Raw genomic sequence first — 113,198 nt, 5'->3', positions numbered from 1 at the left:
CGCGTTTGGCCAGCACCCGATAGGTCGGGTTGCCAGCCGCCGTCCGCACCTGCCGTAGGTCGTGCGCGAACTTGTGCAGTTGGTCCGTCTCCGGATCGAGCAGCCGTTCCCGCCGAGCCATCATCGACCTCCCCCGATATCGACCTGTCGGGGCAGAAGCCTGGCCGCACGGCCCGAATGGCGTCAAGGTCCGGGCCGGGCGCTCCATTACTGATTCCGGCAAAGCCCCAGGCGGGGGCTTTGCCGGAATGACGAGCCGCTACTCGGACGCTACTCAGCCGCCGAGTTCAAAGGGTCAGCCACAGTGCTCGAAGGGGCTGTCGTAGGTCGATCCACCGACGGCGCCGCCCCACTTGACGCAGGTGTTCTCGGCCGCCGCCCGGACGGGTCCGGCGTAGTAGGAGAAGGAGCCGGAATCGGTGACCCGGGACTTGCCCTGGACCTCCAGGTACGCCTTGACGGACGAGGCCTCACCGACGTTGGAGGACTTGATCGTGGTGACGCAGTTCCTGCCGTTGTCACCGTTGTAGAGCAGGTAGACGGTCCCGCCGGTCAGGCCCTTCTGGTCGATGACGGAGTAGCCGTCGCCGCAGACCTCGACCGGGGTGTACGGGTTGCCCGAGCCGCTGCAACCGTTGCGCGAGGTCAGCGTCTGGTTCGTGTAGCCGAAGACCGAGCCGTTGAAGTAGGCCCTCTCGATGTTCGACGGGTACGACGAGTCGGTGGTGCGGACCTCGTAGTGCAGGTGCGGGGAGAGGCTGCTGCCGGGCCGGGTGGTGTTGCCGACCTCGCCGATCTTCTGCCCCCGGCCGACCGAGGCGCCGACGGACACCGAGCGAACCCGCAGGTGGGCGTAGTAGGACCGCCAGCCGCCACCGTGGTCGATGACGACCAGGTTGCCGTAGCCGTTGGCCGAGCCCTGGTGCGCCGAGGTGATCACGGTGCCGTTGGCCGACGCGCGGACGTTGTCACCGAGGTCGTCCGAGCCCGACCCGCGGTTGAAGTCGATCTCGTACGACTCGTGGGCGCTGCTGTTGTTCGAGTCGCCGGTCCAGGTCGTCCCGCAGTCGAACGGGAGCTGGAAGGCCGGACGGGGCCCTGCCGCCTGAGCCGCGCCGGGCAGCACCGTGATGCTGCCGACGACCGCGACCGCAGCCGCCGCGACGGCCAGTAGCCGATCTCTGAGTCTCATCTTGCTGTCTCCTCCTGGTTGGGTTGTCAGCCGCAGTGTTCGAACGGGCTGTCGTAGGCGTTGGCGCCGACGGCGCCACCCCACTTGACGCAGGTGTTGCCGGCCTCGGCTCGGACGGGTCCGGCGTAGTAGGCGAAGCTCCCGCTGTCGGTGACCCGGGACCTGCCTTGAACCTCGAGGTACGCCTTCGTGGCGGAGGCCGTACCGATGTTGGTGCGTTTGATCGTGGTGACGCAGTTGGCCTGGTTGCCGGCGTTGTAGAGCAGGTAGACGGTGCCCGACGAACCGCCGAGCGCGGCCTGGTCGATGACGGTGTAGCCGTCGCCGCAGACCTCACCCGGGGTGTACGGATTACTCGCCCCGCCACCGGCCAGAGCCTGCAGCTCCGCCACCGTGCCGTTGAAGAAGTTGTGGTCGACCGCCCCGGTGATCCCGGAGACGGAGTACGCGTTCGTGTTCTGCCAGAACGTGTAAGCCGCCCAGCCGCCCGGGATGCTCGGAGCACCGGTCGTGTAGTGCGCGATCCACAGCGGATGGCGGGTGAAGGCGTGCGAGTCCGCCAGCTCGGTACGCCAGAACGACGGCGAGGTGTAGATGACCGGAACGCGCCCGGTCAGCCGCTCGACCTCGCCGAGGAACGTCCTGGTCCAGGTGATCAGCGCGGCCGAGGAGAGGCCACCGTCGTCCTCCAGGTCGAGCACGGGCGGAAGCTGCCCGGTCAGCGAACGCCCCACCACGCCGACGAACTGCTCCGCCTCCGCGAGGGCATCGCCGGCTCCCGAGTCGGGCCGGGCGAAGTGGTAGGCCCCGTGCAGCAGCCCGGCGGCGGCCGCCCCGTCCCGGTTGGCGCGGTACGCCGGGTCGGAGTACGAATATCCCTCGGTGGCCTTGACGTAGACGAACCGCTGTCCGGCGCTCCGCACCTGCCCCCATGAAATGGCGCCCCGATCACTCTGGTGATGCGAGACGTCAATTCCTTGCGTCTGCGTTGCCGCCGACGCCGGTCCAGCATTGATAAGAGCGGACGCCATAACAACGGAAAGGAAAATACCCGTTCGTAAGATATTCCTTCTCGCCATTGTCTTCCTTTCTTTCGGCTGCCAGAAAGCTAGCACCAGAAAAGGACGCGACTCGGCGCGAAAACGAGGCCTGAAGGTCGACGATCGCCGAAACAGCCACGTCGGAAGGCATTGATCGGCGTTGACCAGGGTTGACCGCCTTTGATCAAGGCGGTCAGAAAACGGACATACCGTTCGGTCCGTTCGACCCATGACGCCGGTGCCTCTTCGCCGGTTGGGCATGTTGCGGCCGAGTTCCGGGCTGGTGCCCGGCCGCGATATCAGCCCGCCACCGGCCCGGCACGGAGCTCGGTGATGTCAGACCCGGACGAGACGCGAGGCTTCGAGCCCCCGCAGCCGTACGGACAGCCCTACGGCGAATCGTCGGGCTGGGCAATTTGCGCGCTGGTGACGGGCATTTTCGGGGTGCTCGTCGGATGGTGCCTGCTCGGCATCCCGTGCATCGCCGCGGTGATCGTCGGGCACAAGGCCCTCGCGGAAACGAGGGACAACATGCGCTCCGGACGGGGAATGGCGATCGCCGGCCTGACGATGGGCTACCTGGGCCTGACGCCCGCGGTCATCCTGTTCTTCTGGGTCGGCATCGGCCTGCTGGGAAGCGCGGTGCTGCCGTCGCCCGACCCCAGCACGGCGCCGTAGGCCGGCCGGTTTCTTCGTCGGTCCGGCCCGACAACCCCAACCAGTTCGAGCTGCTTGGACCGGGACTCGACGGCGGCAGCGCTGGCGCGATCAGGTGCATCTGCTGCAGAGCGACCTGCATAGCCTCGGCGCGGCGGCCTACTTCTGCCTGGTCGGCGAAGCCACGCCCAGCGACCTCGACGAGGCCCGGCGCCTTCTGAAAGCCAGGATCAAAAACTTGCGCGTGCGGCGTGGGCACCGGCTCGCCGGTCACCTGGCCCTGATGCTGAGCGCCGATCCGGTCGCCCGCCCAAACCCGGTCGGCTGGGCCGATCAGGCGATCGCCCACGTCACCAGACTCCGCCGCCGGACCCGCCTGGCTGTCGCCGCGGCGGTGGCCGCCGTCCTTGCCCTGGCCGGTGGCGGGCTGGACGGGCACTCGGTCCCGTGTGGTCCGTCACGCCGCGGGATGTTGGCGCCGGTGCTCTCCAACTTGATCAAAACTTTGTTCCTCATCCGCCTTCGCTGGTCATCGACAAGGTGGCGAACCAGGATCGGGTTCTGCGTGTGCGGGCCCGGACCTCGACGAGGTTGATGTCAGACCCGCAACGCGACGGCCCGATGGTTGGTTCAGTTGCTTTCGGCGGACGTGGAGATTGGGGGGCAGTAGCCGGTGTCCTCGCCGATGGTGTTGATCTCGGCGTTGGTCCTTGAGTCGTTGGCATAGTTGATTTGGTTGGTGCAGCTGACGCCGGCCTTTTTGGGTGTGCCCGACGTTTCGGTTTGGTTGCTCTCGGTGGACGTGGAGATTGGGGGGCAGTAGCCGGTGTCCTCGCCGATGGTGTTGATCTCGGCGTTAGTCCTTGAGTCGTTGGCATAGTTGATTTGGTTGGTGCAGCTGACGCCGGCCTTTTTGGGTGTGCCCGACGGTTTGGCAGGCGCGGAGGCTTGGTTGCTCTCGGCATCGGGTTTGCTGCTCGGCTGCGCGGAACTCGTGGAGACGGACGAATTGGTGGGAGCTTCGGCGCTCGAGGTCGCGTTGCTGGGCGCGCAGGCGGCCAGTGCCAACCCCGCAGCGGCGAGCATGGCAGTCGATAGGCTCCAACGGGCAATTCCAGTACGCATCGGGTCTTCTCTCTCTGTCAACGTCGTCGAGTAACAGCTTCCCGACTCATCGCGCCCAGATTCGATGTGGGCGAGCTACCTGGCACGAATATGGGATCTTGGAGATACGCTGCCTCGCCTGCGAGCGCGATCTCGTCGCACGAATACCTCCCGCCGCTGGTGCGCTCACTGTATTCAGCGGGCACCCGCCGCGCGGCGTGCTTGGTGCGTCCGTACACACTCGAATGCCCCTGCTGGGGTACGGCGCGTGAGGTGGCGCGCGGATACGTCGGAGACCTCGGCCCCGTTGCGGGTGGCCAGGGCCAGTTTGTGGATCTCGTCGACGGCCATGACCGTGACGCGGGCATCTACCGCGACGCCGCAGACGGCCTCGATGATGTCGGTGATTTCGCCCGGTGGGTGACCGGCAGGCCGAGGAACCGGGCGAACTCAGCCGCGACCATCCGGGGTGTCGCTGTTGGCGGGACAGTGATATAGACGACCGGAATCCGGTCGGTCAGGCCGGGATGGCGGGCGGCGTCGATGGCCTGGTGGGTCTTGCCGAACTGGGTGATCGCGGTGAGTTTGTGCGCCAGTACACGGCTACCGGTAACACCCCGATCGGGCGGGGTCAGCGCCGGCCCCATGCGGGCGAGTCCCCGGCCGAGGTAGACCTCGCTGCCCGACACGGGCTACATCCCTCGGCCGTCGCCGGGAACATCCACGCCTACCCGAGCCACAGCAACGGAGTAGGGGACGCTTCAGGGCCGGTACTGCTCGGCGATCTCGTAGATGAAGTCGCCGGTGTTGGCAATGGTGACTGGGAAACCGCCGTGCCCGAGCTGCTGCTTCAGCCAGGCGACGTCGGCCATGCAGCTGCCGGTGGTCTTGAAGCCGCTGCCATCCATGCAGTCCGGGTTGCCGCCGTTGGTCGAGAAGATCTTGGGCGAGGAGTTGACGGGCAGGGTATACCGGCTGCCGTCGCCGTTGACCGCGCTGCCGTCCTTGGTAAACGTGGCAGGCTCGATAACCGCGGTGTGCTTGGCGCTGTTGTAGCTGTGCAGCAGGACCAGGTGGCTTCCGGGGCTGATCGGGAAGGTGGCGTCGCCGTCGCCTTCGCGCTCGCTGGTGCGCTTGGTGGACTTGCCGGTCCCGGCGTGCGCAGCCGTCTTGGTCTTCTTCACCGCCGGCGCCGGGGCGTCCTCGGTCTTCTCATCCTGGTCAACCGAGTCGTCGGTGTCCGTCGGTGCGGCCGATTCTGTCCGCGCGGCGGCGGCCGGCGCGGCGCTCGGCTGGATACCCGAGCAGGCGGTCGAGAGAACGAAAGCGCTGACGATCACCGGAATTGCCAGAAGTCGGTTCATGTCGATGACCTTGCCGCTCTGGGCCGCGCGCCGGACGAGCATCAGCGACTCCTGGCACGAATCCAGGACACTCGATCGACCTCGCGCAGGCCGGCAAGCTCGCAGTCGTGCCTCGGTATTGGGCAGCGGCGCGTGGTGTAGCCGCTCGCCGTCCGGGGCCAAGCCCGACCGCGTGGTGGTAGCTCTTGCCCACGTCCAAGCCGAGGAACACGCCGTACTCCGCTCACCGACCACCTTCGTGGCGGGCATGGTGATCGCGCTCTGGCCACCCCGGTGGGCCGGATCCTCCGAGGCGGGTCATCACCCCGTGATGTTCCCGCCGCCTGGTGGCGTGTATCACCGCCGGAACCGTGAACCCGACTGAGTCCGCAGGAGTCTCTGCGGGAGCAGGCTCACCCCTCGAGACATAGCTGAGGAGCTCACCCATGCGGACCGGCATCGCATTGCCCAATCAAGTTCGCGACGTCCGGCCGGACGTCATTCCGGTCTGGGCCCGCCAGGCCGAGGAGGCGGGCTTCTCATCGCTCGGCACGATCGGCCGGATCGCGTACCCGGGGGTGATGGACACCGTGGCCCTGGCCTCGGCGGCCGGCGCGACCTCGACCATCGGGTTGCTCTCGGACGTCATCCTCGCGACCACCTGGCCGGGGGTGCTCCTGGCCAAGGAGGCGGCGTCGATCGACGGTGTCTCCGGCGGCCGGTTCACCATGGGTATCGGAGTCGGCCTGCGGGAGGACGACTTCGTGGCGTACGGCCACGGGCCGCGCGACCGGGGCGCCCGGCTGGACCGGGACCTGGAGGAGTATCTGTCGGTGTGGGACGGGCAGCCGGTCGGCGGCGGGGAAAACCCGGCCGTCCCGCAGGGCACCCGGCGGGTCCCGCTGATGTTCGGCGCCTTCAGCCCCATCGCCATGCGGCGTATGGCCAAGTACGGCGAGGGATACATCGGTGCCACGGTGCCGCCGGCCATGGCGGCCGAGGCGTTCGCCGGCGCCCGAGCAGCGTGGCGTGCGGCCGGGCGGGACGGCGAGCCTCGGCTCATCGGCTGTGCCTACGTAGCGGTCGGCGACGTCGATCGGACCCTTTTCTCGGTCGGTGACTACTACGCGGCCGCGGGTGCTTTTCAGCGGGTGGCCCTGGACGCCGTGTGCACCACGCCCGGCGCGATCACCGACTTGATCAAGCAGTACACCGACCTCGGCGCGGACGAGGTGATCCTCAGCGTGGGCACCGACGACATCGACGACGTCGCCCGGCTGGCCGACATCGTCCTCTGAGCGGACATCCGGCGGCCGCCGGCCGGGCTGCCGCCGGACCGTATGACTTCATCAGCCGTCCGGCCAACGCCGCGCGGGCGCTCCAGCGGTCCTGATGAAGGTTTCCGGCCCACAGTTCTGCGCCCCAGCGGCGTCAGCGCCGTGTCCGAAAGGGCAGATGTGCTCGCGCCGGACCTGGCGTGAGTCCGATCCGCCTAAGGTTCAGATCCATGAAGATCAATGTACGTCCGCTGGTGTCCGCGGCGGCCGCCACCGTCGTGAGCATCGCGGCCATCGTCGCCCTGCCTGGAGCATCCCAAGCGCAGCCTCGCGCGGCCTGCCCCAGCGGCGAGCTCCAGGCGTCCAGTCTTCCGAAACGGATCGTGGCCGGCGCCTGCGCCGTGCCGGGCCGGACGATCCGAGGCGCCAAGGTCGCCGCGGTGATTCCCCGTCCCGGCCACGGCGTTACGGCGAACGTGCTGAGTCTCGAGGGCGAAGAGACACTCGCGATCGACACCGCTCTGGACGGCACTGTCACCGTAGCGACCACGACCGAGCCGGTCGGGACACATGCAGCCGTTCAGGACGCCCTGCCCGCCTGTGCAGACGACGCCAATACTCTGCTCAACTATGACTACTTCAGCGGCGGCAACTTCTACTGGTACTACGCCCCGGCCGGTGTGCAACGGTCCGGGCTGTCCGATCCCGACGCTGAGGCCGCGCTGATCAACGGCACTCGCCATATCACGGTCGGGAACAACGACTGTGGGTTCGGTGGCCAGCCCAACGTCAATCACACGTACGGCGGCCAGGTCGGTGTCGGGCCGAACATCAACGCACCGGAGAACAAGTGCACGGCCGAGGACGCCTGGAGCATCACCGGCTGGGGCAACGCGACAAGCGACGTCCTGGCGAGCACGTGCACCTGGTCGGTCTTCCGTGAGGAACCGTTTCCGCATCGGGTGGTCACCACGTCGGACATGGTCGCCAACTACAACTTCGTGTGGTGGAACGGCTCGGGAAGCTGCCCGAACAACGGCGACGCATACGACCTCGAGGGGGTCACGACTCACGAGCGCGGCCACACCTTCGGCCTCGGCCATCCGTCCGAAGGGCACGAAAACCTGACGATGGCCCCGCGAGCCTTCCGGTGCGACACGCGGATGCGCACCCTCGGACTGGGTGATTTCAACGGCCTGATCACCCTGTACGGATACCGCTGACCGACCCGGCACTTGCACGCGCGCCCTTTCACCGGGTCGGCTCCGTGAACCTCGGCACCTGTTTTCGCGTCCTCGCTGTCGGGGCTCCCGGTCAGGCGATAGCCGAGATCGGTGGGGGGTCCGGGTGGACCATGCACAGTCGCGTGGTGGCCTCGTCGGCGGTGGGAAGGAACCACGAAATGTTGGACGTTCTGGGAGCGGGCTTCGAACCAGAGACGCTCGAGCTGGGCAGCGATGATGAAGGTCGGGTCGTGGCCACCTTGGTCCGGCACCGGAGCGGTCACGCCGGCGGCCGGGCGGTGCTCTACGTACATGGTCTGGCCGACTACTTCTTCCAGCTCCACCTGGCTGGCTTTTTCGTTGACCAGGGATGGGACTTCTATGCGCTGGACCTACGGAAGCACGGCCGGAGTCTGCTGTCGCACCAGACCCCGAACTTCATGCGGGACGTCAGTGACTACTTCCCGGATATCGATCGCGCCGTCGAGCTGATCCGCGAGCGCGACGGCCACCACACGCTGGTGATCAACGCGCACTCGACCGGAGGCCTGATCACGCCGATCTGGGCGGAGGCCCGCAAGGGCGACCACGTCATCGACGGGCTCATCCTCAACAGCCCCTTCTTTGAGCTCAACGAACCGTGGGTGGTGCGCCGCCCGATCGCGGACGCCATCTCCGCACTCGCGCCTCTCGCACCACGCGTCACGGTCAAGCCGGGGCTGGATCCGGCGTACGTGAAGAGCTTGCACGTCGATTTCGGTGGTGAGTGGAACTTCAATCTCGCGTGGAAGCCAGTGGACGGTTTTCCCGTCCGGGCCGCGATGATCCGCGCTTTCCGCACAGCTCAGGAGAAGGTCCAGGCCGGCCTCACGATCGACGTCCCGATTCTCGTCGGAGCGTCGGGCCTCAGCCCCGGCGCCCATGGCTCAGCGGCCGCCGCACGGACCGCGGACGTGATTCTGAACGTGGCGGACATCGTCCAATGGTCAGGCGGACTCGGCGCCGACGTACGTGTGCTTCGTTTCGAGCACGCCGTGCACGACCTCGTCCTTTCCCGATCCGACGTGCGTGCCCGCGTCTTCACCGCGTACGGCAGCTGGCTCCGGGAGGTCGTAACCTCCCAGATCCACTAGCCGGGCCTCGAACGCGCCATCCTCGTCGGCGGTGAGACTCACCGCAGGCCGAAACCTCGCGTGATGCGCTGTTCGACGGTGTTGCCCCGGGTGTCACGAGCGCAGGTGCGCAGCGTGACGAACTGGGCCGCGCGCGGGGCGGAGATCCGGGTGCTCCAGCCCTTCACTCGCGGGCGCACGTCGGCTCGGTGCCAGGTGGCGCCGTCGTCGTACGAGACGTCGAGCGTGATGCTCCGTACGATTCCTGGGTTGGTCGCCGTGCTCAGGGTGGATGCGGCGATCGTCAGGTCGAAGGTTCGTTTCGCCCGGCCGTCCCGGTCGGTGTCCACGTCGTAGTCCAGCTGGATCAGCGGCGGGGAGTCAACCGTGCCGGGCTTCACGGCACCGGAGGTGAACGACCACTCGGTGCGCGTGCTGGTCGAGTAGGGCCCGGCCCACGCGTCCCGGTTGTTCTCCGACACCAGGCGGTAGGTGAGCGGCTCGGCCGGCAGCGGGCCGGCGGCCAGCAGCGTGTTCGACCGGTCGGCGGAACCCACCACCGTGTCGCCCTGGTAGAGGGCCAGCCGGTTGTCGACGTCCGGGTTGTCATCGGTGTTGCCCGCGTGCGCGGTGCCCGAGTCGCCCCAGCCCGGAACGGCGGCGAAGAACCAGCCGTCGTCCTGGCGGAAGACGTTGAGGCCGTCCGGGTTGTCCACCAGGCGGGGCCGTTGCACCGGGCCGAACCACCGTTGCGGGTGGACCGAACCGGCCCGGTACGCGGTCGGAGCGGTGCGCTGGGCCTGCTCCCCCGGGATCATCACGTTCGAGATCCACTTCTTCCCGGCCGTCACCCAGTCCGTGCGTACGCCGCGGGCCGGAGCCTCGGCGTAGTCCAGGTACGTCGTCAACCCGAGCGTGTCGATCTCGTACCGCTGATCGAGCGCGCGCCCCGTACGCCAGTTGTCGAACGACATGTCGACCCGGGCGAGTTTCTCCGGCGTGGCCCGGTAGGACAGGTCTTGCGGCACCCGGCCGACGTAGTCGTGGACCAGGTCGTAGGCGTACTCGGTGACGGGGTGAGAGGTGACGTCCAGCCGTACGCGGCGCTCGCGCTCGATGCGAGCGATCAGGTCCTCGCCCTCGTCGTGGGTGAGGGTGGCGACGGTGACCGGTGGCGGGTCGGACGGCATCCAGACCGAGCCCGGCCAGGGCTCGAGGCGCCCGACACCGTCGTTGACGACCAGGAGCAGCCGGGCTCCCGCCGACGCCGCGGCGGCCGCCTGGTCCTGGATCGAGGTAGGGCCGCCGACCCGGACGACCAGGGCCTTGCCGCGTACGACGCCACCCAGAACCGCGTCGAGGTTGCGCACGCCGGCCGGTATCGGCGTTGTGCCCTGCTGCACGCGCAGGTCGTCGTAGCCGGCGACGGTCAACGCCGGCTGGGCGAGCCGCCAGCGGGCCGACGCGGTCAACGTGCCGTCCGGGACCTTGCCCGTCGGCAGCACCCAGACGCTGTCGTACTGCGGTCCCGGATACCACGCGTCCATCCACGGGTTGCCGGTGATGTCGCGGATCAGCGTGAACCGAGACGCGATCACCGTCGACGGCTGCGGGGTGGTAGCGGTCAACCGGCGGGCCTTGGCCACGTCGAAGACCACTGTGCGGTCGCCGTTCAGCTGGATGCCGGTCACCGGGAGGATGGCCAGACCCTGCGACCTCGGCCCGTGGGTCCCCTCGACGTCGGCGGTCAGATAAGCGGTGTACGTGCCCTCGGGCAGCCGCAGGTCGAGCGCACCCGTCTCGTCGATCATCTGAATGACCGTCCGGTCACGGCTCAACACGACGACCGCGCCGGTGAGCGGCTGGCCATTCCGGTCGCGGGTACGCAGCGCGAGCTGACGGCGTACGCCTTCCCGTCCACCGCCGACCGAGGTACGCAACCCGCCCGTCGCGGTCACGTAGCCGGCGAAGGCCTGGTCGCCCGGCACCCGGTCGAACGATGTCGTCGCGGTCACCGTGGCGGTGCCATGGGCCGGGACTGTGATCCGCTGCGCCGACAGGGTGATCAGGTCGAGGGAGGAGTCCAGGTCGAGCGTGACCGGAGCCGCGCCGATGTTGGTGTAGGTGATGTCCCGGCCGACCGGCCCCGTAGGCGCGGTGGGATAGGGCGGATAGCCGAAGTTGACCGAGCCCGTCGCGAAGACCGTGGCGCTCGCCGTCGACGCCACGTCGAGCCGGCCGGTCCCACCCTGGTAGGCGTTCGTGCCCGGAGTGGCCTTGGTGGTGCTGACCAGGGCGTCCTTGAGCTGCTGGCCGCTGAGCCCGGGATGCGCGGCGGCGACCAGCGCCGCGGCGCCGGAGACGTGCGGCGTCGCCATCGACGTGCCGCTCAGCGACAGGTATGGCCCCTCGCCGAGGGCGCTGAGGCGAGAACGGGCGGCAAGGATGTCCACGCCGGGTGCGGTCAGGTCGGGCTTGACCGAGCGGTTGCCGAGCCGCGGACCCTGACTCGAGAAGGAAGCGAGCGCATCGTGGCTGTCCACGGCACCGACGGTGAGCGCCGTGTCGGCCGCGCCCGGCGCGCCCACGGTGAACGTGCTAGGGCCCGCGTTGCCGGCGGCGATGACGAACAGCGCGCCGGTCTCCTCGCTGAGCTGGTTCACGGCCACACTCATCGGGTCCGTACCGTCGGTCGCGTCGCCGCCGAGGCTGAGGTTGATGACGCGGGCGTGCTGGTCGCGGGCCGCCCACTCCATGCCGCTGATGATCCACGAATACTGGCCGAAGCCTTCGTCGTCGAGCACCTTGCCGACGTGCAGGCGTGCGCCCGGCGCGACCCCGCGCTCCCGGCCACCCGACGCAGCGCCATTGCCGACGATCGTGGACGCCACATGCGTGCCGTGGCCCAGGCCGTCCTCAACCGACTCACCGGGCACGAAGGACGTTGTCGCGGACACCGGCCCGATCAGGTCCGGGTGGGAAGTGTCGATACCGGTGTCCAGAACGGCCACGTCGACACCGGCGCCGACGTTGCCCTTCTGCCAAACCTCGGGGGCGCCGATCTGCGCGGTGCTCTCGGCCAGGTCGGCCCTCGCCTTGTCATCGAGCCAGATCTTCTTCACCGCGCGGGCTGATCGGGCGCCGATCGCGGAGGCCAGGAACCGGCCGGAACGGTCCGCGGTCATGGCGGCGCCGCCGATGCTCGTCAACGGCCGGACGTCGGTGGCCCCGGTCAGTGCGGCACGAGCGGTGGCTGCCGGGTCGTTGTAGGTGACGATCAGCGGTACGCCGGAGCTGTGCGCATCGTCGTAACCGTCGGCCACCAGCTCGGTGACGTTGAACAGGTCCTCGTCGAGTCGGCCGGTAGCCAGATACGGGAAAGCGTCGTGCGGGTAGACGTACGTGTCGCCGTCCTTGACGTTCGTCACGTGCCCGGCGAGATCGCCCTTCGGGTCACGCACCTGGACGCCACCGTCGGGGGCGACCGTCACCTTGTCACCGGTGATCAAGGTGACCGTGTTCACCGGCCGGGACGGTGGCGCGGACATGGCCGCTCGGGCGGCCGCTGGAACGATCGCGACCGAGCTGATGGTCAACGCGACCAGCCCGAATCCACGCAGGCGAAGCAGTGACAACGGAACCTCGCGGTTGATCATGGGATCGAACACGCTAACTATGAAGACCTTCTGTTACATAATGATCACGTACGCCGGATTCACGAGCAGTGCGGTCGGTCAGGCTGGGCCGGCTCGAGGTCAAGCGAAGTGCCACTTCTGGTTGGCCGTGCCGGCGCAGTCCCAGATTTGCAGTGCCGCGCCGTTGTGCGGATTCCAGTCCCGGATGTCCAGGCACTTGTTCGATTGTGGGTTGACCAGGTCGCCGGCGCCGGTCAGCTTCCACTGCTGGGCGGGACCGTTGTTGCACCCGACGATCTGTACCGGTGTTCCGTTCTCCCCTGAACCCCCGGCCACGTCCATGCACTCGAAGTCCAAGGTTTCCAGCTTGTACGTACCCTGATCACTGTCGATCACGTAATGCCAGTCCTGAGCCCAGGTGTGGTCGCAGCCCCACATCTGCAGATGTACGCCGTCGTTGAAGTCGGCGTTGGGCACGTCGACGCACCGGCCCTGCCAGTCGCTGACGAGATTGCGGAACGGCCATGGCTGCACCGGACCGGGGCCGGGGCTCCACTGAGCGAGATCGTTCGTGGCGGCGCTGGCCCGGCCGGCACCGGTGAGGCCGTCGCTGGAGACGATCACCAGCGAGCCCACGGCGACGAGGAGGACCGCCGCGGTGGTGAGCAGGGTTGCCAATGGACGACGCAGAGCGCCGGGAATACGGATGCGCGTCATGTGCCCATTGTGGAAAGACCTCAGATCCGGGTCCATGTCCTCGATCAAGGGGGGTCGAGTCGTCCGGGTCCGCCGGGGCCGGCCGGGTGTGTTCTCGGACGCGGCTCAGTTCAATTGACCGCTCCGGCCGCGACGACCTGCCGATCGCCGCTCGTACCGGCGCGCCCATGCCATCAGACACCGCCGCCGGGATCGTCCTGGGACAGGTCCCCGGATCGCGGAACAGGCAGTTCGGCGCCGCCGTCGACAACGAGGACCTGTTCGAGGGGCTGACGTGCCACGCCGTACCGATCCGGCTGGCGGGCACACAGCCGGCGGCGCTACAGATCGCCACGTCGGCCGACCGCCCGGCGGAAAGAGCGGCAGCGCTGGTCCATCGCGCCGCAACGGAACTCGGGCGTCGTCTGAGCGCCTGACCCGTCACAGGCTCTGACCACCCGAGAGGTCGATGATGCTCCCGGTGGCCCACTGGAAGGAATCGGAGAGGATCGCGGGTACGGCCGCCGTGATGTCGTCGACCGTGGCGATCCGGCCCTGCGTGATGGTGTGTGCGGCCAGGTCCTTGACGTAGTCCGAGCGCATGATGCCACCGGCGAAGTCGGTCTCCACGGCGCCGCCCATGATGGCGTTCACCCGGATGGACCGGGCGGCCAGTTCCTTGGCCTGATAGCGGGTCAGCACCTCGATGGCGCCCTTCACCGCCGCATAGGCCGACATCCCCGGCACGACGCCCCGGGTCACCGCGGTGGTCACGTTGAGGATCCGGCCGCCGTCGCTGATGAGCGGGAGCAGACTCTGGGTCAGGAAGTACGGGCCCTTGAGGTTCACACCGACCAGGTCGTCGAACTGGTCGATCGTCGTCTCGGGGTATGGCGCGTAGACACCGATCCCGGCGTTGTTGATCAGATAGTCGATGCGCGCGCCGGCGAGCCGCGTACGCAGGTCGGCGACGAAGCCGGGGAAGGTGCCGGTCCGCCGGACGTCGAGCGCGAGGAAACCGGGCTGGTCACCGGCACGGCTGGTGCCGATCACCTGAACGCCCGCCTCGGCCAGGTGACGCGCCATGCCTTCACCCAGCCCACGGCCGGCGCCAGTGATCAGTGCGATCTTCGGTTCAGTCATGCGGGAAGGGTGCCGGTGATTTCCGTCCGCTCACGAGATTGTCCGCTGAACGGACAACCGGGTCGGCACCTTCACGGCACCTTCACGAGCGCGTGAAGGTGCGTAGGCAAGTGTTCTCGCCAGACTGAGCTCGCGGGAGCCGCGGTCGGAGTCGGCCGGACGAGTGGACACGAATGGCTGTGCAGACAATCGACAGGAAACGCACCCGGTCCAGGAGCCCTCAGGCGATCAGGGTCGAGGTGCACGCCCGGGACGTGATCGCCGCGGAGGGCGTGCGGCGCATGTTCGACGGCAACGACGGCGTCCTCCTCCAGAAGCCCGCCGCGGTCCACGTCGTCGCCGTCGCCACGTTGACTGACCAGACCCACGATGACCTGGCCGCCTGCGCCGGCGTACCCATCGTGCTCGTCGTCGACGACCTCACCGACCAGGAGTACAAGCAGGTCTGTGACCGCGGGGTCGCCGCGGTCGTCCCCACCGCCGAGGTGACCAAGGAATTGCTGGGCGCCGCCGTGACCGGTGCCGCCCGTCACCCGAGGTCGCCGATTCGGTACGAGGGCACGAGAGTCGTGCTGCCGCGGCTCGACGCGCGAGAGATCCGGCTGCTCACGCTGTTCTCGAACGGCATGAACACCCACGAGGTGGCCGTCGCGCTCCATCTTTCCGAGCGCATGGTGAAGCGCATTCTCGCCAGAGTCATTGACCGCCATCAACTTCGCAATCGCAGTCACGCCGTCGCCTACGCTTTGCGGTACGGCTGTATCTGAGCGCGCCTTCGGACTCGCAGCGACACCCTCATCGGACTCGCGCCGGTGGGCCAGATGGACAGGTCCGAGTCATTTCCGGGCCGTTGAATCAGTCCGTCGCCATCTTCGGTCCGGCCGTGAACGGTTTCCGGCCGCGGCTGGATCCTTGCGCCTGAATCTCGAAGCCCGCCTGAACCGACACGTGGGCCGGCAGTCCGGGTCCGCCGCTGATTGGCGATGCCATCACGCGGGTGGCATCGAACCGTAACAGCTCAAAGGAATCGCATACCTACGTATCAACCACCCGTACCACGATCGGATCGCAGCCCGTGGAACTGGCTGTTGCTGATCCCGGCCGTGGTGCCGCTGATCAACCCGCTTTACAACATCGTCTCACCCCGGCTGTGGGGATTCCCGGCCTTCTACTGGATCCAGTTCCTGCTCATCCTGCTCAGCGTGGCCACCACGACGGTGGTCTACCGGATGACCACGAAGAGGCGGTCGGCCGGTGAGTGAGCACATCACCCAGACGACCTGCAGCTGATCGGTGGCGTGATCATCCTGCAGACCGCCCGTCGGTGGTGCTGGGCTTGTTCACCCGGTGGTTCCACCGCGGTGGGCTGATCGCCGGCTGGGTGGCCGGGATGGGCCTTTCGCACCTGAGGCGTGTGCCGTACCTCGGAGGACGTCCACCGCCGGAGCGTTTGGCGGTGGACGTCCTGCGTTCTCACGGTTTGGCCGTCTGCGTTTCCTCTTCGCCGTCCGTGTGACCGATGATCAGCCGTTCCGCGTTCACCGAGAACGTGGTTCCGTTGGCGGCGGTCGCCAGGAAGTCGTCCGTTCGGACCTCGACATCGGTCAGGAAGAGAGCCGTCCGGCCCTCGACCCACTCGTCAGGGTCGGTGCTCGCGTGGTAGGCGAAGCGGTTCTTGGTGTCGCGACAGATGTAGACGTCTGACTGCGCGGTCCGCAGGTGCAGGGCCATGACCAGCGAACCGGTGTATCCGGCCTGCTCGGCGGCCTTGACCGTCTCCGGGCGGCACGACGGTTCATATTGTGGCGCGGGCTCGCCGCTGATCGTCGCCGGGTTCGTCACCGCGTTACCGGCCTCGGGGCGGCCGGAGACGACCAGCGGAACGGCGACGGCCGTCGCCGCGACCGCGGCCACCACGATGCCGATCAGCACCTTGGACCGTCGTCGGCCTGACAAAGGCCGTCCCGCACCCGAATCCGGGCTCGGTCGGGACGGAGTCTCGGCCCGCGCCGCGATGGGCGTGACCCGGACGGTGGCGGTGGCCCGGATCCGTGCCGGCGGCGGCGGGATAGAAGCCGCCGGCTTCTGTTTCTGCCATCCCGCGGCCGGCCGGCGGGCGATGGTGAGGGTGCCCTCGCCTGATTGCATCTTGCGAGGTCGCTGCGGCGAAGGACCGCTGACGATCCGGTCGTACACGTAGTCGTACAGCTCATCCACGGTGATCGTGCCGTTGTTGCTCACGTCCGCGGCGCCGGTGGCGATGCCTCGGACGATCTCCGCGGTGAAATAGGACGGTCGAGCGGCGGCGGTCGTCAGTTCGTCGGCCGCCTCCAGGCTGAACTCGGTCTCTCCGGATGCCGTGAGTACCGCCACGCCATTGCCCTCGGGCAGGTCTTGGATCAGCGCGTCGACGTGGACGACGCTTGTTCCCTTCGCCTGCATGCCGCGCAGGAAGGCGCCGCTGAAGCAGCAGTCGATCAGTACCGCGGTGGAACGGGAGCGGCTGCCCTGAATCCGGTCGCGAACCCAGCGGGCCGACAGCCCGGTCGCGCCGAGGAACTCCTGTTCCGTGTCGGAGAAGACGAAGTAGAGGTCACCCTGCGGGTTCTGCACACCGTGGCAGGAGAAGTACAGGATGTTCATGTCCGTCGGGCGCGCGGCCCGGAAGAACCGTTCGATCGCCAGCTCGGCTTCCTGCGAGGTGCAGTTGACGATGGTCTGCACCTCGTACTCGGGCTCGGTGCCGTGTGCGAGCACGTCACCCAGCGCATCGACGTCGTGCTTCGGTGAACGCAGCGGCGGGAAGACCGGATCGGTGAACGTGTCACAGGCGAGAAGGAGCGCGCGCCGGCGCCGTGACGTGCTGGTGGACATGCCGGCGTCAGGTCCCGGCCGGCGGTGTCACACCGTTCTGCGCCAGGTAGGCGGCGACGATCGCGTCGCGCTGGGCCGCCGTCACCACGCCCTTGATCTTGTTTCCGGCGATCTCCACCTCGATCTCCTGAGGCTGGCGGCGCAGCCAGGACGCGACGACTTCGATGACGGCTTTCACCAGCGGTGGTGCGACCGTCACCAGAAGGGTGCCGAACGCGATCGCATCACCGGCCTTGGCTCCGGCCGGCGCCGGGCCGTCGCTCGCCGGCCGGACGTCGTCGACGTCCAGTTCGAGGAGCAGGTCCTGAAGGTTGCGGGAGGCCGCCGCCAGCTCCTCATCGTTGAGATCGAGGCCACGGACGTTCAGGCGCATGGGATTGAGGTCCACGAGATTCCTCCTGTGTCTGCCAAGCACCTACAGCAACGAGAATCCAGGAGGTTCGGTTCAGGCCCAGCGCCACTTTTGGTTGGCGGTGCCGGCGCACTGCCAGATCTGCACCGCCGCCCCGTCGGCCGGATTCCAGTCCCGGATGTCGAGGCACTTGTCCGCCTGCGGGTTCACCACGTCACCGGCGGGCGTGAGCACCCACTGCTGGGCCGGGCTCCCACTACATCGGGCGGCTGTACGCCTTCGGGCACTCACCCGTGATCGCGCGGCTGTAGTCGGTCTCCGCGTCCCGCGGTCCGGGTTGACGCAGTTCAGCGGCGTTCCCTGTGCGTCGCGAATCAGGTTGGCCTCCGGGCATGCGTCGATCATCGGTTCGCGCACCCGGCCTCCCCGCATTGCTGGGACCCGGACGCCGGCGCCGGAATGCCGTCGGGAGTGATCGTGATCGGCAGGGACACCGCGTTGACGTAGCTGACGTTGTACCAGGGCGAGCCCCACTGGTCGGCCGGGTCGAAGTTGAACTCGGCGAGGCTGGCCGGCCGCTCGGAGTTGATCGTGCAGTGGTCGGGGGCGTCGCCGCAGTCGCCGACCGCGCAGTGGAAGGTGCTGCCCGGCTCGCCGGTGCACTGCTGCCGGGCGAAGAACCTGCCGCGCCAGTGCCCCGGCTCGCCCGACTCCGGAATCGTGATCGTCGCCCGTTGCCCGGGATCGAGGATCGGCAGGCTGCCGAAGTTCTGCGAGCCGTCGGCGTTCACCGTGCTGCCGATCCAGATCTTCTCGCCGCTGTCGTTGACGAATGTGACCGTGTGGTCGCCGGCCGCGTGCGCCTGGCTCCCACCGGAAAACGCGTCCCCGACGATCGCGACGAGTGCTCCGGCGACGAGCACGAGCATCGCGCCGATGACGAGCAGCCATCGCCGAGGACGGCCTGGAGACGCGATCAGATGGGTGCGCATCACGTCATCGTCACCGCTGCCCCGGGCACAGGGCCACGTCTCCAAAACGATGTCAGCCGCACGTTGCCCGGGCATCCATGCCTCAGGGGCGACGGGCTATCACCGATGTTCCGAAGACGGTGGGTTCGAATCCGGCCGCAGCCAGTTTGATATGAGCCGGATGAACCACGCTCCGGCCCGTCCCATCACGATGGACCTCGGTACCGCTGGCCGGGACCGTAGGTCCTCACTGGCGCATCGGCCCGCACGGATCGATAGATTCCCCTCCCCACCGGTGCGGCGTTGATCGAGAGGCGGCCGGCGGCCGGCAGCAGCCAGGCCCGGGGCAGTTCCATCGTGGCCGGTTCCGGCGGCAGGACCGGTTCCGGCGGCAGGACGGGCGCCGGCGGCGTGACCGGCGCCGGCCGGGGCCGCCACAGCCGCCAGCCCCGTCGCAGGGCGACGACCCGGATCGTCGACCCGACGGCCACGACGGCCAGCGTGGTGACGACGGGAGGCGCCGGGACATCGCGCAGCAGCCAAGCGAGAACGCAGATCAGTAGCGTGGGCACGATGGCGAAGTCGGTATGGAGGAGTTGCGCGGCCCGGCCGGTGAGCAGGTCGCAGAGGACGCCACCCCCGACCGCGGTGAGCGCGCCGCACAGCATCATCCCGCCCAGGCCGAGCCCCTGCTCGGCCGCCCGGTTCGCCCCGAACAGGGCGAAGGCGGCGAGTCCCACGGCATCCAGCGGGACGAGGAACCGATCGACCCGGTCATGATGCCGAGCCAGAGTGACGGCGGTGGCCGCCGCGATGCCCAGCACGGCGACATAGCGATAGTCGACCAGGTAGATCGGGGTTCCGTTGAGCACGAGCTCTCGGACGGTCCCGCCACCCATGGCGACCAGGCCGGCGCAGACGAAGACTCCGAACACGTTCATGTGGACCTGCAAGGCACGGAAGGCGCCGTAACCGCCGAATGCGAAAACGCCGACCAGATCGAGAAGGAAGGACATGAGACTCGGTTCCATTTCTCGTAGATCTTCCCGTGCCGCTGAGGACATCGACAGTTCCCCATGCGGGGGACGCATCCATCTCATGCCCCCGGACTCAGACCTGACGTGGGAGGCGATGATCTGGTTCACGGTGTGAGTCAGGTCATGTCCGAACCGGGAGCGGCCCGGCCCGGGAACCATCCGAGGAGAGACTGATCAGAAGCTGTCGTCCGGCCGGCCACATAGGCCTTGGCCGGCAGATCCGTCCCGGCGAGGAACGCGACGGCGGCGGCGCCGGTCTCGTCCAGCTTGTCGTCGAGGACGGTGTGCCCGGCGCCGTCGATGGTCTGCATGACCGCTCTCGGGAAGGTGTCCCGGTCAAGGAGACGGAGCGCATCACGCAGCCAGTGACATCGGGTCACCGCGCACAGGCCCGCAGCCATCCCCGACAGGCGATCGCCTTGGACCGCGGCGTGCGGCTGGGGCCGTCGTCAAGATCGATCGTGACGGGCACGATCGATGACTTGACTGTCGCCCACTCAGATCCCGGCCTGCCTGCAGAGTCTGACGTACTTGGCGGAGCAGACCTCGGCACGGTCGGCGAATCCAACGTCGAAGACATGCTTGATGTTCGCTCGGGTGATGGCGGTCGGCTCCAGTTTCACGAAGGGCACGAAGGCGCCGGACTCGGGGTCCTTCAGCAGCTCCTTGACAACGGGCCTCTCGCCCCGATGAAGCGCGACGGCCAGAGCGGCCGCCTGCTCCGCCTCCGGCTTGATGTCCTTGAAGACCGTCATGCACTGATCGCCGGTCAGGATGTTCTGCAGACCGCTGACGGTGGCGTCCTGGCCGGTGACCGGAACGCTGCCGTTCAGGCCCTGCGACTTGAGCACCCCGATCGTGGCGTCGGCCAGGCCGTCGTTGGCTGCCAACACTCCCCTGATCAGCGGCTGCTGGGTCAGCATCTGGTCGAAGACCGCCGTGGCCTCTCCCTCGTTCCAGTCCTTGACCCACTGGTCCGGGCCCTTGGTGTACTCCGCGCGGTCGTAGAGAGGCTGGAGAATGCTCTCGTAGCCGTCCTTGAACAGGGTGGCGTTGTTGTCGGTGGGCGACCCGTTCAGCGTCGCGACGACCGGGTTGCGATACTGCTTGGCATTGAGGCACTTCTTGAGACCAACAGCCTGTAGCCGGCCGACGGCCTCGTTGTCGAACGACACGTGATAGTCGGCGCCGCCGTTCAGCGTCAGCCGGTCGTAATCGATCGTCCTCACCCCGGCGGCCTTGGCCTTGTCCAGCACGGCCTTTCCGGTCGGCGAATCCTGGCTGACGATGATGAGGACGCTGGCACCACCGGCAATCATGTCGTCCGCGATCCGCTCGAACTGAGCCCGGTCACCCTCGGCGTTCCGGATGTCCGACGGTACCCCGGCTGCGGCGAAGGCCTCCTTGAGATAGGGGGTGTCCTGGCTCGCCCATCGCTGCGACGAGGTGGTGTCCGGCATGATGACGCCGATCTTGACCCGAGCCGCCGACTCGGTCCGGCCGACCGGATCGGCATCGTTGTCGTCCGAGCACCCGCCAAGGCCTGCGATGGCCAGGATCCCGTTCATTGCGAGCGACCCGATTGTGTTACCCATAAGCAACTTATAGTGATCGACTCAGGTCCTGAGGTAGGTCCCCTTTGCGGGACATGGCCGCCGAGGATGATCACCTAGTGTGATCCCCGTCTCATCTGCGCTCCGGATCGAGCCGTTCGCCGCGGTACTCGTCTATGGGCGGGAACTGTTCTGCTCGCACCGAGGTCGGAGGAAACCTTGTCCACGGCACCCTTCACCCTCGCCGGCCGCTTTGCACTGGAGCGGGTCCTGGGCGAGGGCGGCATGGGCCGGGTCTGGCTGGCCCGCGATCTCCTCCTCGATCGCGAGGTCGCCGTCAAGGAGACGCTGCCACCGTCCGGGCTGAACGCTCACGAGCGGGATCGGCTGCGGGAACGGGTGCTGCGGGAGGCTCGCGCGATCGCCCGGATCGACCACCCCAACGTGATCCGGGTCATCGACGTGCTCCACGAACGGGACAAGCCGTGGATCGTGATGGAGCTGATCCCGTCACGGTCGCTGTTCGACGTCGTCGACGAGGACGGTCCGATGACTCCGGAGCAGGGGGCCGAGGTCGGGCTGGCCGTCCTCGGTGCGCTCCGGGCCGCGCATGCGGCCGGGCTGCTGCACCGTGACGTGAAGCCGGCGAACATTCTGCTGGGCTTCGACGGCCGGGTGGTCCTCACCGACTTCGGGTTGGCGCTGCTGTCCGGCGACAGTTCGATGACGGCGACCGGCGTGGTGCTCGGGTCACCGTCCTACCTGGCGCCGGAGCGCGCCCTGGACCAGCCGGTCGGGCCGGCCGCCGACCTCTGGTCGCTCGGCGCGACGCTGTACACGGCGGTCGAGGGCCGACCGCCGTACGCGAAGTCGTCTCCGGTCGCGACCCTGGCCGCGCTGGCCGCCGGCGAGCCGCACCGGCCGCCGGTCCGGGCCGGGGCCTTGGGCGTGGTGCTGGGCGCGCTGTTGGAGAGGGACCCGGCTCGGCGGCCCGACGCGGAGACGGCCGACCGGATGTTGCGAAAGGTGCTGACCGCCGATCCAGGGATGCCCACCCGGCCACTGCGGTCATCCCGGCGAACCAAGCAGCCCGTACTGATCGGCGCGCTGGCGGTCGCTCTTCTCGTCGCCGCCACGGCGGGGTTTCTCCTGCTCCGGGAAAGGTGGGAACCCATGGCGGAAGCATCCACCATGGAGAATCAGTCCGAGAACGGCACGATCCCGGCGGACGAATTGAAGCCCTCCCCGGACGCACCGCGGGAGAGCGTCTCCTCACCGCCGACGAAGCACCGCCCGGCGCGGCCGGCACCATCGAGGTCCGCCGCGCAGCCGAGCCGGACGGCCGGGCAACCGGCGAAGTCCGCGATCGACCCGCAGACCTGGTACCGATTGATCAATGAGGGCAGCGGAAAGTGTGTGGATGTCCGAGGCGGCGTCCCGGCCGACCGTACGCCCGTTCAGCTGGACTCCTGCGGCTCGGCCGCGAGCCAGCAGTTCCGCCTCGTCCCGACCGGGAGCGGCTACCTGAGGATCGCCAGCCGGCTCGACACCGACAAGAGTCTCGACGTCACCGACCAGCGGCCGGACGACACCGCGCCGATCCAGCTCTGGCCGTACAACGGCAGGCAGCAGTGGCGGGCCGTCCGGGAGAACGACGGCAATTACCACTTCGTCGGCAGGTTCAGCGGCAAATGCCTCGACGTTCCCGGTGGCGCCGCCGCCGACGAGGTTCAGCTCGATCAGTTCAGCTGCAACGGCACGGCCGCGCAGTCCTTCGGGCTCGCTCTGTAGGGCCCAGGGTGGCGGGAGGGTGATCCGTCCGGGCAAGCGCGCGGTCCGTCGGCCTCTAGGGGACGGCTTGCGCTGGCGCCCGGAGCGCCTCGTTCCTAGCCTCACTCTTCTGATGGCTGACGAATCTCCGCTGAGCGGTGAACAATTCGAGCAGGTTACCGCCTACATGCAGGACCGGCTGGCGAAAAATGTAACGGTGGTGAAACTCGCTGCGATCGCGGGGGTCAGCAAGTTCCACTTCATTCGCCTCTTCTCGGCGACGACCGGTCTGACTCCGTACCAATACATGATCCGGCTACGACTGCGATCCGCCGCGCAATTATTGAGCACCACCGGCCGTCCGGTCACCGATATCGCCAAGATGTGCGGGTACGCCAGCGCCGGACAATTCGCCGCGGCATTCCGCCGGCAGTACGGTGCAAGTCCCACCGTCTTCCGCGCCCAGCGTCCCGACCAGCGCACACGGCCTGCTTCAAACGCGAGCGCACTCCGGACGAGGGGACCGTGCGCTCGCTTGTTACTCGGAAACGGTCCTGATGCGCCGCGGGCGCCACACGAGATAGCCAAGGGTGCCGACGACGACGAGCAGCAGCCCGGCGACCACGATGGTGCCGACGCCCGGGCCGGTGAGCGGCAGGCTGCCGCCCGAGCCGTCAGCGACCGGCGGGGGCGTGGTGCTGGACGGTGAAACCGACGGTGACGGAGAGGGGCTCGCGGCGCCGTCCCGCTCACCGATCCACTCGATGATGTCCTCGACCGATCCGGCCTGCTGGGTGAACGCCGCCAGGTATCCCTCGGTCTGCCCGGCCAGCGTCGGGTGCAGCGCCGTCTCGTCGGCGAGCCCCTCGACGCCGACCAGCCACGGCTGGGCCGTGCACTGGGCGTGCGGGGCGAAGATCTTGGCCACGTCGACGAAGGAGGCTTTCACCGCCGCCGCCTGGGCGGCCAGAATCTGGTTGAGGGCGGCGATCGCCTGGTTACCGGTGGTACGCAGGGCGAGCGGCAGAGGCATCGACGGGCACGACGCCACGTCGGCGAACGGCAGCGGGTATCCGGTGACGACCAACTTGGCCTTGGGGGCCTTGGCGCGGACCTGGGTCAGCAGTTCGGCGACACCGGTCGGGACCGTGGTCGCCAGCGCCTGCGGGATACGGGCCAGGGCAGCGGCGCACTGCGCGCTCTGCGGCGCGGGCGCGCAGACGCGCAGCGCGTCGGTAAGGCCGACGTCGTTCGCGCCGACGGTGACGCTGACCAGGTCGGTCTTCGCGTCGAGCGCGCCGAGCTGGGTGCGGGCGACGTCAGCCGAGGTCGCCGCACTGCACGCGGCGAGCGTCAGGTCGACCTTCTCCGATTTCGCCCACAGCCTCGGGAACGCGCCGGGGGTGACCCGGCACTCGGTGGATTCCGTTCCCGCACCGACTCCGGCGGCGTACGAGTCCCCAAGCGCGACGTAGTCGACGGTCACCTTGGGCGCCGCGGCCGTGGCGGCCGTGGCCGGAATGAGCACCGCACCTGCCGCCGCGAGAGCAAGGAGGATTCTGTTAAGCGATTGCATGATCACGGGGACCGAGTATCGAGATATGTCCTCGCGCCGTCAACGAATTCCCCCATAATTGCGGTCAGCGGTGGGCCGGCCGCCACCGGGATGAATATCGTCGCGCGAAAAGGGACGATGCGACAGCCCTCCGGCACGGATTTAGGATTCGCTTTCTCTGGCGTCGGCAGACGCCACTCAACGAGAGGGAGCCTGTGCGTAAAGCAGTCTCGACGGCCGCCATGATGATTATGGCGCTCATCCCCATGGCGGTGGTGTCCGCTCCAGCTCAGGCCGCCGCCACGAAGCGGTATGTGGCACTCGGCGATTCGTACGCCGCCGGCGTGGGCACCGACCCGTCCGACGCGAACGACCCTTGCCGGCGCAGCCCCCGCAGCTACCCGCGGACCTGGGCCGCCGCGCACGCCTCGACCTACACGCTGACCGATGTGACATGCAGCGGCGCGACGATCGCGGATGTGCGAGCCCGTCAGCTGTCGGCGCTGAACGACAGCACCGCCCTGGTCACCATCACCGTCGGCGGCAACGACGGCGGCTTCCGGTCAACCGTCACGAACTGCCTGACCGGCAGCGACGCCCTGTGCTCGGTCTCGACCCAGCTGGGTTCGTACTACGCGACCCATCAGCTGGTCGACGATCTGGTGGGCCTGTACGCCGAGGTCAAGCGGCGAGCACCGCACGCGGCGATCGTCGTCCTGGGCTACCCGCGACTCGTCGCCCTCTCCGGATCCTGCGGCGTCGACGTCAGTCTGGCCAAGCGGAAGGCGCTGAACTCCAATGCTGACGCGATGGCACAAGGCATCGGTACAGCAACCAGCCGGCAGGGAATCTACTTCGTCGACATGACGCCTGTCTTCAACGGACACGAGGCATGCGGCTCCTCGGCGTGGATCAATGGGGTCAACCCCGCGCGCCTGGACGACACCTTCCACCCGAACGCGGCCGGGCATAAGGCCTACTCCGACATCCTGACGATCGTGACCGACTGGCACGCGGCCGCCTGACAGACAGGCGGGGCAGGCTCGTCAGCGCCTCCGACCGTGACGAGCCTGCCCCGCTTTCACAGCGTTCCGCACCGACCGGGCTACCGTCCCTCGGGTTCGAGATCAAGGCTGAGTTTCGTCAGGTTCTCCACCGCGAGCTTGCCCAGCATGCGGGTGGTCGCCGCCGCCTCGGCCACCCTCGGCTCCGTCATGTGCGTCTCGGCGCCGGACGTCAGGTTGAGCCGGGTGCGCTGGACCCAGCTCTGGACGTCGTCCACCTGAGCCCACCGCGCAAGGGCGAGCATGCCGTCGCGGCGGATCGAGATCCAGTCGTTCGCCGTGACTGGGTATCGGCTCGGCGGTGCGAGCCTGTTCTGTTCCGCGGTGTCCTCGCGAGTGGCCTCGATGTAGCCCGTCAGCGCGGCGCTGAACGAGGGAAGCCCGGCCAGGAGAGGCTGAATCGTGACCCGGCCGTCCTCGAAGACGGGACGCACCGGTGGCACCGACAGCGCGGAGGCCGTGCAGTCGACGTACAGCGGACGACCGGTGGTCATGAGGTCACCGTCGTCGAAGACAATTCGATCGCGAACGATGCGCCGGACCCGGCGGCCCCGGATGACGCGGGTGATCCGCCGGAGCGCCTCGAGCTCGGACCGGCTGGCGGTGGCACCGCGGTACATGGTCGGCTCGACCGAGGAGTCGAGCCGGGAGAGGCTTCCGGCAGCCTCCAGACGTTCGAACAGGTCGCGAGCGGAGACGGCGGAGGCGGCCGCCTCGACGATCGCCGCGGTCGAGATGATGGTGTCGCCGGCCTTCACCCGGGGCTGAACGGTGTCCCGGGGCAGGAACCAGGCGTCGCGCGGCCGGATCCAGGTGATCGCGTCCGGATCGACGCCGTTGTCGAGCAGCCACAAGCACGCGTCCATGGACGTCTTGCCGCCGCCGAGGACGATGAAGCCGTCCGCCGCCTCGTCGACCCGGACCAGGTCGTTGACCGCGATGCAGCGGGCATCGTCGTCGACGTCGAAGGAACGCCGGTGCGTGGCCGGGATGGCACCTTCCAGGTAGCGGGCATCGACGACCTTCCGTCGCACCGTGATCTCGCGCACGGAGCCGGTCAGCCGCGACGTCACCGCGACCCTCCCCCGGTCCACTACCGCGTCCGACATCGGCAGGAAGGTCACCTGTCCGAAGAGGCGGAAGTGGTCCTCCATGACCGAGCGGTAGTAGGCGAGGATCTCGAGTCCTGAGGCGCGTTCGTACAGTCCCGCGTTGTAGCCGGTCTCGTCGATCCGGTTGTTGCCCAGTTCCCGCGAGTCGACCCCGTAGAAGGCCGACGGCTGGTGCAGCCGGACGAAGGGGTAGGCGTCGTTCCAGTGCCCTCCCGGGGCGTGCCGGCGTTCGACCATCATGACGGTACGGTCCGAATGGCCGATCAGCGTGTCGGTGAAGGCCATGCCCGCCGTCCCGGCGCCGATGACCAGGTAGTCGACCTCGGTCGTGCTGTCGCTCACCAATGACTCCTCAGTTCAGGACCTGGACGTGACGGCGCTACATCTGGCGCCGCTGGACGCAGACCTGACGTAGTGGATGCCACTCCGGTTCACGGTGTGAGTCGAGTCATGCCGGCTCCGCAGAGCCGCGGTCGGTGGAACCCTCAGCCGGACGCCGACGCCTTGGGCTTACGGCGGCAGCGGCAGCGGCAGCACAGACGGCTCGGCCGGGGCCCGGGACCTACCCCAGGAGAGGCTGATCGGTACGCGTCGTCTCAGCCAGAAACCGGGCGTACGCGGTGCTGACACCCTCCACGTAAAGACCGGCGCCGGCGAGCGGGCCGGCGGAGATGTCCACCACCTGCCATTGTGCTGTGGTCCAGTTTCTGATCAGGTGCACGGCGGCTAGGTCGTACTTCATCGCTCGTGCGGCGGCAACGGCGAGTTCGGCGGCCGATTCCGGAACCTCGTCGAGCGGGAGGGAAGGCGCTCCTTCCCATCGAGGCCGGCGGAGCAGATCGCTCTCCTCGGCCTCGTCGAGTTCCTGCGCCGCCCGGACTCGGCCGCCGAAGACCACGAGCCGGTGATGAGCATCGGCCGGCACCAGTTCCTGCGCCAGCAGGCGCACCTGTTCCCGAGCGGCCCGGCGGACGGCCTCGTCGAAGGTGCTCGCATCGCCGACCACCGTCCTTGACCGGCCCGCCCCTCCGGCCACGGACTTGAGAACGAACGGCAGATCGAACGATTCGGCCAGCTCCGGAAACGCGTTCCGCAGACGGGCGTGCGGAAGGTAGGTGGTCGCGGGCACTGGAATGTCACGATTCGCCATTCGCACGTATTTGTACAACTTCGTCGGCGCATCCAGCATGTCGACGTTGACTCCCCGGACACCTTGCGAGTTCAGGTAGTCGGCCACGGAGTTCAGCAGGTTCGTGGCGCCTCGCGGATAGGACAGCATGTGAACGGAGGCGAACTCACGCAGATCTCGTCCTTCCATGATCTCCGTCATGCGCACGGACCCGGTGATCACCTGGATGGCGATGTCCTCGATGCTGCGGAACGAGACATGCCGGACCGCCAGGCGCAGTTGATCCTCGAAGTCCGCGTCGAGACCGAGCCCGAAACTTCCCAGGAGCAGGACCGGCTCGGAGGCCGGTCGGCCGTCCACTACTGCCCGCCCTTCTGCACGAACCCGGCGACCGCCCTCGCGATCGCCTTCTCCACCTCAGGGTCAGTCATCTTCTTGTCGGCATCGATGCCCAGGTGATCACGCATCAACTGGTCGGCCTCGTCGAGAACATCGTCGATGTCGTCGACCAGCGCCTGGGCCCGCTCCGACGCTTCCTCCGCGGTGGAGCTGGGGTCGTTCGGCGCCTCCGCCGTCGGCTCCGCCGCGTCGCTGCCCTGTCCCGCCTTGCCACGATGCTGCTGCTCGCTGGACACCTCTTACCTCCAGATTTCGGCCGGCTGCCCCTGACAACGGCAGCCGGCCGGGTCCGGTTCAAAAAAGGAGGTTGCGGTGAACGCGGATCCCAGTCACCACTCGACCTGGTCGACAGTCTCGTGCGCCGTGTCCCGGTGGTTCTCGGTGAACAGGGTGGCGACCAGCTCGCCCCGGCTGGTCACGCCGACCTTCACAAAGATGGTCTTGAGGTAGTCCCGCACCGTGTGCGGCGACAGGAAGAGCTCGACAGCGATCTCGTGACTGGAGAGCCCCCGCGCCACCGCCCGGGTGACCTGCTGCTCGCGCGGCGTGAGGGCATAGGCCGCTGCCATGATCGGCGCGATCTGTTCCGACCGCGCCGGCTCCACGGTCACCGCGGTCGGCCCGGGTGAGCCGTCCGGTCCGTGCAGGTGCGAGGCGCGCAGGGAGATCCAGCGACCGGCCGCTGACCGCAGGCGGGTGGCGGCCGGTCCGCGGTCCCGGCCCCGCAGGACCGCGGTGGCTCGTGCCGTGACCGCGCGCACGGGTGTCATGGCGGCCGGAAAGGCCTGCCAGCCCCCGCCGCCGATCTCCTCGAACAGTCGTCCGGCCTGGGCGTCGAACGACATCAGGGCGCCTCGATCGTCGAACAGCGCCGTGCCGGCGCCGCCGATCGCCGCCGGCTCACGCCGCGCGGCCGCGAAGGCGCGCAGCGCTCGCGCCACCATCGGCGCGATCTGCTGGATCTGCTCCCGTTCACGCTTCGAGAAGGGGGTGCGCACCCGATCCCGATACAGGTCGAGGACGCCCCAGGTCGTATTCCCGAGCCGGAAGGCGGCCCGCAGCTCATCGCCGTAACCCTGCGGGGCCAGGTATTCGCGATAGCGCGCGCTGTCGGCCGGCCGGTCGCCGGTGACGTCGAACAGGGTCGCCACGCCTTGCGAACTGCGGGCCACGTCCCGGAACAGCAGAGCGTCCTCCACCAGGTACTCCCGTTCCCAGTAGGTGGCGCAGACACCGCGCTCGACGTTCTCCACCCGCGCGGCGCCGGCGGCCAGCAGGGTGGCCGGATCGGTGGCGAACCAGGCGGCTCCGTCGAACGGGACCAGTTCGCGCAGCTGATCGGAGACAGCCTCGAACAGGGCCAGCTCGGAGGCGGCACCCTCGCACGCCCGGATCAGCGCATCAACCCGGTGCCCACGCACGACGTTCATGACGGTCATGATCCGAGTGTCGGCCGCCTGCTTCGTAACGAAAGCTTTTTGCCCATTCAGGCGCACATCCGGGGCCACGCGGCGCCGGCGCCGCGCCCTTCAACTCAGTCGAGTCGCAGGTCCTGCAGGCGTTCGCTCGTGGGGGTGCCGAGCTTCGGGCGCAGCATCAGCACACGATGCCCGGACGACATGCTGACCACCATGTCGAAGTACAACTCCAGCCGCCCCACCGCACCATGATCGATCGTCAGCGACATCGGCTCGAACCGGCCGACCGGCGTCGTCGCCCAGAGCCGCGCGAATTCGTCGTCGGCCGCGGCCAGGTCGGCCGCCAGCCGGCCGAGGGTGTCGTCGGCACCGTGCCAGGCCACCAGCGCCCGGAGTTCGGCGACCAGCGCCCGGCCGACCGCCGCGCGCTGCTCGGGCGTACCCATCGATCGGGTCTTCTCGCTCGTGAACCAGTGCCACACCAGGTTGGACTGCCGGCCCGGCCGCCTCGTGCACCGGCCCAGCACCGCCTTGGAGAGCTGATTCTGCTCCACCACCGTCAGTTCCCGGTCGAGGACCCAGGCCGGCATCGCCGACAGCGCCTCCAGCAGAAACATCAGCCCGGGTTCGACGTAGCCCGATTCCGGTACGGCTCCGGCCAGTCCCGCCAGCCGGAAGAACGTGTCGATCTCCTCACGGTCCAGCCGCAGGACCCGGGCCAGGTCGCCGAGCATCTCCGCCGACGGCTGCAAGGTTCGCGAGCGTTCCAGACGCTCGTACCGGGCGGTCGAGATGCCGGCCAGGGCGGCCACCTCTTCCCGGCGCAACCCGGGCGTACGCCGCCGGCCCTCGACCGCGAGGCCGACATCAGCCGGCCGCAACGCTTCGCGCCGGATCCGCAAGAAGTTCGCCAGACCGTCGTGATCCATAAAGATCCTCCTCGGCCCGTATTGTCGGCGCGCCTCCGTCAGGTCGGCTCCGTACCCGCCTGAAGGTTTTCCGAAGGTGCCTCCAGTTGCCGGCACAACTCGTCGATGAGCTCGCTGACCGGGGTCGCCCGGCCGGCCTCCCATCGCGCGTCGAATTCCTCGGTGTCCAGAATCACGCGCAGCTGCTCGAGTCGTTTCTCCTGGTACCGGGCGAGCGGGGAGAAGAAGGCGGCACCGGACTTGCGGCGCAGCTCGTATCCGGCGGAGAGAACGGTCAGTTCCCGCCCCGGCCGGCCGAGATCGGCCAGGACCAGTGATGCGTAATGCAGCCCCATGGTGATGCTCCAGGTCATCGCGACCTGATTGAGGAGACGGAGCGCATCGCGCAGCCAGTGGGCGCCAGCGGTCGGACCCGAGAGGTTGCGGGCCGACTCCGCTCGGAGCAGCCAGGCGAAGGCGAGCACCTCCGGATCGCCGAGGTCCAGCACCAGCTTCTCCGCCTCGACGGCCAGCCGCGCCGTGCTCTCCCAGTCGCCGCGAAAGGACGTGACCAGGCCGAGCTGGGTGTTGGCCCACCCGAGCAGCCAGGGCGACTCCGCCTCCCGCGCGGCGTCCACAGCGTTGGCCAGGAACGTCTCGGCCCGGTCGAGATCGCCGGAGAGCGCTTCCGCGGTGGCAAGGCGGCGCATCACCAGGCCGTACCCGCGCACGTCACCGACGCGCCGGAACAGCTCCGCGGCCTCCTCGCCGGCGGCCGTGGCCGCCGGGAGGTCGTGCTGCAGCGAGGCCAGCGCCACCAGCCCGCTCAACGTCTTGGCCCGCCGGGCCGGCGATGACTCGCCACAGGCGTTCAAGGCGTGCTGCAGCCACCGGCGGCCCACCGCGTACTGCCCGGTGATGTGCCAGTAGGTGGTCAGGGCCGAGGCGATGCGCAGGGCCGTCTCCGCGTCGTCGTTGGCGACGGTCCACTCCATCGCGGTGCGGAACTGTTCCATCGTCGTGTCCAGCAAGTGCACTGTCCGGCCGCGTCCCCTGCCGAGGTAACCGCTGCTCAGCTCATCGGCCAGGCCGGCCACCAAGGCGGCGTGCCGGTCCCGGACGGAGGCCAGCTCACCGGTCTCGGCCAGCCGCTCCATCCCGTACGCGCGCAGTGTCTCCAGCATGCGGTACCGGCCCGACTCCCGGAGCAGCAACGACTTGTCGACCAGCGCGGCGATCAGCCGCGCGACGTGGACCGGCGCGTACCGATCGGCGCTGAGCTGCTCCGCCCAGGCCAGGTCGAAGCGGCCGGCGAACACGCTCAGCCGGTCGAGCAGGCGACGCTCGTCGGCACCGAGGAGCCGGTAGCTCCAGTCGATCACGGCGTGCAGCGTCCGGTGCCGAGGCTCGGCCGTCCGGTCGCCCTGACCGAGCAGCGCGAAGCGGTCGTCGAGGCGGTCGGCCATCTCGGTCACGGTGAACGCGTTGGCATGCGCGGCCGCCAGCTCGATCGCCAAGGGCAGGCCGTCCAGCTCCCGGCAGATGGTGGTCACGGCGCCCGCCGTCTCGGAGGTCAGCTCGAAGGCCGGATCCACGGCGACGGCTCGCGCGACGAACAACTGGGCCGCGGCACTCGGCCGGACGGCCTCCGGCGTATCCGCACCGGCCTCGGGAAGGGCCAGGCCGATCAGCGGCAACAGGACCTCACCAGTCACCCCGAGCCGTTCCCGGCTGGTGGCCAGGATGCGAAATCCCGGGCAGGCGGCGAGGAGCCAGACGGCGAAACCCGCGACCGTGTCCACCAAGTGCTCGCAGTTGTCCAGGATCAGCAGACCGCGGCTGTCACTCAGATGCTCCTCGATCAGGTCCTCGCGGGGCCGGGTGCCGTGCGACGGGAGCCCGAGCGCGTCACCGACAGCGTCGGCCAGCAGATCCGGCTGGGCCAGCGCGACCAGTTCGACCAGCCAGACCGGGCAGTCGTCGTCCTCGCCGACCTGCGCCGCGGCCTCGATGGCGAGCCGGCTTTTACCGGCCCCGCCGATGCCGGTCACGGTCACCAGCCGGTGCGATCCGAGCAGCTCGCGAACCGTCGCCAGCTCCGGATCGCGGCCGACGAAACTGGTCAGGGACCGTGACCGCAGCGGTGACCGGGGTGCGGGCCCGGCCGGTGCTCGCGGCGTCAACGCCGGGTCACGCCGCAGAATCTGCTGGTGTAGGCCTTGTAACGGCGTGCCCGGCTCGACGCCGAGCTGCTCGGTCAGCTGGCGGCGGGCCGCGGCGAAGGTAGCGATGGCGTCGCCGACCTGACCGGAGCGATACCGGGCCAGCATGAGCTGAGCCCAGAGGCCTTCGTTGAGCGGATGCTGAGCCACCAGCGCAACCAGCTCGGCGGTCACCTCCTGATGCCGGTCGACGGCCATGAAGGCGTCGATCCGAGCCTCGACCGCCCGCATCCGCAACTCGTCCAGCCGCGCGATCTCGGCGGCGGCCTCGGGCAGTTGGGCCAATTCGGGCAGCGCTGGGCCCCGCCACAGGGCGAGTGCCTCACTGAGCTGCTCAGCCGCCTCGGCGGGCCGATCTGCCGCGGCGGCGGACAGGCCACCGGCGACCATCCGCTCGAAGCGCTGCGCGTCGAGGGCGTCCTCCGCGACCCGGAGCAGATAACCGGCGCTGTGCGTCTCGAAATCGGGCACCGGCCCGCCACTGACCTTGCGCATCGCCAAGCGGATCTCGGAGATCCGGCCGTACATCAGGTCCTTGGATCGAGGCCGAGGCTGCTCCCACAGCGACTCGGCCAGCCGGTCGGCCGAGACGACGGTGTTGGGCCGGACCAGCAACGCCGCCAGCAACGCACGATGACGGGGCCCGCCGACCGAGAAGACAACGCCGCCGAACGACGTCTCCAAGGGCCCGAGGACGCGGTACTCGAAGCGTCCGTCCAGAGCCATGGGACCAGAGGCTATCAGTGCCGGGCCCGCCTGAAGGTTCTCCGAAGGCGGCCTCGTCACGATGACCGATGTGGAGCAAGTACGTGTCGACCTGCTGACCTCGGATCCGCTCAGCGCCGCGGGCATCGCCGCCTTTGCAACGATCCGTCCGGAAATCGCCGTGCTGGGCGAGCACGAGCGCACCAAGGCCGACGTCCGTATTGCCTGCTGCGCCGGCCTGACCACCGACGTGGCCGCCTCGCTGCGCCGGCTCGCATCCGACGGCTGCCCGGTCGTCCTGATCACCGACGTGATCAGCGACGGTGACGTGCTCACCGCGCTCGAGTGCCGGGTGGTCGCGATCCTGTCTCGCACCGGGGTGACCGCCGAGCGCCTGGTGGACCTGACGGTCGCCGTCTCCCGCAACGGCCCCGCCATGCCGCCCGGTCTGGTCAACGACCTTCTGACCCAGATCGAGCGCGTACGGCGTGACGTGCACCCGGACAACAGTTCCGTCCCGGCCCTCACCAGGACGGAACTCGACGTGCTACGCCTGACCGCCGCCGGTGACAGCCCACACGAGATCGCCGGGCGGATCCGGATATCCACGAGCGCGGTCAAGGCCGTCAGCCAGAGGATGATCCAGCGACTCGAGCTGCGCAATCGGTCACACGCCGTGGCGTATGCGTTGCACAACGGCCTGATCTGAGATCTACGCCTTCAGGAAACCGACGACCATGTCCACCACGGCCAGGTCGCGCAGGATCCGGAGATGGCCTCGGCCGGCCGTGGACCGCAGCTCGGCGCCGGGCCACGCCTCGGCGATCTCCACGCCGTCGGAGTACGGATTTCGCCGATCCTCCTTGTCGTGCACCACCATCAACGGTGGGAGGTCCGTCCGCCCGGCCGCCGCGTCCGCGACGTGGAAGTCCGTGAGCGGCCGGCCGGACCGTTGCTCCAGCAGCCGATGAAAGCCGGCGTCGATCCGGTCGCCGAAGCCCAGCGCCGGCCGGAGCTGAGCGGTGTAGTGGAGCAGGTTGCCCATCGGCGCGATGAGCACCAGCCGCTCGGTGACAAGACCGTCCAGCACCGCCCGGGCCGCGCTGGACCCGCCGGCCGAGTGGCCGATGATGCCGTACGCCGGCCCGGACCGCTCGATCACGGCGGTCAGCGCGTCGATGAACTCGGGCAGCAACGATCGCCGGCCGCCTTGCGGTCCGGATGCGGAGTCGCCGTGTCCCGCGGCGTCGAAGGCGACCACCCGGTAGCCGGCACTCACCAGCGCCGGGACGAACGCGTCGAAGTCCCGGCGGGCGCGGCCCCAGCCGTGCATCAGGAAGACCGCGGGACCCTCGCCCCACTCCTCGGCCAGCACGGTGCCGCCATTGACCGGCACGGTGTAGCTGCGGCCTCCGGAGACGCCGAGGGCGGGCAGGGAGGTGTGCGCGGGGCTGAGCCACAGCCGCGTCGCGAGGACGCTGCCCGGCCCGGGAGCCACCCGCTCGAGCGCGCCGAACGCCGTCCGCATCAGGACGGTCGTCACCTTCTGGAACGGTGTCGTGGCCATGGTGTTACCTCGTTTTCGACTACTGCTGCGGACGGCGGATGAACAGTGCGGTGACCGCACCGAGGAGACAGACGACGATCGTGGCCGTCCAACCGCTCTGGAAGGCGTCGACCGTCTCGGCCCGGGTGTGCGGCGAGCCGATGACACTGACCAGCAGCGCGACCCCGACGACCGCTCCGACCTGGCGCCCGGTGTTGAGGATGCCGGAACCGGTGGCCAGCCGGTCCGGCGGCAGCGCGCTGCTGCCCACGGCCATGAGGGTCGGCAGGGCGAGGCCGACACCGATCCCGACCAGGATCAGGCCGGGCAGGAGATCGGCCGCGTAGCGCGGTGTCTGACCGACGTTGAGGATCCAGAGCGCCAAACCGCCGGCCAGCGCGACGTTGCCCACGGCAGCGATCGGGCCGGCGCCGAATCGGCGCACCAGCGGGCCGGCGGCGATCGCGAGGAGGGGCACCATGAGCGGACCGGGGGCCAGTGCCAGGCCGGCCCGCAGAGCCGAGTACCCCCAGCCGTTCTGCGCCCACAGCGCGACCGACAGGACCATGGCCGAGAAGGCCACCGAGAACAACAGCATGGCGATCGTGGCGGGACCGAACTGCGGGGTGCGGAGCAGCGGGAGCTCGACGACCGGCGACGGATGGCGCGCCGATCGGATCAGGAACCAGGTGCCGAGCACGAGCGTGACGGCGAAGCTGCCGACCACCTGTGGCGAGGTCCAGCCCCAGTCGTTGGAACGCACCAGCCCGAGCGCGAGCGTGCCGACGGCGACCGTGAGAAGTGCGGCGCCCAGCAGGTCCGGTCGGACACCGGTCTTCTCTCCCCGAATCTCGGGGAGGACCCTCCGGCTCATCAGCAACGCCGCCACTCCCACCGGGACGTTGATGACGAAGATCCACCGCCAGTCGAGTTCGACCAGCAGGCCGCCGACCACCGGTCCGAGTGCGGCGGCGACCCCGCCGGACGCACTCCAGGCCCGCACCGCACCGGCCCGCCGTTCCAGTGGGGTGACGGCGAGGAGCAGGGCCAGCGAGGTCGGCAGCAGAGCCGCCGCACCGGCGGCCTGGACGACCCGCGCCGCGATCAGGAAGGCCACGCTGGGCGCCACCGCGCACAGCAGGGAGCCGACGGTGAAGACGACGATACCGGCGATGAAGCCCCGGCGGTGGCCACTCCGGTCGGCCAGGCGCCCGAAGACCACCAGCAACGCCGCGAAGGCGATCGCGTACGCGTTGAGCAGCCAGGACAGCGTCACGAGCGAGGTTCCGCCGAAGTCCCGGGCGATCTCCGGCATGGCGACGTTGACGACGAAGAGGTCAAGATTCGATACGAACACCGCCACCAGCACCGTGCCGAAAACGGCACTAGTGTTGACCGCCCGGGTTGCTTCAGTCTTGATTGTCACCGGCGCACGGTATCGGCGCGATCTTCGCCGCCGAGTCCGCCCAGTACGCGCGTACCAGGGGCGCGGGTCGAATCGTGAGGCTCTTGCGAGGCTGTCCCGCGCCGGGCCGGAGGCACCAAGGTCGCTGGCCGTGCCGCAGGCACAGCCAGCTCAAACCGCGCCGGCCTCAGGCGAGAGAGGCCATGTGGGACGCGAAGAACCGGTTGAGCAGTGGGTGCCGGCTGGCGACCGTCGCATCGCGCCAGAAGCGCTGCACCGGGTTCGACTCGGCGAAGCCGCCGAGGCCGTTCAGGTCGAGCATCTTGTCCAGTGCCGCGAGGCTGTCGGTGACGGCCTCGGCCAGCTGACCGCCGTGGGTTGCCGGCGGCTCGTCGACCGTACGAAGAATCTCCTCGATGAGGTTCTCGGACTTCTCCACCAGCCGGGTGACCTCGTCGAGCCAGGCTTGCGCGACTGGCGACTCGGTCAGCGGGGTGGGGGTCATGAAGACCTTCTTGCCCGATTCGAAAAGATTGTAGGTCCGATCGAGCGCACCGCGGGCACTGCCCACGACCGTGGCGAGCACGGTGAGCGCGTACTTCGTGAACTCGGCGCTCTGCAGGTCAGGGGGCGGTCCGAGGTGGTCGTGGGAAACCAGCACGTCCTCGAAGACGACGGTGTGGCTGCCGGTGCCGCGCATGCCGGCCACCCGCCAGGTGTCCTGGATCGTCACCTGGGCGGCTTCGATGTGGGCCATCATCGCCTGGGGCGGCTGGTCGCCGGGTTGTTCGAGAAGCACGCCGAAGCTCATCCACGTCGCGTCCTCGGCTCCGGACACGTTCGCGGAGAGGCCGGAGATCCGGACGCCCCCCGGGGCCGGGACCGCACGGCCGATCGGCATGATGTTGCCGGCGGCGATCGCTCCGGGATCCGCCAGCAGTTTCGACCGCACCGGTTCGGGCAGGCCCTCGGCGAGCATCTTGTGGGTGGTCGAGGTGGCCACGATCCAGGCGGTCGACGGACACCCCCGCGCCAGATCCGCGATGGCGTGGGTCAGATCCGCGATAGATCCGTCGTACCCGCTGAACCCACCGGCCTGCCGAACCGCGTCGAGACTCGCAGCCGCCGGCCGCCGTTGAGTCTCGGTGAGGGCCGCGTTATCAGCAAGGATCCGAATTGTTGCGTTGTCAATCATGTTCGCCGAGGCTAGGGCGACCGATCCCGGCGAGCGAGGAGCCTGCCCTTTCGTACGCGGACAGAGGACTCGAACAAGCGTCGGTTGCCAGGACGGACTGCGCGCGTCGATCATCGCCGTCAGCGGGCCGCCACACTTTTTTAGCCGCTTGACGGTGAACCCAAGACAGCAGCCTCCTGAGACGATGAATTAATCGTGCGAGACGACTGAGCATTACACGTCTCATGACCCGAACGTACGGTCAAGGCATGAAGGAATTCAGTATCGGTGATGTCGACGTGTCTCGGGTGATCGAATGGAGCGGCCCCTTCGCCCCCGCCGGCATCCTGTTCCCCTCGGTGCCCGACGAGCTGTGGCGACAGCACGAGTCCTGGCTGGCACCGGATTTCCTGGACGCCTCGACGGGCGACTACCAGGCGAACTTTCAGACCTGGGTGTTGCGGAGCGACGGCCGCACGGTCCTGGTCGACACGGGTCTGGGCAACGACAAACGGCGTACGCATCCCCTGCTGGACGGGCGCGACGGTGACTTCCTCGCCCAGCTGGAGGCGCTCGGGGTGCAACCGGCGGACGTGGACCTGGTGGTCAACACCCACCTGCATGGCGACCACGTCGGGTGGAACACCCGTCTGGTCGACGGGGAGTGGGTTCCCACGTTCCCCAACGCGAAATACCTGATGAGTAAGGCCGACTACGACTACTGGAACCCCGCCAACGGCCATGGGCAGCGGTCGACGTTCGCGTCACCCACTGACAGCAAGGCCTCTTTCGAAGACAGCGTCCTTCCCGTCGTCCAGGCTGGTCAGGCGGTGCTCTGGGAGGGCGACAGCCACCGCATCGACGGCAACCTGTCGCTCGATCCGGCCCCCGGTCACACCCCGGGGTCAGCCGTGCTGCGACTCGAGTCCGGAACGGATCGGGCGTTGTTCGTCGGAGACATCGTGCACATCCCGCTTCAGATGATCGAGCCCGATCACGACACCTGTCTGAGCGAGGACCAGGCCGAGGCCGCCCGGTCCCGGCGACGCGTTCTCGAGCAGGCGGCCATGACCAACAGCCTGGTGGTGCCGGCGCACCTGGGTGCCGGAGGTGCCGCCGAGGTGACCCGCTCGAACGGGGCCTTCTCGATCAAGCGGTGGGCGAACTGATATGCGTTCCCTCGCTGAGACGTACTTCAGGGCCCTCCAGGAGAAGACACCGGAGCTCGTTGAGCCGCTGCTGGCCGACGACGTGGTCGAAGCCGTCCGGATGTCGCTGGACGGCAGCCTGGAGCCGTGGAACGTCTTCGACGGCAAGGCAGCGGTACTGGGCTACCTGAACTCGATCATGACCCGGTTCTCCACGGTCCGGATGGCGGATCTGGAGTTCTACACCGACGAGAGGGCCGGGGTGGTCTTCGCCGAAGGACGCGGCGAACTCGTGCGGGCGGACACCGGCAGGCCGTACAAAAATCTGTATGTTTTCAAGTTCTTGATCGTCGATGACAAGATCCGCCGCATCGACGCCTACGGGAATCCGATCGCCTACGCCAAGATGGCCGGCTGACCTCGACCGGGGAAGCGACGAGAAGGGATCTCGGCATGGACGTGCTCAGCGACGCGATCGCCGCCATGCGGACCGGCCGGCCCTACTCGTCGCTGACGGCGGCGGACGAGTCCTGGACGATGGACTTCGAGCCCTTCGACGGGGCCCGGTTCCACGTCGTCACCGCGGGCCGTTGCCGGGTGGTCCGGTCATCCGAGCCGGTCCTGACCTTGGGACCCGGGGACGCCGTCCTTTTCCCGCACGGCGAGGCACACATTCTCGAGAACGCCACCGACGAGGCGGCCCAGATCCTGTGCGGCGCCTACCGGCTCGACCAGGCTCGTCCGCACCCGCTCATCGAGGACCTTCCCGACGTGGTGAGCCTGCCCGCCGGCCCGGATCGGTACCCGGGTCTCCAGGCGTCGATCGACCTGCTGCGCACCGAACTCACCGAACAGTCGCCCGGCAAGGACGCCGTTCTGCCCGCGTTGCTCGACGTGCTCCTCGTACAGCTGATCCGTGCCTGGTTCAGCACACGGTCACAGCTTCAGGACACGGGTTGGTGTGTCGCCCTGGGTGATCAGGCGATCGCGCGATCGTTGCGTGCGATGCACGACGACCCGGCCGATCCGTGGACGGTCGCATCACTGGGCGCGCGGGCGGGCCTGTCCCGTGCCGCTTTCGCCCGCAGGTTCACCAGCCTGGTCGGGCTGCCTCCGCTCGGCTATCTGACCTGGTGGCGACTGACCACCGCGGCGAGCCTGCTCCGCACGACCGATGCTCCCCTGTCCGCTGTGGCGCGACGCAGCGGATACGGCTCCGCATACGCCTTCGCCAACGCCTTCAAACGCGAGTACGGCATCTCCGCCGGCGCGTACCGCCGGCAACGCCGCACCGACCACCAGCACATCAGCGAGCCGGGCCGGGTCAGTTCGCTGTAGGCATCACTCGCCGCGGCGGCTCAGGGTTTCCCGGAATCGTCCGCGTCGTTTCCGGGCTTGTCACCCGCGGGCCGGGGTGCGAAATCGAATCCGCGGCTGATCAGCGCCTCACGCAGCATCCGGACGGCGTTGAAGGTACGTGACTTGATGGTTCCGGCCGGGACATCGAGCACGTCAGCCGCCTCGGCCACGGAGAGATCCCGATAGTAGAGCTCGACCAGGGTGCTCCGCAGCCGTTCGGGCAGGGAGTCGAGCGCGGCCCGCACCTCCCGGGCATCGAGCAGCCGTCCGATGGCGTCGTGCGGGTCGATGTGCGCGTCGATGTGGTCGACCGGGACCTCCGGTGGCCGGATCTCGGCCGACCGGCGCTGATCGATGAAAATGTGTTTGGCCACTGTGAACAGCCACGGCCGGTTCCAATGTCCGTCGACGTTCCGTGCGTCCATGTTCCGCCAGGCCCGCACCATCGTCTCCTGCACGATGTCCTCGGCCCGCTGCACGTCACCACGGGTCAGCCGGGTGAGGTAGCTGAGCAGCACCGGCGCATGCATCTGCTGAAGATGGCGCAGGGCGGCGGCATCCGCGCCGGGCTCGCCGACCTGCCGCCCCGGCGGGACGTCCATCACGCGCGCCGTACCCGCACCGTTGTATTCCGGAGAGACTCGCACCAGCCAATGGTGGCAAGAGCTTTGCGGCCGTCCCTACAACGCGAGAGCCGAGAGGTTCAGACGCCCCGGTACCAAGTACCAATGAAGGGTCGGCTGTCACCCTTGGCAGTGACCGAAGTCGGCGAACGGCATTGCTGGCAGGTCTGAAAAACCCCTGCTGAAAGGCCGGCGGAGGCCGTTCTCGCCCACTGCGCACATCACGATCGAACGTGGTGCTTCCCGAGCTACGACGGGCGGGCGCACGACGCGGTTCACGACAGATCGAGAAACTTGCGGCCCGGCAAACCTCGTGACAAGCGTCTTGGTCAGGCGTTCATCGTCCGCTCGGCGGCCGGCTGAAGGCTCTCGATCGTGACGCGGGCCTGCTCGCGCAGGAAAGGCAGGACTTCGGCCGCGCCCGGCGGCATGTTCGCGGCGACGACGGCGAGCTCGTCGGGGGTTCCCACGCGGTCGAAGAAGCCGATGTTGAGATGGGGGGCCACGGGCGGCGCCGACGCGATCACCTCCCGGGAGAACTCGGCCCATTCCTCATCGGACATGTGCGCCGCCAGGGCGGGGAACAGCACGGCCTCTTCGTGCTCGAGGTGCACGTGGACAAGGTCGCGCACCTCCCCCGCCGCCGAGGCCAGCCTGCTCCGGTCCTGCATCGGCGCGTCCGCGAGCTCGTCCAAGGCGGCATCCAGCGCGTCGTGCTCCGGGTCGAGCGCCGTCAGCGCGGCGCCGATCGCCGGGTCGGCCTTCGCCAGCTGCGGCCACAGCACGTCGTCCTCACTCTCGTGGTGGTGCTCCAACGCCGCGACAAGGAAGTCACGCAACTCCTCCAGTGCCTCGGACGGGGAGTCCTCCCGCGATGCCGCCTCGGCCAGCAGAGAGGTCGCGGCTCGATGCATCTTGTGCAGCAGTCGCGTCTCGGCGATCGCCGCCGAGTCCGGCATGGTAGAGGTCATGACTACTCCTTGGTCACCTAATAGCCAATTGGCCATTAGACGGTACGAGCGTTGCCGGCAGTGAGCCGTCCGCCGCCTTGGCCCCGGGTCAGAGGGGCAGACTCGGTGCCCGGCCGGCCGGTCCGAAGGCCGGTCTGCCTGGCCGGTTCCGGCCTACGCGGGACGGAGGACGTAGTCGTAGGTAAGGGCGCGATAGGGCCGGTCGAGTCCCTGGGCGGTGTAACCGGCGGGATCGTCACGAAGAACGGTGGCCTTGACCGCGGCCGCGGGGACGCATCACGGTGCGGAACTCGTGGCGCCCGTCCGCGTCGGCGATGACCGTGGCCCGGAGGTTGTCGGCGGGGATCCCGGTGGAGTCGTTCGGGATGTTGAGGGGTGCGAAGTCGCTGGTGTCGATGCCGGAGTAGACGTTGTCGGCGTCGCCACTTCGACTATTAGGTGCTGGCAGCCCTCTCCGAGGCCCAGCACCGCCAGCTCCTGGAGATCACCGAGCGCATCACCCGCACCCTCGGCCCTTGACGCCCGCAGGGGGTTGACCTCTGCTCAGCCCCACAGAGGACGGAAAACTCCGTCGTCGTCAGCGGAGTTCGCGAAGTCCTCCCAGTCCATGTTCCCTATCGAAAGGTTGGTTTCGACATCCGGGATCGCCTCCGGCACGGCACGGAAAGTGCGGCCGAGGGTGTCCTCATCGAGATCGACGACCAGCACGTGATGCTCCACGGAGCTCATTGCGGTCCGGTCAGCGACGAGCAGCAGCGACCACTCGCGGCCGGGCGGCACCAGACGGCACAGCTGTTCCGCGGTCAGCCCGTCGAACCCGGTGTCGTCGACCGGGTCGACGTACGCCCGGGCGACGTCGCCGTGCGACAGAAGGTGGATGCCGGTGACCTCACGACTGGTCACGGTCCAGGCCTCGTCGTCGGAGAAGTCGGTGCGCACCAGCGGCACCGCCGCCACCGGCGGTAGCTGCGGCAAACCTGCGGGATCCACAGCGTTCCCCTCCCCCGTCGCTGAACCGTCGCGGCCGAGCCAAGTTATCCGGTTCGCCACGAGGGGAGGAGTCGTATGTCGTTTCGGGCACCGGACCGGGCCGGTGAGTCAACCCTCTGCGAGGAGACGCGCCGTCAGGCGGCCAGCACGAAGATCAGAGCGAGCGCCGCCGGCACAGTCTGCACCAGCAGGATCCGGCGACTGGAAGTGATCCCGCCGACGATCCCGGCGACGGCGACACAGATCAGGAAGAAGATGACGGCGCCGCGGTTGCCGGCCACCAAACCCCAGACCAGCCCCGCGGCCAGAAACCCGTTGTAGAGACCCTGGTTGAGCCCGAGCACCCGGGTCTGTTGCGCGAACTCCGGCGTGAAGCCGAACGCACGCTGCCCGCGGGGCGTCGTCCACCACACCATTTCCAGGACCACGATGTACGCGTGGATGAGCGCGACCAAAAGCACCAACAGGTTTGCGACGACCACCATCGCGACAGGTTACCGAGCGGCTGCGCGGCAATGCGCGTTGAGGATCAGCGATCGTCCTTCAGGGCAGCAGGGTTGCCTCGCGGGCCGTTCTCCGCCCGGCATCGCGTCGATCGGCCAGCAGCGCGGCCAGCAGGAGGATGACCAGCTGATAGGCCATCGCCTTGGTCAGGTCGTTCCCGGACACCACGCCGATCATCGCCACCCCCAGGGTGCCGCCGATCTGCTGCGCGGTGGGCAGCAGGCCCGAGACCGAGCTGACCGCCGCCTCCGGCACCCCGGACAACACCTCGGTGAACACCTGTGCGGTGAACACGCCGAAGGCCATTCCGCCCAGCACCAACGACGCCCACAGCGCCCACTCACGGCCCGGTTCACCCAGCGTCACCGCGACCGGGATCGCGATCAGGCCGAACACGAGGGCCGAGATCGTCAGCGCTGCCTTGCCCAGCCTCCGCCGCACCCGACCGGCTCCCAGGCTGCCCACCAGTGCGCCGCCGGCGAACGGCACCATCAGCAGGGCCGCCGCCAGCGCGTCCCGGCCGAGCACCTGCTGCGCGTACAGAGAAAGAACGAGAGTGAAGGACGGAACGCCGGCGTTGAACAGGAGCACCAGGGCAACACCGCGGCGCGTAGCGCGAGTGGCCAGGGCGGCGGGGTGCACGAGTGGATTCCTCGCCCTCCGCTGATACCAGGCGAAGACGGCCAGCAGGGCCAGCCCGGTCAATCCCATCGCCCCGGCCCACGGCGGCCAACCGGCGTCCTGGCCGAGGGTCAGCGGCAGCACGAGCAGCGCCAGCCCGGCGAGGCTCAAAGCCACGCCGGCTGGGTCGATGCGCGTCTCAGTATCGGCGGCGGCCCCGCCCGGCAGGACCGGGCTGAGCACGAGCGCCGCCACGGCGACCGGAACCGCCAGCAGCATCGCGGCCCGCCAGCCCAGGCCGTACACATCGGCATCCAGAACGACCCCGCCGAGCAGCGGCCCGGCCAGCGAAGCGATCGCCATCGTCCCGCCGTAGGCACTCATCACGCGCGCGCGGCGTCCCGGCGGGAAGGCGATCTGGATGATGGAGAGGATCTGCGGAGCCATCAGCCCGCTGCCCAGCCCCTGGACGAGACGAGCGCCGATCAGCACCGCCACGTTCGGCGCCGCCGCCCCGGTCACGGCGCCCGCCAGGAACACCACCAGGCCGAGCACGAAGATCCTCCGGTACCCGTACCGGTCCCCCAGCCTCGCCGCGGTGATCAGCGTGCAGGCGTAGCTCAGCGTGTAGCCGGCCAGGACGAGCCGCCCGGCGCCGGACCCGGCAGCAAGCTCGTTGCTCACCGCCGGCACCGCGATCTGCATGACGGTCACGCTGATGAGCTGCACAAAGACGCCGGACAGCAGCACCGGGAGCACCAGTCGTCCGAGCGCCGGCCGAGACTCGACGGTCATGCGGCGGCGATGTCGGCGAGGAGGGTGGCGAGTTCGGCGGGCCGGGTGACGAAGGGTGAGTGCCCACCGGGTAGATCCCTGACCGCGAACCGGCGGTCCGGGATCGCCGCATCGGCTTCCTGAATCATGAGGTCCTGCGTAAGTACCGGCAGCGCCAGATCGCCGGTCAAGCGAATGAAGGTACGCGCGATGCTTCCCCACCGCGCCGCCGTCACGGGCACCGGGGTGGACGGGATCGCCAGCGGAAGATCCGGTTGCAGCAGCAGCCGCCACCCATCCGTGTCCGGGCTCGCGGGCGCGTCATCGCTCGACGAGCCGAGCAGGGACCGGTGGATCGTCGCGACCACGTCCGGATCGTCGGACAGGGGGTTTATCCGGAACGTGCCGAGGATCGCCGGATCGGCCACCGGCGGGATCCCTACGGCGGTGGCGTTCTCCGGCGACTCCAGGTAGTCGAAGAACCGCGGCCGTCCGGCCGGGACGAATGCGGACAGGTAGATGAGGTGGTCGAGCAGTTCGGGAGCCTCCTCCGCCACCCCCGACACCACTCCACCGCTGGCGCTGTGCCCGACCAGCACCACTCGCCGGAAACGACTTCGCACCTGGGTCAGCACGCTCAGCACCGCGTCGACGTTGTCTCGCATGCTGATGTCGGCCAGCGGCGAGCGCTCGGTGGTGATTCCGGGCTGACCCGCGCGCAGGTAACCGGAGGGAACCGGCGCATCCACTCCGTGCCCCGGCAGGTCGACGGCTGCCGAGGCCACGCCCAGACCGGTGAGGGCACGCTGGGTGGCGACCCAGTGCACGGAGGAATGCCAGGCGCCGTGAACGAGAACGATGAGGGTGTCAGTCACCTCGTCAGCTCACCGCAAGCTGACCCTGCTATCCACTGGCATATATGGCTCACGCCATCCTGATACTTTCAAGATATGGAAGCCCGACACCTTCGGTACGCCCTGGCGCTCGCCGAACACCAGCATTTCGGCCGGGCCGCGGCAGCCCTGGGCATCGCGCAGCCCCCTCTGTCCACCCAGATCGCGGCGCTGGAGAAGGAGGTCGGTGAGCGGCTGTTCGAGCGAACGTCCCGCGGCGTCTTCCCCACCGCCGCCGGCGACGCGTTTCTAGCCCGAGCCGAGCGGGCGCTGCAGGAGATGACCGGCGCCGCTGTCGACGCCGGCCGGGCGGCCCGGGGCGAGACCGGCCGCCTGCGTATCGGATTCATTGGTTCCGCACTTCTCGACCCCCTGCCCACGGTGCTCGCGCCGTTCCGCCGCGCGCATCCCGAGGTCCGGTTGAGCATGACCGAAGCGCCCAGCCCGGAAAGCACGTCGGCACTGCTTGCGGGGTCCCTGGACGTCGCCGTCGGCCGCGGCGCGCCGACCGGCCCGGGAGCCGAGACGCTGGTAACCGTCTCAATCAAGACCGACGACCTGGTCGCAGTCGTTGCCGCGACCCATCCGTTCGCCGGGCAACGTCAGGTCGGCATCGAGCAACTGTCCGGCGACCGGCTCATCATCAGCCCGCCGGAAAGCGAACCCCGGGTCGCCGCGGTCCTCCGCGAACTCTTCCCCGCCCGGTCGCTGGAAGAGGCGATCAGCGCCCGCGACGTCCACACCATCGTCGGCCTCGCCGCCTGCGAGGCCGGCGTGGGCCTGGGACCGTCCGGCATCCGCCGCATCGACCGCCGCGACGTCCGCTTCTGCCGCATCACCCCAGCCGTCCGGCTCCCCGACCTGCACCTGTCCTTCCGGGCCCACGACCCATCCCCCGTGCTGGCCAACTTCCTGCAGGTCCTCCGGCACAACTGCGCCCAGGTGGGCAACCGGCTGGACCGCACACTCACGGCAATGCGAGTCCCGGCGTCGAGCCAGGTCGTCATACCGACAACGGAATAGGCCGCCATCGCGGCTCCCTGGCTAAAGCTCGGCCGCGAAGGCTACGGCGCTGGCGCAACCGGCCAGAACCGTTCAGTGAGCATTGACCGGCCTAGCCTCAGTGAAGCAGCCTCGGGACTTTCTCAATCGATTTCATCAAGCCGGTCGACGTGAACAGGGGCTGCCGAACGCAATACCCCAACCGTCCCGGCGTCTTCGGGTGGACTGACGATCCCGCCAATCCATTCAGCTGGGAATGCCGGCTCCCCTGACGTCCTAAACCGCGCTGTCCACGATGGACCTCAGTGCGGCCTCGTCCCGGATGTCGGCCTTGAACGCCTTGATGCTGCGGCCCCGGTCCCGAACCATCTGCTCGGTGAGGGCCAGATCCTTGTCCGACGCCATCGGGTAGGCGATGTGCTCGACGGGCGCGCAGATGTCGACGGCGATGATGTCGGCGCCCTCCTCGGCCAGCCAGACAGCGTGGTTGCGTCCCTGTCCGCGGGCCGCGCCCGTGATCAGAACAACCTTGTCGGTCATGCGCTCCATGGCAGTTCCCCCTCTTCGTGACCCCGTGCTTCTGCCGTCCATGCTGCTCGCGACCGTCCACTGTGACCCAGCTCCCAAAGCAATGCTGGGCAGGGAAGATGGCAGTCGGCCAGGTGATCACTCGGCACAACGTGATCGGGAAGGGAACGAACGCTGCCCCCAGCGCCAGAGAGCCACCCCTCAGCCGCCCCATCGGTAAGCCCTGCCCCAGATTCAGTCCGTTCTCGGTGAACCACGAACCTCCATCGCTCGTCATGGGGGTGCCCCGATCCCAAGAGCAGTGGAGAGATGCCATGCGCCCAGGCGACACCCGAGCAGCGGGACCGGCACTCACGGAGATCGAGGCACTCCGGCTGGACGCCGAGCAGGCGGCACTCATTCTCGGAGGTTTGGACACCGGCTTCCTGGTCCGGTGTGTCGTGCCGATCACTGTCCCCGACCTGGCCGAGGCGACTGCCTTGGACTTCTCGCAGACCGGGCATCTCTGCACCGCCCTGCAGGCGATCGGCGTCCTCGAAGAAGAGAACGGACGCTATCGGCTCACGCGGCACTACGCCGCGCTCCTCACCGAGGGATCCGACTTGCACGCCCTGAACGTGCTCCACGGCTCCGCGGTCCGCCAGCGCCTGTTCACCACCATGTTCTGGCCGGCGGAGGCCGGCCCGACGGCGTTCTGGCACCTTGATCGGGCCGACCAACAGGCGCTCGCCTCGAGTGTCTCGGTCGATCCGTTCGCTCCCTACGCCCGCTCCGCCGTCGAAGGCTTGATCGAAGGAATCCCACCGTGGCGGGAAGCCTTCGGCTCCGGCGCCCGCTACCTGGAACTCGGCTGTGGGCTGAGCGGCATGCTGCTCACCAGCGCGTCGATCTACCCCGGTCTGCACGGCGTCGGCGTCGACCTGTCCGCGAGCCTCATCGACATCGCCCGTGCCCGTGCCGTCGCATTGGGCCTGGAGCGCCGCCTCACCTTCACCGTGGTCGATGCCGCCGCGTTCACCGATCCCGAACCGTTCGACGTGGTGTTGTGGAGCCAGGACTTCTTTCCTGCGGCAGGCCGCAAGTCGGTCCTCGCCAACGCCTACTCCCGTCTCCGGCCGGGCGGACTGCTCGTCGCCCCGGTCCTCGTCCCGATGAGCCGCCCGCACGACATCAAGAGCGCCCTCGACACGCTGCTGCTCCAGTCCTGGGATGTGCCCAGCATGACGGGCGCCGAGGTCGCGGCCGAGGTGGAGGCGGCGGGATTCACGGACGCGACGATCCATCCGCGGCCGTTCCACACAGTGGTGTTCGCTCACCGGCCTTGAGCCGCTGTCCGACAGATGAACCGTAAACCGATCAGACATCGAGGTGATCCGGCCGTGAGTTCCTTCGCCGAAGCATGGCAGCAGTGGCACGACAAACACGAACGCCAACGGACCGACCCGCACGGGTTCCTCGCCGTGACCAGTCTTAACTTCCTGGACGCGACACCGCGGCGGTTCCCGGACGCGCCCGGCACGTGGCACCTGTCGGCCGACGGCGTGGTCGTCGTCGAGCTGGCCGAGGGTGAATCGCTGACGGTCGACGGGGCCGAGACGACAGGCACCTTCACCTTCCCGGTGATCACCGAGCGGGGCGGCATCAACGCCCGGTACGACGACGCGGTGATCGAGGTGGCCAAACGCGGCGGCCTCCATCTGATCCGGCCCCGGCACCCCGAGAACGAGCTGCGAACCTCGTACCGCCGCACCCCGGCCTTCCCACCGGACGAGAAGTGGGCGCTGGACGCACGGTTCGTCCCGTTCGACCAGCCGCGCGCCGTAACGGTCGGCGCGGCGGTGGAGGGCCTGGAACACGTATACGAGTCGTCCGGCCGCATCGAATTCACCGCCGGCGGGCAGGACCTGGCGCTGACGGTGTTCAACGGCTTCAAACCCGGCTTGTACCTAGCCGTGTTCACCGACGCGACATCCGGCGTAACCACCTACGCGGCAAACCGCTCGGTGATCGTGACCACGGCCGCCGACGGCACCGCGGTGCTCGACTTCAACCGGGCCACGAACCTGCCGTGCGCCTACACGGAGTTCGGCACCTGCCCGCTCCCGCCACCCGAGAACCGCCTGCCTATCGCGGTCGAGGCGGGCGAGAAGTACCCCTTCGAACGAACAGACGAGATCAGCCGGGAACCTCGATCATGAGGTGGCGGTAGTCACCGATCGAGAGCACCTCTGTGGGCCGACCGTGCCGGCCGGCCCACAGACCTTACAAACGACGCCGGCTCAGGCAGCGGCGTACGGCTCCGGCACCCGGCCGTAGGCGACATGCACCTTCGCGGCTGGTCGAGGCCCGACCTCCGCTTCGACCCGGCGAACCTCCTGCTCCACAGCCTCGCTGAGCCGGTGGAGCTGCGCGAAGTTCAGCGCTCGGATGGGCGGGAGCGATTCGAAGAGGGCCAGCACCTCGCGCAGGAAGTCGCGCGCCGGGGGCAACGGGGTGCCCACATCGATGGGCTTCACCCGCACGTCGTCGAGGCCGGCCGCGGACATGAGACCACCGAGCTCATCGGCCTTCAAGTAATCCAGCGGCAGTTCGAGCGGCTCGGGGAACACCTCCGGGATCTCGTGGATCGCCCGGAGAACAATGTCGTGCAGTGGTGAGCCGTTCGCGTCCGCCCAGTGTGCGACAGCCACTGGTCCGCCCGGCCGGACGACCCTGCCCAACTCGGTCAGCGCGGGCAGGGTGGCAGGACCGAAGAACAAGGCGCTGAACAGCGAGAACGCCCCGTCGAAGTGCGCTGACGGATAGGCCAAGGGCGCCGCTCCGTCCATGATCACAGACCTGCTGCCGGTGTAGGGGTGCAGACGGCCGGCCAGATAGTCCGCCTGCAACGGAGAAATGTCGATCCCGTCCACCCGGAAACCCCGTTCGGCGGCCGTGACCGCGAACCCGCCGGTACCGGCCCCATGGTCCAGCAGCGCCGCTCCGGCGGGCAGCGCGCACTCGGCCAGCAGGTGCTCCGCGAGGGCCACCGACACGGGTTCGGCCCAGCGCACGTACGCCGGAATCATCCTGTCGTAGGGCCCGAGTTCGCCGAATTCTGGTTCCTTGCATTCCATGGCATCAAGACAAACATCGGCGGCCGTACGGGAAAATCCGTCAGCGTCCGGGACGGATGCGCGTTCCGCCGAACTAGCCTCGCGACGTGGACTTGATCAGCGACGTCGTCGGCGCCGGACACGCCGGCCCCGCATTTGCCTGCCGGGTCCGGGCCGTCGGCGCCTGGGGCTTCCGCTTCCCGTCGAATACCGGCATGGGCTTCCACGCCGTTCTGGACGGCGCCGGCTGGGTCGCCGCGCCGGGCGCCAAGCCGGTGCGGGTACAGCGCGGCGACATCGTCCTCGTTCCGCATGGCGCCGAGCACGTGCTCAGCCACACCGTGCGACGGTCGATGACCGGCTGGGAGACCCTGTGGGCACCAGGTCCGGTCATGACCGGACCGGCCGACATCGACTTCCTCCTGGGCTGCTACAAACTCGATCACAGTCAGGTCCACCGCTTCATGCACACGCTGCCGGCGGTGGTGCGGATCAGGCCCGACTACGACAACCAGCCCGACCTACGGGCATTGCTGGACCTGCTGGCGACCGACGCGTCGCTCGATCGGCCCGGCGGGACGGCGACCCGGGCCGCGCTCGTCGACCTGATCCTCGTCCACGTCCTGAGACAGGTCGGCGAAGCGACGCGGACCGGCGGCAGCGCCGAGCTTGCCGACCCGGGCGTCGCCGCAGCCCTCGATCAGATCCGTGAGAGCCCCCACCGACCGTGGACCGTCCCGAAGCTGGCCCAGGTGGCCGGCATGTCCCGGACCGTCTTCAGCGAACGCTTCGCTTCCCTGGTCGGCGAGCCCCCGATGAGATACCTCATCGGCTGGCGCCTGACCCGGGCGGCCCGCCTGCTCCGCGAGACCCAGGTGCCGCTGGCGACGATCGCCCGCCAGGTGGGCTACGCCAACGGGTACGCCTTCGCCGGAGCGTTCCGCCGCCAGTACGGGGTCGCACCCGGCCACTATCGCCGCCAGCAGCCGCTGGCGACGGAACGCCCTTCTCTCACCGGCAAATGAAGAACCGCCGGCTGTTCGAGGACGGGTTCACCGATGCTTTTCCTCAGCGGGCAGGATCGCGTCGAGGAGCGGCAGGTATCCCTGCCGGTACCCAACGGCGGTCGGGTGGAAGGTCTCTCTCAGCTGGGAGAGGCTGAACGGGTTGATCCAGGACACCGCCGAGCACACGCCGTGCCCGTCGAAGGCGCTACGCGCGTCGGCGAACCCGAAGCCGGCGGCCTCAGCGCGCTCGGACAGCTTTCCGTCGAGCGCGGCAGTGCCCCGGTTCAGGGCCCGCCGCTTGGTGAGGCTCAGGCCGCACGAGGTCGCTGCCTCGTCGGTGAATAGGGGATAGCCGACGACGGTCACCGACGCGTTAGGCGCGGCCTGGCGGATCGCCGCGAACGTGCTGTCGAGGTCGGTTCCCAGCGTCTGGTCGATGTAGGAAACCGAGCGGTCGACCGCCGCGGTGCAGTTGGCGTCGCTGCCGAGCAGGCAGGCGACCGCGGTCTCTGTGGAGGCGACGTCGTTCCCGCCGATCGAGATGGTCACGACGTCGGTGTCCTGATTCAAGGCGGCCAGTTGCGTCGAGCGGACGTCCGCGAGCGTGGCGCCGTTGCACCCGACGTTGGCGAACGAGGTCACGCTGTGGGCGTCTGCCCACAGTGTGGGGTAACCGTTCGGGCTGCGCTTGCAGTCGCCCGAGGCGGGGTCGTAGTTCAGGGCACCGACGCCGGCGGCATACGAGTCCCCCAGGGCGACATAGTCGAGGCCTTCGGCAGCTTGGGCTGGGGCACCGGATGCCACCAGCAGCGCAATCGTCCCGACGAGGGACATTCTCAGCGTCCGTTGGGCAATACTCCGCATTGCTTCTCCCTTGCAGGCGTTGTGCCCTCGAGACGTGACTGACCACTGTGGAGTTCGCCAAAGTGGTTTTGTTCACTGGAGATGCCGGTGATACCTCGCTACCTCCCGGCCGGTCCCTTCGACAGGTACGCCGTGACGACCGTCTTCGCATCGCGGGTGACGACGAAGTGTGAGATGTCGGCGATCTCGACCGGCAGCTCACCGGTGATCTGCTGCGAGCCCTTACGACCGGTCCAGTTGGCCACCGGCCGCTGACGGCCGTCGAAGGTGTAGCCGAAGAGCCGGTAGCCGGCCCCTTCGTGAAGTCCCGCGATCGTGGCTGTCGTCGTGACGCCCTGGCCGTTGGCGGTGACCGATACCGACAGGGCCACGCCGGTCCGCCGATCGGTGGCCGAGGTCGAGGCGGACTGGGCGGCGCCGGCGGAGGGCTTGGTCTCGGCCCCGGCGAGCAGAGATTTCGCCGAGACGCCGGCCACGGCCAACGCGGCCAGGACGAGGGCGCTCAAGGCGGCCACGGCACCGGTACGGCGGCTGGTGGTGACACCTGGCCGGCGGGTGGGCGGGCGGCTCGGGCTGCCGTGGGAGTTCGGTGTGGCGATTGCTGCCGACCGGTCCACCGCGGTGTTTGCCGGGATTTGCCGGTGCGCCGGTCCGGCCTGCCTCTCGACCGGCTTCTCCGGCGGTCGGACGGCCGGTGCCGGTCGGGCCGGTGCCGGTGCCGGTCGAGGCGGTGCCGACCGGGACGGCGGTGCCGATGGGGGCGGCGGTGCCGATCGAAATGTCGGTACAGCTCCGGGTGGCTCGACGGTGGCCGGTGCCTCGATCGGCCTGACCGACTTGAGCGGGCGAATCTCCGTCGGGGTAGGCGCGGCCTTCGCCTGCCGCAGCGCCGGAGACGGTGCGATGGCAGCCGGCTTTCGCTGCGGGAGTTTGGCCGCCGGCGGGGCGGTCGGTGGACCGACCTTCTCCCGGCTCACCTCGGTGGCATTGCCGTCCTTCTTTCGTCGCACGGCACCGCTGATGCTGTCCCGGTCCGGGCGGACGGCGCCGCTGCTGTGTTCCGGCGCCGACCGGTCAGTGTCGCCGGTGCCGGCGCCGTCCTCGCTGGCCCGGCTGCGGCGACGGAGGCGGAAGCGGCCGCTTTCGCTCGCCTCGGCCATCCTACGGACGAGGCTGTCCGGCTCCGGAATTTGCTGCGGCGCGAACCGCTCCGGGAAGGCCGGTGGCGCGGCCGCACCCAGCGCTCCGTACGCGTTGAGCAGTTCCTCACCCGAGCCGAAGAGCAGGCCCAGCGCGGCGAGCGTCTCGCACACCGCGCCGGCCTCGGCCCGGCAGTCGGCGCACCCCTCGAGATGCCGGCCGACCCGGTCCGCCGAACGCCGGTCCAGCGCGTCCAGATAGTAGAGAGCGAGCAGGTCTGTGAGGTGGGCGTCCGCCTCCACGGCTTCGTCCACACGCATCAGGTCCTCCGTTCGCCGCTCCTAACCAGACGTTGCGAGCTGGGCACAGGTTCACCCGCTCCGGCAGAACATCGGGCGTCAGATACAGTCCGCGATCACATTGGCGAGCCGATCCAGCAGCACCGCATCCTCCGGACTGGTCGACGCCGTTCGGTTGTGCTGCTCGCGCCGGTGGATACGGGTGAGCGGTTCGAAGCCGAGCTGACTGGCAGCCTCGGTCTCACCGGCCGGCCCAAACGCAAACGCAGCCGTGCGGAGATCGTCGGAACGATGGCGGCGGTCGGCCGCGGAGGCGAAGGCGAAGGCGCCGATCGAGTACTCGCGGATCGAGTCGATGTTGCCGGTGGCGCCGACGATCAGCCCGTGCGGGCCGGAGCCGCCCCAGGCCGATTCCTTGATGTCGAGCACCACGGCCTCGCCTTCGCCGTTGGTGCCGATCGGGGCGCGCAGCATCCGCGGGTCTCCGGCGGTTACCCAGCGGCGGGCGATGTCCACCGTGCCGGGGCCGCCGCCGAGCACCATCTCGGTCAGCGGGACGATCCGGGACAGCAGTTGTTCGCGCTCGTCGCTCAGGCGTAGCGGGGACAGTTCGCGGGCGACCAGCTCGGCCAGCCGGAGCGTGACGGTGTCAGCCTGGGGGTGCCCGGCCGGTGAGACGACGTGCTGGGTGCGCCCCTTGAGGCTCAGTTGCCGCCGCCGGACGTCTCGACCGCGATGAGGACGTCGTCGGGAGCGTGCAGCACCGCGACCTGGCAGAGCAGTGCCCGGACGATGTCGCGGACATGGTTCGGCCGGCCGAGCACGCTCAGCACGCCGACCCGGCCGATGTCGACGACCAGGCGAAACTAATGACCGGTTATCCGGTCAGGGCGGGCACCGACCAGAGTTGAAGCGCCGTGAGCCGGCAGCCGTCCAGCTTCAGGGCCGCCCCGTTGCGGAACGAGTCGCTGGTCAGGCACAGGCTGGAAGCGACGTTGAGCAGAGTGCCGTCCGGTTGCTGCCGCCAGACCTGCGTGGCGTCGGCGGCACCGCAGGCCGCCACGGCGAGCGTCTTGCCTCCGTCTTGCGGGGTGAGGCATCTGGTGTCCGGCGTCTGCAGCCGCCCGTCGGAGCGGGTGGTGAACCGCTGGGCGGTGGTGCGGTTGCATTCCCAGCCTCGGACCGTGTCGAAGAAGTCGACGCACCACGAGCCGCTGACGTCGGAGATCACATCGACGGGCGGTGAACCGTACACGGCCCAGAGGAACGACGCGGTGCTGCTGACGCTGCCCTCGGTGGCCGTGACCACGGCAGTGGCGGCGATCGCCTTGGCCGGCGTACCGGAGATGACGCCCGTCGCCGGGTTGATGGTGAGTCCGGCGGGCAGGCCGGTCGCGCTGTAGGTCAACGTGCCACCACCGTTGGCCTTCGCACTGATCGGCAGGGTGACCGCGGTGCCGACAGTGCCCCGCTGCGGTCCCGGGCTTGAGACGTCCGGCGCGGTCGGCGGGATCGTCCACAGCTGGAATCCCGTGACCTGGCAGCGGGCCAGCGTCAGCGCCGCCCCGTTGCGGAACGAGTCACTGGTCAGGCAGCGACCGGAGGCGATGTTGAGCAGAGTGCCGTCCGGCTGCTGCCGCCAGGTCTGGGTGCTGTCGGCGGTGTCGCAGGCCGGCGCGGCGAGCGACGTGCCGCCGTCCCGCGGTGTCAGGCACCGGCCGTCGGCCGTCCGCAACCGGCCGTCGGAGCTGCTGATGAACTGCTGGGCGGCGGTGCGGTTGCATTCGTAACCGCGGACCGTGCTGAAGGTGTCGACGCACCAGGAGCCGGTGACGTCGGTGATCGCGGTCGGCGACGGCGGCGCGTACACGGCCCACAGGAACGAGACCACGCCGTTCGTTGTGCCCGCGGTGGCGCTGACCGTGACCGGGTAGATGCCTGAGTAGGCGGTGGTTTCGGAGATCCGGCCGGTGCCGGCGTCGATCGACAGGCCGGCCGGCAGGCCCACGGCATCGAAGCTCAGCGGACCGGTGCCGCCGTCCGCGGTGATGGCCACGGTTGCGGCGGCGCCGACCGTGGTGCGCTGGGCTCCGGGGTCGCGGACCACCGGAATTCCAGCGGCGGGCTGGGTTACGGGCAGCTTCCACGACTGGGCGGCGGTGCAGGCGGCCAGGGTGAGCTGGGTGTTCGACTCCACCTTGGGCACGGCCAGGCAGCGGCCGGACACCGGGTTGACCAGGGTGCCATCGCTCTGCGGGCGCCAGGTCTGCGAACCTGCGCCACGGCACCGGTAGAGCACGATCACGGCGCCGTCGGTGGTCGCGTCGCCGGCGACGGTCAGGCATTTGCCGACGGTCTCGAGCATGCCGTCGGCCCGGACCGTCCAGCGCTGCGTGTTTCCGGCATTGCAGGAGTACGCCACGATCTTGTTGCCGTCGGCGGTGGCGGCGAGCCAGTCGTCCACGCAAAGGTTGCCCGGCCCGGTGATCTGGCCGTGGTGCACGCTCCAGGCGAACGATGTCCGGCCCGTCGTACCCGCGGTGATCGTCGCCAGGCCCTGTCCGACCGTGGTCGGCGTCCCGGTGATGCGGCCGGTGGTGGCGTCGATCGACAGCCCGGCCGGCAGTCCGCTCGCCCGGTAGGTGACGCCGGTCGCGGTTCCCGCGGTCCGGATGTCCACTGCCGTGCCGACCACCGGGTCCTGTCGTCCGGGGTTGGTGATCGCGGTGGCGCCGGCCGCCGTGGGCAGCGTCCACTGCTGGGTGCCGGCGCCCGTACAGGTGGACTGGATCAGCTGTTCACCCGCGCTCGGAGCCGGGGCGGTCAGGCACTTCCCGGATGCCGGGTTGCGCAGCGTCCCGTCCGTCTGCGGCTGCCACACCTGCGAGGCGGCGTCGCCGCACGGGGCGAGCACGATCGGGTTCCCCTCGACCGGGCCGTCGCGATAAGAGGTCAGACACTTGCCCATCAGTTGCAGCCGGTTGTCCGTACCCACCGCAATCTGTTGACTTTTTGCGGCCTTGACACAGGACCACAGCTGGATCGGGTTGTTGTCGTCGGTCCGGCCATCACGGTCGTCCAGGCACAGCCCGCTGACCCCGCTGACCACGCCGTCGGCCACCTGCCAGCCGAACGACATGGTGGCCGTGGTGCCGGCCGTGCTCCGGACCTCGACCGTGGCGGTGGTCGCCACGGTACGCGCGACGGTCCCGGAGATCATTCCGGTGCCGGGATCGATCGACAGACCAGCGGGCAGGCCGGCTGCGCTGAAGGTCAGCCCCTGGGTGGAGTCGGCGGTGGTCGCGGTGACCTTCTGCCACACCTCGGCGCCCTTGCGGGTTACCTGGAAGCCGGGATTGTCGAGTTGCACGGCACCCGGCGGCACGCCGGACGGCAGCCGCCACTGCTGGCCCGCCCGCCCGTCACAGCCGGCCAGGATCAGCTGAACGTTCTTCTCGGCGGCGGGAGCGGTCAGGCAGTGGCCGGTGGCCGGATTCCGCAGCGTGCCGTCGGCCTGCGCCCGCCAGGCCTGCCGGTCGGCGCCGGTGCAGGCCGACAGCACGATCGGTGCTCCCGCGGCCGGCGACACCGCCAGGCAGCGGGCCTCGGCCCCCTTCACAAAAGCGACGGTGCTGTCGCCCCGCGCGGCCCAATTCTGCTGGCAGGGCGTAAACAGCTGGATCTTGTTGCCCTCGTCGAGCCGGCCCTGGTCGCTGTCGACACACATGCCGCCGACCCCGCTGACCGGCCCGTAGCCGAGCAGGACGTCCCACTGGAAGCTGGTCGACACGGTAGCCGTGCCGTCGGTCGCGGTGACCTGCACCGTGGCCCGCCCGGCGGTGGCCGGCGTGCCCGAGATGACGCCGGTCGAGGCGTCGATCGCCACGCCGGCCGGCAGACCGGTGGCGCTGTATCGCGGCGCCGTCCCGGATGCGGTGGTCGCCTTGGCCTTGGTGATCGTCACCGGCCGGCCCCGCACGGTGGACTGCCGTCCCGGGTTGGTGATCCGGATCGTGGCGCCACAGCTGCCGGCCAGGACCAGCAGCCGGTTCGGTGACCCCGGACCGGGATCGCTGATCAGGTCCGGCTCGGCGCAGCCGACCAAGGCGTCCCGAACCTGCTGCGGGGTGGCGTCCGGATGGGCCGACAGGTAGATCGCGGCGGCACCGGTGACCAGGGGCGCGGACAGCGAGGTGCCGTTGGCCGCGGTGGTCGCGGTGTCGCTGTCCCACGCCGTGGTGGCGATGTCGGTGCCGGGGGCGAACAGGTCGATGCAGGTGCCGAAGTTCGAGAAGCCCGCCCGCCGATCGGTGCGGTCGGTGGCGCCCACCGTGATGGCCTCGGGCGTGCGCTGCGGCGATTCCAGGCAGGCGTCCTGATTGGAGTTGCTGCCGGCGATGACGTACGTGATGCCGTCCCGGCTGGACTGGCTGATCGCGTCCTCGAGGTCCTTCTGGATGACGGTGCCGGTGCCCCAGCTCATGTTCACCACGGCCGGGCGCGGGCCGTTCTTGGTCACCCACTCGATCGCCTTCAGGGCGTTGGTCGCCTGGCCGTGGCCGTCGCAGCCGGTCGTCACGCGGACCGCGTACACCGTGGCGTTCTTGGCAACACCGTAGGTCTGGGATGCGGCGGCGCCGGCCACCGCGGTGCCGTGGCCCTGACAGTCGCCCTGGTCGGAGCCGTCCAACCCGTTCAGCACCCGGCCACCGAACTCGGTGTGCGTCGTCCGGACCCCGCTGTCGAACACGTAGATGTAGGCCTTGGACGCGTCGGCGACGTCGAACGACCCGCTCAACGCCGGCGTGGACTGGTCGACGCGGTCGAGGTTCCACGGCGGGTCGGTCTGCACCGCGTCGAACCCGAGGTAGACGTCCTGGCGCACCGACGCGACCCGCGGGTCATCGGCCAGGTCAGCCGCCTGGTCGGGCGACAGCCGCGCCGAGAAACCGTGCAGCGCGGACGTGTAGACGTCGGTCGGCCGGCCACCGAACCGGCCGGTCAGCTCACGGGCCGCGCCGGTGACCGCCTCCGCGGCCCGCAGTCCCGGGCGGTCGGCCAGCCGCACGACATAGCTGCCCGGAACCGGATCCCCGGCGGCGGGCGCCGGCGCGGCGTGAGCCGACGCCGCGGGTGGACGGGCTGCGACACCGAATGTCACCGCTGTGACCGACAGGAGGGAGAGGACCGTACCGGCCGCGAAGGTGCGATTCATCGGGTTCCCGATCGCTGGATCTGTTACGTCGCCGCAGATCCTCACAAGCGAACGCGGACGCGGACAGTCCTCGGAACGAGGACGTCAGTTTGTCGGCTGGTCCGGCCGCTCGATCTGCGCGGTGACGAAGGGCGCGCCGTCGACCGGGCCGACCGTGAAGAACACCAGCTGGTCGACCGGCACGGTGAGTTCGCCGCTGACGTCCTGATCGGTGGTGTCGCCCGACCAGTCCCGCACCACATGCGTCATGCCATCAGCGGTGGCCGCGTAGAGCCGATGCCGAACGCGCGTTTTCAGGCCGGTGACATGGGCGTCGACCGTCGAGCCGTGCGCGTTGCCGGTGACCGAGACGGAAAGGGTGACCGTCCCACTGCTGGCCTCGGCGCTCGCGGTGACAGAGGCGCCGGCCTGCTGGGTGCCACTGTCGTTGAGCAACAACGCGCCGAACCCGACGACCACGAGAAGAGCAACGGCGGTTCCGGTGTACGCCAAATAGCGGCGCAGACGCCGCCTGCTTGCCGGACGGGTCGAGTCGGTCCGGGCGCCCGCCGGCCGGGGCTGCCTCGGTGAACGCGATGGGCGCTCCAGTACCGGATCGACCGGGGTTTCGTCCAGGGCGAGGACGGCGGCGATGTCGTCGTCCGAGAATTGGCCCAGGGCGCTGGTCACGCTGCCCAAGTCGGCCGATCGGGCCAGGCACCGGTCACAGGTCGCGAGGTGCCGCTCGAACGCGTCCCGCTCGTCGTCGGGCAGCGCGCCGACGAGGTAGAGCGCCAGTGTCTCTTCCTCGTTCACGGCCTGCTCCGGCTCGTGATCAGGTCCCATCGACGGATCCCAACGCGGCTTGCAGCGATCGCACCGCATAGTAGGCGCGCGACTTCACCGTACCCTCGGGAATACCGAGCCGGCTCGCCGCCTCCGTCGTCGAGGCCGACTTGAAGTAGAGCTCGATCAGCACGGCACGATGCGCGGGGGCAATGTGGGTCATCGCGTCGCGGACGGCGTGCACTGTCGCGATCCGATCGGCAGCGTCGCCCTCCGACGGCAGCCGGTTGAGGTCCGGCAGCGCCACCTCGCGCGGCCGGACCTTGCGGGCGCGGGCCGCATCGATGGCAGCGTTGCGGGCCACCGTGTGCAGCCATGCGCTCACCCGCTCACGTTCGGCCGGCAGTACGTCGATGCTGCGCCAGGCTCGCAGCAGCGTTTCCTGGAACAGGTCCTCGGCGAGGTCGCGATTGCCCAGCGTGAGCCGCAACAGGAACCGGAAGACCGGTCCGGCGTGCGTATCGTGGATGCGACGCATGCGTGCCTCGGCGCTCTCGACCGGTGCCCCGTCACCGCCGTCCAGCCGATCCACCGCGTTGTCGGGCACGGACCCCACCGGGCGCCTCCCCAGGATTTCGGATGCGCGCCGGCGGAACCGGCGTGGCGCCATCTCATCACGGGGGCGGGCTGCGGGCCGGACGTCGCTGACGCGACCGGGGCAAACGGCCATTGTTGTGGCGCTCATCGGGCGTCCTCCAGCCAGGCTAGGTCAATCAGGCGGCGGGAAATCGGCGGCCGTCCTCGGACGACATATGACCCAGCTCGATGGCGATGCGGGTCAGCTCAGCCTTGTTGCCCGCGTTGAGCTTGGCGCGGATGCGTTTGGCGTACGTGTTGACGGTCGCCCCGGTCAGGCCCATGCGCCGGGCGATCTGCGAATGCGTGAGTCCACGGGCGATCCAGCGCAGCGTCTCGGCTTCCCGCGGGGCGAGGCCGGCGGGATTGTCGCTGACGTTACGGACCACTTCGGAGTGGAACCGGTCGGTCAGCTCCGGGCATACGTAGAAGCCGCCCGCTCCCGCGGTGATCAGCGCGTGCACGATGACCGAGCCGTCCGAATGGCTGGTCACGTAACCGCGCGCCCCGGCCCGGAGGACGGCGCCGAAGGTCAGCGGCCGCTCCCAGGACGAGCTGACCACCACCGGCCCCTGCTCGGTCGCCTGCTCGATGGCGGCGAGGCCGGGCCCGCCCGGTCCGAGCGGGACGTCGACGATCGCCACGTCGAACGCTGCCCCGGAGGCCAGCAGCTCCTCGACCGAGCGCTCCGACGCGACGACGGAGAGCCGCTCGGTCTCGGACACGAACTTCTCCAGTCCGGCCCGCCGCACCGGGTGGTCGTCGACGATCGCGGTCCAAAGCATGTGCCCTCCAGGTGATCCGAACCGCCGGTGTAACGCGGGCCCCTACCTACGGCGCGCCCGACCGGCCGGTTCAACCCCGGGATCGAAAACTTTTACGGATGTACGTCGCGGGTCCACCCGCGCGCCCGGAGCAGCAGGACCGCGACCGCCACGAGCAGGGCCAGGACCACCATGACGAGCACGACCGTGCGCATGGCGCCGGAGCCGGTGCTGTCCGTTCCGGCCGGAACGGCGTGCTCACCGGCTACCTGGGCGGTCACCGCCGCGGGCGGGTTGATCAGGCCCCAGCCGTACCGCTGGTCGGGGGCGCCGCTGCCCAGCCGGTCGGTGGTGGCCTCGATCCGGTGCTTGACCTGGGCTGCGGACAGCTCGGGGAAAGCGGCCCGGACGAGCGCCGCCTGACCGGCCACGAAGGCGACCGCGTACTGCGTACCGCTCACCTCGAAGGTGCCATAGCCGCTATGGCCCAGCCCGGCCACGCCGACGCCCGGGGCAACGACATCCACGGAGGCCGGGTGGTAGTCGTCGGCCAGCCGGTTGTCGGCGCTCACCCCGCCCACGCTGAGCAACGCGCCTCGCGCCCCGGCGCCGGGCGGGCTCGGCCCTGGCACCGCCTGGACCGGGGCGGGCGCGACGACCAGCACGTCGTGGGTGAGGGCAGCCGACACGGCCGCGAGTACCGAGGCGTCGGTCAGGTCGACGTACGAGCCGAGCGCTATCACCGACGCACCGGCCGCGACGGCCACCGAGATCGCCGCGACATCGTGCGCGGGCTCGGCCTCCGGTCGGGTGGTCACCACCCGGACCGGGAGGATGGTCGCGTCGGGCGCGATCCCGGTCGGGCCGTTGTCCGGCTCTTGGCTCCCGGCGATGAGTCCGGCCATGGCCGTGCCCGTACCCAGGCAGTCGACGTCACCACGGCCGCTGCCCGAGGTGACGTCGGCGCCGACCACCACCCGCCCGCTGAGCTGAGGCAGGCTGGAGTCCACACCGGAGTCGACGACGGCGACCGTGATGCCGTTGCCCCGGGTGCGGCTCCACGCCCGGCCGGGCGCCATGCGCAGCCGCGCCCAGTCGGCCTTTGCACCGGACGCGCCGGCCCGGGCACCACACGCCGGGCCCTCGGAGGAACTCGGCCTACCCCGGTCGCCGGAGGAGCGGGCGGCCAATTTCTCCGGCCACACCGGCGCGGTGGCCGCCGGCTTCGCCCGCTCCGGCAGTTCGCCCTGCTGCACCCCGGCCCCGACCGCGTCCCAGGGAAGGACCAGCAGCCAGCCCGGCCGCAACCGGCTCGGATCGGTCAGGGCCGAGCCGTCGGCCTGCCGCCGCCCGGCGTTCAGGTTGAACACCTCGTGCGCGCGGGCCCCGCTGCCCAGCAGACGCGCGGCGATGCCGGTCAGGCTCTCCGGAGCGCCGTTGTACGCCCTGGTCACCGTGTAGTACTTGACGATCTCGCCGGACCCGGCCGAGGCGGCGACCGCGGACACGCCGACCAGCGCCAGCACCAGGCCCACAGCGACGCCGGCCCGCGCTGCCGACCGGACGATCCACGACATGCACACCCACCTCAACGCCGTCGTCGGGAGCAGGGATCCCGGCAATGAACGTACGGGAGACACGCGGGTTCACCAGAGGCGAGAAATGTCGCAGTGTGCCATTACGGCTCACTTCAGAGGACGGGCCGGGCGGGTTCCGCCTCCCGATCGCCGGACGCCGACGGCTCCCCCGCGTCCGCGCCCTTCCGGACCGCGCTCGCGGCGGCGTCACCGGACCGGGCCGAGCTGGTCACCGGCGGCGTGTTCCCGGCGCGCTTCCACGGCCCGCCGAGGGTGGTGATGCCGTTTCCAGGGGCATCGGTCTCCTCCGCTTGCACCTCAGTCCCCTCCTCCGCACGCACCTCGGTGTCGGGTCCGGCCAGCACTTCGGTCTCCGCAGCGGCCATCCGCGCCGGCTCCGGCCCGGGCGCGACGGGCCGCCCGGCATCCAGGATGGATCGGTCGAGGCGTTCGATGGTCCGGCGCCGCACCGGAAGCTCCGGCACGGCCTCCGAGGGCACCATGTGCGGAACGAAGGGTGGCGGAGGCGGAGGCGGTGGCGGCCCCGACGGGTACGGATCAGCGGCGGGCACCACCCGCTCGCGCGACCCGGCCCGCAGCATCGCCAGTCCGGCCACGATGATCAGTACGGCCAGCCCGAAGACCCCGATCCGGGTCAGACTGACACCGTCGTCGCCGGTACGCCCGGACATCGCAGACGGCCGCTCGTGTGGGGCCTTGGCCGCCAGCCCGGCCGGTCGCGCGGTCAGCACGCCGGCGCCCTCCGCGTCGGCCGGCAGCTCGAGGACCCAGCCCGGCCGGACTTCCATCGCGTCCACCAGGGCACCGCCGTCAGGCTGGCGGCGGCCCTCGTTGAGCTCGACGATCTCCGTGTACCGGTTGCCGTTGCCGAGCGTCTTGAGCGCGATGTCATAGAGATACTCACGCTGCCCGTTGACCGGCTTGCCGACCACGTAGTACCGGCCGGACGACGCCGGCTCGGCCGCCGCCGGGCTGCCTTCACGCACCAGCGAAGGTCCGATCAGGACCACCGCACCGGCCAGGGCCGCGAGCAGGAGCCGTGACACGCCGCGCCTTACGACCGCCATCGTCACCTCCGATTTGCCGGGCGGCCCCCCGTGGAGGCCCGCGAAGTCGTCGACCTAACGACGGCTCCCGGCGACGACCAGTTCACCTGGTTTCCGGTGGAACCTTCGGTCTAGGGTTCGGCTGTGATCGACCTGCCCGAACGCGTGCGCCCGGTGATCGAGAAGTTCCGCGACGAGTCGGACCGGCCGCCTGCCGACCGGCCTGGTCGACGAGCTCCGTGCGGCCGGCGCCTTCCGTCTCTACAAGCCTCGTGAGCTCGGCGGCGCAGAGAGCTCCCGCTGGCCGAGACCCTCGCGGTGCTGGAAGAACTGGCTCGGGCCGACGGCGCGACCGCCTGGACGGTGTGGAACCTGAACATGGGCATGCTCGCGGCCCTGCTCCCGGCGACCGGCGTCGCCGCACTGTGGAACGGGGCCCTGACCCGGGCCGCCGCCCGGATGACCGCGGCCCGGCTGTTGCTGCGCCACTCCGCGATCGGGCTCGACCGTTCCGCCGCAGGGGACGACCCGGTCATGGAGAACGCGGCGGCCGGGACCGGTGAGTCCGATCAGGACGGTTCGGCAGGCGGCTGGGACGCCTTCGCTCCGGCCGACGCGTTCGGGGTGGCCGAGCCGGCCGGTGCGGGGCCGCCGGACGCGGCCGCGACCTCGACCAGCCTCCCGTCCGGTCGGACCGGCGACGACGGCGGCGCCATCCAAGGCAGATGCGCCGCGGCCAGGGAGGGTACGGTCGGCGGTTCCGTAGTGGGACCACCGGCGCCACCGTCGTCGTCGTACTGGTCGTCCGGCTCGGTGACGATCCGGCGGATCCGGAAGATCAGCAGCGCCGCGGCGGCCAGGGCGACCAGGGTGACCAGGACGAGCAGCGTGGTCCGGCCGCCGGACGAGGTGCCCGAGGTCAGTTCCTTGGCGCCACTCCGGGAGCCGCCACCGGCCTCCTCGGACAGCACCGTGGTCACGGCCGCGGCCGGGTTGATCATGCCCCAGCCGTACTTGCCGTCCGGTTGCGGGCCGTCGCCCATCTTCTCCGAGGTGACCTCGATGCGGTGGGCGACCTGCTCGGCGGTGAGGTCCGGGTACGCCGCCCGGACCAGCGCCGCGGTGCCGGCGACCAACGCGACCGCGTACGGGGTGCCGCTGCGGGACACCGACCCGACGCCGGTGATGCCGATGCTGTTGACGTTGATGCCGGGCGCGACCACGTCGATGCCACCGCCGCGATAGTCGGCCGCCCGCTGGCTGTCGGCGCCGACGCCGCCCACCCGGAGCACCCCGTCGCCGATCTTGGCGTCCGGGTTGACCGGGACCGAGCCGAGTGACGCCCCCATCACGACGAGCACATCCCGCCCGGCCGCGGCCGTGATCGCCTTGGCCACCTCGGTCTGCGTGGTGTCCACGAAGTTGCCGAGTGCGATGACGGTCGCGCCCGCACCCACGGCCGCCTCGATCGCCGAGGCGGCGTTGGCCGGCTGGGCCTTGGCGTCGGTACCGACGATCCGGACCGGCATGACCGTGGTCTCCGGCGCGAGACCCTTGACGGTGCTGCCCTTGCCCGGCCGGCCGACGATCAGCCCGGCCATGGCGGTGCCCGAGCCGAGGCAGTCGGTGTCACCGCGGCCCTTGCCGGTGGTGATGTCCATGCCGACCGCGACGTGACCGCTGAGCGCGGACAGGCTGCCGTCCACACCGGAGTCGACGATCGCCACCATCTGGCCCTTGCCCCGGCTCTGCGGCCAAGCCTTGTCCGGGGCGAGGCGCAGGCCGGCCCAGTCGGACCGGCCGCTGGAGGCGGCCGCCGCCGCACACTGCCCGGACTTGGCCGCCGGCCGCTGCACCGGCGCCTTGGACGGCACCGAGGCGGCCGCGGCGAGTTGCTCCGGCGGCACGGTGGTGCGTGGCTGCTGCTGACTGAGCTTCTTCTGCGGCGTGGACGACTTCGGCTGGCCCTGCGTCGTCGGGGCCTTGTCCGGGAGTACGCCGTGGTGGATGGGGCCGCCGACGGCGTCCCACGGCATCACCAGCAGCCAGCCTGCCCTCAGCTCGTTCGGATCGGCGAGCCGGCCGTTGTCGGGCTGCTTGCGCCCGCTGTTGAGATCGAGGATCTCGGCCGAGCGGGCGCCGTCACCCAGGAACCGCTCGGCGATCTCCGTGAGGTTCTCGGGTTTCCCCTGGTAAGACGAGGTGACCGCGTAGTACTTGACGTACTCCTCGGCGGCCAGCGCCGGGCCCGCGGTGACGCCGACGGTGACCATCACCGCGGCCGCCACCGCCAACCTCACTGCTTGACGAATCGCCACTTCTGGTCCTTCTGGTTGTCGTGCCGGCTCAGTTGCTCGACCCAATAGCCGTTCCAGGTGGTGCCGTTGTCCCTCGGCGGGCTGATGTCCTCGCCGAGCAGCTCCATGACCTTGCCGGAGTGGCGGTTCGTCATGACCACCCGGCCGGCGCCGACGTCCTCCAGCAGCCACTGCTGGTTCTCGTTGTTGTCATCGCGCTCGTACACGGCGATCTTCGCGTTCTCCTGGACGGAGTTGTCCTCCACGGACAAGGCCATGTCGTTGAAGACGTTCGCGATGATCACATGCTTCCGGTCGGGGGCCGGCTGGATCTTCCACATCTGGTCGGCGTAGCTCTCGTCCTTCCACATGTGGACCCGGCTGCCGGGCTTGGTGTCGGAGTTGTATCCCGGGAGTTCGAGGAGCGCATCCGCCCAGGCGCTCCACAGTTCATACTTGGCATTGGGGTCGTAGTCGAACAGCTTCGGAGCCTTGGGCTTGTCCTCGGTGGGCTTGCCGTCCTCCTTCTCGCCGGTTTCCTTCGTCGGCTCTTCCACCGGCGGCGCTCCGGCCGATCGGGAAGGGGATGGCTTGTCGTCCGGCTTGGCCGCCGGTGCGGTCAGCCGGGTGTCCTTCTGATATTCGGGAACCAGCTTGGTCACCTCGTCCGCCCACTGACTGACGTTGACCCGGGGCAGACCGTTCGCACGGCGGACGGTGTCGATGCCCCATTGGTACGCGCCAAGTGCCAACCGGTAGGTCTCGTCACCGTTGAGGCTGGACAGCTGCTGGGTCATGTCACACATGGCTACGCCGAGCGCCGGGATCGCGTCCGCCGGACGCCACACCGACGTGTCCCGGCCGGGCTGATACCGCTCCCACATCGCCGCCGTGAACTGGGCGACACCCTGCCGATCGGCACTTCGCTTGTTCACGTCGAAGCCGGACAGGGTCCGCAACTGCGCCGCGATGCGGGCCGGCGTGATCTGCTTGCACATCTTCCCGGCCACCTGGATCGGCTGAACCAGATCGTCCGGCACCTTGAGCGCCGCCTGGGGACTGGCGGCAGCGGCCGGCGTGTCGCCGGATTCAGCGAACGGCGCTTGCTCGGCGTACCAGTTCGCATACCCCTTGACCTTGTCAACGTAGGACTTCGCACTCTTCGGGACACCGTGCGCGTCGATCACCGATTTGAGCCCGCCGCGCTCGGCCGCGACCGCAACCGGCCACAGGTCGCCGTCGATCTTCGCTGCCCGCAGGCGCCCGATGTTCTCGCAGGTCCGGTGCCCGAGCGCGACGATGTTGGCCCGGCGGTCGGCCCGGCTCACATCTGACGACGGCCGCCACTTGCGGAAGGACGCGTCGTCCAGACCGGTCAGCGCATCTCCTTTGCCCTTGAACCCGGATGCGGCCATGATCTGCGCGGCCACCTTCGGCGGGTTGAGGGAAGGGCAGGACAGCGCCGCCTCGGCGATGGCCGAGACGTCACCACCGGGTACGGGCTCACCCTTGAGCTTGTCGTTGTCGGCGGTGGCGGCCATCTCGAACACGACCGCGCCACACCCGACAATGGTCATCACCAGGGCCACGACCTCGACCCGTCGGCGGGTTGACGACATGAGCCGACGCCATGGCCGGCCCTGGACGATTGCGAAGGTTCTCATCGGCTCACTCTTGACTCGGTCATTTCGGGCAGGAAGATGGGAAGCCCTGTGAACGACGCTTCGGCGGGACTTCCGGTTCAAGGCCGAGGGGACTTCTTTCCCGTCACCTCTGGTCGGCCTGGTCAGGAAGGCGACCAGGACCGGTAAGCACCCGGCCGAGAGTGGCAGCGGACCGTCGCGGCGTCCACGGCCGACCGACGAGGGTGCCCGAAAATACCTGCCACCAGATGAGAAGGACATCGGCGAAGCCAGGCTGCTCGGTGCAGAAAACCGCCGCGCACCGCGCGTCAGACCCACATCATCATTCGGATCTCCGGCGCATAACACCACAGTGGACTGCTCTGCCAGAGCAAGACACGTGGCCGCCGACGTCCAGCCCTCAGTTACGCGCCGCCGACCTCGTCCTCACCCTTCCGCACGCCGACCGACCAGGCACGGGCGGCGTTCTCCGCGATCGTCTCGAACCCCTGGCCGCCGATGAAGTGCTGCAAGGCCCCCTCCGTGGCCAGAGCCGCGACCCCGTGTGCGAGCGCCCACAGTTGCGCGGCACATTCGGCCAGATCCTGACCTTCGAGGTACGGCCGCAAGGTGTCCTCCAAGCGCCTCTGCACGCGCTCGGCCCGGTGCAACATCTCTGGGTGACGCTCGCGGTCGATGCCGGACGCGAACATGACCTCGAATCGCGCCGGGTGCTCCAGGGCGAACCGTAGATAGAACACGGCGATCTGCGCCGCGGCGCAACGACGCGAACTTGCCGATGACGGCGATCTCGGGAACGGTCGCCGAATAGTCCGGCAACGGTGTCGCGATGTGAACAAGATCGGATGCGCTTGAGGGCACTGTCACCGGAGAGTGTGGACGCTCCGGAACCATGATGACAGCGTGGCTTTCACAACCGTCAACAGAAAAGGAGCTGTAGTGTGGAATCGCCAGTAGCCGCGCGACCTCGCCGTAAGAAGACCTTCTCACGGCTTGCTCAGCGACTCGCTCTCATTGCCGCTATGCTCGTCAGCGCCGCCGGCGTGACAGCCGTGATGTCAACGCCCGCGCAGGCCGGCGTCATCCTTGGCGGCTTGGAACTTCACTCACATTGCGCACGGCATCAATCAATTCCAACTCTCGGGTGGGTCAGCTATGCTGAGCTGCGCCCGGAGGTCGGCGGCGATTCGGCGTACTGGTGGCGCTGCGTGCGAAACCCGGGCGGTGTCCTGCAGTACTGGCCGATCGACTTTACTTCTGCGTGCCGGGAGCAGTATGGCGCCAACACTTACGCCGGACTGCTGGACGGTATCCCCAATTGGGACAGATGGCGTTGCGTTCGTCCTTGATCCGACTGTGTGACGGTCACCGCCGCGCCTCAGTGGCGTTGAAATACTGAAGGTGTGGCGGTGGCCCCCGCTCACAGAGTCCCCGATGCGATTACCAGGATATTTTCTTCAAGGCAGCGATTTTCTGCCGGAATTATATTCGTCCGATGCAGGATCGCGTTGTCCCGAGGCGCAGTGGCCAGTCCCTTTACTTCCAGCACGGACCAGCGCGGGGGATGGACGAGATCAGGTCGGCGTCTCACCATTCACTCAGAGTTCGAACTTGATGCCGGTCATGTCCTCGGAAGCCGTCCACAGGCGGCGCGCGAGTTCGGGATCCCTCGAGCGTTTGGAGCGGCCGATCAGCTCGGCGCCGCCACGCATGTGCATCGCGTGCTCGGGCCGGTGAACGCGCCCGGGGGAATGGCGGCAGTCGCTGCGAACAGCACGGGGAGCGCGCCCTTCTCCGGGCTCTGGGCCAGGTAGCGGACGATGAGCTGGGTCAGCGTGCCGCCACTCCCCCTGGTCATCGGGGTGGCGACCAGGCCCGGATGTGCGGCGGAGGCCAGGACGGGGGAACCGGCTTCCGTCAGGCGGCGCTGCAGTTCCGCCGGCGGTGACCGCCAGCACCGTCCACCATGGTCGTGAGCGGCGGAACAGCATGGTGGCCGCCACGATGGTGTTGACGGTCCACCACGGCCCGTCGATGGGTTGCGGTATCTGCAACCCGTTCCCGCCGCTGTCGAGTACCCATACCCAACAGATCACGGCGACGAGCGAATCCACCAGCCGAGGATGGCGAGCCCAGAATGCGCGCACCGCGCCTGCCGGTTTCGGCAGGCGCGGCGGCTCAGGTAGTTCGCCCACGGTCATGCATCCCTGCGTACCAGCGCCATCCCGCCGATGAGCAGCGGAACTGCCACCCAGACCGTGACGGTGACCGCATCGGTGAGCAGCGTTCCGATGGACGAGTGGGAGTAGAACAGGCTGTTGGCCGCATCGGTGAAGCCCAGCTTGTCGAGCGTCTGGTGCAAGCCGCCCCCGAGCAGGCTGAGAACGCTCGGGAGTACGAACACGACGCCCAGCCCTATGCCGACACCGGCGGCCGTGCTGCGGACGGCGAGGGCGACGGCGAAGGCGAAGGCCGCCACCAGGATCAGATAACCTACGTGGGCGGCGAAACCGCCGATGATGCTTCGCGAGGCGGGGTGCAGCCCGAGCGAGTTCAGCTTGGGGACGCACACGACGTACGCGACCGGCAGCGACACCACCGCCAGCAACGCCGAAACGGCCGTGACGACCACGGCCTTGGCCGCGATCACCCGCAGCCGCCGCGGCGCGGCGACCAAGGTAAGCCGGATCGAACCGCTCGAGTACTCCGAGGTCAACGCGAGCACCGCGAGCACGAGCAGCGCGATCTGCCCGCCCATCGCCCCGAATCGGAACACCAGCAGGGGAGCCTCTGCTTCGGTCGGCGGGTTGTCTGCCGTGAAGAAGAGCGCCGGCAGGAGGGCGCCTGCGGCCGTGAGCAGGACCACGCCGGCGGCGGCGAACCAGAACGATCGCAGGGACCTCAGCTTCAGCCACTCCGAGGACACGAGATTCGGCAGGCTCAGCTGCTGCTGCTTGTCGGCGGTCATCGGGTCACCTTCGCAATGTGCCGGGTGTGGTCTCGGGTGAGCGTCAGGTAGGCCTCTTCCAGCGAGGCCGTCACGGTGCTGTTCTCCAGCAGCAGGATGCCGTGCCGCTGGGCGAGCATCGCGATGTCGGCCGGTTCCACGCCGGTCACCTCCAGAATCCCATCCGGCAGCCGGGTCACCACGGCATCCTGGCGGCCCAGGAGCGTTTCCAGGTCGGCCGGGCGATCGGGGCGGACACGGCTCAGCCGGGTGCCGTAGCGCGATGTCAGTGCCTCGACCGAGTCGTCCGCGAGCACCCGGCCGCGACCGAGCACGATCAGGCGGTCCGCCGTCTGCGCGAGCTCACTCATCAGGTGGCTGGAGACGAGGACCGTACGGCCTTCCGCGGCCAGCGACCTGAGCAGCGTCCGGATCCAGATGATGCCGTCGGGATCCAGGCCGTTCGCCGGCTCGTCGAGCAGCAGCACCGCCGGATCGCCGAGCAAGGCGCCGGCGAGCCCGAGCCGCTGCCGCATCCCGAGCGAGAAGCCGCGGATGCGCCGGTTCGCCGCATCCGCCAACCCAACGCTGTCCAGCACCTCGTCGACGCGGCGGTCCGGGATCCCGTGCGTACGCGCGAGGACCCGGAGATGGTTCCGCGCGCTGCGGCCGCCATGCGGCGCCTCCGGGTCGATGAGGCTACCGACCACCCGCAGCGGCGCCGACAGCTGCCCGTACGGCTTTCCGTCGACAAGGCAGGTGCCGGACGTCGGCCGGTCGAGACCGACCATCATCCGCATGGTGGTCGATTTCCCAGCCCCATTGGGACCGATGAATCCGGTGACGGACCCGGGATCGAGACGGAAGGAAACCCCCTCGACCGCGGTGACCTCGCCGAATCGTTTCGTCAGTTCGCGAACTTCGATCATGCTTCGAAGCTACGGAAACGGCACCGCCGCGCCATCCACCCACGGTGCCCTCCCGCTGCGGTACCGAGGTACCACAGCGGAAGCCGGTAGGTCAGCACAGCGCCGGGCCAGTCCTGGCGGACCGGCAGCCGCGCGGAGATATCCAGTATCAACCCGACCGCCCGTGGTCGGTGCCACTTGCTGTCACCTACTGGTGCGAATCTCGGTTCAACGCCGTTTCAGTACGGCGATCCGGATCAGCCGATCAGTTCCTGTGAGTACGGAGACAAACACATCTTCGATATTTCGGTGATCTGAACTGGATCGAGATCCTGGTCGGGGTTCGTGGCTTTGACCCTGCTCGGCGGCCTCTGGTAGCGGCCCCTCTTTCCCCAAGGCGTACAACCGTTCCCTCGGCCGCGACGCCGGTGCGAAGCGCCCAGGAAGTCCCGCATGGCAATCACGACTACCACTTACCTGAACTTCCGCGGCGACGCCCGCGCGGCACTGGGGTTCTACCAGTCGGTCTTCGGCGGCCACCTCAGCGTCGTCGCATACGGCGACTTCAGCATGCCCAAGGATCTGCCCGACGCCGACAAGGTCGTCTTGGGCCAGGTCAAGGCGGACAACGACGCAGCAACAGCGAGTCAGCGATGGCTAAGCGTGGACACGAGCTTTCAATACCCTCGTGGTCCGCGAGGTCGCGAACTCGGCCCTCTACCCGGCGAGGGTTGGGCGGTCTGACTCGGTGACTTGGTTCAAGCCTCTTTTGCGGGCAAAGGACGCGCTGAGCCGAGCGGAGGTGGTACGTGGTACCAGACGGCTCGGCCAGGTGAGGGCACGGTTGACGGCCCGGCCGGGGTAAGACGCCGCTCGGCCTCGGGCGTAGTCGTCGAGTGTTTGCGCGGCTATCAACTCGGGTTTCTCCGCCCACGCGGCGATGGGCGCCGTGGAGCCCTCGCCGAAGCTTGTCTGCATGTCGGGCACGTGAGCACCCATGACGTGGACGCCGGTGCCACGCAATTCTTCGGCCAAGGCCTCGGAGAGGTACAGCTGAAATGCTTTGGTCGCGCCGTAGCTTGCCAGATAGGCCATGGGCGCGAACGCCGCCCCGGAGGTGATGAAGATGATTCCGCCGGAGCCACGTGCGGCCATGTCGGCCGCGATCGGATGGGTCACGGCAAGCAGACCGGCGACGTTGACCGCGACCGATCGTAGCTGTGAGGTCAGCGACCGGGACAGAAACGCGCCTTGGGTGCCGATCGCCGCGTTGTTGATGAGCAGATCGATGGCGATGCCACGGTCCTGAAGCCCTTGTAGGGCCTGGTGCGGGCCGTCCGGAGCAGCGAGGTCGGCGACGATCACTTCGACCTGTGTGCCGGCGTGACGCTGCTGGATCTCGTTGGCGACGTCCCGCAGCGCGTTGCCCGAACGGGCCAGTACAATCGGGCGCGCTCCCCGAGCGGCCAGCTCGAACGCGAACGCACGCCCCAAACCGCGGGACGCTCCGGTGATCAGCACATTCTTTCCGTGGAACATGACGCCATCCTTAGTTCGAGTACCAAAGTAAAAATGCTAGCATGAGTACTTCGAGTCTTGAAGTAAAGTGAGGATGGCGCTGTGATCGCACCCGAACTCGCCGCAGCGGTCCTCGCGACCTACCATGTTTGGTCGCGGACCGTCGACGCCGTCGGTCCGGCTCTGGCCGGTCACGACCTGACGGAGGCCACGTTCCAGGCGCTCTGGCTGATCGATCCCGATGAGCCGTCGCCCTCAATGAAGGTCATGGCCGAGCGGCTTCACTGCAATGCTCCCAATCTGACCTTCGTGGCCAGCCAGCTCATCGACCGAGGCCTTGTTGACCGGGCAGTGGATCCGGCCGACCGCCGCTCACGAGTGCTGGTGTTGACCCCCAAGGGCCGCCAAGTCCGCGCGGAACTGGTCGAAGCGGTGACATGTGGCTCTCCGCTGGCCAAGCTGCCAGCCGAGGATCAACTTCAACTCGCAGCCCTGCTAGGCCGCGCACTCGAATAAACGTCGCGGTGACCTGCCGGGATATCTCGCGTGGCCGGCGCTGTTGCGGCTTGTGGATTTGCAGCCAGGCGAGGAGGTCCGCGGCGACGCATCGGGCCGGATTGATAGCGAACTCGCGCGAGGCCAGCTCCGCCGGATGCTCGGCATGCTTACGCACCATCAGCATCTCCGACGACCCGCCGCGCACAGCCAAGGACGGGCGTCCAACGCGGCCAAGGACACGGTCACCGCAGGGTCCGACCGCGCCAAGCGCACCACGCCGGACACTCCGCCAGCAGACAACGCCTGAGATCGGTAACGATGCCAGCCGCCGGTACTGGGCAACTGCCCGAGCCAGCTCCCTCACGTACTCCCGGTGGCGTTCCGCGTCGTCCCAGACCCACCGATGCCCCGAACCGACGCCGCATCCCGAGGTCCTCGGTCCCGCGAGCCGACAGCCGTTGACACGCATCGCGATCAGCGAGGTGCCGGTATGGCGCGGAGGTGGAAACCCCCGCCCGGCGGGCCGCCTCTGACACACTGAACCCGCGCACCTCGCTCCCGAACCAGCTTCAGAACGGCCTCGATGAGGGTTCACCGAGGCGCTCGCGCACGAACTCGGCGATAGTGGGCTCACTGTGATGTCGGTATCGCCCGGGCCAACCGCCACACCGTTTCACGCGGCCTCCGGGACAAGGACCGACGGCCTACGGCTTCAGACGGTCGATCAGGTCTGCACCACCGCTTTCCGGGCCCTGAAGAGCCGCCGTCCTCCCGTCAGCATGATCAGCGGGACGGCGAACCGGTCCGCGCGTCGCGTTGCTGGGGTGCTGCCGAAGCGCACCGTTCTGCGCCCGATGGAGTCCAAGCCGGCAGCCTGAGGCACACAGCCATCCTTAGCTTGTTCTTTACCTGAGCGCTGTTTGTGTTCTTCGAGTGTGATGGCGCGTTAGTTGGTCTTGCCGACGTCGTGGCGGGCGGCTCGCTGACGGTTCTTCGACCCTGCAGGACGTCCGGGACCGGCGGTCGTGGGTTTCGGTGCACCCGCCGGCCGGGTGGTCTTCGCGCGCAAGTTCCGAAACCCGCGACGGACCCGGGCCGGGGTGAGCCGCCCTGGGGTGCAGGGCGTTCCCACGTCCGGCGAAGATCGGCGGTACGGTTTCGGATCGCCGTCACCCGGCAGATGATCCACGACGAGACGGATCAGGGTCCCTTCCAGCACCGGCAGGTCACCGTCATAATCCAGCCAGGCTGCGCGGCGGGTCAGCCGCGGATGCAACCGATCCCAGGCCGTCGCGGACGCTGTGCCGTAGCGGCTGGTGCCGGTGAACGTGACGACGTCCGGATCCGGCCACGTGCCGGGATCGGCGAAACCGAACTCGCCGCCGTGCTTGGCGGGCCGGCCGATCGTCTCGGCCGCGCGCGGCCGGGCCGGCAGCCGGAACACCCGATCCGACCGCAACCGGCCCAGCACCTCTACGGGCATGTCCGCGAGCAGGAACGCCCGGCCATCCCAGAATCAGCTGATCCTTGTTGCGGCCACGGCCATACACGTGGCAGAACAGCCGGTCCGGGCTCGTCGCCGCCTCCGGGCGCAGCCATGCACTGACATCAACCGCCAGCATCAACCAGCCGCCGACAGCACGAGGAAGTGTGAGCCCGGCCACCGCGGTCCGCAACCGCTGCACATCGATCCGACCCAGGTTCAACGCGTCGTACATCGCGCCGTGTCCACGGCGGTGTTCCGGCGCCAACGTCAATCCCACCAACGACTTCACCGGCCCGTCGGTACACAACAAGGCATCGGTCAACTCGAACAACGCGTCCGTACGAGCGGTCAGACACCGGTGCAACTCACGCCGAAACCCTGCCAGCTCCCCGGCCTCGTCCACCAGACACCCGTCATGCACACTATTCAACAAGACAGCCCTTGGTTTGGATGTTCTTCCCTCGACAAGAAGATCATCGACCAAGGGCTGTTCCCATGATCAACCAGGGGTCACCGGCGACCACCACGGGTTAAACAACAAGCTAAGGCGGTGTCCGCGCGCCCGCCGGTGTTCGGCGGGCGCGCGGGAGGGGCTCATCGTTTGCGAGCACGTCGCGGCATGGATCGATACGAGCACTTCCGTGGTTTCGCAGTGGATCGGTGTGCGTGGCGGAATCCGCTTCCGTCTTCATAGGACCGTGCTGCAAGCACGGTCACACGATCTGCGATCATCCCTGTCATGGATCGTTATGAGCAGTTCCGCAGTGCCGCAGTCGATCGGGGCATTCCCGAGGACGAGATCGGCAAGTTCGCCGAGCTGATCCGGTTCGGGGTCTGGACCTGGCTGAGCACGGGTGAGGGCGAAGTCGTCGGTCAGGTCGGCGGCCTTCCCCGGTTGCCGGTGGGCGTGGAATGGCCGGGGGGTAGCTTCCCGTTGCCGTTCGTCGGGTCTGTCGACTGTGCGGCTCTTCCTCGGGCCGAGGGGTTCGGTCTGCCGGAGGACGGGTCGCTGTTGTTTTTCCTGCACCACGAGGAAGACATCGAGGAGTACCCCACTACCGACTACTCGCGGGTTCTGTACGTTCCTGCGGGCACGGAGACCGAGGAGGCGGCGCCGCCGCCCGGCCACGACTCCAGGTCGACCTACATGGACGAGACCATTCCGTTCCTCATCCCCGAGCACTGGATCGTCGCGCGGGTGCGGCCAGAGTTGCCGGAGTGGATCGAGGATCGGGACGTCCAGTTCGCGACGGCCGATGTGAAGAAGTTGTTCGGCTCGCTGAAGCACCTCGACGGGTTGTGCGAGGTCGTCGAGCAGCTCTGGCCGGAGGAGAGGCCGAACCACCACAGCACGCTCCAACTCGGCGGGTACTGCCGCAACATCGGCAGTGGGCACAGCCCGCACTCGCAGATGGCCGGGGTCCACGCGCAGGGGCAGCGCAGGGCGAACCCCGAGATGTCCCAGGACGAGTGGCGGCGCCTGGAGCACGAAGAGGAGGAGCGGCTGGTACGGCAGTGGGTGCCGCTCGCCCAGTTCTCCACGGAGAGCGAGTTCTACTACGGGTGTTTCCTGATCGACGAGGACGACCTCGCTGCCAAGAGGTTCGACAAGATACATTCTTGTACGATGTTCACCGAGTGAAGCCGGTCGGCGCGCCCATCGGGGTCCGGTGGCGCGCCGTGAGGGCGAGGCGTTGCGGGCCGTCGACGCGTTCAGCTGTCGCACGTCGCTGACGATGGAGTACGACTGAGGTCTGCCTTTGAGGTCATCCCGCAGGGGGGTCGTCCGCGCATTTCCGTCCGTTGGAGGCTCTGGGAGATCAAGATCGCTCATCACAGAGGAACCCGTTGCGCTCCGCACTGTCCGCGGCCGTGCTGACGAGCCTCGTGCTCGCGCTGTGCACCGACGGCGTCGTATCCGCCGCGAACCCGCACAGCTGGAAACAGCACGGCCATCGCCTGCGAGCGCGACACGACGCAGCCCGACCTGTCGTTGTCGCCGAAGGAACGCGCCCGGTTCACCGCCGAACGCGCCGAAATCCTGCCGGCCAGGTCCCGGACGCCCAGCCGGGTCACGAAACCGGCTTCCGTCACAACATCATGAGCCCGGCAGGACCTCGACAACGGACATCAAAGTTAAAACTCAAGCTTAGGCATGTCCACGTGCTGGGTTGCTCGGCCGGCCATCACGCTCCGTGGCGAACGGCTCGCGGCTGAAGTATCCAGCTGATCAAGCGGGTAGCGTGCAACGACGCTAGGAGCTGCAGCCGGTCCGCGTCGGCGCTGCCCGGCTCTGCGGTGAAGACCAGCATGACGGGGCCGGGATTTCCCGGCAGCGGGTATGTGTCCCACTCCAGGACGATGTCGCCCGCCTCCGGGATCCGGAAGGTCTTGGCGCCGCTGACCGATTCGCGGACCTCGTGCCGGGCCCACAGCCGCCGGAATTCCGCGCTGCGGATGCTCAGCTCGCCGACGATCGCCGTCGCGCGGGGATGGGTGGGATCGGTCGCCACCGCCGTGCGCATCATGCCGATGTAGTCCAGGGCCTGGGTCTCCCAGTCCGGGCAGCTCCGGTCGGCCGTCAGGGTGTCGTCGAACATCATCAGGAGCATGTTGAGCCGATGAGCCGGATAGCCCGCCAGGTCGCCGAGCAGGGCCTCGGCCATCGGGTTCCAGGCGAGCAAATCCAGGTGACGGCCGAGCACGACCGCCGGGGTGTCCATCAACGGCAGCAGCCGGCGGGTGCTCTCCGGCACGCGCTCTGGGGCCCGGGTGGGCGCGGCGGGCACCGGCCGGCGGGCGGCGTGGGCCAGGGTGAACAGGTGACGGCGTTCCTCGTCGTCGAGGCCGAGGGCACCGGCCAGCGCGTCCAGGACGTCGTCGGACGGGCGTACCTCCCGGCCCTGCTCCATGCGCTGGTAGTAGTCGGTGCTCAGCCCGGCCAGCAGGGCCAGTTCCTCGCGCCGCAGCCCGGTGACCTTGCGCCGGCCGCCCGGCTCAAAGCCGACCTCGCGCGGGGTCAGCCGGTCGCGGCGGGCGCGCAGAAAATCGCCGAGCTCTCGAGCGTATGGAATCGGGCTGCTCATGCCACAAGTTTGCCGCGGCCCGGACGACCGAAGGTAGGTCCGGCACAACCAGGGAAGATCCCCGCGCCGCGGCTAGCGTCGGTGGTCCACCGCACCGACACCCCAGGAGCAGCTGATGACCGGATGGACCGCCGACCAGATTCCGGACCAGCACGGCCGGGTCGCCGTGGTGACCGGGGCCAACTCGGGCGCAGCGCCGAGTTCCGGCGGCTGTGGGCCCGGCACGACGTACGGGCGACGGTCAGCGGCACCAAGACTTTCCGGGTCTCCGAGGTCGGCGACATCGTCCTGGACTGGAACACCTATCCGCTGCCCGGCAAGCCCGGCCCGGTCATGCTGGTCTGGACCGCCGAGCCGGGCAGCGCCGACGCGGACCGGCCGCAGCTCCTCGCGTCGTTGCACGCGACTCGCTTGATCAATTGACCCCCGAAGCGCGCGGCCATGTCGACGCCAGAGCCTTGACGAGCTACGCGGTCGCGTGTCACTACGGCAAAGTCTGTAGCGCCGTTCAGTTAGGGCTTTGTGGTGGCCGTCAAGGGTCCGGTTTGATGATGTCGATGCTGGTGGTGGCTTTGTAGCTGTGGCGGTCGATGTTGGGTCCGCGGGCTTGGTACTTGCTGGTTGAGCCTTTGGTCATGCGGGTTTGGTGCGGATCCTGCGGACGGGCACAGCAGGTTCGCTATGACGTGGGCGCCGATGACACCAACGAGGGTCGATGACGGTGTCGGCGGCGTGGACGATCTGGTCGCGGGCGGTGTTTAGGGCGGTGGTGAAGCTGGCCCGGTCGGGATCTATGCCTGGCTGCCGGTGGCGTCGACCATCGCGTGAGTTACGGAACAGTGTTCTCTTATTGGAGGTTCTCTTGTCTGATGCAACACGACGCGCCGTGGTTTTGAGCGGAGGAGGTCTGCTGGGGGCCGCATGGGAGGCGGGACTTCTGCGCGGGCTGACCGATGCGGGGGTCGACCTCGCTGCCGCCGATAGGGTGATCGGAACCTCCGCGGGTTCGCTCTCTGGCGCTTCGTTCACCATGGGCGGAGATCCGAAGGAGCTGCTGAGCACGCTGGATCTGGCGATAGAGTCGACCGAGCCGCTTGTGACCCCGGAACGATTCTCTACGATGTTCGAGATCATGGCGCAGGCAGCTGCCGAAGTCTCGCCCGAGGCGGGACGTCGCCGCATCGGCCGGGCCGCTCTTGAGGTCGAGAGCATCGACGAACCCGCCTTCGTTGAGAAGTTCTCGTTCCTCGGCGAGAAGTGGCCGCAGGCGTTCGTAGCCACAGCTGTTGAGGCCGCATCGGGCGAGTTTCAGTCCTGGAGCGCCAGTTCGGGTGTCCCGTTGTTTCGGGCGGTTGCGTCGAGTTGTGCCGCACCGCTGGTCTTTCCGGCAGTAAAGATCAAAGGACACTCTTACCTCGACGGTGGGCTCAAGAGCAACCTCAATTCCGATCTCGCACGTGGTCATGGGCGTATCCTTGCCGTTTCCTGCCTTCTGGTCACCACACCGGTACCGGATGCCGGCCCGATGCACGACATTATGGCCGCCCAGGTGGTCGCGGAACTCAAGGAGAGGCGCCAGGAAGGCAGTCAGCTTGAGCTGATCGAACCCGGCCCGGAGTTTATTGAGATCACGGACGGCGGGCGTGACTATATGGTTCGCTCCCGCATTCAGGCCGCGTTTGACGCTGGTCTGCACCAGGCGGTGCAGGCGGCGCAGCGCATCAGCGAGATGTGGACGGCGTAGCGGTTCGGCAAGTACGAACCACGATCACCCGCGCGGGCGCCCAGCCGCGGTTACTTCCAGCCGCAGCAAGATGCCGCTCACCGTCCGGAATTCCAGCGCGAGCGGCAAGCACTCGAAAGATCACTTCCCAATGTTGATGTCAACTGACCGCTTTGCCGAGGATCTGACAGCGGACATGCCGGCGATCGACCTGCTGATCAACAATGCTGGCATCGTGCTTCTCGGCCCCGCCCGAACCACCGCCGATGGTTTCGAGCTGCGATTCGGCACCAACATAGCCGAAGTGACCGTGCGGGCAGGACGCCGACCGGGGGCAAGGCGGCACGTTCGGGTCCTCGGCCTCGGCCCTTTCGATGACCTGGTCGCCGATGAGCACGACCTTCACTGCCGGCCCATCCGACTCCGAGGCCGACCACGACCGCCGGCGCGCCATGCTGCGCGCCCTGGTTGCCCGCGGGTACCCACCGTCGGCCATCTGACGATGAGTGGCCAGCCCGGACGGCCGCAGCGGGAGGTCCGACGCCGCGGCCGTCCGTTCGGCGAGGAAGTCGGTCAGCGCAACAGAAGGTCCGCGTGAGTGACGGTGTAACGGGCGACGTCAACGCCGAGGCGGATGCCGGCCAGGTCGGCGTTGCGGGTGTGGATGCCCGACCAGACGCGGGCGTCGACGTTCTCCAAGCTCGGCTTGTGCCAGTCGGTGTAGGTGCGGGTCACGCCCGGCGCGGTCGGGCTGCCGATGGTGTACGGCTCACTGGCACGCGGTCCGATCAGTGCGGTCAGCACCCCCTCGGCAGCGCCGGAATAGGTGTTGTGCCCGCTCGGATAGTCGGGGTGGGCCGGGGTGGCGTGCAGCGGCAACCATGCGGGATCGCTGTCGGCCCGGATCGCGGTGACCGGACGCCACCGCTGGTAGGCGAACTTGGCGTCAGACGTGGCGATATGGGTGTCGACCTCGGCGACATGGAACAGCGCGACCAGCCGGGTACGGTCCGCGGTCGAAGCGTGCGACTGGGCGACCGCCGCGCGCAGGATCGGCGTATAGAGCGTCAGCGAGGAGCCGTACCAGAAGGTGGCGGTATCGGTCTGCGCCTGCGTCCGTACGCTGCTGGAGGCCGAGCCGTACTCGCGGACCTCGGCCAGGTCCTGCTCGTAGCGCACGGAGCCGAGCGCCGGCGGCGCGGCCGGACGGAACTGCGCGGCCGTGCGGAGCAGGAACGGCCGCGCGACCCGGTTGCCATACGTCACCGCGGGGGCAAAATGCGGCAGGGTGGGCTGCCAAACGCCGGGTGCGGCCGGTGGCACCGGGAAGGGCGTGTTGATCGAGGCCGGGTCGAGGCCGTCACCAATCCGCTCGGTGAGCAGCCGTTGTGCGGCAGCGCGGCCGGCCGCCACACTGTCCCTCGTGGACGGTTGGTCCGGCAGCGCGGCGAGTTCGGCGGCCAGCACCGCATCGGCCGCCGGTTGCTGGGCCGGGATGAGCGTGACCAGCGTCTCGTGTAAAGCACCGGCAAGCGCGGCTCGCTGGTGAACGGTCGAGAGGGATCCGGACTGGGCCCGGGCGGCGGCGAGCCACCCGATCGCCCACGTGCGGTTGTCGGTGACCTGGGTCGGCGCGCCGCCGGCAGCGATCGCCGATGCGGTGGCGTCGTACCAGGCCAGGACGGAGTCGGACGCGGCGGCCCGGGCCGGAGCCGGTGCGGCGACACCAATCACCGCGGCGGTGGCGGCGCAGACCAGCGCGAGGCCGGCCCGGGACGTCGCGGAGGCGAGGACGGGCATGTGTGTCGTGCTCCATTCTCAGTTAGAGAACTAGACCGATCAGCCTCAATGGCGGTTAGTGGTAGTACGCAATCAACAATTGCTGCGGTCAGGAACACGGTCAACCGTGCACCGTCCACATTGCCCCAACATCCCCGCGGCGGGGTCGATGCGCTCGACACCGCGCCAGGGTCCTGCTGGTGTTCCGATTCGGGGCCATGGGGGCAGATCGCGCTGCTCATGCTCGCGGTGCTCGCGTTGACGTCGGAGTATTCGAGAACCCACGTCGGCCGCGTCCTGGCCAAGCTGAACGCCCGCGACCGCGTACACACCGTCGTCTGGGCACACCGGCACGGACTCACCTGGTCAGGCAAGCCCGCGCCGGTACGGCGACAAGACCTACACGGCGCACACCGCGCCACCGCGCGGCGGCGGCACCCCGTCAAGAAGGTAGCGGTCCACCTCCGGGCGGCAGGCGCCGTAGACGTACGATCCGTGCCCGTTGCCCTTGCGCGTCAGCAGTCGGCCGTTCTCCAGATCGGCCGCGGCGGATCGTCCCCATTCATAGAGCGCCGCGGGGTCGCCGGTCCCGGCGAGCAACACGATCGGCACCGAGCCACGGGCGGTGACCGGATGCGGGTCGGACACCCCGCCACCCGGCCACTGCGGGCACGGCGTGCCCGACATGACCTCCGGTCCGAACACCGGCCGCTTTCGGGTCAAGGCGGTCGTGTCGGCCATGACCTGAGCCGCGCTGCGACGGTCCGGGAGATCGAGGCATTGGATCGCGCTCTGATCGATGCGGGTGTCAGGGTCCGGCTCGAGAACGCTGTGATCACCGGCGCGCACCGCCGTGAACAGGCTGTCCAGCTCGGGAGCGCCGGCCGGATTGGATAGGTAGTCCTCCGTCAGGTTGACCAGCTGCAACTGCTCGGCCGGCTGCTGATCGGCTGCCTTGAACAGTTTCGCCACCGCGGCTCGGCTCCGCGCAAGAGACAATCCGTGGAACGGGCAGCCGGCACGGTCGTCGCAGGTGCTCAGGTACGCGTCCAGACCTCGCTCCTCACCCTTGGCCACGTCGGTGAGGAAGGCCCTGTTGTCCTGCGCCGGATCGACGACCGCGTCCAGCACCATGCGCTTGATCCGGGTGGGGAACAGGTCCGCGTAGCGCAGGCCGAGGCGGGTGCCGTAGGAGCCGCCGAAGTACGACAGCTTGTCGTCGCCGAGCACCGCCCGCAACACGTCGAGGTCCCGGGCCGCGCTGACCGTGTCGACATGATCGAAGATCGGCCCCGACTTCGCCCGGCACGCCCGCACCCACGTCCGGGCAGCCGCCTCCCGGGCGATCCGCTCCCGTAGGTCGTCCGGCGACGGATCCGACTTCCGGAACGCCGCGTCGGCCTCGGCCGGGCAGCTCAGGGGCGCGGACTCACCGACTCCGCGAGGATCGAAGCTGACCAGATCGAACCCGTCGATCACCGGCCGGCTGAACATGCGCGCCGCGAACTCCAGGAACGGTTTTCCCAGTCCGCCGGGGCCACCCGGGTTCAGCAGCAGCGAACCCCGGCTGGGGCCGGAGGCCTTGTGCCGATGCACCCGCAACTCGATCGTCTGACCCTGCGGGCGCGACCAGTCCACCGGGACAGTCACGTCGGTGCAGTCCAGCACCAGTTCATTGTCATTGCAGGGCTCCCAGGTCAGCGTCTGCCCGGAGAACCGGTCAGCTCCGGCTGTGGTCTGCCCGGCAACCGCGGCGGGCACACCCATACCGGAGGCCACCACCGCCAGGAACACCATGGCGAACCGACGCCATAGCGTTCCTGGCGGGCGTGCGATTGCACCGTTGCCCGTACGTCCGTCCAGAGGTCTCATGGCTTTGAAACTACGGAGACGGAACGGCTCCGCCATCCACCCGCGGTGCCCTCCCGCCGTGCTACCCAGGTACCACACCGGCGGTGGGCAAGCCCTCCGATCAGGACCCGGACAAGACTTCCTCACGGCGCTGCACCCGGTCCTCTTCTCGCCGCCGGGCCAGGATCCTGGCGGCGGCGGCGAGCCGTTGCCGCGCCCCTTCGCTGCCCGTCCACTACTCGACGAGTTAGTCCCGACCTGTTGCCCTAGTTCACCGGCTGCTTGTTCGCTTCGATGCCGGGTCGGTAGACCTGCGGGCATGGAATCGATCAACGCCGGAACAGCCGGCCTACCCGCTGTCGTCGACCACGTCGTCGTGGGTGCGGGGGCGGCCGGCTGCGTCGTGGCGTCGCGGTTGGCCGAGGATTCCCGGCGGACGGTGATCCTGCTGGAGGCCGGTCCCGTGCTGGACGAGCACCTGGTGTCCACTCCGGCTCTTGCGCCCGTTCTCCAGCAGGGGGCGTCGGTTCATGAGAACTTGACCGTCGCTCAGACTGGTCTCGGCGGTCGCGCGCTGTCGCTGATGACCGGGCGTGGCCTCGGCGGAGGGAGCAGCGTCAATACGCTGGGATGGTTGCAGGGCCAACCGGGCGATTTCGACGGCTGGTCCAGCAGTGGCGCCCTCGGATGGTCCTGGGAGAACATCGCGCCCTATCTGCGGGCGAGCGAGGACCACGAGCTCGGGGCCGGGCCTTGGCATGGTGCCGGCGGCCCGATCGCGGTGTCGACTCCCCGATACATCGCGCCGCTCACGCCGGCTTTCCTGGAGTCGTGCGAGAAGCTCGGGATCCCGGTCAGCGATGATCTCAATGGCGAGCGTCGCATCGCAGCAGGCCTGGTGCCCGGCAACATCCGGGCCGGACGCCGGTCGAGCGTCGTCACCGGCTACCTCGCCGAGGCGATCGACCGAGACAACCTCGATGTACGAGTCGAATGCCCGGTCACGTCACTCATCATCGAGAACGGCCAGGTGACCGGCGTCCGATGTGGAACTGACGGCGGGACCGAGATCCTCGTACGGCGCGGTGTCGTGCTCGCCGCGGGTGCGATTCACACCCCCAAGCTGCTCATGCTCTCCGGTGTCGGGCCTGCCGATCATCTGCGGGAAGTCGGTGTGCCCGTGATCGTGGACCTGCCGGGCGTGGGCGGAAACCTGCGGGACCATCCGCTGCTTCCCACGCTGTGGCCAGTGCTGGACGCGCCGGGACCACGTGAGGACGATCCGGAGAGCTCGTACCGGCTGATGCAGCGAGGACCGCTGTCCTCCTCGGGGCAGGCCCTGGCCGCTGTGCGCAGCTCGGATGCCGGGTCCGGGCCTGACCTGCACCTGGTCATCACGCCGACGCTGCGCGGTGATGCGCTGGCCGCGATGGTGGGGCCGGTGCTCGCCGCGACCCTGGGCGGGGCGGTGCTCGGCGTGGTCGGCCTGCTCGCCCCCGACAGCGTCGGCACCGTGCGGCTGGCCAGCTCCGACTTCCACGACACGCCCCGAGTTGATCCTGGCTACCTGTCCGCGCCCAACGACCTCACCCGGATGACCGCCGGTCTCCAGCAACTCCAGCAGATCTTCACGACAGACCCGCTCGGCAGTCACCTCGGCCCGATGCTGGGTCTGGCCCTGGACGCCGACCGCGAACAGACGGAGGACTTCATCCGCGGGACGACCGGTTCCTACTACCACCCGGTGGGCACCGCCAAGATCGGACTGGACGAAACAGCCGTGTGCACGCCCCGCCTGCAGGTCCGCGGCCTGCGAGGCCTCCACATCGCCGACACGTCGGTGTTTCCCACCATCGTGCGTGCGAACACCCACAGCACCGCCATCGCCGTGGCCGAACGCGCCGCTGAGCTCATTCGCGAGGACAGCTGACGACTGGGGTGAGCCCGTCGTTGATGCGGATGGCGAATGTGCGCCGCCAGGTGAAGGGGTTGCCGGCGTGGGTGGTCGGCAACTGGGTGGCCGTTTCGAGAAGCGCTCTTACCTGGACTCTGGAACGGAGTGCGAACGGTGCCGGCACGAGCCTTCGTCCCGCCCGGACCATGATCGGGTCGTTCATCGCTCGCCGCAGTCGACCCAACGCGCGGCTGGTCGCGGGCTTGGACGACGAGGCGTCCTCGGTCAATTCGAACCTCTCCTCTCCCAGAGGTTGGCCGACGCCGATCGAATGAAGGGAAAACTGTGCGTAGGGCTGACGCGTGCTGACTCTCCTTCTGGCCGTTCCGCTTCTCGGCGTCCCCGCAATAGCGGCGGCCACGATCGGCTGGCAGATGGTGTTCACCCGGCGTGGGATCCCGGTACCGCTCGATCCGCCGCCACGAGGAGACGCGAGTTCCGGTCGGCGAACATCGCACGGCCCGCTCACCCTGGTGCTGCTCGGCGACTCCTTCGCGGCCGGCTATGGTGCCGAGCGTTCGCGGGACATCCCGGCTGCGCTGCTGGCGGCCGGGATATCTCGGCGCGTCGGGCGACGGGTCACGGCCCACACTCTGGCGGTGATGGGTTCGGAGACTCCCGATCTGCGCCATCAGGTGGACCGGGCCATCGGCCTGGCACCGGACATGGCCGTCATCTTCATCGGCGCGAACGACGTCACCACTCTGTCGGCCCAGCGCGATCTCGCCCGACAGCTCGGCGCCGAGGTGCGCCGGTTACGGGCAGCCGGCGCCAAGGTCGTCGTCGGGACCTGCCCCGACCTCGGCGTGCTGCCGCCGTTCCGGCCGCCGATCCGCTGGCTGGCACGGTTCCTGAGCAGACGGCTGGCGGCGGCTCAAACAGTCGAGGTGATCCGCGCCGGGGGCGCCGCCGTGTCGTTGTCCTCCTTGCTCAACCCCTACTTCGAGGCCGACCCGGAACGCATGTTCGGCCACGACCGCTTCCACCCCTCCAGCCTCGGGTACACCCGCGCCGCCGCCGTCATGCTGCCTACCGTGTTGTCGGAACTGCTCTCAACCCGCACGCCATCTTTAACGGACCAACCCGAACAGCCTGGCTGAGGCCGCCGCTTTCATACACCAATTCATGCCCTGAAATACCCGTGCACCATTGTTCTACGATCAGCGCCATGGATCTCTCGCTGGCAATTCTCTTCATTGTGGCCGCCCTCTATTCCGGCGGTGTCACCTTCCTCGCGCTCCTGGCGAGGCGCGGCTTCCGTCCGGCGGCGACAGCGGGCGCCGGCGCGACCGCCGGCATCGCGGCCGCTCTTTTTCTGATCGTCCTGCTGGCTCAGGCCAGCGTCGCCGCGGCCGCGGTCGCCGTCCTGCTGCTCGTCGGTGCGGTCACCTACCTGGCCTTGGCACGTGACCTCGACCGGCGAAAGACGGTGTCGGTGGCCATCGCGGCCGCCGCCTTGATCGGCCTGAGCTTCGCCTTCGTGTCCTATCTCGGCGTGCTCGCCTTCCTCGGCGCGACCGGCGCCTACCTACTGCTCCGGCTCCGCCTGCGGACACGTCCCGCGCTGCTGGTCACGGGCGGGGCACTCGGCTGCCTGCTCGCCGCGTCCGGAGCGGCCTTCGCTCTCGCCCTCAGCAGCATGTAGAAACTGAATGACGGCTCGGACACGGACCCGGTTCATTGGCGCGTCAGTGAAAATCCCCATGAGTGCGGGCCGCCCCTTTCATGACACGCTCGTCGCCATGGAACTCGATCCGCGTGGCGTTCGTTTCGGCGCCACAATCGGCAGCATCATGTTCGCCGTTGTACTGATTACCGGGTGGGCCTGGCCAGCAGTCTTCCAAGCCGTGGTCTTCGCACTGACCGCACTCTCCCCGGGTAACGGCCCGTATTCGCACGTCTTTCGCAAGGTGCTGCTCCCCCGCCTCGAGCCACCTGCCGAGCTTGAGCCGGCAGCGCCCGTACGCTTCGCACAGACCGTGGGTTTCGCCTTCGCGGCCGTGGCCGCCGTCGGATTCTTCACCGACATACCGGCACTCGGCATCATCGCTGCCGCACTCGGCCTGATGGCTTCATTCCTGAATGCCGCCTTCGGTTACTGCCTGGGCTGCACGATGTACCTGTTGATCCGGCGGCTCACCACCTGACCTGCCCGGCGCCCGGAAGCGCTCACATCCGTGCTCAGCGGACACCTTCCCGGCGGCAGCCGCCTGATCTGCCGCCGGGAACGCCGCACCTCGATCGGAACAGTCGTTGTTCGAGCAAGTGACTGGCAAGCGTCACGAACTCTTCGCCACCGGCGCACCCCGCGATGGCGACTCGTTCGAATGAAAAACGGGAACTAGTGAGCGGATGCGGTGCCCGGAACTTCGGCGTAGACGACGTTGAACTGGGCCTGCGGATTGGGCTCGAGTCCTTTCTGGATACGCCGCAGCCGCTCAATCAGCGCGCCTTCGAGTCGAGCCCTCTCGCCGGAGATTCGCGGATCGTCGAGATCACGCGAGGCGTCGACGAGAATCTTGTGTACCGGTGAGGCATGGGCGACAGCCCAATGCGCCACGGCGATGGTCCCGCCGGGCCGGACCACTCGGCACATTTCTCGAGTGGCACCGACGCTGATGGGACCGAGGCTCAGCAGCTTGAGGACCGAGAACGCAGCGTCGAATGTGTCCGCCTCGTAGGGCATAGCCTGTGGATCGACCAGCATTCCCGTGGAGCCGCCGTACGGTGCCAGGCGGCCGGCGAGATAGGTGGCCGTCATCGGCGACATCTCTACGCTCGTGACCTGATATCCGCGCTCTGCGGCGGCGACGGCCAACGCTCCCGAACCACCGGTCAATCGCTCATTCACCTCGAATCGCTGTCTCTGCGGCACCACTACATGACACCCGGCGTCGCGCAGCGAGTCGTAGACGCTTTGCCTGCCACACACGTCGACGTCGCCGAGCCGCGAACAGAAACCAATGGAACACGGTTTTCGTGGAGCAGCGCCGAGCCCGTCTACGAAGCAGAGCATTTACGATGGATCAAGGATTGAAAGTCGGTACGGACCGGTTACTGGCCGGCGCACATCATCCCTTAAGCGTTATCGGCCAGGGCCAGTCGAAAAACAGGCATCCGCCTGGAGGTGGATTTCTCGTACTGGGTCAGCGCTGGATAGCGGGCCGTGAACACCGGCCACACGGACGAGCGTTCGTCATCGGAAAGCTCGTATGCGACCACAGCCATCGTCTCGGCTCCGACCTCGATGGTGATCTCCGGGTGCGCTTTGATGTTGTGATACCAAGACGGGTTGGTCGCGGCAGCACCCGACGAGGCCACGATAAACAGCGTGTCCTGGTGACGTAGATAGCCGAGCGGATTCACGCGTTCACCCCCGGTCTTTGCGCCACGATGGTGAAGCAGCAGCAGATCTTGGCTGGCGAAAGGGCCGGCGACCTTGCCGGAGCTCGCTCGAAACTCCTCGATGACGTGGTTATTCAACTCCGCGACAACGGCGCCGGTCGGATCGGCAGTGGCGCGGGCGGCAAGATCGTAAAGGTCGCGCATTGTTCCTCCTATGAAATCCACACCAGACAACGGACGCACCTGACGGCCTACCGGTTCACGATCCTCGGTGGTGTCGCGCCAGGGACCAGGGACAGAGACCACGGCTGCCATCATGGTCACGCGCCGACTTGCTGATCAACTGCGCGTCGATGACACTGCCCGAACGACCCCGCGGTGAGGTCGATGCGCTCGAGTCATGCCAGGCTCAGCGCACCGACACGGATCGGGCGGTCCTGAGCGCGAGTAGCGGATCCGTTAGGCGCGAGTTCGGATCCAGTGCCTGCACGCGGAGTTACATCGTGCGTCAGTTGTCGTGCGGCGCTCGCCGGCGATTAGAAAGGCGTGGCAGGGAAGGCCGAAAGGCGTGCCAATGGGACTGCGGCTGTTTCGCGTGTAGGCGAGCAGCCTGGTCTCCGTCATCACGGTGGCCAAGTCGTCGGCGGTCGCGGCGAGCAGGTCGATGCCCCTCGCGGACGTGACGCCAGGCCTTCATGACGCCGATCTCGAAGCCGGCGGTCAGGCGGGGCAGGGTGTTGCCGTTGCGCAGGTGAGCCAGCGCGAGCACGGACTGACGGTGAGGCTCGAGGCGCCGGCGGCGAATTCGGATGAGGGCCGGCGAGGTGGTTCAGAACCAAGTCCTGGGTTGGACATCAGCCTCCCGTGCCGCCCGCGACCTGCACCCTCGAGATGAAATGGATCAGTCGCACTTTGTCCGGTCCGTCTTCAGGCACAGGCTCAGTAGCCCACGCGGTCGGTCAGCTCGCGACACACCTCTTCTACGATCTCGCCGATCGGACGCACCCGCCCGGCCTCCCAGCGCGCGGTGAACTCCTCATCACCCAGGCGCTCCCGCAGATACGCGAGCCGTCGTTCCTGTTGCTCGAGGTGGGTCGGGAAGGGGGCGCCGCCGGTCCAGCGGCGTAGCTCGTGCGCGGCCGAGCGGACCATCAGCTCCGGACCAGACCACCCGAGGTCGACCAGCAACAGGATCGCGAACTGCAGACCCAGGGCGATGCTCAGCGGCATCTCCACCCGGACCAGGGCGCGGAGGCCGTCGCAGAGCCAGCCGACGCCGGCGGCCGGTCCGTACAGGGTGCGGGCCGCCTCGGCCCGGACCAGCCGGGCGTAGGCGAGGATCTCGGGGTCGCCTGCCTCGAGCAGCACCGCCTCGGCGGCGGCGGCCAGTTGTTCGACGCCGTCCGTGTCGCGCCGCAGGCCACGGATCATCCCGATCAGCGTGTAGCCCCAGCCCAGCAGCCACGGCCACTCGGTCTCCCGCCCGGCGTCGATCACCGTCGGCAGCAACTTCTCGGCCCGGTCGAGGTGCCCGGCCATGGTTTCGGCGGTGGCGAGGCGGCGCAGCACCAGGCCGTACCCGCGCCGGTCGCCGATCCGTTCGAACAACTCGGCCGCCTCCTCGGCCGCGGCGGTGGTGGCCGCCAGGTCGCCGGTCACCGACGTCAACGCGGTCAGCCCGCTCAACGCCTGGGCGCGGACGGCCGGCGACGAGGGGCCAGGGCCGTTCAGGGCATGTTCCAGCCAACGGCGGCCGACCGCGTACTGCCCGGTGATATGCCAGTAGATGGCCAGGGCAGCCGCGATGCGCATGGCCGTTTCGGCATCGTCATCAGCAACGCTCCATGCCATCGCGGCCCGGAACTCGTCCATCATCGAGCCGAGCTGATCCACCGTCCGGCCGCGGCGGTCGCCCTGGTAGTGCCGGCCCAGCTCGTCGGCCATCCCGGCCATGATCGAGGCGTGCCGGTTGCGGATGGTGGCGAGCTCACCTTCCTCGGCGAGGCGTTCGGATCCGTACGCGCGCAGGGTTTCCAGCATCCGGTAGCGGCCGGACTCCCGCAGCAGCAGCGACTTGTCGACCAGCGCAGCCAGCAGCATGGCCGGTTGGCGGAGGTCGTCGATGAGCTGTTCGGCCGAGGCCAGGTCGAACCGGCCGGAGAACACGCTCAGCCGGGTGAAGACGCGCCGTTCGTCGGCGTCGAGAAGACGGTAGCTCCAGTCGATCACGGCCTGCAGCGTCCGGTGCCGGGGCTCGGCCGTCCGGCTGCCGTGGCTGAGCAGGGTGAAGCGGTCGTCGAGGCGGTCGCCCATCTGGGTCACGGTGAACGCGTTGGCCTGTGCGGCGGCCAGCTCGATGGCCAGCGGCAGGCCGTCCAGTCTCCGGCAGATCGCGGTCACGGCCGCCACCGTGTCGTCGGTCAGCACGAAGGCCGGATCGACGGCGACGGCCCGCGTGATGAACAGTTGGACGGCGGCACTCTGCCGCGCCGCTTCCAGCGTGTCCGCCCCGGCCTCGGGAAGGGCCAGGCCGGTCAGGGGCAGTAGGACTTCACCGGTGACCCCGAGCCGTTCCCGGCTGGTCGTCAGGATGCGCAGACCGGGACAGGCGGCAAGCAACCGGACAGCGAACCCCGCAACCGCATCGATCAGATGCTCACCATTGTCCAGAACCAGCAAACCCTGAGTACCACTCAGATACTCCTCGACAAGCTCCAATCGAGGCCGCGTGCCGTGCGACGCAAGCCCCAGCACATCACCGACCGCATCGGCCACCAGATCCGGTTGCGCCAACGCGGCCAGCTCGACCAACCAGACCGGACACCCGTCCGCCTCTCCGACCTGCGACGCCGCCTCGATCGCCAGCCTGCTCTTACCCGCCCCGCCCACACCGGTGATCGTCACCAACCGCTGCGCCCGGAGCAGATCACGCACCGCCACCAGCTCCGGGTCTCGGCCGACGAAACTGGTCAGCGACCGCGACCGCAACTGCGGCACAGCCGAACCCCCACCCCGCTCACTCACCATCAACACCGGATCACGCCGCAAAATCTGCTGGTACAGAAGCTGCAACGACTCCCCCGGCTCCACCCCGAGTTGCTCGGCCAGCTGGCGGCGAGCCGCGGAGAACGTCGCGGTGGCATCACCCATCAGACCCGCGCGGTAACGGGCCAACATCAACCGCGCCCACAAACCCTCGTTGAGCGGATGCTCAGCCACCAACGCAACCAACTCAGCCGTGACCTGCTGATGTCGGCCACCAGCCAGCAGCGCATCGATCCGCGCCTCCACCGCGCGCATCCGCAACTCATCCAGCCGCGCGACCTCCGCCGCGGCCTCAGGCAGATGCGTCAGCTCAGGCAACGCCGGACCCCGCCACAAGGCGAGCGCCGCACTCTGGGCCTCGGCCGCCTCACCGTGCCGACCAGCCTCGAAAGCCGACAAACCCGCCGCGACCAGACTCTCGAACCGCTGCACATCCAGCGCGTCCGGCCCGACCCGCAACAGATAACCGGTGCTGCGGGTCTCCAAATCAGACACCCGCGCACCACTGGCCTGACGCATCGCCAGACGAATCTCAGAGATCCGGCCGTAGACCAGGTTCTTGGACCGCGCCCGAGGCCGCTCCCACAACGTCGCAGCCAGCTGATCCGCCGACACCACCGCGTTCGGCCGCACCAGCAATGCCGCCAGCAACGCTCGATGCCGGGGACCGCCAACCGGGAAGACAACGCCCCCGAACAACGCCTCCAGCGGCCCCAGGACGCGGTACTCGAAGCGCCCATCCAAAGCCATGAAGCGACACTTTAGCAGTAAACTATCAACCTGAAGGTTTCCTGAAGGCGACCCCGCCACCATGACCGACGGATCGGGCTCGGCGGCAAGTTCGACCAGAACCGGCGCTCGAAGCAGCCTGAGCCCCACGCTGAAGTACTCATTCATCCTCACCCGCTGCCCTGGTGGACACTGTCCCGCCTCGCGGCGTACATCCGGCAAGGTTGAAGCTTGTAGCATCCATGCTCATCGAAGTCGGGCCGTTGGTGAGGCCTGGTCGGCCACTCCATTGGCAGGCTCTGCCCGACTCAGCGCGTCCCGTCGGCTGACACGCGCACCTCAGGGAAGGAGCTGGAAAACCATGCGAAAGATGATGTCCATCGTGGTGGTCTGCGCCGCGTTGACTGCGAGTCTGATCGGAGCCAACGCAGCGCAGGCTGCAACAAAGACCGGCGTGTTGCGTAACAGCGACACCGGCCTCTGTATCGCCCGGCCGCAACAGACCGCCGATCGGGCGCTCCCGGTGTTCACCGCCGCATGCGATGACGCAGCGACACAGAAGTGGGCCTACTCGACGACTGAGCAGACCATTCGTCCGCCCGGCACCGGGCTGTGCCTGTCCACCGGAAGTTCTTCAGGCATCTTCGTCGCGGCGTGCGACAGTGGTCTGCTCGTGCACTGGGAAATCACCAGTGATGGGCGCATCCACCAACTCGACTGGGGGATCGGCTGCGTGGAGGACTACCGCACTCAGCACCTCACCTGGGGGCCCTGTACCAACGACTCGAACGAGGTGTGGTCACTGACGGCCGCCTGACACCGCGGGCCGCGCGGCCGGCGAGGACCCGGAACGGGCCCTGCGCCAGGCCGCGTCGGCCTGCGTCGACCGCATCCGAGCGGCGGAGCCGGGGCCCACCTACGACCCGGAAAGCCTGACTTCGCGATGGGCCTGGCGCCACCTCTGGTTGGCGGAGCCGGTGCAGTCCCAGATCTGCAGCTTGGCGCCGTTACCGTCTTTCCAGTCCTTGATGTCGACGCACTTAACGGACGCCGGGTTGACGAGGTCACCGGCATTCGTCAGCACCCATTTCTGGGCCGGGCTGCCGTTGCAGATGGCCAGTTGGACGGCCGTGCCGTTGTCGCGCGACCCGCCGGCGACATCCATGCACAGGTTGTTGCTCGTCCGCGCCTCCCGGTCGCCGTACTCCCACCGCTGGGCGTCCGTGTCGTCACAACCCCAGACCTGCAGCTGAACACCGGCTTCGAAGTTGGCTCCCGGGACGTCGATGCACCTCCCCTTCCATTGGCTGACGATCTCGCTGCTCTCGCCCGGTGCGCCAAGGTCGGGAAAGTTCTCGACCGGGATACGCTCGCCATTCGAGATGGACCGGACGTCCTGCGCCGGTTGGGGGCCGGCCGCGTGGGCTTCGTCCCCGCCAGGGAATGCGTCCCCGAGCGCAGCGAGGAGCGAGCCGGCGGTTACCGTTAGCGCCGCGGCCACGACGAGTAGGGCTCGAAGTGGGGGGCTAGCTTTCCTAGGCATGCTCTGATCGTCGCGTCCTCGCGGGAGACGATCCAAGTCCCTAAATATGTTCTCCGATGACGCTCGCGAGCAGCTCCGACAACCCGGTCGGCAGCATGACCGAGGTCGGGGCCGGTTCCTCGAGCACCGGGTCGGCGAGATCGGCCGCGGACGTGCTCAGGTGGCCATCGTGGCGCGGGCCCGCTCGCGCAGCAACGGCATTGCCTCGACGGCGGCCAGCAGCGAGGTCGCGGCTCGGCGCATCTTGTGCAGCAGGCGCGTCTCGGCGACGGCGGCACTTAATGGCCAGTTGGCCATTAAAGACGGCGAGGGCGGTAACGTGGGCTCCATGAGGGTTCCGCGATGACCGCCGAAGCAGCGGCTGAGCAGCCGGTTCGCAAACGTCGCCGGGACCCGCAGGGCCACCGGGCAGCCATCCTGGAAGCGGCCCGTGACACCTTCACCGAGCGCGGCTACACCCGCACCACCCTGCGGGAGATCGCCCGGCGGGCCGACGTCACGCACGGCCTGATCTCGCGGCAGTTCTCCTCCAAGGAGCAACTGTTCCTGGCCGCGGTGCCCGGCCACCGCGACCTGGCCTACGTGGCGGCCGGCGACCCGGCGACACTGCCGGAACGTATCGCCCGCGGCTTCGTCGAACGGATGGAGACCAACGCGGCCCAGGACCCGCTGGTCGCCCTCATCCGCAGCGCCGCCACCGACGCGGGCACCGCCACCGACCTGCTGCTGGCCATGCACCAGCGCAGCGCGGCCGTCTACCGGACGATTCTCGACCCCGATCCACCGGCCGACGGCGACGAGGTCGACATCCGGGTGGCGCTGCTGGGATCACACCTGATCGGACTGGCCTTCAGCCGGTACATCACCCGCGCCGAGCCGCTCGCCTCGATGCCACCCGAGGAACTCGTCGACCGGCTCGCGCGGACCCTGCGTCATATCCTGCTCGATTGAGGCTCGGCGGCCCTCAGACCGGACGGAGCACGTAGTCGTATCTGAGGGCGAGGTGATCGCGACGCACGTCAGCGCGAGATGGTCACGCCACGATGCACGCCTGGATGAGCGCGACCAGCGCGACCGACCCGTTCGGGATGATCGTCGTCGCGTCGGGCCGTCGCCGAGCATCCTGGCAAAGGTCTCGCGATCTCCCCCTTTCTCCATGCCCCGACGGCTACTGACGTCTGAGGCGCATGGACTTGCCGGCATCGCCGCAGCAGGCTCATCGAACTGTGACAGGTAAAGCTACGAGCAGAGTCGTACTCATCACCGGAGGCACCTCGGGCATCGGCCTGAGCCTCGCGGACTCCTTCCTGCGGGAGGGCGATGCGGTGGCCGTCTGCGCCAGGTCCCGCGCAGGCCTCGACCGCTTCACCGAGAAGCATCCGGACGGGCTGGCCGTCCAGGCCGACGTGACCGACCCGCAGGCCCGAACCGCCCTGCTGGACGCGGTCGGCGAACGGTTCGGCCGGCTCGACGTCCTGATCAACAACGCCGGCGGCCTCGTCGAACGAGACTTCTCGGCCGACGACGCGACCGCCGCCCTCGACCAGGAGATCGACCTGAATCTCACCGCACCGATCCACCTGACCGGCGAGACGTTGCGCCGCTGGCCGGACCTGTCCGCGATCGTCTTCGTGACCTCCGGCTTCGCCCTGATCTCTCCGACGCGCGCACCGACCTACGGCGCCGCAAAGGCCGGGCTGCACGGCTTCGCCGAGGGCCTGCGCCGCCAGCTCGCGCCCCGCGGCACTCACGTGCTCGAGGTTCTGCCGCCGACCACCGACACACCGGCCACCGCCGCCAAGACCGGACCCAAACTGCCCCCCGCCGAGGTCGCGGAAGCAACGATCAGGGCGCTGCGGGAACGTCGGCCGATGGCGTTCCCGGGCAACGCGAAGCTGATGCCGGCGTTGCTACGAATCGCGCCGCGAACCCTCGATCGAATGGTGGCGAAACTCTGACCGCGCGGACGCCGGCGGGTGTTGTCAGCGTCGCATGATGTCGGCGACCGCGAGTAGGCGCCCTTCCACGAGCCCAGCTCGCCCGGAAGGTCCCGCCACGGTGAACCGGTGCGGTACTTCCACGCGATCGCCTCGATCACCTGCCGGTGATCGGCCCACCGGCCGCTGCGTTACGGCGACCGGTCCGGCAGATACGGCTCGATCCGAGCCCACATGTCATCAGAGATCCATCGACGAAACCGGCCCGCTTCGTCAACGAGCCGCCCTGATCCAAGAGACTGTTTCCAGCGCTATTGAGCCAGCGTGGTCAGTGATTCCTGGTCGAGGATCACTTCACCTGCGGCCAGATTCTCTTCGAGGTGGGCGAGGTCGCGGGTGCCGGGGATGAGCATGGTCTGGGGGCTACGGGAGAGAAGCCAAGCCAGCCCGACCTGAGCGGGCGTCACCCTCAGCCGAGCTGCCACCTCCTGGACTTCGGGCAGGTCGGTGACTTTTGGCAGCCCAGCGATTCCCGACCCGAGTGGGAAGTACGGCACCCACGCGATGTCACGCTCGCGGCAGACCTGCAGCACAGGCTCAGCGGAGCGATCGATCAGGCTGTAGCTGTTCTGGACGCAGACGACGCCTGCTGGTAGAGCGTGGCGCAACTCCTCCGCATCGACGTGGCTGAGACCGAAGCCGCCGAGTCGAGGCGCTCGCTCGTGAAGCCGGCGTCGGGACGGTGTACCGGAACTACCCGACCCGCGAGGCGCTGGTCGAAGCAGTCTACGGCGCCGAACGGGCGGCTCTGTGCGCACGCGCGGACCAGCTGCTTAAGGACCGGGAGCCAGTGGTCGCGTTGCGGACGTGGATGGACTGCTACGGCGATTTCGTCGCCGCCAAACGCGGCGTGGCCGCATCCCGCAAGTCAGCCGGCCCGATGGGCACCGCCCCCTCCGGAGAGGCGAAAGATGCTCTCGTCGCCGCGGTAGCCACCTTGATCAAGGCGGGGGCGCGCGTAGGGAAGCTGCGAGACGACGCGCTCGCGGAAGATGTCGTCGCCACGTTGGTCGGCATTTTCCTCACCGCGGACGACCGTGTCCAAGCTGGACGGCAGTTGCGCTGCCCGCAGGATCGGTCGTGCTCGCCGAGGACGAAACGCACCTCGACCTGCTCGCGCGCGTGCGCTCCGGCTGGATTGCGCTGGGCATCGGCGGCGGTGGGTTGTCGTTGCCGGTTCAAGGTCAAGCGAAGTGCCACTTCTGGTTGGCCGTGCCGGCGCAGTCCCAGATTTGCAGTGCCGCGCCGTTGTGCGGATTCCAGTCCCGGATGTCCAGGCACTTGTTCGATTGTGGGTTGACCAGGTCGCCGGCGCCGGTCAGCTTCCACTGCTGGGCGGGACCGTTGTTGCACCTGACGATCTGTACCGGTGTTCCGTTCTCCCCTGAACCCCCGGCCACGTCCATGCACTCGAAGTCCAAGGTCTCCAGCTTGTACGTACCCTGATCACTGTTGATCACGTAATGCCAGTCCTGAGCCCAGGTGTGGTCGCAGCCCCACATTTGCAGATGTACGCCGTCGTTGAAGTCGGCGTTGGGCACGTCGACGCACCGGCCCTGCCAGTCGCTGACGAGATTGCGGAACGGCCATGGCTGCACCGGACCGGGGCCGGGGCTCCACTGAGCGAGATCGTTCGTGGCGGCGCTGGCCCGGCTGGCACCGGTGAGGCCGTCACTGAAGGCGATCACCAGCGAGCCCACGGCGACGAGGAGGACCGCCGCGGTGGTGAGCAGGGTTGCCAATGGACGGCGCAGAGCGCCGGGAATACGGATGCGCGTCATGTGCCCATTGTGGAAAGACCTCAGATCCGGGTCCATGTCCTCATTCAAGGGGGGTCGAGTCGTCCGGGTCTCGTCGAACGAACGCTCGCCCATCTGCCATACGTTACGTGGCTCTACGACGAGAGCTGCGCCGACCTCGGCACCGCCGAACCGCCCCAAGACCTTTCAGGGCCGGTTAGGCATTACAGTCCGGCTCTTCGGCCGCAAGGCACCTACCGCACCTCAAGATCAAGATGAGGTGGAGCTGAGGGGACTTGAACCCCTTACCCCCACACTGCCAGGCCGTTGGAGTAGGCATTTCCGCACGTCAAATGCGATGCGGACCGTTCCCCGCATGTCAAGTGCGCAGGTCCGGGCACGAGCGCGCATAGCGTGTGGTCCCCAACTGGTCCCCAGCCATCGACACAACCGCCCACGCGAACGGATGCGTGTCAAGTTTTTGAGCCGAGGGTGCTTCCTTCTGGAGCATCCGGGTGACTGGACGAAACAGGGGTCGATGTTGGCTCGACTGCTCTGGTCTTCCTGCGCCTCCAGTCGGCAAGAACGAAGTGCTTGCGAGTAACCAGGAGTTCGGCAAGCCGGGCCCCACGATGAAGTCGTCGGAGAAGCCGCATACGCCGGACAAGACCTCAAAGCCGAGCTGTACGCCGAGGCCAACCGGCACAACAGAGAGGGCCGGTCCCGGATGACCAAGGCCGAGCTGGCCACTGCGCTCAGGAACTAGCCGCCCGCCGCACGGCCAGCACGCCGGCCAGCCCCCCGACCTCCTCGGCCAGGGCCGGGTAGTTGGCCGGATTGGCCAGATCCACGTCGAAGTAGTACGGCAGGGACGCCACCGCGGACGCGGGGACCGGGCCGCCGCCGCAGTAGGTGTCCCGGAAGCCGGCCGAGCCGGGTTCCCACACCAGCTCGCCCAGGCTGCCGGCGCGGCTGCGGAAGATCGCCGCGTCGATGAGCGCCCGCTCCTGCGGGGTGGACGTGTTGCTCACGAAGATCTTGATGTGGGTGCTGTCCGTGGCCTCGGGCTGCTCGGCCGGGAGGCCGGTCGGGTGGCACGGCATGACGCCGGCCTGCCGCACCGCCCACGGCGCCAGGGCCGCGAGCAGGAGGGCCACCGCGACCCCGGCCAGCGCTCGAGGCCGGCGGGCGAGGAACCGGAATCCGGCGCGGACGAACGGCTCCTGAGCCACCGCGGACAGCAGCATCGCGCCGGCGATGATCGCCGACAGCATGGCCGGCAGGAGGCCGAAGTAGTAGAAGCCGCCCCACCACGGGCTGTCCAGCGGCGTCTCCTGACCAGGTGCCACGGTACTTGGCAGCAGCAGGACGACTGCGGTGACAGCGCCACCAGCGAGCAGACCGCGCAGGGCGGGGTGGGCGCGGCGGCGGACGTACATCGTGAGCAGCAGAGCCAGCAGGGCGCCGCCGATCGCGCCGCCCCAGGCGACCGCGGGCATCCAGGACGGTGGCTGCCGCCAGAGGTCGAAGGCGGCGGCGCCGGTCGAGTCGTACGACGGGCGCCCGGTCCAGTAATGGTCGGAGAACGCGAGAACCAGCCCAGGGCGGGTCGCCCAGAACGTCGCTTCGTACGCGTTGCCGCCGTCGTCCAAGGGCTCGGGCGTGGTCACGCGGTAGTCGTGCACGGCCCAGCCGGCCGCCGTCAGCCGGTCACGGACGCCAGCGCTGTACGCCGCCACGTCCTGGGTCGCCGCCGTGTGCTTGACCCAGTAGCCGGCCGAGCCGTACCGGATGCCGTCGCCGTCGCCGTACCGCTCGATGATCCGCGCGTTCCCGCCACCGTAGACCCGTAGGCCGGGAAACGCCGTCTGCGTGAGCCGCCCGGCGGCCGCCCCGGACGGCAGATCCGGGGCGTACCGCCAGGCCGTACGCTCGGCAAGGAAGGCGCCGACCCACCCGCCGGCCACCATCACCAGCGCCGCGACCACGATGATACGGATGCGTTTCGTCATCAGATCGCAGACGATAATCCACTACTGCAACTTCTCTCCACCGGCGACGCCGCCCGGCTCGGCCGTCTCGCGGTGCACCGCGGCCTTGGCGCTGTCCGGCATCACCTTTGGACGCGGCACCCTGGACCTTCCTGCCGCTGACCGCCCCACGATGCCGGGTTGCCGGGAGCGTCATCCGGTGCCGGGGGATCGGCCGGACCGGGTGGCGCCGAGGAGGACCACCGCCAGGGTGACCGGGCCGGGTCCGGGGTTGCGCCAGCCATGGTGGGTCCCGTGCTGGACGAACGCGTCGCCCGCGCGCAGGGTGCGTTCGGCACCGTCGTCGAGGCGCAGGACGATCGAGCCGTCGATCACGATGCCGAAGTCGACGGTGTCGGTGATCTCCATCCCCGAGCCGTCGGCGTCCCACGCGTCGAGCAGACCGGGGAACAAGCGGTCGAAGTCGGCTAGCTGGTCCGGCGTCGGCGTCGACGCGGCGGGGTCGACGGGATCGATGGTAAGGAGAAAATAACGCACCCCGCCGGCCGGCGGGAGCATCGTTGTGCGCGGCGCCCGGCTGCCGTCGTGGGGCAGACCCGGTGGCCGGTCGGAGGTCCAGAGCGGGGTGTTCCGAAGCCCGGGGAAGGCGGCCCCGGCCAGGGGCAGCGGCTCGGACTCCTCGGCCACCGCCGACGTGCCGTCCGACCGTTGCCCGGTCACGATCAGCTTCACCACCTCACCACCGTTCCCAGTGCAGGACCTCGTCGACCGGGACACGGTGCGCCGGCCGGAAGTCGGTGCCGACCGTGTGCGCGAGCGGGATCAGCGCGGCCTGCATGACCTCGGCGTGCGGGATGCCGAGCAGGTCGGCCACGTCCCGTTCCACCGGCAGGTTGGACGTGGTCCAGCAGGTGCCCAGGCCGTGCATCCGGGCGGCGAGCATGAAGCTCCAGACCGCCGGGAGGACCGAACCCCAGGTTCCGGCCTGGTCAGACACAGGTGCGTCGTCTGTCCGACCGGTGATGCAGGGTACGACCAGTGCCGGGACCCGGTGCAGATTGGCGTCGAGGTGGTCGAGCCCGGACCAGACCATCTCCATGGACCGCGGCCTGGCATAGGCGCGCCGCATGTCCTCCTCGGAGATCGGGGTGCCCCCGGCGGCTCGCCCGCGGCGCCACAGGTCGGCGAGCGCGGCGCGCCGCTGCGGATCGGTGACCACGACAAAGGCGGCCCGCTGCCGGTTGCGGCCGGTCGGCGCCTGCAGGGCGATCTCGACGCATCGCTGGATGATCCGCGGGTCGACGGGTTTGTCGAGGTCGAGGCGGTGGCGGACGGCGCGGGTAGTGGTGAGGACGTCCTCGGCGGAGAGTTCGAGCAGGTCGGGCATGGTGCTCCTCAGAAAGTAGGCACGGACGGTCTGCGATGAGCCGCGGTGGAACGGCCACGAGGTTCGATGTTCATGGTTCCTCTCGTCGCGGACGAGTCGCGGTCAGTCGAGTGAGGCGAGCCAGCGTTCGGTCTCCGCGTCGACGAGATCGACCTGTTCTTGGTGGATCCAGTGCCCCGCGCCGGGTACCAGGACGGCTCGCGACGCCGGATGGGTCGCGAGCGTTTCCTCCAGCCGGGCGCGCTCCCCGTCGCGGTGGAAGGACAGGACCGGTTGCGTGCGCCGGGCGAGCACCGGCTCAGCCGCGGGCCGGAAGCGGATCGAACTCGGGTCGTCGATGTTCGCCCGCAGGCTGGCGGTCACGACCGCGGGCGCCACAGCCATGACCTCGCGCCGGTGCCGGTCCCGGAGCTGAGTGGAGGTCGTCGCGGCGTCGATCCGGCGCGCGAAAAGCTCGATCACCCCCACGTGAACGGCGTCGTCGTCGGGCCGGTCGGCGATCGACTGCAGCAGCGCCCGACCCGCCGGGTCGCCCGCGTAGTCAGGATCGATCAGCACCAGCGCGCGCACCAGGTCGGGCCGGCGCACCGCCAGTACGGTGGCCGCGGACGCGCCCATCGAATGGCCGACCACGACGACCGGCGCGATACCGAGGTGCTCGACTGTCTCGGCCAGGTCGGCGGCGAGGTCCGCCGTCCCGTACCCGTGGCCGGGCGTGTCGCTCCCGCCGTGTCCGCGCAGGTCGACCGCGACCGCACGGCGCCGGGAGCGCAACAACGGCAGCTGCGCCGACCAGGCGTCGGACGAGCCCAGCCAGCCATGGACCAGCACCATCGGCGTGTCCGCGGCAGCGGGGCCTCGGTCGCCCGGGCCGCCGTCGTCGTAGTGCAGCACGATGCCGGGCCGGCCGGTCACGGGGTCGCCGCCAGTTGAGCGCCACCGCACACATGCAGCACCTCGCCGGTGACGAAGCCGGCGCCGGGCGAGGCCAGGTAGGCCACGGCGTGGGCGACGTCGTCCGGGGTCGCGAGGCGCCCCAACGGGGTGATGGCCCGGTGCCGCTCGCTGAACTCGGCGAACTCCTGCTCCGAGCGTCCGCTTCGCGTGAGGGGGGTGGCGACCATGCCCGGTGCCACCGCGTTCACCGTGACGTTCAGCGGCGCCAGTTCCACCGCAAGCGAGCGGGTCAACCCCACCATCCCGGCCTTCGACGTGGTGTAGGCGACCGGCCCGCCGCTCACCCAGGTCCGCGAGGTGATGTTGACGACCCGACCGCCGCCGGTCGCCTTCCACAGCGGGATCGCGGCCTGGCACAGCGCGGCCGGCCCCCATACGTTCACCGCCATCACCACCTCCCAGCTCTCCCGGGTCACCCCGGCGAGCCCGCCGTGCCCGGTGACAGCGGCGTTGTTGACCAGCTGATCGAGCCGGCCGAAGGTGTCCCGGACACGCCGCATGAGGATGGCGACGGCGGAGGCATCGGTGACGTCGCATGCCCAGCCCGCCACCGGCCGCCCGGTAGCGGCGGCGATGGCGGCGGCCCGGGCCGCGACGACGCCGGCGTCCAGATCCACCAGCACGACAGCGCTTCCGTTACTGCTGAGCCGGGCACCGATGGCCCCACCGAGCACACCGGCGCCGCCGGTCACCACCGCAACCGGCTCTATCGCGGTCACGACGGCGTCCCGACGCTCAGCCGAGCGAGCACCGCCGCGTTGTGGTGTGCCGTGTCGGCAGGCGAGCGGTCATCGCTGAAGTCCTCCAGCGAGACCCAGCCGTCGAAATCGACCGCGTCCAAGGCCGCCAGCAGCCCCGCGACATCGACCACGCCGTCGTCGAGCGGGGACCAGCGAGGCCGCCACACCCCGCCGCCCGGTGGACGGTCGAACGCGACATTCTTGAGGTGCACTCCCGCCAGGTACGGACCCAGCAGTTCGAGCGCGATCTGATGGTCCTCGTAGCCCTCGATCATCAGGTTCCCGGCGTCATAGAGCACGCCGACCGCGGCCGGATCGGTTCCGGAAAGGAGCCGATGGGCCAGCGACGCGCTCGGGCAGATCGTCCGCTGGTGCAGCTCCAGCAAGGCGCGGACGCCATGGACGGCACCGCGCCGCTCCAGGTACGCGACGAACGCGGTGGCCGCGCTGAACGCTTGCCGGAAACCGGTGCCGTCGCGCCACGGGGCACGGAACCGGATCCACGGCACCCCGGTCGCGGCGGCGAGGGCGAACGCCCGCTCGGCGCTGTCCCGGTCGCCGGAGTCGACGTAGGTGTCGAGGCCGATCACCGTCAGGCCGGCGCTCACGCAACCCGCCACCGCCTCCGCCACCTCGCCCGGCGCTAGGGTGCAGAGATTGGCGTCGAACCGGTCGGTGCCCGCTCCGGCGCCCGCGTCGGTGACCCGCCACTCGATGCCGCCGTACCCGGCGGCCACCGCGGTCGCAATGGCCTGATCCGGGGTGTGGTCGAACAACGACACCGAACAGATCCCGAGATTCACCGTCATGCCTCGCAGTAAAGGTCACGCCGACGGACCGAGTCCAGGACCGATCGCGCACCCCCGGCCATGCCCCGGAGGCATGGCCGGGCAGGATGGCGTGGTGGAGCTACGCCACCTGCGCTACTTCGTCGCCATTGCCGACCGCGGCTCCCTCAGTCGCGCGGCCGCCCACCTGCTGATCGCCCAGCCCGCCCTCAGCCGGCAGATCCGCGCGCTGGAGGAGGAGTTGGGCCACCAGCTGTTCGAGCGCACCCGCACCGGCGTCAGCCTGACGTCGGCCGGCGCCGCCCTGCTGGGACACGCACGCCAGCTCCTGTCCCTCGCCGCCGCGACCGGCGAGGTGCTGGCCGGTGAGGCCCGGCCGCAGGAGATCGTCACTGTAGGCCTCCCACCCGGGATACCGGGTGACTGGATCCTCGCCACCACCCGCGCGCTCGCGACCGACGTGCCCGGCTGCACCGTTCGCTACATGGAAGCCGGCAGCACCGAGCAACTGCGGCTGCTTCAGCGTGGCCGCCTCGACGTCGCGATCGTCCACCAGGTGCCGGTCGGCGACCTGACCGCGCGGCTGCTGTGGCAGGAACCGCTGGGCATGGCGGCGCGCCCCGGCCACCCGCTCGCCGGACGCGCTGCTTACACCGTCGCCGACCTCGACGGTCTCCGCATCCTGATCCATTCGCGCGACCAGGTCCCGACCCAGCAGGACGGTGTGGTCGCCGCCGCCATGGCCGGCGGCGTTCACCCGATCTGGATCTTCGCGCAGTTCGTCGAGCACGCCCTGCCCAGCGCGGAGGCGGCGGACGCGGACGCCGTCCTCGTCGGGTCCTACACCGCCAGCCAGCAGCTGATCGGTTGGCCGTGGCGGCCGCTCGACGGGCTCATCCAGCCGATGAGTACCTGGGTCGTGCACCGCTCCGACACCCGCACCGGGGTCCGCGCGGTTGCCGCCGCCATCGCGCCGGCCGATCGGAGCAGCTGAGCAGCCCGGAGGCCGGCCCAACGCCCAGTGTGCTCGCCGCCAGGTGGAGCAGGGATTCAGCTGCCGCGGCCGGGTCGCCCGGCGCCTACCTGACCCGCTGGCGCATGGATCTTGCCTCGGTCCGGCTCCGCGACACCGACGACCCGGTCGAAACCATCTCGGCCGCGGTCGGTTACAGCTCCTCGCACGCCTTCAGCCGAGCCTTCCGACGTGCCCACGGCATGACTCCCGGCGAACACCGCGCCCGACTCAGATCATCAAGCCACTAGAGAGGGCGTCTGATGCACAAAATTTGTGCGTTATAGCGGTTTAGGTATCTGCCGTGGAACCCTCCCACCGTCAGCGTCGGCCCCGCTCGAAAGCGGGCGTGAGCTCGGCGGGAGGCCGGGGCCCGCTGTTCTTGCCGCGGGTGGGGCAAGCGGTGGCTCCCTTGCCGGTCACCGTCACGCTGAGCCGTCCGACCCGAGTGATCTCGACGGTGATGTCGTCGCCGTCGTGTACCGCGCCCACACCCGCCGGTGTGCCGGTAGCGATGATGTCACCGGGCAGCAGCTCCATGACAGAGCTGACATAGCCGATCAGGTCGGGGACTGCCCAGATCAAGTCGCGGATGTCGGCGCGCTGGCGCAGCTTTCCACCAACCCAGGTGTGCAACTCCAGGTCGTCCAGCGGACCCACCTCCTCCGGTGTCACCAGGTGCGGTCCGGTGGGTGTGAAGGTGTCGAAGCTCTTGCGCACCGATCGGTCCTCGCCGCCGCGCATGGTCATGTCCAGCAGGCAGGTGTAGCCGGCAACGTAGTCGGCCGCGTCCTGCGTCCGCACGTGGCGGGCCCGCCGACCGATCACCACCGCGAGCTCGCCTTCCTGGTCGAAGCGTCGATCGTGGTACGGCAACACGACCTGCTCGGCGTCGGCGATCAGCGAGCTCGGCGCCTTCAGGAAGACTCCGAGCGCTGCGATGTGGCTGTCTTGACTCATCTCGGTCTGGTGGTCGCGATAGTTGACCGGCGCCGCGACGATCTTCGAGGGATCAGGAACCGGGGGGAGCTGCCGTGCGCCTTCGACGACCGGGCCGTCGGTGCGCAAGGTGGTCAGGTCGGTGCCGGCCGCCAGCAGCCGGCGCATGGGACCGCCCGGACCGCCGGCCGGGACCTGTGTGGTGACATCGACGACACCGGCCGCGGTGACCACACCGACCCGGTGCTCGCCGGACGGATCCAGGAAACTGCAGAGCTTCACGGAAGACCTCCGAGGTAACGGTTGCGGGGACGAGGATCAGGCCGGGAGTTCGGCGTACAGCCAGTCGACATCGCTGTAGTCGTCGTCCGCTCGGGTACGGAAGATCCGATTCCGCAGCGCGATCGCGAGCGGGTCGGTGAGGTGCCACACGTCCGCCCAGGGGCGGGCGGTCCGCTGGCATCGAGTCGTCCGTGGGACTCGTGCCTGGTCGTACGAGGCCAGGGCCGTGGCGAGGTCATCCGGGTGGGCGGCGAGCTGATCGGCCAGCACGACGACGTCTTCGAGAGCCTGGCACGCGCCTTGCCCGAGCACCTGCAGCATCGGATGTGCGGCGTCGCCGATCAGCACCAGCCGGCCGTGGACGAACGAGGTGAGCGGCTCGCGGTCGTACAGCGGCCAGTGCCGGATGCGGGAGACCGAAGCCGCGCTGAGCCGGACCGGCTTGACGGTCGGGGCGAAGGCGTCGTCCAGTTCCTCGGGTGTGCTCCCGCCGCCGCCGGCGGCGAAGGTCTTGCTGTGGAAGACGGCGACCTGGTTGTAGAGCGCGCCCGACCGCACCGGGTACTGCATGAGGTGCAGCTGCGGCCCGATCCACAGCACGACGTCGTTGCCGTCGACGTCGGACTCGACGTTCTCGATCGGCATGGTGCCGCGATACGCCACGTACCCGCTGCAGACCGGTTCGTCGTCGACGAACAGCTTGCGCAGCGCGGACCGCAGGCCGTCCGCCCCGACCACCAGCTCGGCCCGGTAGACCTGGCCGTCCTCGCAGGTGACCGTCACGCCGTCCGGCTTCACCCGGCAGCTGGTGACGTGCCGGCGGGTCTCCAGGGTGATCAGCGGATTCGCGGTGCAGGCGTCGAGCAGGATCTGCAGCAGATCGCCGCGGTGCATGACGAGGTACGGGACTCCATAGCGCCGGCGATAGGTGTCGCCCAGGGTCAGCACGGTGAGCGTCTCCCCCGTCGTCGCGTCGCGCATGACCGCCCTTTCCGGGTGGACCGCGACCGCTTCCGCCGCCTCGAGAATGCCGAGCCGGTCCATCACGCGGGTGGCGTTCGCCCCGATCTGCAGCCCCGCGCCGATCTCGGTGAGCTCGGCCGCCTGCTCGATCAGGTGCACCGTCCGGCCGGTACGGGCGATGGCCAGGGCCGCGGCGAGACCACCGATGCCCCCACCGACGATCAGGAGCGGGATGCGCCGCTCGGCCGGGCGCGGGTCGGCGGCACTCACGACAGTTCCTCCTCCCGGTAAAGGCCCAGTGCGTCCAGAACCGGCGCGTCGCTGGTGGAGAACACGTCGAGCGGGTCATGCGCTTCGAGCCGCCACGGCGTCCAGGAGGGAATGGCGAGGATGTCGCCCGGTGCGACGTCGAAGCGGTGTTCGCCGACTACCGCCACCCCGCTGCCCCGGAAGACGGTCGCGATCCGGGAGCCGGTCTGCCGGACGAGCGGGGAGCGCGACCCGCCGCGGACGCGATGGGCTTCGCACCGCATGGTCGGCATGACGTCCGTGCCGCGCGTCGGGTCGACGTACGCCAGGGTGGCGAATTCCGCCCCGGTGGCGTCCAGGCGCCGGGACAACGCCAGGTCGGTGTCGGCCCATCGGTACGCGAGCAGCGGCGAGTGCCGGGGCCGGGCGCGCAGGCCGGGCGGTGGCAGCAGTCCGGGGTTGCCGTAGCGGCGCTCGGAGTCGGAGACGGTCGCGGTCAGCCGCTCCACCTCCTCACTGGGCCCCTCCTCGAAGAACACCGCCTCGAGGGCGGCGACCATCGGCAGGTCCAAGACGTCCATCCAGAGCATCGGCTGGTCGGCGGTGTTGTGATGCTCGTGAAAGCTCCAACTGGGCGTGAGGATCAGGTCGCCGGCCGACATCGCCAGCGGGTCGCCGTCGACCAAGGTCCACACGCCGGTTCCCTCGAGCACGAAGCGCAGGGCTGCGGGCGTGTGCCGGTGGGCCGGCGCCACCTCGTGCGGGCCGAGGTACTGCGCTGCCGCCCACAGTGTCGAGACCGCGTACGGAGCGCCGTCCAGCCCGGGGTTCGCGCAGGCCAGCACCCGGCGGTCGCCGCCACGGTCGATCGGGACGAGATGCCCGGCCCGCTCGCCGAGGGCGCGCAGTTCCTTCGCCGTCCACCGGTGCGGCACCGACCGCACCGTCGGAGTCGGCGTCAACAGGCCTTTGAGCTCCCACAACGGCTGGAGGTCCTGGTCGGCCAGATCCCGGTACAGCAGGTCGAGCTCCGGGTCCGGCGTTTCGAATCGACGTGTGCTCATGCGGTTCTCCTTATCGTCGCGGCGTGGAACGGCTCGTCCTGCGCCACCGGGCCGGCGGGACGTGGGCCCTCGAGGTGACCGGCCAGCCAGTCGTCGATGACCTGCCGGGCACGGATGGCGAGCGGCGCCTGGCAGGCCGGAGTGGCAAAGCCGTGGCAGCCGCCGGCGAAGACGTGAAGTTCGGCCGGGACGCCGGCATCGCGCAGCCGTTCGGCGAAGGCAACGTCCTCGTCGTAGAAGCCGTCCACGGTCCCGGCGATCACGCACGTCGGTGGCAGTCCGCCGAGGTCGGTGGCTCGCGCCGGAGCGGCTTCGTGCGGTACCTCCGGCGTGCCGTCGATCGCGCCCAGATAGGACCGCCACCCGAACCGGTTCGCGACCGGGTCCCAGCGCGGGACGTCGGTCCATCGGCTGGACGGCGTGACCTGCCGGTCGTCGAGCATCGGGTACAGCAGGACCTGGAAGGCCACACCGGGTTCGCCGCGGTCCCGCAGTCGCAGGCTGAGACCCGCCGCCAGGCCACCGCCGGCGCTCACCCCGAACATGCCGATCCGGGCGGGGTCGATGCCCAGCTCGGCCGACCGCTGCCGCACCGCGCGCAGCGCGCGGTAGCAGTCGTCGAGCGGTCCCGGATAGGGCGTCTCCGGGGCCAACCGGTAGTCGACCGAGACCCCGACGCAGGAGAACCGCAGGCACCACTGCTCGAACAACGCGTCGTCCGTGGCGGCGTCGCCCATCACGTAACCGCCGCCGTGAATCGCGAGGATGCCCGGTAACTCGGCCGCGACGTCCAGGCGGCGGTGGAGCCGGACCCGGACCGTGGGGTCGCCGGGGATGGTCAGATCGGCGTGCTCGACCAGTCCCGACGGCGGTGGAGGCGGCGGAATCGCCGCCCGGGCGGCCGCCAGCGTCTCGCCGGTCAGCGGCGGTGAGGCCGGAAGCGCATCAAGGAACTGTTGCACCCCGGGGTCCACGGCAGGAGCGCCCATCGGCCCGGTCCTTCCTACTCGACGACCAGGTCGAGCCCGAAGCGCGGGCTGATCGCATCGCCGTCCTCGGTGAGGTCGGGATCGGTGCGGCGCGGGTGACGCAACCATCTCCAGAGGATCCGCGGGTCGATCGCGCCGTTGGTGGCGCTGCGGTGGAATCCGTTGGTGAAGTAGCTGTTGGCGCGCGGATCGAGGAAGATCTTGGAGACCATGTTGCGGTCCAGCTCGTCGTTGTAGCGCGCATAGGCGTCGCTGGTCACCTCCACGGTGTCCTGGCCTTCGGCGATCAGGCCGGCGATGCAGGCCACCGCGAACCGGGTCACCAGCTCCTCGAGGTGAATGGCGGCGAAGCCGACGTTCGCATTGGTGTTGGGGCCGTAGAGCACGAAGAGGTTGGGGAACCCGGGCAGGAGGCAGCCGAGGTAGGCCCGGGCGCCGTCCTTGGCCCAGAGCTGCTCGGTGGTGACGCCGTCGCGGCCCCGCACCTCCATCGGCCAGAGGAAGTCGTTCGCCCGGTATCCGGTGGCCAGCGCGATCGCGTCCACCTCGTATTCGGTGCCGTCCTCGGCCATGACGCCGGTCGCGGTGACCTTCTGCATCCCGCCGGTGACGAGGGTGGTCTTGTCCTCGTCGAGAATTGCGTCGTAGATGTTGTAGTCCCGGTCGACCAGAACCGGCCGCGCGGACAGCGGCGCCGCCGTCGGCATCATCTTGGCCATCAGGTCCGGGCGGTCGGCTAATTTGGAGCGCATGAACTCGAGCCGCTGGTCGAGGACGGCCTTGTTGGCCGGGCTCAGCGCGATGGGGTCGGTGAAGGAAGGATCGATCTCGTTCGCCGCCCGGGTCGCGTCCGGGCGTCGCGACCAAGACTGCTGGAGACGGATGAAGTTGACCAGGTACGGGAAGTTGCGGTCGAGCCAGTTGACCTGGTGCGGATAGGGGGCAAGGTATCCAGGCACGTCGAAGACCCAGTTCGGGGTCCGCTGGAAGTGGTAGACGTGGCCGGCCCGCTTGATCAGCTCCGGCACGAGTTGATAGCCGGTGCACCCACTGCCGACGACCGCGATCGACTTTCCGGTGAGGTCGAGGTCGGACGGCCACCGCGCCGTGTGGAAGAGCCGGCCCGTGAAGTCGTCCATGCCGGGCACGGAGGGAATGTTCGGCCGCGACAGGAACCCGACCGCGGTGATCACGACGTTCGCCCGCCAGACCCGCCGGCGGCCGCCCTGCAGTGCCGTGATCTGCCAGACCTTGGCGTCCTCGTCCCATACCAGCGACTGCACCTCGGTATCGAACTGGATAGTGCGGCGCAGGTCGAAATGATCGGCGATCCAGTTCACGTACCGCTCGTTCTCCGGCTGCACGCAGAACGGGGACGGGTAGTCGAAGTCCGCGCCGAGGACGTGAGTGTAGGTGCGGCTGGGCGTGTCGACGCGGGCGCCCGGATAGCGGTTCTCGTACCAGGTGCCGCCGACCTCGGAGTTCTTCTCCAGGATGATGAACGGGATGCCGGTGTGGGCGAGTTGCGCCCCGGCGTTCAGTCCGCCCATTCCGGCCCCGATCACCACGACGGAGTACCCGTCGATCTGCTCCTGGGTGGGCGTCTCCCCCCATTCGACGCCACGGGCGAATCGGTCCACGGCGAGTTGCTCCACCCACATGTCGAGTTCGGCCGGGGGAATCTCCTGCCCCGCGACGAGGGCGAGGCTGCGCGCGAGACGGTCCCGCGGGCCCAGCGGGACATCGCCTTCGCCGGCGTCGCGGCACGCCTTCAGGTAGGCCGCCGCCTTCTCCCGGATCATCGCCGCGTCGGCTTCCCGGCGCAGCGTCACGCTCTCCGAGATGCCGAAGTTCGCCATCTCGACCTCGATCGGCAGCAGGTCCGGATCGGCGGTCAACTGATAGACCAGACCGCGCAAGACCAGGGGATCCGCGTATTTGACGGCGTCGTCGATCGTCTGATCGGTCGCGGCCAAAAGCTCGGGCTGCTTCGCCACCATCGTGGGCCTCCTCGTCGGGCGGTGGTGCGGGTTACTCATCGGGGACGGCGGGCGGTGGTCACCAGCGCGTCGAGCGCGACCACCCCTTGCCCCTCCGGAAATACGACCAAGGGATTGATGTCGATCTCGGTGATCTCGGGCGTCGCCAGCACGAGATCGCTCACCAGCGCGGCCACGTGCGCGGCCGCGGCGATGTCGGAGGGCGCGCCGCCGCGGTATCCGCCGAGGAGCCAAGCGACCCGCAGCCGGCAAATCTCGTCGGCGATCGCCGGCTCGGGCAGGTCCGGGGGCAGCAGCCGGACGTCCTCCAGCAGCTCCACCAGGACACCGCCGGCGCCGACCATGACTACCGGTCCCCACTGGGGATCCCGCCTCGCGCCGACGACGAGCTCGATCCCGGGAGCACTCATCCGCTCGATGAGGACGCCGTCGAGGGTCAGCCCCGGTTTCGCCCGCGCGATGCCCTCGTGCAACCGTGTCCAGGCGGTGCGGACGGCGTCCGCGTCGGCGATCGACAGGACGACGCCACCGGCATCGCTCTTGTGGGACAACGCCGCCGACTGGGCCTTGGCCACCACCGGATAGCCGATGCGTTCAGCGACCGCGACCGCCTCGTCCTCGGTGCGCGCCAGCGCGCCGTCCGGAACGGGGACACCGAGCTGCCGCAGTAACTGCTTGCCGGCCCACTCCGGATGGACGCCGCCGTCCGCGGACGGTAAGACGCGAGCCGTCGCATCGACCTCCCGCCGGCCGATGGCGCGACGGGCGCCCGCTTCGGTCGCCCTGGCCAGCGCCCGCAGCGCCCGTTCCGGCGACCGGTGGAACACGACCCGGTGGTCCAGCAGCAGACGCCGGAAGCCGGCCGGCGGGTCGGCCTCGTTCTGGCTCACGTAGACGATCGGCTTGGCCGAGCCGGCGAGCAGCGGGACAAGTGTCTCGAGCCAGATCGAGTCGAGTGGATCTTGAGCATCCGGGTTGGACACGAGGAGGCTGCCGATGGCGGGGTCCGCGAGAATACGCTCGGCCGCCTTGCCGATGATCATGGGATCGGAGATCGTCCCGGTGCCGAGATCCAGCGGGTTTCGCATGTCGTTGACCGGTGGCGGCTCCTGGGTGCCGGCGGCCGCCGGGCTGAGCTCGGGCAGGTCGAGCTCGAGGTCCTCAGCCGCGTCGTTCACGATCGCGCAGATGGCCCCGGATTGGGTGATCACGCCGACGCCACGGTGCGGCGGGGTCGGGAAGCGCAGCATAAGCTGGGCGAGGTCGATGAGCTCCTCGGTGGTGTCGACGACGAGGACGCCCGCGCGGCGGGCGATGGCGACCATCACCGAGTGGTCGCCGGCTAGGGCGCCCGTGTGTGACTCCATGGCCGCCCGGGCGCGGTCGCGGCGGCCCGGGTGCAACAGCACGACGGCCTTGCGTCGATCGTGCACGATCTGCATCGCGCGGAGGAAGCGGCCGGGGTCCCGGATCTGCTCGGCGTAGACGGCGACGGCTCCGGTGGACTCGTCGTCGGCGAGATACTCGAGGAGATCGGTCAGCCCGAGGTCGGCCTCGTTGCCGGTGGCGATGAGGTGGGAGATCGGCACACCGCGCCCGCCGAGGCTGCTCGCGACGAGCGTGCCGAGGCCGCCGCTCTGCGAGATGACGGCCACCCCGGGCCCATGCTCCGGGTCGGGCACGGGCGTTGACGGCATCGGCGCGAGCAGCGCCGACAGGCGGCCCGCCGCGTTCAGCAGCCCGAAACAGTTGGGGCCTAGCAGGCGGACACCGCCGGCCCGGGCGCGCCGCGCGATTTCCTCCTGATGGCGGACGCCGTCAGCGCCGAGCTCGGCGAACCCGGAAGCGAAGCACACAGCGGCGCCGACGTGCCGGGCGGCACAGGAGTCGACCGCCTCGAGCAGCCGGTCGGACGGAACGGCGAGCAGCGCAAGGTCGATCGCGTCCGGCAGCTCGTCGAAGCTGGCGACGCACGACAGTCCGTGGATCGTGGCCGGCCGGCGGCCGAGCACGTGGATCTCGCCGGGGAAGCCGCCGTCGACCAGGCTTCGCACGACCCGGTTGCCCAACGCCTCCGGACGGGCGGATCCGCCAACGACGACGACCGACCGCGGGGCCACCAGCCGTTGCACCGCGGAGCGCGCAGCAGCGGCGTCCGCGGGCAACGGATGTGGGAGTTCAGGGGCCAACGACATGGGGACGCTCCAGAATCGGAAGTCGGCGTTGTGCTATTGAGGGCGGCCGTCGCGGCTATCGAGGGCCCAGCCGGACGGCACCGTCAAGTCGGATGA

At 69.0% G+C, this 113,198-nt stretch carries 105 protein-coding genes and 8 pseudogenes (2 of these 113 cut by a window edge); 34 read left to right on the top strand and 79 right to left on the bottom strand.

The features are described 5' to 3' along the window. From QSK31_RS22745 to QSK31_RS22735, 3 genes are all read right to left on the bottom strand, one after another. Window positions 1–121, bottom strand: partial view of a helix-turn-helix domain-containing protein gene (locus QSK31_RS22745; protein WP_285686305.1) — the start only. Its footprint begins 980 nt before the window's first position; the window shows 121 of its 1,101 coding nt (coding positions 1–121); its start codon is at window positions 119–121; the stop codon falls past the left edge of the window. Window positions 122–295: 174 nt separating this feature from the next. After that, a complete protein-coding gene (locus tag QSK31_RS22740) occupies window positions 296–1,192 on the bottom strand; it encodes a M23 family metallopeptidase (RefSeq protein WP_285686304.1) in 897 nt (298 codons plus the stop codon). A 26-nt stretch (window positions 1,193–1,218) separates the two neighbouring features. Next, entirely contained in the window at window positions 1,219–2,223 is a 1,005-nt protein-coding gene (locus QSK31_RS22735; RefSeq protein WP_285686303.1) for a glycoside hydrolase family 25 protein, read from the bottom strand. Window positions 2,224–2,565: 342 nt separating this feature from the next. On the opposite strand from QSK31_RS22735, the gene QSK31_RS22730 reads away from it, so the two are divergent. After that, complete coding sequence (locus tag QSK31_RS22730; RefSeq protein WP_285686302.1) at window positions 2,566–2,910, top strand: DUF4190 domain-containing protein; 345 nt, start codon at window positions 2,566–2,568, stop codon at window positions 2,908–2,910. A 609-nt stretch (window positions 2,911–3,519) separates the two neighbouring features. Here the strand turns inward: QSK31_RS22730 and QSK31_RS22725 are convergent. The 3 genes from QSK31_RS22725 to QSK31_RS22715 form a co-directional block, all read right to left on the bottom strand. Continuing rightward, on the bottom strand, window positions 3,520–3,975 hold the full coding sequence (locus QSK31_RS22725; RefSeq protein ID WP_285686301.1) for a hypothetical protein: 456 nt from the start codon (window positions 3,973–3,975) through the stop codon (window positions 3,520–3,522). 386 nt (window positions 3,976–4,361) lie between these two features. Continuing rightward, window positions 4,362–4,682, bottom strand: a complete 321-nt coding sequence (locus tag QSK31_RS22720) for a hypothetical protein (RefSeq protein ID WP_285686300.1) — start codon at window positions 4,680–4,682, stop codon at window positions 4,362–4,364. A 72-nt stretch (window positions 4,683–4,754) separates the two neighbouring features. Continuing rightward, on the bottom strand, window positions 4,755–5,399 hold the full coding sequence (locus QSK31_RS22715; RefSeq protein WP_285686299.1) for a hypothetical protein: 645 nt from the start codon (window positions 5,397–5,399) through the stop codon (window positions 4,755–4,757). Between the two features lie 383 nt (window positions 5,400–5,782). Here QSK31_RS22715 and QSK31_RS22710 point away from each other — a divergent pair, with 383 nt between their 5' ends. From QSK31_RS22710 to QSK31_RS22700, 3 genes are all read left to right on the top strand, one after another. Continuing rightward, entirely contained in the window at window positions 5,783–6,634 is an 852-nt protein-coding gene (locus QSK31_RS22710; RefSeq protein ID WP_285686298.1) for an LLM class flavin-dependent oxidoreductase, read from the top strand. Between the two features lie 209 nt (window positions 6,635–6,843). Further along, window positions 6,844–7,836: a zinc metalloprotease gene (locus QSK31_RS22705; protein ID WP_285686297.1), complete on the top strand. Its 993-nt coding sequence runs from the start codon at window positions 6,844–6,846 to the stop codon at window positions 7,834–7,836. A 146-nt stretch (window positions 7,837–7,982) separates the two neighbouring features. Further along, complete coding sequence (locus QSK31_RS22700) at window positions 7,983–8,969, top strand: alpha/beta hydrolase (RefSeq protein ID WP_285686296.1); 987 nt, start codon at window positions 7,983–7,985, stop codon at window positions 8,967–8,969. 38 nt (window positions 8,970–9,007) lie between these two features. On the opposite strand, the gene QSK31_RS22695 is transcribed toward QSK31_RS22700, so the two are convergent. Both QSK31_RS22695 and QSK31_RS22690 read right to left on the bottom strand, forming a co-directional pair. Continuing rightward, on the bottom strand, window positions 9,008–12,616 hold the full coding sequence (locus tag QSK31_RS22695) for a S8 family peptidase (RefSeq protein ID WP_285686295.1): 3,609 nt from the start codon (window positions 12,614–12,616) through the stop codon (window positions 9,008–9,010). 87 nt (window positions 12,617–12,703) lie between these two features. Then, window positions 12,704–13,300, bottom strand: coding sequence for an RICIN domain-containing protein (locus QSK31_RS22690; RefSeq protein ID WP_285686294.1), 597 nt, complete (start codon window positions 13,298–13,300; stop codon window positions 12,704–12,706). Window positions 13,301–13,467: 167 nt separating this feature from the next. Here QSK31_RS22690 and QSK31_RS22685 point away from each other — a divergent pair, with 167 nt between their 5' ends. Next, the gene (locus QSK31_RS22685) at window positions 13,468–13,716 is read left to right on the top strand and encodes an IclR family transcriptional regulator domain-containing protein (RefSeq protein WP_285686293.1); all 249 of its coding nucleotides are present in this window, start codon (window positions 13,468–13,470) and stop codon (window positions 13,714–13,716) included. A 4-nt stretch (window positions 13,717–13,720) separates the two neighbouring features. Here the strand turns inward: QSK31_RS22685 and QSK31_RS22680 are convergent, their stop codons facing one another. Further along, window positions 13,721–14,422: an SDR family NAD(P)-dependent oxidoreductase gene (locus QSK31_RS22680; RefSeq protein WP_285686292.1), complete on the bottom strand. Its 702-nt coding sequence runs from the start codon at window positions 14,420–14,422 to the stop codon at window positions 13,721–13,723. Between the two features lie 254 nt (window positions 14,423–14,676). On the opposite strand from QSK31_RS22680, the gene QSK31_RS22675 reads away from it, so the two are divergent. From QSK31_RS22675 to QSK31_RS49245, 3 genes and pseudogenes are all read left to right on the top strand, one after another. After that, window positions 14,677–15,189 (top strand): helix-turn-helix domain-containing protein, encoded by a 513-nt coding sequence (locus tag QSK31_RS22675; protein ID WP_285686291.1) that lies wholly within the window; start codon window positions 14,677–14,679, stop codon window positions 15,187–15,189. Window positions 15,190–15,510: 321 nt separating this feature from the next. Continuing rightward, entirely contained in the window at window positions 15,511–15,684 is a 174-nt protein-coding gene (locus tag QSK31_RS22670; RefSeq protein ID WP_502872997.1) for a DUF3311 domain-containing protein, read from the top strand. A gap of 15 nt (window positions 15,685–15,699) precedes the next feature. Continuing rightward, window positions 15,700–15,884 (top strand): annotated as a pseudogene (locus tag QSK31_RS49245) (sodium:solute symporter); the annotation flags it as partial. 11 nt (window positions 15,885–15,895) lie between these two features. On the opposite strand, the gene QSK31_RS22665 reads toward QSK31_RS49245, so the two are convergent. From QSK31_RS22665 to QSK31_RS22635, 7 genes and pseudogenes are all read right to left on the bottom strand, one after another. Beyond that, window positions 15,896–17,296: a caspase family protein gene (locus QSK31_RS22665; RefSeq protein WP_285686290.1), complete on the bottom strand. Its 1,401-nt coding sequence runs from the start codon at window positions 17,294–17,296 to the stop codon at window positions 15,896–15,898. Between the two features lie 7 nt (window positions 17,297–17,303). Continuing rightward, the gene (locus tag QSK31_RS22660; RefSeq protein ID WP_285686289.1) at window positions 17,304–17,684 is read right to left on the bottom strand and encodes a hypothetical protein; all 381 of its coding nucleotides are present in this window, start codon (window positions 17,682–17,684) and stop codon (window positions 17,304–17,306) included. 57 nt (window positions 17,685–17,741) lie between these two features. Next, a pseudogene (locus QSK31_RS22655) lies at window positions 17,742–17,915 on the bottom strand (ricin-type beta-trefoil lectin domain protein); the annotation flags it as partial. A 134-nt stretch (window positions 17,916–18,049) separates the two neighbouring features. Beyond that, window positions 18,050–18,640, bottom strand: a complete 591-nt coding sequence (locus QSK31_RS22650) for a thaumatin family protein (protein ID WP_285686288.1) — start codon at window positions 18,638–18,640, stop codon at window positions 18,050–18,052. Between the two features lie 185 nt (window positions 18,641–18,825). Continuing rightward, window positions 18,826–19,635 carry a trimeric intracellular cation channel family protein gene (locus tag QSK31_RS22645; protein WP_285686287.1) on the bottom strand — a complete coding sequence of 270 codons (810 nt, stop codon included), beginning with the start codon at window positions 19,633–19,635 and terminating at the stop codon, window positions 18,826–18,828. 137 nt (window positions 19,636–19,772) lie between these two features. Next, entirely contained in the window at window positions 19,773–19,967 is a 195-nt protein-coding gene (locus QSK31_RS22640; protein WP_285686286.1) for a hypothetical protein, read from the bottom strand. Between the two features lie 186 nt (window positions 19,968–20,153). Beyond that, window positions 20,154–21,251, bottom strand: coding sequence for a sugar ABC transporter substrate-binding protein (locus QSK31_RS22635; RefSeq protein ID WP_502872996.1), 1,098 nt, complete (start codon window positions 21,249–21,251; stop codon window positions 20,154–20,156). A 177-nt stretch (window positions 21,252–21,428) separates the two neighbouring features. Here QSK31_RS22635 and QSK31_RS22630 point away from each other — a divergent pair, with 177 nt between their 5' ends. Together QSK31_RS22630 and QSK31_RS48855 are read left to right on the top strand one after the other, a co-directional pair. Beyond that, entirely contained in the window at window positions 21,429–23,000 is a 1,572-nt protein-coding gene (locus QSK31_RS22630) for a serine/threonine protein kinase (protein WP_285686284.1), read from the top strand. A gap of 112 nt (window positions 23,001–23,112) precedes the next feature. Next, a pseudogene (locus QSK31_RS48855) lies at window positions 23,113–23,430 on the top strand (helix-turn-helix domain-containing protein); the annotation flags it as partial. An 87-nt stretch (window positions 23,431–23,517) separates the two neighbouring features. Here QSK31_RS48855 and QSK31_RS22625 read toward each other — a convergent pair. Further along, window positions 23,518–24,507, bottom strand: coding sequence for an SGNH/GDSL hydrolase family protein (locus tag QSK31_RS22625; protein ID WP_285686283.1), 990 nt, complete (start codon window positions 24,505–24,507; stop codon window positions 23,518–23,520). A 278-nt stretch (window positions 24,508–24,785) separates the two neighbouring features. Between QSK31_RS22625 and QSK31_RS22620 the strand changes: the two genes are divergently transcribed. Continuing rightward, window positions 24,786–25,559: an SGNH/GDSL hydrolase family protein gene (locus tag QSK31_RS22620; RefSeq protein WP_285686282.1), complete on the top strand. Its 774-nt coding sequence runs from the start codon at window positions 24,786–24,788 to the stop codon at window positions 25,557–25,559. 80 nt (window positions 25,560–25,639) lie between these two features. Here QSK31_RS22620 and QSK31_RS22615 read toward each other — a convergent pair whose 3' ends face one another. The 6 genes from QSK31_RS22615 to QSK31_RS22590 all read right to left on the bottom strand — a co-directional run bounded on the left by QSK31_RS22615 (window position 25,640) and on the right by QSK31_RS22590 (window position 33,512). Further along, window positions 25,640–27,052, bottom strand: a complete 1,413-nt coding sequence (locus tag QSK31_RS22615; protein WP_285686281.1) for an NAD(P)/FAD-dependent oxidoreductase — start codon at window positions 27,050–27,052, stop codon at window positions 25,640–25,642. A 220-nt stretch (window positions 27,053–27,272) separates the two neighbouring features. Then, window positions 27,273–28,040: an ATP-grasp domain-containing protein gene (locus tag QSK31_RS22610; protein WP_285686280.1), complete on the bottom strand. Its 768-nt coding sequence runs from the start codon at window positions 28,038–28,040 to the stop codon at window positions 27,273–27,275. Window positions 28,041–28,198: 158 nt separating this feature from the next. Then, window positions 28,199–28,474: a ubiquitin-like protein Pup gene (locus QSK31_RS22605; RefSeq protein ID WP_285686279.1), complete on the bottom strand. Its 276-nt coding sequence runs from the start codon at window positions 28,472–28,474 to the stop codon at window positions 28,199–28,201. A 93-nt stretch (window positions 28,475–28,567) separates the two neighbouring features. Continuing rightward, window positions 28,568–29,668, bottom strand: a complete 1,101-nt coding sequence (locus QSK31_RS22600) for a helix-turn-helix transcriptional regulator (RefSeq protein WP_285686278.1) — start codon at window positions 29,666–29,668, stop codon at window positions 28,568–28,570. A gap of 104 nt (window positions 29,669–29,772) precedes the next feature. Further along, a complete protein-coding gene (locus QSK31_RS22595; RefSeq protein ID WP_285686277.1) occupies window positions 29,773–30,585 on the bottom strand; it encodes a helix-turn-helix transcriptional regulator in 813 nt (270 codons plus the stop codon). A gap of 38 nt (window positions 30,586–30,623) precedes the next feature. After that, window positions 30,624–33,512: an AfsR/SARP family transcriptional regulator gene (locus QSK31_RS22590; RefSeq protein WP_285686276.1), complete on the bottom strand. Its 2,889-nt coding sequence runs from the start codon at window positions 33,510–33,512 to the stop codon at window positions 30,624–30,626. A gap of 70 nt (window positions 33,513–33,582) precedes the next feature. Between QSK31_RS22590 and QSK31_RS22585 the strand changes: the two genes are divergently transcribed. Further along, entirely contained in the window at window positions 33,583–34,200 is a 618-nt protein-coding gene (locus QSK31_RS22585) for a helix-turn-helix transcriptional regulator (RefSeq protein ID WP_285686275.1), read from the top strand. A 3-nt stretch (window positions 34,201–34,203) separates the two neighbouring features. Here QSK31_RS22585 and QSK31_RS22580 read toward each other — a convergent pair whose 3' ends face one another. The 3 genes from QSK31_RS22580 to QSK31_RS22570 all read right to left on the bottom strand — a co-directional run bounded on the left by QSK31_RS22580 (window position 34,204) and on the right by QSK31_RS22570 (window position 37,637). After that, the gene (locus tag QSK31_RS22580; RefSeq protein WP_285686274.1) at window positions 34,204–35,058 is read right to left on the bottom strand and encodes an alpha/beta fold hydrolase; all 855 of its coding nucleotides are present in this window, start codon (window positions 35,056–35,058) and stop codon (window positions 34,204–34,206) included. Window positions 35,059–35,077: 19 nt separating this feature from the next. Continuing rightward, a complete protein-coding gene (locus QSK31_RS22575; RefSeq protein ID WP_285686273.1) occupies window positions 35,078–36,463 on the bottom strand; it encodes a DHA2 family efflux MFS transporter permease subunit in 1,386 nt (461 codons plus the stop codon). Window positions 36,464–36,629: 166 nt separating this feature from the next. Continuing rightward, window positions 36,630–37,637 carry an acyl-CoA dehydrogenase family protein gene (locus tag QSK31_RS22570; protein WP_285686272.1) on the bottom strand — a complete coding sequence of 336 codons (1,008 nt, stop codon included), beginning with the start codon at window positions 37,635–37,637 and terminating at the stop codon, window positions 36,630–36,632. A 248-nt stretch (window positions 37,638–37,885) separates the two neighbouring features. Here QSK31_RS22570 and QSK31_RS22565 point away from each other — a divergent pair, with 248 nt between their 5' ends. Genes QSK31_RS22565 through QSK31_RS22555 form a run of 3 tightly spaced genes read left to right on the top strand, consistent with a single transcriptional unit; the run spans window position 37,886 to window position 40,102 of the window. Then, window positions 37,886–38,785: an MBL fold metallo-hydrolase gene (locus tag QSK31_RS22565; RefSeq protein WP_285686271.1), complete on the top strand. Its 900-nt coding sequence runs from the start codon at window positions 37,886–37,888 to the stop codon at window positions 38,783–38,785. A 1-nt stretch (window position 38,786) separates the two neighbouring features. Further along, window positions 38,787–39,182: a nuclear transport factor 2 family protein gene (locus QSK31_RS22560; RefSeq protein WP_285686270.1), complete on the top strand. Its 396-nt coding sequence runs from the start codon at window positions 38,787–38,789 to the stop codon at window positions 39,180–39,182. A 35-nt stretch (window positions 39,183–39,217) separates the two neighbouring features. Beyond that, complete coding sequence (locus tag QSK31_RS22555; protein WP_285686269.1) at window positions 39,218–40,102, top strand: AraC family transcriptional regulator; 885 nt, start codon at window positions 39,218–39,220, stop codon at window positions 40,100–40,102. 20 nt (window positions 40,103–40,122) lie between these two features. On the opposite strand, the gene QSK31_RS22550 is transcribed toward QSK31_RS22555, so the two are convergent. The 6 genes from QSK31_RS22550 to QSK31_RS22525 all read right to left on the bottom strand — a co-directional run bounded on the left by QSK31_RS22550 (window position 40,123) and on the right by QSK31_RS22525 (window position 45,481). Continuing rightward, window positions 40,123–40,770 carry a sigma-70 family RNA polymerase sigma factor gene (locus QSK31_RS22550; RefSeq protein WP_285686268.1) on the bottom strand — a complete coding sequence of 216 codons (648 nt, stop codon included), beginning with the start codon at window positions 40,768–40,770 and terminating at the stop codon, window positions 40,123–40,125. A 305-nt stretch (window positions 40,771–41,075) separates the two neighbouring features. Continuing rightward, a complete protein-coding gene (locus QSK31_RS22545) occupies window positions 41,076–41,717 on the bottom strand; it encodes a hemerythrin domain-containing protein (RefSeq protein WP_285686267.1) in 642 nt (213 codons plus the stop codon). A 543-nt stretch (window positions 41,718–42,260) separates the two neighbouring features. Further along, the gene (locus tag QSK31_RS22540; protein WP_285686266.1) at window positions 42,261–42,707 is read right to left on the bottom strand and encodes a DUF6924 domain-containing protein; all 447 of its coding nucleotides are present in this window, start codon (window positions 42,705–42,707) and stop codon (window positions 42,261–42,263) included. 134 nt (window positions 42,708–42,841) lie between these two features. After that, window positions 42,842–43,192, bottom strand: a complete 351-nt coding sequence (locus tag QSK31_RS22535; RefSeq protein ID WP_285686265.1) for a DUF1304 domain-containing protein — start codon at window positions 43,190–43,192, stop codon at window positions 42,842–42,844. 58 nt (window positions 43,193–43,250) lie between these two features. Beyond that, window positions 43,251–44,627, bottom strand: a complete 1,377-nt coding sequence (locus tag QSK31_RS22530; protein WP_285686264.1) for an MFS transporter — start codon at window positions 44,625–44,627, stop codon at window positions 43,251–43,253. Beyond that, window positions 44,624–45,481, bottom strand: a complete 858-nt coding sequence (locus QSK31_RS22525; protein WP_285686263.1) for an alpha/beta hydrolase — start codon at window positions 45,479–45,481, stop codon at window positions 44,624–44,626. Before QSK31_RS22525 ends, QSK31_RS22530 begins: the two co-directional genes overlap by 4 nt. 75 nt (window positions 45,482–45,556) lie before the next feature. On the opposite strand from QSK31_RS22525, the gene QSK31_RS22520 reads away from it, so the two are divergent. Then, complete coding sequence (locus QSK31_RS22520; protein WP_285686262.1) at window positions 45,557–46,522, top strand: LysR family transcriptional regulator; 966 nt, start codon at window positions 45,557–45,559, stop codon at window positions 46,520–46,522. 255 nt (window positions 46,523–46,777) lie between these two features. Here the strand turns inward: QSK31_RS22520 and QSK31_RS22515 are convergent, their stop codons facing one another. Then, the gene (locus QSK31_RS22515; protein ID WP_285686261.1) at window positions 46,778–47,041 is read right to left on the bottom strand and encodes an SDR family NAD(P)-dependent oxidoreductase; all 264 of its coding nucleotides are present in this window, start codon (window positions 47,039–47,041) and stop codon (window positions 46,778–46,780) included. Between the two features lie 302 nt (window positions 47,042–47,343). Between QSK31_RS22515 and QSK31_RS22510 the strand changes: the two genes are divergently transcribed. Both QSK31_RS22510 and QSK31_RS22505 read left to right on the top strand, forming a co-directional pair. Continuing rightward, a complete protein-coding gene (locus QSK31_RS22510) occupies window positions 47,344–48,354 on the top strand; it encodes an SAM-dependent methyltransferase (protein WP_285686260.1) in 1,011 nt (336 codons plus the stop codon). Between the two features lie 54 nt (window positions 48,355–48,408). Then, window positions 48,409–49,227 carry a DUF1684 domain-containing protein gene (locus tag QSK31_RS22505; protein ID WP_285686259.1) on the top strand — a complete coding sequence of 273 codons (819 nt, stop codon included), beginning with the start codon at window positions 48,409–48,411 and terminating at the stop codon, window positions 49,225–49,227. An 81-nt stretch (window positions 49,228–49,308) separates the two neighbouring features. Here the strand turns inward: QSK31_RS22505 and QSK31_RS22500 are convergent, their stop codons facing one another. Next, a complete protein-coding gene (locus QSK31_RS22500) occupies window positions 49,309–50,145 on the bottom strand; it encodes a class I SAM-dependent methyltransferase (RefSeq protein WP_285686258.1) in 837 nt (278 codons plus the stop codon). Window positions 50,146–50,231: 86 nt separating this feature from the next. Here QSK31_RS22500 and QSK31_RS22495 point away from each other — a divergent pair, with 86 nt between their 5' ends. Beyond that, window positions 50,232–51,149 carry an AraC family transcriptional regulator gene (locus QSK31_RS22495; RefSeq protein ID WP_285686257.1) on the top strand — a complete coding sequence of 306 codons (918 nt, stop codon included), beginning with the start codon at window positions 50,232–50,234 and terminating at the stop codon, window positions 51,147–51,149. Between the two features lie 27 nt (window positions 51,150–51,176). Here QSK31_RS22495 and QSK31_RS22490 read toward each other — a convergent pair whose 3' ends face one another. The 17 genes and pseudogenes from QSK31_RS22490 to QSK31_RS22415 all read right to left on the bottom strand — a co-directional run bounded on the left by QSK31_RS22490 (window position 51,177) and on the right by QSK31_RS22415 (window position 71,274). Next, entirely contained in the window at window positions 51,177–51,965 is a 789-nt protein-coding gene (locus tag QSK31_RS22490; protein WP_285686256.1) for an SGNH/GDSL hydrolase family protein, read from the bottom strand. A gap of 128 nt (window positions 51,966–52,093) precedes the next feature. Next, window positions 52,094–53,455 (bottom strand): patatin-like phospholipase domain-containing protein, encoded by a 1,362-nt coding sequence (locus QSK31_RS22485; RefSeq protein WP_285686255.1) that lies wholly within the window; start codon window positions 53,453–53,455, stop codon window positions 52,094–52,096. Between the two features lie 78 nt (window positions 53,456–53,533). Further along, complete coding sequence (locus QSK31_RS22480; RefSeq protein ID WP_285686254.1) at window positions 53,534–53,977, bottom strand: hypothetical protein; 444 nt, start codon at window positions 53,975–53,977, stop codon at window positions 53,534–53,536. A gap of 161 nt (window positions 53,978–54,138) precedes the next feature. After that, window positions 54,139–54,267, bottom strand: coding sequence for a hypothetical protein (locus QSK31_RS22475; RefSeq protein WP_285686253.1), 129 nt, complete (start codon window positions 54,265–54,267; stop codon window positions 54,139–54,141). Window positions 54,268–54,311: 44 nt separating this feature from the next. After that, entirely contained in the window at window positions 54,312–58,649 is a 4,338-nt protein-coding gene (locus QSK31_RS22470) for a ricin-type beta-trefoil lectin domain protein (protein WP_285686252.1), read from the bottom strand. An 84-nt stretch (window positions 58,650–58,733) separates the two neighbouring features. Then, entirely contained in the window at window positions 58,734–59,318 is a 585-nt protein-coding gene (locus tag QSK31_RS22465) for a hypothetical protein (RefSeq protein WP_285686251.1), read from the bottom strand. Window positions 59,319–59,357: 39 nt separating this feature from the next. Then, a pseudogene (locus QSK31_RS48850) lies at window positions 59,358–59,474 on the bottom strand (zf-HC2 domain-containing protein); the annotation flags it as partial. Then, window positions 59,464–60,021 (bottom strand): sigma-70 family RNA polymerase sigma factor, encoded by a 558-nt coding sequence (locus tag QSK31_RS22460; protein WP_285686250.1) that lies wholly within the window; start codon window positions 60,019–60,021, stop codon window positions 59,464–59,466. The pseudogene QSK31_RS48850 and the gene QSK31_RS22460, both read right to left, overlap by 11 nt. A 166-nt stretch (window positions 60,022–60,187) precedes the next feature. Next, window positions 60,188–60,835 (bottom strand): response regulator transcription factor, encoded by a 648-nt coding sequence (locus QSK31_RS22455; protein WP_285686249.1) that lies wholly within the window; start codon window positions 60,833–60,835, stop codon window positions 60,188–60,190. Window positions 60,836–60,927: 92 nt separating this feature from the next. Continuing rightward, on the bottom strand, window positions 60,928–62,391 hold the full coding sequence (locus QSK31_RS22450) for a S8 family serine peptidase (protein ID WP_285686248.1): 1,464 nt from the start codon (window positions 62,389–62,391) through the stop codon (window positions 60,928–60,930). A gap of 113 nt (window positions 62,392–62,504) precedes the next feature. Continuing rightward, entirely contained in the window at window positions 62,505–63,479 is a 975-nt protein-coding gene (locus tag QSK31_RS22445) for a hypothetical protein (protein ID WP_285686247.1), read from the bottom strand. A gap of 548 nt (window positions 63,480–64,027) precedes the next feature. Continuing rightward, window positions 64,028–65,746, bottom strand: a complete 1,719-nt coding sequence (locus QSK31_RS22440) for a S8 family serine peptidase (RefSeq protein ID WP_285686432.1) — start codon at window positions 65,744–65,746, stop codon at window positions 64,028–64,030. An 8-nt stretch (window positions 65,747–65,754) separates the two neighbouring features. Next, window positions 65,755–67,659, bottom strand: a complete 1,905-nt coding sequence (locus tag QSK31_RS22435; protein ID WP_285686246.1) for an RICIN domain-containing protein — start codon at window positions 67,657–67,659, stop codon at window positions 65,755–65,757. A gap of 143 nt (window positions 67,660–67,802) precedes the next feature. After that, on the bottom strand, window positions 67,803–68,138 hold the full coding sequence (locus tag QSK31_RS22430) for a TetR-like C-terminal domain-containing protein (protein WP_285686245.1): 336 nt from the start codon (window positions 68,136–68,138) through the stop codon (window positions 67,803–67,805). Between the two features lie 858 nt (window positions 68,139–68,996). Then, window positions 68,997–69,599, bottom strand: coding sequence for a hypothetical protein (locus tag QSK31_RS22425; protein WP_285686244.1), 603 nt, complete (start codon window positions 69,597–69,599; stop codon window positions 68,997–68,999). Beyond that, complete coding sequence (locus tag QSK31_RS22420; RefSeq protein ID WP_285686243.1) at window positions 69,596–70,366, bottom strand: ABC transporter permease; 771 nt, start codon at window positions 70,364–70,366, stop codon at window positions 69,596–69,598. The genes QSK31_RS22425 and QSK31_RS22420 overlap by 4 nt, the downstream gene beginning before the upstream one ends. Continuing rightward, on the bottom strand, window positions 70,363–71,274 hold the full coding sequence (locus QSK31_RS22415) for an ABC transporter ATP-binding protein (RefSeq protein WP_285686242.1): 912 nt from the start codon (window positions 71,272–71,274) through the stop codon (window positions 70,363–70,365). Before QSK31_RS22415 ends, QSK31_RS22420 begins: the two co-directional genes overlap by 4 nt. Before the next feature lie 432 nt (window positions 71,275–71,706). Here QSK31_RS22415 and QSK31_RS22410 point away from each other — a divergent pair, with 432 nt between their 5' ends. Then, a complete protein-coding gene (locus tag QSK31_RS22410) occupies window positions 71,707–71,997 on the top strand; it encodes a VOC family protein (protein WP_285686241.1) in 291 nt (96 codons plus the stop codon). Here the strand turns inward: QSK31_RS22410 and QSK31_RS22405 are convergent. Beyond that, the gene (locus tag QSK31_RS22405) at window positions 71,971–72,792 is read right to left on the bottom strand and encodes an SDR family NAD(P)-dependent oxidoreductase (protein ID WP_285686240.1); all 822 of its coding nucleotides are present in this window, start codon (window positions 72,790–72,792) and stop codon (window positions 71,971–71,973) included. The genes QSK31_RS22410 and QSK31_RS22405 overlap by 27 nt on opposite strands. Window positions 72,793–72,873: 81 nt before the next feature. On the opposite strand from QSK31_RS22405, the gene QSK31_RS22400 reads away from it, so the two are divergent. Next, window positions 72,874–73,287, top strand: a complete 414-nt coding sequence (locus tag QSK31_RS22400) for a MarR family winged helix-turn-helix transcriptional regulator (protein ID WP_285686239.1) — start codon at window positions 72,874–72,876, stop codon at window positions 73,285–73,287. A gap of 1,012 nt (window positions 73,288–74,299) precedes the next feature. On the opposite strand, the pseudogene QSK31_RS22395 reads toward QSK31_RS22400, so the two are convergent. Beyond that, a pseudogene (locus QSK31_RS22395) lies at window positions 74,300–75,185 on the bottom strand (transposase); the annotation flags it as partial. Window positions 75,186–75,494: 309 nt separating this feature from the next. On the opposite strand from QSK31_RS22395, the gene QSK31_RS22390 reads away from it, so the two are divergent. Beyond that, window positions 75,495–76,397 carry a DUF1963 domain-containing protein gene (locus QSK31_RS22390; protein WP_285686238.1) on the top strand — a complete coding sequence of 301 codons (903 nt, stop codon included), beginning with the start codon at window positions 75,495–75,497 and terminating at the stop codon, window positions 76,395–76,397. 544 nt (window positions 76,398–76,941) lie between these two features. Here the strand turns inward: QSK31_RS22390 and QSK31_RS22385 are convergent. Next, complete coding sequence (locus QSK31_RS22385; protein WP_285686237.1) at window positions 76,942–77,841, bottom strand: helix-turn-helix transcriptional regulator; 900 nt, start codon at window positions 77,839–77,841, stop codon at window positions 76,942–76,944. 123 nt (window positions 77,842–77,964) lie between these two features. Between QSK31_RS22385 and QSK31_RS22380 the strand changes: the two genes are divergently transcribed. Together QSK31_RS22380 and QSK31_RS22375 are read left to right on the top strand one after the other, a co-directional pair. Next, entirely contained in the window at window positions 77,965–78,264 is a 300-nt protein-coding gene (locus QSK31_RS22380; RefSeq protein WP_285686236.1) for an MmyB family transcriptional regulator, read from the top strand. Window positions 78,265–78,703: 439 nt separating this feature from the next. Continuing rightward, window positions 78,704–79,585 carry a patatin-like phospholipase family protein gene (locus QSK31_RS22375; RefSeq protein ID WP_285686235.1) on the top strand — a complete coding sequence of 294 codons (882 nt, stop codon included), beginning with the start codon at window positions 78,704–78,706 and terminating at the stop codon, window positions 79,583–79,585. A gap of 139 nt (window positions 79,586–79,724) precedes the next feature. Here the strand turns inward: QSK31_RS22375 and QSK31_RS22370 are convergent, their stop codons facing one another. The 3 genes from QSK31_RS22370 to QSK31_RS22360 all read right to left on the bottom strand — a co-directional run bounded on the left by QSK31_RS22370 (window position 79,725) and on the right by QSK31_RS22360 (window position 83,140). Further along, window positions 79,725–79,970, bottom strand: a complete 246-nt coding sequence (locus QSK31_RS22370) for a hypothetical protein (RefSeq protein ID WP_285686234.1) — start codon at window positions 79,968–79,970, stop codon at window positions 79,725–79,727. A gap of 167 nt (window positions 79,971–80,137) precedes the next feature. Then, window positions 80,138–81,364 (bottom strand): vanadium-dependent haloperoxidase, encoded by a 1,227-nt coding sequence (locus tag QSK31_RS22365; protein ID WP_285686233.1) that lies wholly within the window; start codon window positions 81,362–81,364, stop codon window positions 80,138–80,140. A 378-nt stretch (window positions 81,365–81,742) separates the two neighbouring features. Further along, a complete protein-coding gene (locus QSK31_RS22360) occupies window positions 81,743–83,140 on the bottom strand; it encodes an alpha/beta hydrolase (RefSeq protein ID WP_285686232.1) in 1,398 nt (465 codons plus the stop codon). A gap of 373 nt (window positions 83,141–83,513) precedes the next feature. On the opposite strand from QSK31_RS22360, the gene QSK31_RS22355 reads away from it, so the two are divergent. The 4 genes from QSK31_RS22355 to QSK31_RS22340 all read left to right on the top strand — a co-directional run bounded on the left by QSK31_RS22355 (window position 83,514) and on the right by QSK31_RS22340 (window position 87,295). Further along, window positions 83,514–85,124, top strand: coding sequence for a GMC family oxidoreductase (locus tag QSK31_RS22355; RefSeq protein WP_285686231.1), 1,611 nt, complete (start codon window positions 83,514–83,516; stop codon window positions 85,122–85,124). Between the two features lie 497 nt (window positions 85,125–85,621). Next, on the top strand, window positions 85,622–86,248 hold the full coding sequence (locus QSK31_RS22350) for an SGNH/GDSL hydrolase family protein (protein ID WP_285686230.1): 627 nt from the start codon (window positions 85,622–85,624) through the stop codon (window positions 86,246–86,248). A 68-nt stretch (window positions 86,249–86,316) separates the two neighbouring features. Beyond that, window positions 86,317–86,793: a hypothetical protein gene (locus tag QSK31_RS22345; protein ID WP_285686229.1), complete on the top strand. Its 477-nt coding sequence runs from the start codon at window positions 86,317–86,319 to the stop codon at window positions 86,791–86,793. A gap of 97 nt (window positions 86,794–86,890) precedes the next feature. After that, on the top strand, window positions 86,891–87,295 hold the full coding sequence (locus QSK31_RS22340; protein WP_285686228.1) for a DUF4395 domain-containing protein: 405 nt from the start codon (window positions 86,891–86,893) through the stop codon (window positions 87,293–87,295). Window positions 87,296–87,489: 194 nt separating this feature from the next. Here QSK31_RS22340 and QSK31_RS22335 read toward each other — a convergent pair whose 3' ends face one another. The 4 genes and pseudogenes from QSK31_RS22335 to QSK31_RS22320 all read right to left on the bottom strand — a co-directional run bounded on the left by QSK31_RS22335 (window position 87,490) and on the right by QSK31_RS22320 (window position 92,435). Continuing rightward, window positions 87,490–88,164 (bottom strand): methyltransferase domain-containing protein, encoded by a 675-nt coding sequence (locus QSK31_RS22335; protein ID WP_285686227.1) that lies wholly within the window; start codon window positions 88,162–88,164, stop codon window positions 87,490–87,492. Between the two features lie 62 nt (window positions 88,165–88,226). Next, complete coding sequence (locus QSK31_RS22330; RefSeq protein ID WP_285686226.1) at window positions 88,227–88,697, bottom strand: nitroreductase family deazaflavin-dependent oxidoreductase; 471 nt, start codon at window positions 88,695–88,697, stop codon at window positions 88,227–88,229. A 393-nt stretch (window positions 88,698–89,090) separates the two neighbouring features. Continuing rightward, window positions 89,091–89,332, bottom strand: a pseudogene (locus QSK31_RS22325) (IS5/IS1182 family transposase); the annotation flags it as partial. A 100-nt stretch (window positions 89,333–89,432) separates the two neighbouring features. Further along, the gene (locus tag QSK31_RS22320; protein ID WP_285686225.1) at window positions 89,433–92,435 is read right to left on the bottom strand and encodes an AfsR/SARP family transcriptional regulator; all 3,003 of its coding nucleotides are present in this window, start codon (window positions 92,433–92,435) and stop codon (window positions 89,433–89,435) included. 202 nt (window positions 92,436–92,637) lie between these two features. Here QSK31_RS22320 and QSK31_RS22315 point away from each other — a divergent pair, with 202 nt between their 5' ends. Beyond that, window positions 92,638–93,084, top strand: a complete 447-nt coding sequence (locus tag QSK31_RS22315) for an RICIN domain-containing protein (protein WP_285686224.1) — start codon at window positions 92,638–92,640, stop codon at window positions 93,082–93,084. A 99-nt stretch (window positions 93,085–93,183) separates the two neighbouring features. Here the strand turns inward: QSK31_RS22315 and QSK31_RS22310 are convergent, their stop codons facing one another. After that, on the bottom strand, window positions 93,184–93,768 hold the full coding sequence (locus QSK31_RS22310) for an RICIN domain-containing protein (RefSeq protein ID WP_285686223.1): 585 nt from the start codon (window positions 93,766–93,768) through the stop codon (window positions 93,184–93,186). A gap of 198 nt (window positions 93,769–93,966) precedes the next feature. Further along, window positions 93,967–94,107 (bottom strand): hypothetical protein, encoded by a 141-nt coding sequence (locus tag QSK31_RS22305; RefSeq protein WP_285686222.1) that lies wholly within the window; start codon window positions 94,105–94,107, stop codon window positions 93,967–93,969. 45 nt (window positions 94,108–94,152) lie between these two features. Between QSK31_RS22305 and QSK31_RS22300 the strand changes: the two genes are divergently transcribed. Both QSK31_RS22300 and QSK31_RS22295 read left to right on the top strand, forming a co-directional pair. After that, window positions 94,153–94,761 (top strand): TetR/AcrR family transcriptional regulator, encoded by a 609-nt coding sequence (locus tag QSK31_RS22300; RefSeq protein ID WP_285686221.1) that lies wholly within the window; start codon window positions 94,153–94,155, stop codon window positions 94,759–94,761. Window positions 94,762–95,036: 275 nt separating this feature from the next. Further along, window positions 95,037–95,768 (top strand): SDR family NAD(P)-dependent oxidoreductase, encoded by a 732-nt coding sequence (locus QSK31_RS22295; RefSeq protein ID WP_285686220.1) that lies wholly within the window; start codon window positions 95,037–95,039, stop codon window positions 95,766–95,768. A gap of 59 nt (window positions 95,769–95,827) precedes the next feature. On the opposite strand, the pseudogene QSK31_RS49240 reads toward QSK31_RS22295, so the two are convergent. Both QSK31_RS49240 and QSK31_RS22285 read right to left on the bottom strand, forming a co-directional pair. After that, a pseudogene (locus QSK31_RS49240) lies at window positions 95,828–95,917 on the bottom strand (transposase); the annotation flags it as partial. A 141-nt stretch (window positions 95,918–96,058) separates the two neighbouring features. Further along, window positions 96,059–96,565 (bottom strand): aldo/keto reductase, encoded by a 507-nt coding sequence (locus QSK31_RS22285; RefSeq protein WP_285686219.1) that lies wholly within the window; start codon window positions 96,563–96,565, stop codon window positions 96,059–96,061. Here QSK31_RS22285 and QSK31_RS48845 point away from each other — a divergent pair. Continuing rightward, window positions 96,490–96,831: pseudogene (locus QSK31_RS48845) on the top strand (TetR/AcrR family transcriptional regulator); the annotation flags it as partial. The gene QSK31_RS22285 and the pseudogene QSK31_RS48845 sit on opposite strands and share 76 nt — an antisense overlap. Before the next feature lie 160 nt (window positions 96,832–96,991). On the opposite strand, the gene QSK31_RS22280 reads toward QSK31_RS48845, so the two are convergent. From QSK31_RS22280 to QSK31_RS22250, 7 genes are all read right to left on the bottom strand, one after another. Then, on the bottom strand, window positions 96,992–97,588 hold the full coding sequence (locus tag QSK31_RS22280) for an RICIN domain-containing protein (RefSeq protein WP_285686218.1): 597 nt from the start codon (window positions 97,586–97,588) through the stop codon (window positions 96,992–96,994). 713 nt (window positions 97,589–98,301) lie between these two features. After that, window positions 98,302–99,558: a hypothetical protein gene (locus QSK31_RS22275; RefSeq protein ID WP_285686217.1), complete on the bottom strand. Its 1,257-nt coding sequence runs from the start codon at window positions 99,556–99,558 to the stop codon at window positions 98,302–98,304. 171 nt (window positions 99,559–99,729) lie between these two features. Beyond that, window positions 99,730–100,272 (bottom strand): cupin domain-containing protein, encoded by a 543-nt coding sequence (locus tag QSK31_RS22270; protein WP_285686216.1) that lies wholly within the window; start codon window positions 100,270–100,272, stop codon window positions 99,730–99,732. A 1-nt stretch (window position 100,273) separates the two neighbouring features. Further along, the gene (locus tag QSK31_RS22265) at window positions 100,274–100,924 is read right to left on the bottom strand and encodes a nitroreductase family protein (protein WP_285686215.1); all 651 of its coding nucleotides are present in this window, start codon (window positions 100,922–100,924) and stop codon (window positions 100,274–100,276) included. A 102-nt stretch (window positions 100,925–101,026) separates the two neighbouring features. Beyond that, the gene (locus tag QSK31_RS22260; protein ID WP_285686214.1) at window positions 101,027–101,839 is read right to left on the bottom strand and encodes an alpha/beta fold hydrolase; all 813 of its coding nucleotides are present in this window, start codon (window positions 101,837–101,839) and stop codon (window positions 101,027–101,029) included. Beyond that, window positions 101,836–102,600 carry an SDR family NAD(P)-dependent oxidoreductase gene (locus QSK31_RS22255; RefSeq protein WP_285686213.1) on the bottom strand — a complete coding sequence of 255 codons (765 nt, stop codon included), beginning with the start codon at window positions 102,598–102,600 and terminating at the stop codon, window positions 101,836–101,838. Before QSK31_RS22255 ends, QSK31_RS22260 begins: the two co-directional genes overlap by 4 nt. Next, window positions 102,597–103,430 (bottom strand): sugar phosphate isomerase/epimerase family protein, encoded by an 834-nt coding sequence (locus QSK31_RS22250; protein WP_285686212.1) that lies wholly within the window; start codon window positions 103,428–103,430, stop codon window positions 102,597–102,599. Before QSK31_RS22250 ends, QSK31_RS22255 begins: the two co-directional genes overlap by 4 nt. A gap of 73 nt (window positions 103,431–103,503) precedes the next feature. On the opposite strand from QSK31_RS22250, the gene QSK31_RS22245 reads away from it, so the two are divergent. Together QSK31_RS22245 and QSK31_RS22240 are read left to right on the top strand one after the other, a co-directional pair. Then, the gene (locus QSK31_RS22245; protein ID WP_285686211.1) at window positions 103,504–104,403 is read left to right on the top strand and encodes a LysR family transcriptional regulator; all 900 of its coding nucleotides are present in this window, start codon (window positions 103,504–103,506) and stop codon (window positions 104,401–104,403) included. Between the two features lie 29 nt (window positions 104,404–104,432). Continuing rightward, window positions 104,433–104,672, top strand: a complete 240-nt coding sequence (locus tag QSK31_RS22240; protein ID WP_285686210.1) for a helix-turn-helix domain-containing protein — start codon at window positions 104,433–104,435, stop codon at window positions 104,670–104,672. Between the two features lie 70 nt (window positions 104,673–104,742). On the opposite strand, the gene QSK31_RS22235 is transcribed toward QSK31_RS22240, so the two are convergent. The 7 genes in view from QSK31_RS22235 to QSK31_RS22205 are tightly spaced (at most 55 nt apart) and all read right to left on the bottom strand, a layout consistent with a single transcriptional unit that may run on beyond the window. Next, window positions 104,743–105,642: a fumarylacetoacetate hydrolase family protein gene (locus QSK31_RS22235; protein WP_285686209.1), complete on the bottom strand. Its 900-nt coding sequence runs from the start codon at window positions 105,640–105,642 to the stop codon at window positions 104,743–104,745. Between the two features lie 36 nt (window positions 105,643–105,678). Beyond that, the gene (locus QSK31_RS22230) at window positions 105,679–106,875 is read right to left on the bottom strand and encodes an FAD-dependent monooxygenase (protein ID WP_285686208.1); all 1,197 of its coding nucleotides are present in this window, start codon (window positions 106,873–106,875) and stop codon (window positions 105,679–105,681) included. Beyond that, complete coding sequence (locus tag QSK31_RS22225) at window positions 106,872–107,918, bottom strand: cupin domain-containing protein (RefSeq protein ID WP_285686207.1); 1,047 nt, start codon at window positions 107,916–107,918, stop codon at window positions 106,872–106,874. The genes QSK31_RS22230 and QSK31_RS22225 overlap by 4 nt, the downstream gene beginning before the upstream one ends. Further along, entirely contained in the window at window positions 107,915–108,907 is a 993-nt protein-coding gene (locus QSK31_RS22220) for an alpha/beta hydrolase (protein ID WP_285686206.1), read from the bottom strand. The genes QSK31_RS22225 and QSK31_RS22220 overlap by 4 nt, the downstream gene beginning before the upstream one ends. Before the next feature lie 14 nt (window positions 108,908–108,921). Then, window positions 108,922–110,907 (bottom strand): flavin-containing monooxygenase, encoded by a 1,986-nt coding sequence (locus QSK31_RS22215; RefSeq protein WP_285686205.1) that lies wholly within the window; start codon window positions 110,905–110,907, stop codon window positions 108,922–108,924. Between the two features lie 35 nt (window positions 110,908–110,942). Beyond that, complete coding sequence (locus QSK31_RS22210) at window positions 110,943–113,102, bottom strand: acetate--CoA ligase family protein (RefSeq protein ID WP_285686204.1); 2,160 nt, start codon at window positions 113,100–113,102, stop codon at window positions 110,943–110,945. Between the two features lie 55 nt (window positions 113,103–113,157). Continuing rightward, on the bottom strand, window positions 113,158–113,198 hold the end of the coding sequence (locus QSK31_RS22205; protein ID WP_285686203.1) for an SDR family NAD(P)-dependent oxidoreductase. Its footprint extends 694 nt past the window's final position; the window shows 41 of its 735 coding nt (coding positions 695–735); its start codon lies off the right edge, out of view — the gene reads right to left on this strand; it ends in the stop codon at window positions 113,158–113,160.

It is taken from the genome of Actinoplanes sp. NBRC 103695 (assembly GCF_030269485.1).
Taxonomy (GTDB): domain Bacteria; phylum Actinomycetota; class Actinomycetes; order Mycobacteriales; family Micromonosporaceae; genus Actinoplanes.
This window is presented reverse-complemented; position numbering and strand designations above follow the sequence as displayed.

Excerpts from the sequence above, each read along its gene's own strand:
- QSK31_RS22415 (WP_285686242.1), bottom strand. The coding sequence starts at position 71,274 with ATGATCGAAGTTCGCGAACTGACGAAACGATTCGGCGAGGTCACCGCG.
- QSK31_RS22610 (WP_285686280.1), bottom strand. The coding sequence starts at position 28,040 with ATGACGGAGATCATGGAAGGACGAGATCTGCGTGAGTTCGCCTCCGTT.
- QSK31_RS22315 (WP_285686224.1), top strand. The coding sequence starts at position 92,638 with ATGATGTCCATCGTGGTGGTCTGCGCCGCGTTGACTGCGAGTCTGATC.
- QSK31_RS22555 (WP_285686269.1), top strand. The coding sequence starts at position 39,218 with ATGGACGTGCTCAGCGACGCGATCGCCGCCATGCGGACCGGCCGGCCC.
- QSK31_RS22535 (WP_285686265.1), bottom strand. The coding sequence starts at position 43,192 with ATGGTGGTCGTCGCAAACCTGTTGGTGCTTTTGGTCGCGCTCATCCAC.
- QSK31_RS22330 (WP_285686226.1), bottom strand. The coding sequence starts at position 88,697 with ATGCGCGACCTTTACGATCTTGCCGCCCGCGCCACTGCCGATCCGACC.
- QSK31_RS22305 (WP_285686222.1), bottom strand. The coding sequence starts at position 94,107 with ATGGCCAACTGGCCATTAAGTGCCGCCGTCGCCGAGACGCGCCTGCTG.
- QSK31_RS22390 (WP_285686238.1), top strand. The coding sequence starts at position 75,495 with ATGGATCGTTATGAGCAGTTCCGCAGTGCCGCAGTCGATCGGGGCATT.
- QSK31_RS22210 (WP_285686204.1), bottom strand. The coding sequence starts at position 113,102 with ATGTCGTTGGCCCCTGAACTCCCACATCCGTTGCCCGCGGACGCCGCT.
- QSK31_RS22650 (WP_285686288.1), bottom strand. The coding sequence starts at position 18,640 with ATGCGCACCCATCTGATCGCGTCTCCAGGCCGTCCTCGGCGATGGCTG.
- QSK31_RS22725 (WP_285686301.1), bottom strand. The coding sequence starts at position 3,975 with ATGCTCGCCGCTGCGGGGTTGGCACTGGCCGCCTGCGCGCCCAGCAAC.
- QSK31_RS22425 (WP_285686244.1), bottom strand. The coding sequence starts at position 69,599 with ATGACCGTGGGCGAACTACCTGAGCCGCCGCGCCTGCCGAAACCGGCA.
- QSK31_RS22225 (WP_285686207.1), bottom strand. The coding sequence starts at position 107,918 with ATGAGCACACGTCGATTCGAAACGCCGGACCCGGAGCTCGACCTGCTG.
- QSK31_RS22705 (WP_285686297.1), top strand. The coding sequence starts at position 6,844 with ATGAAGATCAATGTACGTCCGCTGGTGTCCGCGGCGGCCGCCACCGTC.
- QSK31_RS22715 (WP_285686299.1), bottom strand. The coding sequence starts at position 5,399 with ATGCTCGTCCGGCGCGCGGCCCAGAGCGGCAAGGTCATCGACATGAAC.
- QSK31_RS22445 (WP_285686247.1), bottom strand. The coding sequence starts at position 63,479 with ATGGCGGTCGTAAGGCGCGGCGTGTCACGGCTCCTGCTCGCGGCCCTG.
- QSK31_RS22435 (WP_285686246.1), bottom strand. The coding sequence starts at position 67,659 with ATGTCCTTCTCATCTGGTGGCAGGTATTTTCGGGCACCCTCGTCGGTC.
- QSK31_RS22640 (WP_285686286.1), bottom strand. The coding sequence starts at position 19,967 with ATGCAGACCATCGACGGCGCCGGGCACACCGTCCTCGACGACAAGCTG.
- QSK31_RS22485 (WP_285686255.1), bottom strand. The coding sequence starts at position 53,455 with ATGCGTGTGGACGAAGCCGTGGAGGCGGACGCCCACCTCACAGACCTG.
- QSK31_RS22730 (WP_285686302.1), top strand. The coding sequence starts at position 2,566 with ATGTCAGACCCGGACGAGACGCGAGGCTTCGAGCCCCCGCAGCCGTAC.
- QSK31_RS22300 (WP_285686221.1), top strand. The coding sequence starts at position 94,153 with ATGACCGCCGAAGCAGCGGCTGAGCAGCCGGTTCGCAAACGTCGCCGG.
- QSK31_RS22355 (WP_285686231.1), top strand. The coding sequence starts at position 83,514 with ATGGAATCGATCAACGCCGGAACAGCCGGCCTACCCGCTGTCGTCGAC.
- QSK31_RS22690 (WP_285686294.1), bottom strand. The coding sequence starts at position 13,300 with ATGACGCGCATCCGTATTCCCGGCGCTCTGCGTCGTCCATTGGCAACC.
- QSK31_RS22365 (WP_285686233.1), bottom strand. The coding sequence starts at position 81,364 with ATGCCCGTCCTCGCCTCCGCGACGTCCCGGGCCGGCCTCGCGCTGGTC.
- QSK31_RS22250 (WP_285686212.1), bottom strand. The coding sequence starts at position 103,430 with ATGACGGTGAATCTCGGGATCTGTTCGGTGTCGTTGTTCGACCACACC.
- QSK31_RS22340 (WP_285686228.1), top strand. The coding sequence starts at position 86,891 with ATGGAACTCGATCCGCGTGGCGTTCGTTTCGGCGCCACAATCGGCAGC.
- QSK31_RS22510 (WP_285686260.1), top strand. The coding sequence starts at position 47,344 with ATGCGCCCAGGCGACACCCGAGCAGCGGGACCGGCACTCACGGAGATC.
- QSK31_RS22500 (WP_285686258.1), bottom strand. The coding sequence starts at position 50,145 with ATGGAATGCAAGGAACCAGAATTCGGCGAACTCGGGCCCTACGACAGG.
- QSK31_RS22560 (WP_285686270.1), top strand. The coding sequence starts at position 38,787 with ATGCGTTCCCTCGCTGAGACGTACTTCAGGGCCCTCCAGGAGAAGACA.
- QSK31_RS22455 (WP_285686249.1), bottom strand. The coding sequence starts at position 60,835 with ATGCTTTGGACCGCGATCGTCGACGACCACCCGGTGCGGCGGGCCGGA.
- QSK31_RS22470 (WP_285686252.1), bottom strand. The coding sequence starts at position 58,649 with ATGAATCGCACCTTCGCGGCCGGTACGGTCCTCTCCCTCCTGTCGGTC.
- QSK31_RS22405 (WP_285686240.1), bottom strand. The coding sequence starts at position 72,792 with ATGTTCCACGGAAAGAATGTGCTGATCACCGGAGCGTCCCGCGGTTTG.
- QSK31_RS22590 (WP_285686276.1), bottom strand. The coding sequence starts at position 33,512 with ATGGCTCTGGACGGACGCTTCGAGTACCGCGTCCTCGGGCCCTTGGAG.
- QSK31_RS22275 (WP_285686217.1), bottom strand. The coding sequence starts at position 99,558 with ATGACGAAACGCATCCGTATCATCGTGGTCGCGGCGCTGGTGATGGTG.
- QSK31_RS22600 (WP_285686278.1), bottom strand. The coding sequence starts at position 29,668 with ATGAACGTCGTGCGTGGGCACCGGGTTGATGCGCTGATCCGGGCGTGC.
- QSK31_RS22265 (WP_285686215.1), bottom strand. The coding sequence starts at position 100,924 with ATGCCCGACCTGCTCGAACTCTCCGCCGAGGACGTCCTCACCACTACC.
- QSK31_RS22685 (WP_285686293.1), top strand. The coding sequence starts at position 13,468 with ATGCCATCAGACACCGCCGCCGGGATCGTCCTGGGACAGGTCCCCGGA.
- QSK31_RS22345 (WP_285686229.1), top strand. The coding sequence starts at position 86,317 with ATGGATCTCTCGCTGGCAATTCTCTTCATTGTGGCCGCCCTCTATTCC.
- QSK31_RS22360 (WP_285686232.1), bottom strand. The coding sequence starts at position 83,140 with ATGGTGTTCCTGGCGGTGGTGGCCTCCGGTATGGGTGTGCCCGCCGCG.
- QSK31_RS22740 (WP_285686304.1), bottom strand. The coding sequence starts at position 1,192 with ATGAGACTCAGAGATCGGCTACTGGCCGTCGCGGCGGCTGCGGTCGCG.
- QSK31_RS22545 (WP_285686267.1), bottom strand. The coding sequence starts at position 41,717 with ATGACCTCTACCATGCCGGACTCGGCGGCGATCGCCGAGACGCGACTG.
- QSK31_RS22385 (WP_285686237.1), bottom strand. The coding sequence starts at position 77,841 with ATGAGCAGCCCGATTCCATACGCTCGAGAGCTCGGCGATTTTCTGCGC.
- QSK31_RS22280 (WP_285686218.1), bottom strand. The coding sequence starts at position 97,588 with ATGACGCGCATCCGTATTCCCGGCGCTCTGCGCCGTCCATTGGCAACC.
- QSK31_RS22635 (WP_502872996.1), bottom strand. The coding sequence starts at position 21,251 with ATGGGTAACACAATCGGGTCGCTCGCAATGAACGGGATCCTGGCCATC.
- QSK31_RS22680 (WP_285686292.1), bottom strand. The coding sequence starts at position 14,422 with ATGACTGAACCGAAGATCGCACTGATCACTGGCGCCGGCCGTGGGCTG.
- QSK31_RS22420 (WP_285686243.1), bottom strand. The coding sequence starts at position 70,366 with ATGACCGCCGACAAGCAGCAGCAGCTGAGCCTGCCGAATCTCGTGTCC.
- QSK31_RS22665 (WP_285686290.1), bottom strand. The coding sequence starts at position 17,296 with ATGTCCACCAGCACGTCACGGCGCCGGCGCGCGCTCCTTCTCGCCTGT.
- QSK31_RS22320 (WP_285686225.1), bottom strand. The coding sequence starts at position 92,435 with ATGAATGAGTACTTCAGCGTGGGGCTCAGGCTGCTTCGAGCGCCGGTT.
- QSK31_RS22570 (WP_285686272.1), bottom strand. The coding sequence starts at position 37,637 with ATGATTGACAACGCAACAATTCGGATCCTTGCTGATAACGCGGCCCTC.
- QSK31_RS22480 (WP_285686254.1), bottom strand. The coding sequence starts at position 53,977 with ATGGTGCTCGGCGGCGGCCCCGGCACGGTGGACATCGCCCGCCGCTGG.
- QSK31_RS22580 (WP_285686274.1), bottom strand. The coding sequence starts at position 35,058 with ATGGCCACGACACCGTTCCAGAAGGTGACGACCGTCCTGATGCGGACG.
- QSK31_RS22220 (WP_285686206.1), bottom strand. The coding sequence starts at position 108,907 with ATGGGCGCTCCTGCCGTGGACCCCGGGGTGCAACAGTTCCTTGATGCG.
- QSK31_RS22245 (WP_285686211.1), top strand. The coding sequence starts at position 103,504 with ATGGCCGGGCAGGATGGCGTGGTGGAGCTACGCCACCTGCGCTACTTC.
- QSK31_RS22520 (WP_285686262.1), top strand. The coding sequence starts at position 45,557 with ATGGAAGCCCGACACCTTCGGTACGCCCTGGCGCTCGCCGAACACCAG.
- QSK31_RS22450 (WP_285686248.1), bottom strand. The coding sequence starts at position 62,391 with ATGTCGTGGATCGTCCGGTCGGCAGCGCGGGCCGGCGTCGCTGTGGGC.
- QSK31_RS22490 (WP_285686256.1), bottom strand. The coding sequence starts at position 51,965 with ATGTCCCTCGTCGGGACGATTGCGCTGCTGGTGGCATCCGGTGCCCCA.
- QSK31_RS22565 (WP_285686271.1), top strand. The coding sequence starts at position 37,886 with ATGAAGGAATTCAGTATCGGTGATGTCGACGTGTCTCGGGTGATCGAA.
- QSK31_RS22215 (WP_285686205.1), bottom strand. The coding sequence starts at position 110,907 with ATGGTGGCGAAGCAGCCCGAGCTTTTGGCCGCGACCGATCAGACGATC.
- QSK31_RS22335 (WP_285686227.1), bottom strand. The coding sequence starts at position 88,164 with ATGCTCTGCTTCGTAGACGGGCTCGGCGCTGCTCCACGAAAACCGTGT.
- QSK31_RS22735 (WP_285686303.1), bottom strand. The coding sequence starts at position 2,223 with ATGGCGTCCGCTCTTATCAATGCTGGACCGGCGTCGGCGGCAACGCAG.
- QSK31_RS22620 (WP_285686282.1), top strand. The coding sequence starts at position 24,786 with ATGGCGCTCATCCCCATGGCGGTGGTGTCCGCTCCAGCTCAGGCCGCC.
- QSK31_RS22380 (WP_285686236.1), top strand. The coding sequence starts at position 77,965 with ATGGACCGCCGACCAGATTCCGGACCAGCACGGCCGGGTCGCCGTGGT.
- QSK31_RS22410 (WP_285686241.1), top strand. The coding sequence starts at position 71,707 with ATGGCAATCACGACTACCACTTACCTGAACTTCCGCGGCGACGCCCGC.
- QSK31_RS22645 (WP_285686287.1), bottom strand. The coding sequence starts at position 19,635 with ATGTCCTTCCTTCTCGATCTGGTCGGCGTTTTCGCATTCGGCGGTTAC.
- QSK31_RS22710 (WP_285686298.1), top strand. The coding sequence starts at position 5,783 with ATGCGGACCGGCATCGCATTGCCCAATCAAGTTCGCGACGTCCGGCCG.
- QSK31_RS22530 (WP_285686264.1), bottom strand. The coding sequence starts at position 44,627 with ATGACCGTCGAGTCTCGGCCGGCGCTCGGACGACTGGTGCTCCCGGTG.
- QSK31_RS22595 (WP_285686277.1), bottom strand. The coding sequence starts at position 30,585 with ATGGATCACGACGGTCTGGCGAACTTCTTGCGGATCCGGCGCGAAGCG.
- QSK31_RS22515 (WP_285686261.1), bottom strand. The coding sequence starts at position 47,041 with ATGACCGACAAGGTTGTTCTGATCACGGGCGCGGCCCGCGGACAGGGA.